Genomic DNA, 111,802 nt, shown 5'->3' with positions numbered 1-111,802 from the left:
TCAGCATTACTGGAAGTATACCCAGTAGTTTGCCGATACGTCAGGCGCCAGTTGCTTAACCCTTTATATAGCCAGGGCAAGGCATCGTCATGGATGTCGCGCAGCCAGGATCATTCGCTGGATAAAGTCCAACCCAGGCATACAGCCCGGCATGCCTGAAAGATATTGATTGGCTGGATTGGGGGTCAGAGCGACTTGAGCAGGGCCTTGGCTTCTTGCGAACCATGCGCAGCAGCCTGTTCCAGCCACTGGTGCGCCTGATGCGGTTCGTTGACGCGTGGCTTGAGATAATGGCGGCCCAGCTCCAGCTGCGCGCAACTGTCGCCTGCGCGGGCAGCCAGGCGCAGCATTTCAAGTCCCATGCGACGGTCGCGGGTGTTACCGCAATCACGGCAGAGCATTTGTCCCAAACGGCTTTGTCCAGCCACTACCCCTTCGCGTGCGGGCTGCTTTAGCAGTTGGCCAGCAAAACGCTTGATCGAAGGTGCATGGCCCAAGCGTGGGTTATCGAGCAGCCACAGCGCGACGCGCATGGGTAACTTGGTGCTGATTGGGACGGGAGCAGAATGGGTACGGGGCAATACGCGAGGCATAAATAACGGCGATAGGGTGGAAAGGCGCGCCACTCTACTCTTTTTTTTTCAGAGGTAAACCCCAAAGACCTCGGAAAAACGTAGCGAGCGACGAAAGCACAAGGCGCACAGCCAACGCATAGCAGTCAAAGGCTTGACCAACATGGCGGCACCCGCACTGTCGAACCCAATCATTTTTCTGCAGCTCCCTTAACAGACTAATGTGACAACCGTATGTAGGACCTGGACAGACAATCCACAGAACCTGTGGATAACTCGGTGGACAAGATGGGAGCAAGCGCCGTCAACGCCTGTAGTTTGGGGGCTGAGCTTAAACTGACGATTTTTTCACCAGCAAAAAAAATTGATATTTTTCATTGACTTAAAAAATCCATATGAATAATCAATGATTTACGGCGCTCTTTGAATCAAGCTTGCTAAGGCGCATTGAAATTGTGCACAAGTCAATTTACCGCAGGTCAGAAATGCCCTAATTGGGCGCATATTGGCCACTCCTGAAGATCACCATAACAGCGTCAAAGACTTGACCCACAAGCGCAAGCCCAGCAGCTTGGGGATCTCCACAGGGTGCGAACAGCAAGCGCCAAAAAAAACTGCGGCAAATTCGCGCAGGGTAATTTTATTGGCCTTGATGCGATCATGTCTCAATTAGCCAACCGGTCGATCAACTTTCAGGCCGGTAGCGGCAAGCGCCCTTCGTGCTGAAAATCGGTGAGCTTGAATACCTTTGGCCCATCAATGGAGTGTGTTTTTTTAAAGGCCACGTACTGCTCGGTAGTCTCGCAAAACCAGGGCATCAGATTTCGGGGCCGTTTCTCCACCAACGCTCGCGGGGTAAATAGCGCCACATTGATTCCACCTTGGGTACAACGCGCCGAGCGGTATTCGAACGCCTCGACCTGCGCACCACGCATGGCCGCCCCCAAAGCCTGGGTTTGCGAGCATTGGCTGGGATGCATCAGTTGCGTGCGGTACTCATCAAAGGGCGCTTTTTGCAGGGCAATGCCCCGTTCCACCTTATAACCCGCCTCGAACGAGCAATGTTCCGACAGAATCCGCCCGCTGGGCGGCGCTACGTCCATGCCATCCCACAATACAAAGCGGTAATAAGCAGCCTCGGCCATTGCCGTTTCGATGCGCTGGGCGGCATAGAACAAGCTGGGTTCAAAGCGCGAACCAAAACGCGAGCCCCAGCGCAGTGGCGGATAGCGAAACGGCGTTTTCAATAGATAGTGCAAGTCGCGCGTTGCATCCGGCAGCACTGGTTTGCTGGTTTCCAGTAACTCCTCCAGCAGCGCTTGCTCCGCCAGGGTATCGACCAGTTGCAAGGTAGCGACCTGTTCCTGGCTCTCGACCAGGCGTACGAGTCGACCGCGCAGTGGCGCTATCTGTTCAGGGCCGTGACAGGCCTGCCAGATGCTCATCAAACCTTGCCGCGAATCGCATCAAGGTATTCCACTACCCGCACCAGGCCCTGCACCTGCCCCATCATCTCCAGCGGCACACCCGCCAAGTGGTTGTTTTCAGTGCGCAAAAAATGGCGCATATCGGCGAGATCATCCCCAAAGAGTGCGAACAATGCACGATAGCCACGGATAAAGAGCAACGCCAACTCACCGGTTTTGCTCTGCGGGCTCAAGCCTGTATCCACCCAACGACTGATCGCACTGCGGTGCACACCGACAATACCGGCCAGCTCCTGCTGGGTCAGCCCAAGTTGTTCGCGACTGTTGAGCAACGCTTTGGCCAATACACTGTCAACATCGCTGACAGGCTGTATCTTTGCACTCATACGCGTCCCTCCAAATGTCTATTTACATCAATAATAGACCTTGATGTTGCAAATGCACACCAAGAAAGACATCTGCATTGGCAGCACATCCGGCATGGGGTAACGTCTGCCCATCGCCCAAGCCTGCCAATGCTTGGCCCCACAGCACTGATAAGGTCCCGAGGTTTCACAGCAATTGATTGCGCCAACCTGCACACAGGAAGCTAAGCGATGAAACGACTCTGGCTACGATTGGCCGGATTGCTGGTGCTTCTGTGTGTGCTGGCAGGCATCGCAATGGTGAGTTGGCAGCAATTTCTACAGCGCCAGCACATCAGCCGTTTCGACTGGTAAGGGTTGTCTGTTTCCCTTGATGGCATTCACCTGCGCCAACTCCAGGTCGAACAACAAAGTGATGCCGCAACGCTAAGCGTTCAAAGCCAGGGCTTGACCCTTGGATGGCGCGACTTCAGTACGCTTACGCCATTCTGGCAGCACATCGAATTAGAGCGGCTTAATCTCGACTGGCAGGAACACAATAGCCGCACCACACCCACCGACTCCGCCGCCATCGACCTGCTGGAGATGCTTGGCCCGCTGGCGCTGATGCCGCAGTCGCTGAGCATTGGCCAGCTCAGCGCAACACTGCCCTGCGCCCAGGGACGCTGCACCTTGCAGGGCGACCTGCAGCTGGACAAGACTTCGCAACAGCCACTGGCCATGACCCTGCAGAGCAACCTGCGCAGCCAAGGCCAGTTGCTGACCATTGATGGCCAGTTGCAGCGCACAGAGGATGACCTGGACCTGCAACTTGCACTGCAGGTCGATGGACAGCCGCAACTGGGAGCAAACCTGAGCCTGCGCAAACAGACCAACGCTTCAGGGCAACCAAGCAGCCTGTTGAGCGGTGCAATCGCGGCGCCAAACCTGAACCAAGCCAGTGCCTTGCAACACTGGCTCAGCCAGTGGGCATTACCGGCCAGGGTCAAGCTGCCCGAAGCGCCGGGCGTTGCCGACTTATCCGCAAACTGGGAACTGGACCTGCCCGCCGGACCGATCAGTATTGAACATCTGCAACAGGCCAGCGGAACGCTGACCGCAAGCGCCAACCTGCCTGAGCCTTGGCCAGTTCCGGGTATCGGCCAGGTCCAGGGAGAGCTTAGCCTGGCACTTAATGCCCAGTCCGGCCAATGGCTCGTTAAGCAGATCAAGGCCGACCTGAAGCTGCAGCAACTGGCTGAAGCACTGCGCAACCACTTGCCTGCCTCGCTGCAAAACGATCAATTCAGTCTCAGCATACAACCCGCCGAACCAGCCAGAGGAACAGAAGACGCGCTCGAGACTCAGCTGCGCGGGCGTAACCTGCCGCTGGCGCTCAACCTCAACAGCAGCGGTGCCAGCTCAGTGCAGTTGCAAGCCAACCTGGCGCTGGCCAATACCTTGCCTTGGGCTGTTCAAGTCTACGACGCAAGCCTCGACGCCAGCAGCAAGAACCTGCAACTCGATGACTGGAAAGCCCAAGGCCTCAATGCAATGCTGGCCTTCAAGGGCTATGCAGACGCACAGCAACTCAGGCTCAACCTGGATAAAGGTTCGCGACTGCAACTCGCGCAGCTCACTCACCCTGAGTTCGGCGCCACTGGCCTTGATGCCACGCTTGCCGGAATAAACCTGAGCGCGGCAACCAGCTTCGATAGCTGGCAAGCCAGCGGACCGCTCGTGCTCAGTGCTAAAACCTTGCAACAGCCCGCATTGAAAGCGCAAAGCTGGAGCTTCAAGGGCAAGCTGCAAGCCGACTCACAGACCCAGGCGCTTGATGGCACGCTAACCACTGGCAGCGGCTTGCAAGCGCAACTGGCGGGGCAAAACACTGCAAGCAAGGGCTTGCAGCTAGAGGCCAAATTCAACGAGATATTCTTCCGCGCGGGCAACCCACTGAAAAGCACCCTGAGCGACTGGCCTGCCCTGCTCGACCTCAACAATGGCCGCCTCAATGCCAATGCCAAGCTGCACCTGGCACCCGGCAGCAACCCAGACCTGAGCCTCGACCTTGCCAGCCAGGGGCTCTCAGGCATTTACGACCGCACCCTGTTCAACGGCTTGACTGCCAAGGTGCAGGTGCGCCTGGCGAACCAAGGTCTCGAGGCCGAGGTCAAAGACTTGAGCCTGGCCGAGGCCAATCCAGGCATCGCCCTTGGCCCCATAGAACTGCGTGGCCGCTACAGCGCCCCACTCGGCGCACTGGATAAGGGCCAGCTAAGACTGCAGCAGGCCAAGGCCCAGGTTCTCGGCGGGCAAGTTACCTTGCCAGCCAACCAATGGGACCTGAAGCAGCCTGCTTTGCTCTTTGCCCTGAACTTGAAAGGCCTGAAACTTGAAGACCTGTTTGCCGCCTACCCTGCAGAAGGCTTGTCCGGTAACGGCTTTATCGATGGTTCGATTCCCTTGCGCCTCAACCCCGCAGGCTTGAGCGTTGAACAAGGCCAAATCAGCGCACGCCAACCCGGCGGCCGCCTGCAGTTCGACAACGACAAGATCAAAGCGCTGGGCGCCAGTAATCCAGCCATGCAACTGGTAGCCCAGTCACTGGAGGACTTTCACTACACCACCCTCTCCAGCGGCGTGAGTTATGACCCTCAAGGCCAACTCTTGCTAGCCCTGCGCCTTGAAGGCAGAAACCCGGCAATCGAGAAAGGACGCCCCATCAACTTCAACATCAACCTGGAGGAAAACATTCCGACCTTGCTGGCCAGTATCCAGTTGAGCGATAAAGTCAGTGATATTGTCCAGCAAAGGGTTCAACAATTTATCCTCAAGCGAAATAAAAGTGTCGCGCCAAAGGACAATCAATAAGGGAGCACGCAACATGCGTTTACGCAACGGTTTAGCCGCTCTGGCATTGGGTTTGATAAGCGTTGCCTGTACCCCAACGGTGCAGCTGGCAGTGCCTAACGAGCCGATCAACATCAACCTCAACGTCAAGATCGAGCATGAAATCTACATCAAGGTCGACAAAGAGCTCGACAGCATGTTCAACGAATCAAGCGGTCTATTTTAAGGAGCGATGCAATGACCCTATCTAAACGAATTGCCAGCCTGGTATTGCTATTGAGCCTGAGCATCCCGGCCTTTGCCATGAACCTCAACGATGCAATGTCCGCACTCGGCGGCGCTAAGGCCTCCGGCCAGCTGGGCGAGATGCAAACCGGCTACCTGGGCGTGGTCAAGCCCGGCGGCAACGCCGATGAAATCGCCAGGCTGATCAACGACGCGCGGCGTAACGAGTACAAGAAACTGGCTGAAAAAAATGGTATCGAGGTCAGCGCCGTAGAGGCGATTGCGGGCAAGAAGGCAATTGAAAAGACCCCGCCTGGCCAGTACATCCAGCAAGGCGGCAACTGGGTCAAGAAATAGACGACCACAACAAAGGCGCCCTGTTTAGGCGCCTTTGTTGTATGCGGGGGGATTAAACCAGGGTCAGCGTGACATCAATGTTGCCGCGCGTTGCGTTCGAGTACGGGCAAACGATGTGCGCGCGATCAACCAGGGTTTGCGCCGCCGCCTTATCAAGACCCGGCAGGCTGATGCGCAACTCGACCTCGATGCCGAAACCATTGGGGATTGCACCAATGCCGACAACACCTTCAATCGACGCATCCGCCGGAATCTGCAACTTGTCGCGTGCGGCCACAAATTTCATTGCACCGATAAAACAAGCCGAGTAGCCCGCAGCGAACAATTGCTCAGGGTTGGTCCCCTCGCCGCCTGCGCCACCCAATTCCTTTGGTGTGGTCAGCGCCACATCCAGAACACCGTCAGAAGAGATAGCCCGGCCATCACGGCCGCCAGTGGCTTCTGCATATGCACGGTAAGCAATAGTTTCGATCGACATGATGATTTCCTCTTGGTAGTCAAATAAAGGGGTAACAGATGCAACGAGGATCAAGTGGTGTTCTCGTTGGCCTTGAAACAATATTAGTGCGCAATTATTTAGCGCACAAGATAATTATTCACAGATTTCTCTATCAGCACGATCAAGTTCTTCAATGACCAGCTTTCACGGCCCACAACCAACCATCGCAGTCTGCCTGGTTGTTGGCGCACAGGCTATTAGTGCGTTAACTTGACAGCCATCTTCCGCGTAGAGCTCATCCCATGGATTCCTCACTCGAACCTTGCAAGGCCCTGCTGCTGGACAATCAGCTGTGCTTTGCCTTGCATTCCACTTCGCTGCTCATGACCAAGACGTACAAGCCCCTGCTACAGGAAATGGGGCTCACCTATCCACAGTATCTGGCCATGTTGGTGCTGTGGGAAACCGACGGCCTGACCGTGGGTGATATCAGTGCGCGACTGCTGACCGACCCTGGCTCGCTGACACCGCTGCTCAAGCGCCTTGAAGCCCAGGGCTTGCTCCAACGCAACAGGAGCAAGGCCGATGAGCGTGTTGTCGAGCTGCGCCTGACCGCCAAGGGGCGTGCCTTGCATGAGCAGGCCAAGGCGATTCCGGGCTGTATCCTGAAATCGGCGGGCATGCCCATGGAGCAGCTTGATGAACTCAAGCAAGCGCTATTCACGCTGCGCAAACACTTGCACCAATCACTTGATGGCGATTAAGAATTAGCGCCACATTGCTAGAGAACGATCATGAACAACGCATTAATCATCGAAGATATCGTCCTGGGCGATGGCAAGGCTGCCGTCAAGGGCGCACTGATCACCACCCAATACCGCGGCACCCTTGAGGACGGCACCACCTTTGACTCATCCTATGATCGCGGCAAGCCCTTTCAGTGCGTGATAGGTACAGGTCGCGTCATCAAAGGCTGGGACCAGGGCCTGATGGGCATGAAAGTCGGCGGCAAGCGCAAACTCTTCGTACCGGCCGAACTGGCTTATGGCGAGCGCCAGATGGGCCAGCATATCAAGCCGCACTCGAACCTGATTTTCGAAATAGAGTTGCTTGAAGTGCTGACCCGCGACGACTAAAGCACCGAAAGCCGCTGGCGAATTGCAAAGCAAGACTCGGAGTTTTGATAACCGCCTGACCGCTTAAGCTTGAATCACTTTCACTGCTTGTGGGCACCGCGATGAAACCGACCAAATCCTTAGCAACCAAAGTGACTGTCGATGACCCGCGCTGGCAGCGTGTGCTCGATCGCGACCCTTCACTGGATCAGCCCTTCGTCTACGCAGTCAAGACCACGGGCATCTATTGCCGCCCCAATTGTCCGTCACGGCGTCCGAAACCCGACAACGTTGAGTTTTTCGACACGCCACAGCAAGCAGCCGCTGCCGGTTATCGCCCCTGCAAGCGCGCCACTTGCGGCGGCACCCCGCTCAGTCAGCAACACGCCGCGATAGTCAGCAAGGCCTGCCAGATTATCGAACATGCCGAGCAACTGCCCAGCCTCGACCAGCTCGCCCGGCAAGTCGGCGTCAGCGCCTATCACTTCCACCGCTTATTCAAGGCGGCGACCGGCCTGACGCCCAAGGCCTACGCCAGTGCAAACCGCGCACGCAAGCTACGCGCACAGCTGCAAAAAGGCAGCCTGGTCACAGACGCGTTCTACCACGCCGGCTTCAACGCCAGCAGCCGCTTTTATGAAAAAAGCGCCGAAGTACTCGGCATGAAACCCAGTGATTACCGCGCGGGTGGCGCTAATACGGATATTCGCTTTGCAGTGGCACAGTGTTCGCTCGGGGCCATTCTGGTCGCACAAAGCAACCGTGGCATCTGCGCAATCCTGCTTGGTGATGAACCCGAAACCCTGGTTCGCGAGTTGCAAGACACCTTTGCCCAGGCCAACCTGATTGGCGCTGACGCAAAGTTCGAGCAACTGGTCGCCAAGGTCATTGGTTTTATCGAAGCACCGGCAATCGGCCTCGACTTACCCCTGGATCTGCGCGGCACCGCATTTCAGGAGCGGGTCTGGCAGGCATTGCGCAACATCCCGGCTGGCAGCACGGCCAGCTATGCCGAGATCGCAAAACTGATTGGCGCACCAACATCATTCCGCGCCGTCGCCCAGGCCTGTGCGGCCAACAAGCTTGCAGTGGCCATCCCTTGCCATCGTGTGGTCAGAAGTGATGGCAACCTGTCCGGCTATCGCTGGGGCATCGAACGCAAGCAACAATTACTGGAGCTGGAGCGTGAAACGACTTGAGCATCAGGTGCCATCCTGTTGCGCGGCGCATTGGCGATGCAAAAACTTCAGCAACTCGCCAATAATCGCTTCAGGTGCATCCTCCTGGACCAGATGCCCGGCGCCGGGTACGCGCACCATTTGGCAGTTGGCAATCTGCCGTGCCAGCGCCTCCCCCCGCTCAATGGGTATCCATTGATCCTGCTCACCCCAGAGCAGTAGCACCGGGCAATCAAGCGAGGCATAGGCGCCTTGCACTTCATCGGTATAACGTTGGTCCATCTGCGCAATCTGCCGGTAGAACGCACCTTGCCGCCCCTCGCCCAGCCAGGGTTTGGTGTAGTGCTGCAAATCATGCTCCGCCATGGGGTGGCAGACCGAACCCTGTATATAGGCGGCCAATATCGCTTCGTGTATATAACCGGGCAATCCGTTGAATGCCTGCTGATGCTGGCGTACGTGCTGGACGAAGGGCGAACCCCAGGGCGCAATGGCCACCGGGTCGATCAAGGTCAGCGTTGTGTAGGCCAATTGATTGAGAATCCGGCAGCGCAAGGCCGTAGCGCCACCAAAATCATGGGCAACGACATGAGGCTTATCCAGGCCCCAATGCTCGATCAACGCCGCAAGCAGATGATTCTGCACGCCAAGCGAAACATCCTCGCCCTCAACCATTTCAGATTGCCCATAGCCGAGCAAATCAAAGTAATAGACGCAGTAATGGCTGGCCAACAGCGGAGCGATACGCCGCCAAACCTGGGATGAAAATGGCGTGCCATGCACCAGGACCATTGCCGGACCTTCGCCCATGACGCCGTAGCGAACCGGTCGCCCTGCAAAATCAAAGGTGTGCGGTAAAGGAAGTGATTGATCGACAGCATTCATATTTAACCCCTTTAATAGCTTATAAAGGTTAGAATAGAAGTCACCATACCTAACCTTTATCAATCAATAAAGGGGTTATATGAATACTGCCGACAACAGGCACTGGACCACCAGTGACTTTATCGCCGACGACCCTGTGCTCGACTTTCTCAACACCACAGGCGCCAAAGGCAAACAACGCATCAACGAAAGACTGCACTCATGCCGCGCACTCATCGACTGGGCCCTGGCCGCGCAGCTGGTCACTGAAGACGAACACCAACGCCTGCTACAGCTGAGCCAGGCGGAGACTGCAACAGCTGGGCGCGAACTGGACCAGATCATCCTGTGGCGCGAAGCCCTGTACGCGCTGATGCATGCCGCAAGCCATGAGCAAAAGCCCGAGGGCGCAGCGTTGCACTGCGTGGAAAACGTGATCAAGCAGGCACTTGCCAGCGCCCAACTGCATTACACCGTGGGTGAACCCGGCTTTTGGGGTGTGGATTCAGAGAAAGCTGGCATTGCGACCATCCGGCATCGATTGGCCCTGCAACTGAACAAGGGCATTACTGGCGGCAAATACCAACAAACCAAGGAATGCGAGGCCTGCACCTGGATGTTTATCGATACATCGCGCAGCCGCAGGCGCCGCTGGTGTTCAATGAGCACCTGCGGCAACCGGGCCAAGGCTCGGCGCTTTTACCAGGGTGAAAACAAGGCCTGACACCAACCGGCTGATGAACAACCCGGCTGGCCGGCTATTTTACCCCGTGGGGCAACTGATGCCGCATAGCGCAACCGCCGGGGCATCAAGCCTTGAGACGAGTGACCAGGCGCGCTTGCAAGGCTTCCAGTTCAGCAGCATCGGCCTTGGCGCTGGCATGTATACCCAAGTCTTCACCGGCGAAGCGCGGGATCACATGCATATGGATATGGAACACCGTCTGCCCGGCAGGCGCACCATTGAACTGCGCAACCTGGACGCCAGCAGGCTGTAACTCATCGACCAATGCACGGGTGATTTTCTGCACCACCTGCATGACCTTGCACAGGCTTTCGCTGTCGATGTCGAGCATATTGCGCGCAGCAGCACGCTTGGGAATCACCAGGCTGTGGCCATAGGACTGGGGAAATACGTCGAGGAAAGCCAGTACATCATCGTCTTCATACAGCTTGTAGCACGGCGCATCGCCACGAATGATCTGGGCAAAAATATTCTGGGAGTCGTAATCGCCATGCAAGCTCATGAGTCTGTCCAATATCCGTGGATGAAGGTGTAACCATACCGGTTTTACCGAGTCAGATAAAACTCGGTAGGCTTAGCTCAATCCTACCCGCCAGACCTTTTGATGTGGAGTCCCTATGCCTGATCTATCTGCTTTCAAGATTACCCAGAAATGGCCTGCCAGCCACCCCGAGCGTCTGCAACTGTATTCCCTGCCCACGCCAAACGGGGTCAAGGTATCGATCATGCTTGAGGAAATCGGCTTGCCGTATGAGCCGCACCTGGTCAGCTTCGAAACCCGCGACCAGTTTTCGCCGGAATACCTATCGCTCAACCCGAACAACAAGATCCCCGCGATGATCGACCCCAATGGGCCAGACGGCCAGCCACTGGCTCTGGTTGAGTCAGGCGCCATGCTTGTCTATCTCGCCGAGAAAACCGGCCAGCTACTCGCCAGCGACCCCGCGCAACGCTATGAAACCCTGCAATGGCTGATGTTCCAGATGGGCGGAATCGGGCCAATGATCGGTCAACTGGGCTTCTTCCATAAGTTCGCGGGCAAGGATATCGAAGACAAGCGCCCACGCGACCGCTATGTGGATGAAGTCAAACGCCTGCTCAATGTGCTGGAACAACGCCTGCAAGGCCGCCAATGGATCATGGGCGACGACTACAGCATCGCCGATATCGCCATCTTCCCGTGGATGCGCAACCTGGTTGGCTTTTACGAAGCTGGCGACTTGGTCGAATTCAACAAGTGCCCGAACATCAAGCGCGTGCTGGACAAGTTCCTGGCCCGCCCTGCTGTCCAGCGCGGCCTGAACATCCCCAGCCGCGGCTAAACCACCAAAGGCAAGGCCCAAACCCATCGCAAGCGCATGAAAAGATGCGAAAAATTGCACTTTGGGCTTCGCCAAACGCAAATCAGCTGATATCATGCGCGCCGCTGTGGGAAGATGCCGGAGTGGCCGAACGGGACGGATTCGAAATCCGTTGAACTGGCAACAGTTCCTAGGGTTCAAATCCCTATCTTCCCGCCATTATTCAAGACCTAAGCCCCTGAAATTCCTAGAGTTTCGGGGGCTTTTGTTTTTCCGGACATGCAATGTGTCGAAAAACGTCGAAAAAAATGCAATGCTGGCAATTCAACATGATGCAGGTGCAAGCACATGGAAATGCTGGCAACGCTACAGAGTAAGCGACTTCTTTATCCTACAACATTGGTTAGCTTGCGCGCCCTGCCGATAGCCTGCATTAATTAGAGGCGCAGGCTAGGGTTTGACGTCGTTTAGATTTAAACTTGGTCTGTCCCCTATTAATAAAATTTCTCGACTTCTCAAGCTCATCCATTCGCTGCTTAAGCCAATGTTGCGACGGAATGATGGACTCAAAATGCTCCCACTTGTTTAGAATTATTTGTACAAGATGACCAAAATTTAAAAACCCGAGCAATCAGTTTTCTCGCCTTCTAACCAACGTAAATAGGGGGCAGACCACGTTTTCTAACTGGGATTTTGAATTAAACGTGGTCTGTCTCCTATTGTTCCTCCTTAAACCAAAAGACAATTTATTGAAAGCAAATAAACAACAATATAAAAATTAAGCAAAGTGAGCCTATTCAGATAGAACACGCATAATTCGACGCGCACTATGATATGGCCAGTTAAGACACGAAAAAAACAATGCTATTACAAGCAATAGTAAAGCCCCAATAGACAACGCTATAAAATCCACAAATCTACCAGAACTCATATTAACAACTGCATAAAGAATCACAAATAGAGCATACGCACTAACCATATAACAAAGCACTGTGACAGCCCAGCGTAATATGTGATCAACTAATCTCAACCTTACAGAAATAGCTGACCCTGCTAAAGTTATATTTGGGTATGCACGCCGCAGATCATGCCACCCAATTTTTCTCTGGTTTTTTTTATGGAACTTCATCAGAGCATGACGCATTTCAGCATCAGCATTAATTTCATAATACTTTCTAAAAGCATGCCTCTCCAAATGTTCTCTTAAAAACTCATTTGCTTCTTTCCCAAGCTTCTGCGAATCCAATAAAATCCGGGCGAGATCATGTTCCTTCTCCTTCTTCTCAGAAAAATATGAAAATATTTTAAATGGCTCCTTCCTTAAGATGTAATATACAGCCAGCGATAAAAAAGCAATCCATACTTTCCCACCGGTAACATCAGTTGTGAAATACTTTACAAACTCTTCCATATCCTAAAAACCCAACCTTTAATCAAACACAAGATTTATTAAAAATATTTGATTATAATATCATCCCCCAGCACACCTCAAGCGAAACAAGGAAAAGACGTATTTTTTGATTACACGCAACCAGTCCTGTTACTGGCATATCAACATGCTTGGCATGCCTAACTAAAGAAACCAATCACATCGAGCTCATGCATTCAAAAATAATCCACGAATTCGCCACACTGATCACCAAAGACAATTAACTCATAACCATTAACATCTTTCCCAAGCTTCACCAATGTCAACTTTTCAATATTTTCAAATAATGAATATTTTTCAGCTAGCATAAACAGGGGACAGACCGAAATGGGGCAGATATATTAATAAGGCAGGCATTCCGCTTTTGGCCGTTCTCTGCTGTATGAAGGGCAGCATTGCTGCTGCCCTAGCACTGTGATTAAAAATCAAAAGTTAGCTGTGAGGGCCGACTACGATAGTGATCGATAACATCCTCCCATTGCCCGAGGCGAAAGCGACGGTAGCGATGGACGTACACAGTGCGGTGTTGCTGTGGTGACCGGCGACGCCGGGTAAAGCTAGAACGTTGGGGCATGCGGAAAAATCTCCAGCAGATTTGCAATTGTGCAATCCTCCGAAGCTGACCAGTGGCACTATGACGGCTGTTGACTGGATCCCCGTCAATTGGCTTAATGGCCTCCTGCTTCAAATTCATGCATTCTAGAAATGCGTGCTTTGGGTAGTGCGGGTAGTCACGCCAGTTTGGCGACAGGTACGTGACTACTCGTAGAACTTTCCTCCGCAAGCCCCATATCTTGGGGCTTCTGCATCTCTGGCTACAAGATATTGCGGTGTGGAAGGGATGGCAAGTCAACATGTTGTGCCAGCCTGTGGATAACGCTGTGGGTTAACGCGGGGTAGTTTTCGCAAAGCCCCGTTATTACTGGGATTTGTCTCCCTGCACCGCTCGTCGCTATAACGAAGTTTTTTTCAATTTTTTCTCAAAAATCTTAATTAACAGTTGAAATTCTTTAAAACCACCTCTGCCCTCCTATAGGCTCACCTATAAGTTTTTAAGTAAACTCAATGGAATAGGAAGGGGTTTACCCCTATCGATTACCTGATGTGCTTCAGGAGCTCTTAAGTAGAAAGGCTTGAATCCACTCAATCGAAGTCGTACTTGGTACTGTAAACAGGGCTCAGACCACGGTTTCGCAAGATGTCTCTTTTGCCCAACCCCGCCGCCCCGCCCTTGCCTACTTCGAATAGCTCGGCAACGTAGATCGGATTTATCCCGTCACAATGGCATAGCCTTCCGCCTTTACCTGCCCCCGAAGGGAAATACCGGTCGTCTGGAATTAAAGGCAGATTAAAGGCAATATGCCCGTGCCTGCTATAGCCTAGGCGATTGATCCACGGATGATGTTTTGACTTTACAAGGAATGTACCCAATGAAAGCTGCTTCTATAGTTGCGACCTGTGTGCTCGCTCTTTCGCCCGCAATCGTGTTCGGCTCCGGTTGCCCCAAAGGCAAGGAAGGGCCAACTCCGTTCAAGCCAATCACTGAAAACAGCGGTTCGCTCGATGTACAAATCTATAGCCAAACCGATCTTGGTAGCGAAGCGATCAAGGCAGAGGGCTGGCGTTTCCGAGCGCGGACAATCGTTTTCGGTAAGGATGCCGTGGCTCCACTTCATTCCCACGACAAGCGCCCCGAGACAGCGGTGATGAAGCACGGCTCGGTGACGGTCTATGAACAGAACTGCACCGTCAGCTATGAGATGAAAGAGGGCGATGTCTATCAGTCTGGCCATGGTGACGCCCATTGGGTGGTAAATACAAGTGGCGCACCTGCCGTCATGTTTGTGGTCGACCTTGTGAATGAAGATTCCTTCCCGGGGTCCCACGACAAGATGTAAGACGGCCTACTGTTTGAGGCAGGCGCAAACAACGTGGTTAGCCCTATAACGTATTGGCACGCTTCTCCTAGCCCGGTTATTGCTGGGCTGAGCGCCAAAACCAGTCCTGACTCTGGTCGAGCTATCAACATAGTAGCCAGCAAAAAAATGGCCCTTCAAGTGAAGGGCCATTTTTTGTAGCAATGTTGGTTGAGACGATTAGTTGCCCGTTGGCATTGGGATGCTGAAACCTTCTTTGCCGAGGGCTTCACGCACGTATTGGAAGCGTTGGTATTGAGTGAGCGTGATTGGACCTGAGTACCCCTCGCCTTGCATTTTGCGCGGTGGGTATTTGATGTAGGTCTTCATTTTCTCTTTGATCGCTTCGTTGATTGTCACCAGCGTCCAGGTGCGCTCTGTGTAGTTGTTCATGAAAATATCGTAGCGTTCTTGAGGGTCCTGCCACAGGTCGAATACCTGGGGCACGGTAGCAACGTATTTTTCAGGCCCCTTCCAGCCCAGGTTGGTATCGACCGCCAAGCCACCAGTGGCTTGACCGTTGTCACCACGCAGGTTGAAGACCGCCTTGTAGTTACCTACGCGAACCGCACCCGGAGTCAGCTCGTTTTCAGTGAAGTAGAACCAGCTCTTACGATCTGACTTACCCGTGCCGAATAGCACAGGCGACATATCGTAGCTGTCGAAAATGATTGGCTTGCCTTCACGGTCATCCTTGGGCAGTTCAACCCCTGCGACCTTGGCGAAGGTTGCCATCAGGTCGAGGCCGCCCAGAATGTCGTGGTTCTTGGAGTTCGCTTTGATTTTGCCCGGCATCCAGGCAATGGCCGGCACACGGTTGCCGCCCTCACGCACTGTCCCTTTCGTGCCCCTGAATGGCGTGTAGCCTGCATCTGGGTATACATCCTGCCAGGCACCATTGTCAGTGGTGTAGAAGACCAGGGTGTTTTTCTCGAGCCCAAGCTCACGGACCTTGTCCATGATGCGGCCAATATGGGTATCAAGCTCAACTATAGAGTCGGCAAATTTGGATTTTGACAGTGATTTGCCCTTGAACTCGGGAGCCGGCATGCTCGGCTGGTGAACTTTCATGAAGTTGACGTTGACGAAGAACGGCTCACCTGACTTGGCGCCTTTCTCGATAAAGTCTATCGAGGCTTTTTCAACATAGTTGTCGTAGAACGGAATGCCTACGACACCGTTGGGGTATTCATCGGTTTTTTCGTCTGGTTTATCGACGTATTGACCGTTGACGGCAAAATCTTCAGTTGGCTTCTCTCCAGCCTTGCCTGAAAGCGCACCCTTGGTGACTTTTTTGAACATGGCCCGCAGATCATCGCTCATGTCCGGAAACCATGTCGGATCGGCATAGGTGTAGGCATTGAGGTGGTAAAGGCCGACGTATTTCATCTCGTCGTAGCCTTGGGCATTTGGCAATGCGGAGTCATCTTCACCCAAGTGCCATTTGCCGGTGAAGTAGGTTGAATAGCCTGCTTTCTTGAGTACTGAACCCAGCGTCCATTCTGCGGCAGGAAGACCGCCACCCTGGCCCTGGAACGCGACAGTGGTCATGCCGCTACGGTTGGGAATCCTGCCGGTCTGCATTGCAGCACGACCGGGAGTACAGCTTGGCTGGGCATAGAATGAAAACATTGTCATGCCTTCATCAGCGAGCCTGTCCAGATTTGGAGTGGGCATCCCACGGCCCTCTCCCCCGCCATAGGCACCCAAGTCACCATAGCCAGTGTCATCCGAGACAATCAAAATGATATTGGGTTTGGACTCTTCCGCATAGACAGGTAACCCTGTCAGCAGCATCGCTGCTGTGAATCCAGAAAGCATTAACTTCATCATTCATCTCCATTGAAATAATTGTCAATTCCCGGGCTGGGGCATTCAAACATCATTGATTAAAACGATTTTTTATCCTTTGCCCACTTGGCAATGTTACGCAATCACTCTTTCGAGTGTAAGCAAAAACAATATGATTTAAACGATAGTAGAATTTTCCGGGCAGTCTAGAATCAGCCTTTGCTGGCCGACAGAACGTACTGCCAGCTATGGGACCAAAAAAAAAGCAGAACGCCCGGCGCCCTGCTTTTTTGCTGTAGCCATGCATGGCTTAACCCGAAGAATCTGCTCCGCCCAGCTGGAGAAATTGCAGTTTGTGCACTTTGCCCTGGCTGTCTTGATAGACCATGATGACCGGGACCACACCGCGTAGCTCGCTGACATCGGTCAAGGATATGACTTTGGCCACATCCAGTTCGTTGCCGTATTCATACTGAACAGGCATGAGGTCATCAATGCTGCTGGCGTTGGCAAAGGCTACTGGGGCCAAGCTCAATAGTATTGCTGCAAGGGCGGTAGTCGCTTTCATCTGGTTTACTCCTGAGTCCGTTCATTGGATGCTGCCAAGCCGGTTCTGGTTGGGTTACCTGGGCATCGGCTTGGTTTAATCACTCGTTACGGGTTTATAGAGTTGAGTGGCTAGTTGAAATTACAGATGAAGCGTCCAAGGGCGATGACCGGTAGCGCAATAATCCAGCCGCCTGCTTTTGCAGTCAGAACTCAGGCTGGCGCCGAAGTCGACCCCACCACGATCAAGGCGCAGCCGATGGACAATGCATCAAGACTCCAGGCCATACTTGCAACCGATGCCTTGCGCTGGCGCCTGCTGGAAATGGTGCACTCCCTGGCGTTGCCCGATTGCTGGATAGCGGCGGGCTTTGTTCGAAACGCTGTTTGGGATCACTTGCACGGCCTTGCGCCTGGTGCAGTCGCAACCGATATCGATGTCATTTGGTTTGATCCACAGCGCTGCACGCCCGAGGAGGACCAGGCCCTTGAGGCCAGGTTGCGCAAGCTTGATGCATCGGTTAGCTGGTCGGTGAAAAACCAAGCACGAATGCATATTCGCAACGGCGATGAACCTTACCTTTGTGCCACCCACGCCATGCGTTTCTGGCCTGAAACAGCAACGGCAGTAGCGGTAAGACTGGGCAAGGACAGATCCTGCGAGATTGCAGCGCCCTTTGGGCTCGATGATCTATTTGGCTTGGTGCTCAGGCACACATGGCGCTTTGCTGGAGAAAAAAATGCCATCTATCAAGAGCGCCTGAAAACCAAGAACTGGCTCGCAACATGGCCTTTGCTTGAGCTCGCATCAGAGCCGTCCACCGCCGGTTAAGCACAGGCGAAAGCCCGGCTTAAACAACGGGCATAAAAAAACCGGAAGCAAACGTACTGAGGTTCGGCTTCCGGTTGTGGTTACGCATGGCTTAACCCGATGAGTTCGCGCCGCCAAGCTGGAGGAACTGCAGTTTGTGCACATTGCCTTCGCTGTCCTTGTACACCATGGTCACAGGGACTACGCCGCGTTGTTGGCTGACGTCGGTCAACGAGATCACTTTGGCCACGTCCAGTTCGGTACCGTACTGATATTGGACGGGATCAACCTTTGCGGCATTGCTGGTGCTGGCAAATGCTGCCGGGGCCAGGCTGAGTAAGGCTGCTGCGAGGGCAATGGAAGCTTTCATCTGGGTCACTCCTGAGTAAATTAAATGGGTCATGTTCAAGCTTCTACCGGGCCGGTCCAGGCATTCTGGCCTGTAGGTTGTGGCTGGTAGTTGCTGGGTACGGGGCTAGTTAAACACCCGCTGGTTCGCCAGAGAAATCGACTTGAGTGGTACTAAATATTAGCGCGATAAATAGTTTCAGGTAATCGTTCCAAAACCATCTATAGAGACTGAATATAAATATTCCTGCGAGTCATAAGCCGTGCAAACGCTGGCAATGCAGCTGCACCGAGTTTCTCTGTACTGATAAATAGAGTCGCGGCGGCTTCAGATATTACAAATCGCCCGAACCCACGAGAGGCATCTGCCTGGACTGCAGGCCCATCAGCGCAGGGCGATGGCTCTAGAGCGAATGGTTCTGGGCAATCAGGCTGCGTTGCATTACGCCAAATCGCGCCCACAAAAAAGGGCGCCGCAGCGCCCTCTTGACCGATTAACCCATCAAGCCGTTAGCTTGGTCAGCGCTTCACGGTACTTGTCGGCGGTTTTCTGCGCGACATCCGCTGGAACCGCTGGGGCTGGCGCTTGTTTATTCCAGCCGGTGGACTCCAGCCAATCGCGCACGAACTGCTTGTCGAAGCTGGGTGGATTGCTGCCTTCGACATAGCTCTCTGCTGGCCAGAAGCGACTGGAGTCAGGCGTCAGCACCTCGTCCATCAGGGTCAGGGTGCCGTCTTCATCCAGGCCAAATTCAAACTTGGTATCGGCGATGATGATGCCCCGTGTGGCTGCATATTCGACAGCAGCGCTATACAGGGCAATTGCGGTATCACGAACCTTGAGCGCCAGCTCGTCACCGATAATCGCCTGACACTGCTCAAACGAGATGTTTTCGTCGTGGTCACCCACTGCAGCCTTGGTCGAAGGGGTGAAAATGGGAGCAGGTAATTTAGAAGCCTCTTTCAGGCCAGCCGGCAATTGAATACCGCAGACGGTGCCGCTTTTCTGGTATTCCTTCCACCCGGAACCCACGATGTAGCCACGTACAATTGCTTCAACCGCTACAGGCTTGAGACGCTTGGCAACCACCGCACGCCCTTCAACCAGAGGCAATTCAGCCGCACTGACCACATCTTCAACCTTGTCGCCGGTGAAGTGGTTGGGCACCACGGCCGCGAGCTTGTCGAACCAGAAATTTGAAATCGAGGTAAGGATCTTGCCTTTCTCCGGGATCGGCTCATCGAGAATGACATCGAACGCAGAGAGACGGTCGGTTGCGACCATCAACATGCGCTTGTCATCAATTTCATAGAGGTCGCGGACTTTGCCTGAGTAGATTTTTTTCAGGCTGAGGGTCGCAGGCGTGGTCATGTCGGAGTTTCCGTCTTGAACAAACGAAACAGGCGAAACATGGGTTTCGCCTATCGGTTTCATGCGGGCTGCGGCTGCAGCCCTGTTTCAGTGTCTAAATCATGCTGCCGACAAGGCCGCATGATGCTCGGTTTAACCCAGGTTATCCTGGATCAACCCAAGGATTTTGCGCGAAACGTCTTCAGGTGCAACTGTGTTCGCGTCTTTCTCGACCGACACTTGAACGCTGTCGCCTACTGTTGTCAGCCGTACCTGATAACGCTCTGCCCGTGCGTCGATTTCTTCCTGGTCAGGTTCGCTGCCAAACAAGCTGCTGAAGAAGCCTGGCTTCTCTTCCTTGGACTTGGCGCCTTCGGCGAGGTTGATGTAGTAGACGCCCAGGCTGCGGTTGAGGTCGTCGATCCGAACGTCAGCCGAATCCAGCGAGCGGCCCACGCCTGACCATGCACGGTCGAAGTCCGAGCTGAGGTTGAGGATCGGATTGCCATTACCGTCTTGCGACATGCTCACGCGGCTAGGTGCGTCGTAATCACGCGCAGCCAGCAACGAAACCGAACCACCCTGCTCCGTGCTGCGAGCCATGCTTACGAGCATTTCATCGAGCAGCGCAGCATCCAGGCTTTCATTGATGCTTTTCTCGGTGAAGGCCACATCCGCAGTGCTACCGGCAGGACGCTCGGCACTGACGACGAAGATTTCACTGGTGTTGCGCTGCACACCGGGCTCGATGCGCACGCGGACACGGGTTTCGGCATCAGGCGTGGAACCGGAAACGCGGGTGCTCAGGCGACGCGCCATGGCTGGCGACAGGTCTTCAAAACGCTGCCAGTCAGTGGTGAACTCGCCGGTTTGCGGACGCTCACTGGCAATACGGAAACCATTGGATTCATAGAACTGGCGCGCCACTGGCCAGACTTCAGCTGGCACGCGCTGCGCGACAATCCAGCGCGAAGCACCGCTCTTCTGCAAGCTGTACTCACTGGCGTCTGCCTGAACCTGCAGCGCTTGAGGACGCGGCACGTCATACTCACCTTCGACGTTCTCCGTAGCCACTTGCTGTGGAATAGGCAGCAACGGGTCAAGCGGCTTGCTGTGCACGTCGGCCGGAAGCTGCATTGGGGCAGTCTGGCGGGCAGTAAGGTAATCGCTGCCGCGATCACGGAAATAGCCATCTTCGCCCCAGAGCCAGCCGCAACCGCTGGTACTGGAGATAATCAAGGCAAGTGTTGTAAGTCCGGCCAGTCGCTTCATGCGTAGTAATTCCTCAATTAAACCAATACGCCGCACTGGCGCAGAGCCTGACGCAGCGGTTCATGACAGCGCGGGCTGAGCCAGGTCAGAGGCAGACGGATACCGTCTGGCATCATGCCCATCTCGTGCAGTGCCCATTTGACTGGAATCGGGTTGGATTCAATGAACAGATTCTTGTGCAGCGGCATCAAACGATCGTTGATGGCACGCGCGATAGCCGCTTCGCCACGCATGGCTGCGGCACACAGGTCGCTCATGGCACGCGGAGCGACGTTGGCGGTGACCGAGATATTACCCTTGCCGCCCAGCAGCATCAGCTCAACCGCAGTGGCATCGTCGCCGGAGTAGACCAGGAAGTCCTTGCTGACGCGATCAATCACTTCTTTGGCGCGTTGCAGGTCGCCCGTGGCTTCCTTGATGCCAATGATGTTGTCGATCTTCGACAAGCGCTCAACGGTCTCGGGCAGCATGTCGCAAACGGTGCGCCCCGGCACGTTGTAAAGGATCTGCGGGATCGCAACGGCTTCGGCAATGTGGCGGAAATGCAGGTACAAGCCTTCCTGGGTTGGCTTGTTGTAATAAGGCGTTACCAGCAGGCAAGCGTCTGCGCCGACATCCTTGGCTGCGCGTGTCAGCTCTACCGACTCACGCGTGGAGTTGCCGCCGGTACCTGCGATCACCGGGATGCGCCCTGCTACCTGATCAACAACGCGACGGATCGCCTCAATGTGCTCAGACACTTCCAGGGTCGCCGACTCACCAGTGGTGCCGACCGCGACGATGGCATTGGTGCCTTCTTGCAGATGGAAATCCACCAGTTTGCTCAGGCTATCCCAGTCGAGACCACCTTGTGCATCCATAGGAGTGACCAGTGCCACCATACTGCCCGCAATCATGCAACCGCTCCTGCCAAAAAAAGAGAGCCGTAATGGTACTGGCGCTATGAGCCTTGCACAAGCGAAGTACTTGGGTTACCGGCTAGTAGATGCCACTCGGCACAACCTTACTCAACCACCGGCCCAGGCGGTGCGGGCTTGAAACGGCGGAAATCCGGCGAAATCAGGCTTGATCATCAAGACTTTTACAACCTGAGACTCTCAACAAAAGACCGGCATACTTGGCAAAAAGCTTAAAAAAACCCGCATGGCGACTGCAAAAAAGTCGCTTGCGCGGTCTGATTGATTATCAGGTCCTGTCTGGTGCTGCATTTTTCTGGGCTTTACCAGGCAAGTGGAACAGCGGCCATAGACGCTTTTAACAATATGACCGGCTGGATATGGATTCGCTCAGGGCGCCAGGTTGGGAAGCGGTTATTGGAGGAGTGATTCCCCTCAGCAGCGCTTTTCGCTACCCTTCCGTCTTTGAGCAACGCTGTGTAAGAAAAATTGCTCACTCATTGTTTAGGAAGGCTGCATGTCCCCCCCCTCAGTACGCGAACAATTCCTCGTTATTAGCGCGCTCGGCCCTAACGCCATGGAGCTGACCAACGTCCTGTGCCGCACCAGCCACGAGAACCGCTGTGCCGTGATCAGCACACGCTTGAGCCGACATGGCGAGTTCAGCGCGCTGGTATTGCAAATCACCGGGAGCTGGGATGCCCTCGCCCGCCTTGAGGCAAGTTTGCCGGCGCTGTCCAAAAAGCACAGCTTTACCGCCAATGTGATTCGCAGTGCGGCCACCGAGAACCGGCCCCAGGCCTTGCCTTACGTGGCCTATGTCAGCTCGGTGTACCGTCCGGACATTCTCAACGAGCTGTGCCAGTTCTTTATCGACCACAATGTCGAGCTGGAGAACCTGACCTGTGACACCTACCAGGCACCGCAGACAGGCGGCACCATGCTCAATGCCACATTAACGGTCACCTTGCCCGCCGGCACGCAAATCAGTTGGCTGCGCGACCAGTTCCTCGACTTTGCCGATGCCCTCAACCTAGATGCGTTGATTGAGCCCTGGCGCCCACAAAACCCTTGAAACCTGCTGTCGCAGCCCTTTGCAGAGTTTTTCCCAGGAGATTTGTATGACAGTGAAGATTGATGCCCCGGTAACCGACTTCCAGGCCCAGGCCACCAGCGAACAACAGGTTCAGCTGTCCGCGCTCAAGGGCAAGCAAGTGGTGATCTACTTTTATCCAAAGGACAGCACGCCCGGCTGCACCACCGAAGGCCAGGGTTTTCGGGATCAGTTTTCCGAGTTCCAGGCCGCCAACACGGTGATCTTTGGGGTTTCCCGCGATGGCGTGAAATCGCATGAAAACTTCAAGGCCAAGCAAGGCTTCCCCTTTGAGCTGATTTCAGACAAGGATGAAAGCCTGTGCAAGCTGTTCGATGTGATCAAGCTGAAGAAACTCTACGGCAAGGAATACATGGGCGTAGACCGCAGCACCTTCCTGATCGACAAGGATGGCGTACTGCGCCAGGAATGGCGCGGGGTTAAAGTCCCGGGCCACGTCGATGCGGTGCTGGCGGCGGCACAAGCGTTGAATAAAGCCTGACCTGCCAGCCAATAGCTGGCGTTCGAAACTAAAAAGGCCACTGATGTAGTGGCCTTTTTTCTGCGCGGCGCTTGGCCGATCAAACCAACGCTATTAAGCGCAAGGCTGTGGTGGTGGCTCGTTGCTCTCTACTCGCGGCCAGGCATCCAGCAGTGCCTTGAACAAGGTTGCCAAGGGGATCGCGAAGAACACACCCCAGAAGCCCCACAAACCGCCGAACAGCAAGACTGCACAGATAATCGCCACCGGGTGAAGCTTGACCGCCTCGGAGAACAGCAGAGGCACCAGCACATTGCCATCGAGTGCCTGAATGATCGAGTAGACCAGCATCAGATACAAAAACTGATCACCAAAGCCCCACTGGAACAAGGCGATCAGCGCCACTGGCACCGTCACGACGACCGCGCCTATGTATGGCACCACGACCGACAGGCCCACGGCCAAGGCCAGCAGTGCCGGATAGTTGAGGCCCAGTGCGGCGAAGGCAATATAAGTGACAACCCCGCAAATGATGATCTCAATCACCTTACCACGGATGTAATTGGCAATCTGCTTGTTCATTTCGGTCGCGACCTGGCTGATAAGCGTACGCTCCTGTGGCAGATAGCCACTGAACCACTTGCCGATCACTTCACGGTCCTTGAGAAAGAAAAACACCAGAATCGGCACCAACACCAGGTAGATCATCACGCCAACCAATACAGGCAGGCTCGACAGCGAGAACGACAAGGCCCACTGGCCGAACTTGCCCGCGCCACCGCGCAATGACTCTATCGACTGCACGATCTGCTGCTCGGTGACCAGCCCGGGATAGCGCTCGGGCAGCATCATGAACAAGGTTTGCCACTCGCCCAGCATGCGCGGTAATTCGTTGAACAAGGTGCTGAGCTGATGCCAGAGCAGCGGCATCAGCACCAGGATAATCAAGCCCAAACTGCTGACAAACAATGCAAAGACCAGCCATACCGCGATGATATGTGGCACACGCAGGCGTTCGAGCGCACCGACCATGCCCTGCATAAGAAAAGCCAGGACCAGCCCCGTCAGTACAGGCGCGAGCATGCCGCCCAATGTCAGGATCAAGGCAAAGCCGACAACCAGCAAAACAGCCAGCACCACCGCCTGCTCATCGGAGAAATAGCGGTGCAGCCAATCACGTAAAACCTTAAGCATTAATAATCCTTGATCAACCGATAATCAGCAGCATCTTCAACCACCGCAATACCATCTCAGGCTTTGCGTAGCCAATAGCAGTACACACCGTCCGCCACGGTTTCATGCAACAAACTGTGCCCGGCCAGCGTAGCGAATGCGCGAAAGTCGCGCTGTGAGCCAGCATCCGTTGCTATCACTTTAAGCACATTGCCACTTAGCAGCTTGTTCAGCTCAAGCTTGGCCTTGAGCAGCGGCATCGGGCAATTCAAGCCGCTGGCATCCACCTGCGCATCGTAGGCTGGCGGCGAATTTTGTACATCACTCATCAAACTATCTCCAAAATCCTGCCGAAAACATGCTCCATATCTTTACCGCTTGTTTCATGGTCAACAACCGAGCGGTTGACCTTGAGATGCGGGCACAGCGGCAGGAGACGCAACATACGCGATGTGACCCACGCTTGCCATGCTCAAGGCGGTGCTACAGGCTCATGACGTTGCGCCAGCAGCGATATCGACACAGTGACCTGCGCAGGTTTCCCTCGCCACTGGTCATAGCAACCTGATCACAGCTACAGTATGGGCACCAGAAAACCAAGAGCACCCTGAATGAATTTCCTGCGCCCTGCCCTTTTGACGCTCGCCTGCCTGTCTGCCTCCGCCCAGGCTGCCAACGACTTGCCGTCACTGGGAGACGCCAGCTCGGCCATTGTCTCACCCCAGCAGGAGCATCAGCTAGGTCGGGCGTGGCTGAGCCTGCTACGGGGTCAGGTAAGCCAATTATCCGACCCCCAGCTCAAGGACTTCGTCGAGACCAGCGTCTACCGGCTCAGCGAAAGCAGCCAATTGAATGATCGACGCCTTGAGTTCGTGTTGCTCAACAGCCCGCAGATCAACGCATTCGCCGCCCCCGGCGGGATTATCGGGGTCAACGGCGGCTTGTTCCTGTATGCCGAGACTGAAGCAGAATATGCCTCGGTACTGGCTCACGAACTGGCTCACTTGTCGCAACGTCACTTTGCCCGCGGCCTGGAAGCCCAGCAACGCATGCAACTGCCGGTAATGGCGGCGATGCTGGCAGGAATTGTCGCTGCAGCAGCAGGTGCAGGTGACGCTGGTATTGCGGCGATCGCCTCGACCCAGGCAGCAGCCATCCAGGAACAACGGCGCTTTTCCCGGCAGAACGAAGCAGAGGCCGACCGTATCGGTATTATCAACCTCGAGAAGGCCGGTTACGACCCAAAGGCCATGCCGACCATGTTTGAGCACTTGATGCGTCAGTATCGCTATGACCGCATGCCGCCGGAATTTTTGCTCACCCACCCGGTGTCCGAATCGCGTATCGCCGACACCCGCAACCGCGCAGAGCAGTTACCAAGCGGCGGCAAGAAAGACAGCCTGGAATACCAGCTGATGCGCGCTCGGGTGCAACTGTTTTATGAAGGCACGCCCGGCCTGGCGGCAAAACGCTTTCGCGCCGAGTTGAACGAAAACCCGAAAAACGACGCTGCACGCTACGGCCTGGCCATCGCGCTGATCAAGGGCGGAAGACAGAAAGAGGCCGGCGAGATTCTGGCCCAGCTGCTGAGCAAGTCGCCCAAGTCGATTCCCTACAACCTCGCCCAGGTTGACCTGGATACCGCAGCCAGCCGCTTGAGTGAGGCCCAGAGCCGCCTGGAGCGCATGCTCAGGGATTATCCAGACAATTACCCACTGAACCAGGCACGGGTCGATCTGATGATCCGCCAAGGCCGCACCCAAGACGCCGAGAGCAAGCTAGACGCCCTGCTCAAGTCGCGACCCAAGGATCCTGACGTCTGGTATCAAGTTGCAGAAGTACGCGGCCTCAGCGGCAACAGAATCGGCCTGCACCAGGCGCGCGCCGAATACTTCGCCCTGGTTGGCGACTACAAGCAGGCAATCGAGCAGCTCGACTACGCCAAACGCCGCGCAGCCAACAACTTCCAGCTGGCCTCACGGATCGACGCCCGCCAACGTGAGCTGGCCGAAGAGAAGCGCATGATCGACGAAATGCTCAATTAACCGGCCCCAAGGGCCACGCACTCAACAGCCAGTGCAGCTCGTTGACAGTAGGTAGGCGGACAACGCCAGGCGTGTCCGCCGCCCCATAGGCAAGACACTCAAGGATAAGCGCGGCTTGTTAACCCCAAGCTGTGCATGAAGCCCCACACGCCTTTAGGCGTTACCGGACAACCTCATGCGCGCTGCCTTGGTGAAATCAAGCATGCGTGTCAGCGGTTTGATGGCCTTGGGAATCAGCGCTGAATCGACGAAGATTTCATTGCTGCCTTCACGCAGGCAATTGAGCGTACGCTCGAGGGTGTTCATTGCCATCCACGGGCAATGCGCGCAGCTCCTGCATGCCGCGCCGTTACCGGCGGTTGGCGCCTCGACGAATTCTTTATCGGGACACAGCTGCTGCATCTTGTAGAAGATACCGCGGTCGGTTGCGACGATGAACCTCTTGTTCGGCAGGCTTTGCGCTGCCGCAATCAACTGGCTGGTCGAGCCCACGGCATCCGCCAGCTCAATCACCGCAGTCGGTGATTCCGGGTGAACCAAAACGGCAGCGTCCGGGTACAGCGCCTTCATGTCCTCGAGCTGCTTGGCCTTGAACTCTTCGTGGACGATACAGGCGCCGTCCCACAACAGCATGTCCGCGCCGGTCTTGTTCTGGATGTAACGCCCCAGGTGCTGGTCCGGAGCCCAGATGATCTTTTCACCGTTGTCCATCAGGTGCTCGACAATCTCGACCGCGCAGCTGGATGTCACGACCCAGTCGGCACGGGCTTTGACCGCTGCAGAGGTATTGGCGTAAACCACAACGGTACGCTCGGGGTGCTGATCGCAAAAAGCGGCGAACTCATTGATCGGACAACCCAAATCAAGGGAGCAAGTGGCTTCCAGCGTTGGCATCAGCACACGCTTTTCAGGGTTGAGAATCTTCGCAGTCTCGCCCATGAACTTAACGCCCGCCACCAACACGGTCTGGGCAGGATGCTGGTTGCCAAAGCGCGCCATTTCAAGCGAATCTGAAACACAGCCGCCCGTTTCTTCAGCTAGCGCTTGCAGCACCGGGTCACAGTAATAATGCGCGACCAGCACGGCATTCTGCTTTTTTAGCTCCGCGGCAATTTCAGCGCGATAAAACGCCTCTTGCTCGGCGGTCAGCGGCGCCGGTTGCTTGGCGTCTAAGTGCGCCTGAACCAGAAGGCGTTCGGAAATCTGCGTCATGTCATCAGGCCCTGTAGCGGTCTATCAGCACGGGATTCAAGTATACCCCTGCTGTTGGCTATACAAGGGCCTGGCAGACGGGGTGTACAACACGGTTTGGCTGGCATGGATACGACACGGGCCTGTTATCTTCAGGCCTCGGCGCATTAAAGCGGCGGGCATAATATCGCGTTCGGGCAACTTTGCTCAAACGCCTTGATCAGCATGGCCGGCGCACAAACAAAAGACATAAAAAAACCCGAGGTTCTGCCAGAGAACACTCGGGTTTTCGGCCTGCACAGCCAATCGACATGACTGTGAAGGCAATATGGTGGGTCGTGTAGGATTCGAACCTACGACCAATTGGTTAAAAGCCAACTGCTCTACCAACTGAGCTAACGACCCGTTGCGGGGGCGCATAATACTGATTTGATTCAGTAATTCAACCCTTTAACGCATTTTTTAGGCATACGGGGTCGGATCGGCAATGCCAGCAGCGGCAAATCCCTCGCTGCGCAGGCGACAACTGTCGCACTTGCCGCAGGCTCTACCCTGGTCGTCTGCCTGGTAGCAGGACACGGTCAAAGCGTAGTCAACACCCTGGGCAACCCCGGCCTGAACGATTTGCGCCTTGCTCATGTTCTGCAGCGGTGCCTGTATGCGAAAGCCATTGCCCTCCACGCCAGCCTTGGTCGCCAGGTTGGCCATGCGCTCGAATGCTTCGACAAATTCGGGGCGGCAATCCGGGTAGCCCGAATAATCCACTGCATTGACGCCAATGAAAATATCGCGCGCCCCCAGCACCTCGGCCCAGCCCAGCGCCAAGGACAGGAATACAGTGTTGCGTGCAGGCACGTAGGTGACCGGAATGCCTTCGGACGGTGCCTCAGGCACGTCGATGCTGCTGTCAGTCAACGCCGAGCCCCCCATGCCATTGAGGTTCAAGCCAATCACCTTGTGCTCGACAACGCCCAGTTGCTGCGCCACACGCTCCGCAGCCTGCAACTCCGATCGATGGCGCTGGCCGTAATCAAAACTCATGGTGTAGCAGGCATAACCCTCGGCCTTGGCCAGGGCAACCACAGTAGCCGAGTCGAGGCCGCCGGAAAGCAGGATGACTGCGCGTTTGATGCTCATATAACTTCCTCGCGTCATTATCAGCGACGCCATGCTCAAATTAAGATTTGCAGCTGCCGATTAAAACCTGGGTCAGCGGCCTTGCTCGTCATTCCAGAGAATCTTGTGCAGCTGTAACTGCAGACGAACCGGCAAATTGTCGGCAACTATCCAGTCAGCCAGGTCACGGGCAGAGACTTGATGATGGCTGGGCGAGTACAGCACCTCACCAGCACGCTCATTGAGCCGATACTGGATCAGTTTAGTGGTCGCCCAGTCGTAGTCCTCGCGGGAGCATATGACGAACTTGACCTGGTCATTCGGGGTAAGCAGGTCGATGTTTTCGTAGCGGTTACGCGCCACCTCTGCCGAACCCGGGGTTTTAAGGTCCAGTACCTTGCTGACGCGCCCGTCAACCGCCGAAACGTCGAGAGCGCCGCTGGTTTCCAACGACACCTCGAAACCGGCGTCACACAGGCGCTCAAGCAGGGCTATGCAGTTGGGCTGAGCCAAGGGTTCGCCGCCGGTGACACAGACGTATCGCGGTGAATAGCTGGCGACTTTTTCGATAATGGCGTCAAGCGACATCAACTCGCCGCCATTGAAGGCATAGGCAGTGTCGCAGTACTGACAACGCAGGGGGCAGCCGGTCAGGCGCACGAATACTGTGGGTAAACCAGCAGTACGCGTCTCCCCCTGCAGCGAGAAAAATATCTCGGTGATGCGCAGGGTCTTTTGCATATAAGCCACGGGCGTAACAGCTAAACAGGCTGTCCGCCTCCGTTGCGGGAAAGAAAGCAGCTATCGATTATCAATAGCTGCAAGGACAAGCACAGTTAGCCTGTCCACCAATAAAAACGCCGTGCTCGATCTGGGCACGGCGCTCTTTTTACAATTTTAGCAAATTAAAGGCTACATCCGCTGCAGGTTGCGTTGAGCAAGTTGCGCTGCGGACGAGTTGGGAAATTGCGCGATCACTTGCTGGAAGGTGCGCTTTGCCTTGTCCTGATCGCCAAGACGCTGTTCAACATCGCCCAGCTTGAACATCGAGTCAGGCACCTTGCTGTGCTGCGGGTATTTCTGCCCCACATCGGCAAACGCCTGGGCGGCGCCTTGCAGATTGCCTTGAGCCAGGTTGACTTCGCCCAGCCAGTACTGCGCATTACCGGCGTACTGGCTTTTCGGATATTTGCGCAAGAAGGCACTGAACGCCTGATTGGCTTTATCAAAGTCCTTGGTCTTGATCAGGTCGAAGGCAGCGTCATAAAACAGCTTTTCCTTCTCGGGATCAGGCTCACTGGCGCCCGCTGAAGCTGGAGCAGGTGCAGCGCCAGCACTGCTGTCGCCACCTGCGGAGGAATTCTGTGTGGCTGCAGCACCTGCTGCCCCACTGCTCAGCCGTTGATCAAGATCCTTGTAACGTTCAAGGTTTTCTTGCTTCATGCGCTGAATATCGTTTTGCTGCTCTTCAAGCATGCCGCGCAGCCGACCGATTTCGTCCTGCATTTGCTGCAACTGGTTGAATAGCATGCCCTGCGCAGAGGTCGGAGCTTGCGCTCCGCCTCCTGCATAGGCGCCGGACGTCTCATAACTCGGTGCGGGATAGCTGCCCGAGTTATTGTCCACAACTGGAACCTCAGCCCAGGCCACAAGTGGCAGGCTGAGTGCGAGTAGGCTTACGAGACGTCGGCACTTTTGCATATCGAATTACTTACGCAGTTCGACGCGACGGTTCTGAGCCCACGACTGCTCGTCGTTGCCAGTTGCAACTGGACGCTCTTCGCCGTAGGAAACCAGTTCCAGCTGAGCAGGAGAAACGCCCTGCAGAACCAGGTAGCGCTGAACGGCTTTCGCACGACGCTCGCCCAGAGCCATGTTGTATTCACGCGTACCGCGCTCGTCGGTGTTGCCTTCCAGAACGACGCGAGCGCCGTTGGCTTTCAGGTCTTTGGCGTGAACGTCCAGAGCGCGCATGGCTTCTGGCTTCAGGTCTGAACTGTCGTATTCGAAGTAGAAAGTGGTGATGGCGCGCAGAGCAGCTTCTTCGCTCATGTTGCCGTCAACCGAACCTGCGTCTGCACCGTAACCAGCGTTAGGATCGATTGCGCCTTCACCAGCGGTGTCGCCGCCTTTCGAAGAACAACCAACAGCAACAGCCAGAGCCAAGCTCAGTGCAGCAAACTTACCAAATTTCAGCATTTCCATCATATAGCTCCTAATGAACCCCAGTGTGTTAAGCAAAATTGCAAAGTAACAAATGTACAACGCCGCATCAGTTCAGGTAGGGGGACCAGGAAGGCTCTCGAACTTCGCCTTGAGCGGTAGGAAGAGGGAGCCTGACGCGACCATTTACGGACGCTAACATCAAGACTCCCCGACCCTGCTGGCGGGTTGCGAAGATTATCATGGTGCCATTAGGCGCAACAGTGGGTGATTCATCCAAATTTGTGGATGAAAGTATCCGCACGTTTCCGCGCTGCAGGTCTTGAGCCGCTACTTTGAAGTTGGTGAAGCCTTCTTGGCGATGAATCATGACCAAGGTTTTCTCATCAGCAGACAGTTTTGGATTGGCGTTGTAGTTACCTACAAACGTTACACGTTCAACTGAACCACTATTGATATTGGTTTTATAGATCTGTGGCTTTCCACCACGATCCGATGTGAAGTAGATGGTTTGACCATCTTTACCCCAGAAGGGTTCGGTATCAATACCAAACTGGTTGGTCACCCGGCGCAGGGACTTGGACGCCAGGTCCATCACGTAGATTTCCGGATTGCCGTCCTTGGACAGGACAAATGCCAGGCGCTTGCCATCCGGAGACCAGGCTGGAGCGCCGTTCAGGCCTTCAAAATTGGTGATCTGCTCACGACGTCCGGTATCAATATACTGGACAAAGATCCGTGGGCGACGCTGCTCGAACGAGACATAGGCAATGCGCTTGCCATCCGGCGCAAACGAGGGCGACAGGATTGGCTCACGCGATTGCAGCAAGGTCACGGCGCGCGCACCGTCATAGTCGGAGCGTTGCAAGGTATAGCGCGTGTTGTCCACCGAGAAACGTTCAGCGGTGACATAAAGCAAACGGGTAGAGAACGCACCCTTGACACCGGTGAGCTTCTCAAACGCCTGATCGGATATGTAATGCGCCATGTCGCGCAACTGGTCGGTGGTGCCGCCAACCGTACCGGTCATCACCTGCTGCTCGGTGGCCACGTTAAACAGGGCGTACTGCACCTGGATACGACCACCGGCCGGCACCATGCTGCCGACCAGGACATACTGCGCGTTGACTGCTTTCCAGTCGCGGTAGATCACTTCACTGGCCTGGGTCGGCTGGCTGATCATGTTTTGCCGGGGAATGGGTTCGAATACACCCGAGTTGCGCAGGTCATTGCCAACGATCTCGGCAATGTCGTCAGGCAGCACACTGCCGCCCTGCCATCCAAAAGGCACCACCGCAATTGGCGTAGCGCGGTCAGTACCGGTACTAATGACCAGTGGATCAGCCGCCTGTACTGCGCCGACCATCATGGTCAAACTCAGTAGAACGATACGCATCAGGGTATTCACAGATCTAAATCCTCCGGTTTGAAGATAGCGCGACGCTTGCGGTACTGGCTGTCAAACGTTGCACGATCAAGTTGTTGCATCTCAGAGATACGGCCGACGTTACGCACGGCTTGTACGGCTGAATTATCAAAAGGTGCATCGCCACTTGAGCGCGACACACTGGCATTGGTGATGGTGCCATCAGGCAGCATCTCTATCAGCACTTCAACACTCATTCCATTACGTGCCGAAGGCGGACGACGCCATTGCTCACTGACCAGCTTGACGATCAAGTCATCAAGGTTGCCAGCAACTTTATCACCGACTTCATCTGCCAATGCCTGCTGGTGGCCCACATCATCGGAGAGCAACTCAGCCAGGGCAGCAGCTTTTTTATCCTCTACAGCTTTGCGGCGAGCCTCTTCGGCGGCCTTTTTCTTCTTGGCATCATCCGCGGCCTTTTTCTTGGCCTCCTCTGCTGCCTTCTTTTTCTTCGCATCTTCGGCCGCTTTCTTTTTAGCGTCCTCAGCTGCTTTTTTCTTGGCCTCTTCTTCCGCCTGTTTCTTCTTGGCGTCCTCGGCCGCTTTTTTCTTGGCGGCCTCATCGGCTTTCTTGGCTATTTCAGCTTTTTTCGCTGCCTCGGCCTTTTTAGCCTCGTCGGCCTTCTTCGCAGCTTCGGCTTTTTGAGCCTCGTCCGCTTTCTTTTGTTCCGCGGCCTTGGCCGCCGCTACTTTCTGCTCTTCAGCTTTTTTCTGTTCCAGCTGCTCGGTCTCGTACTGCGGAGCTGCTGTCTTCTTCTTTTCGCCGGCAATTTTCTGATTTGTCTGAGTCGTTGCCTGGCTCTGCGACTTCAACTGATACAGGGTTGCCTGAACAATCGGCTTGGCCGGTGGCAGATCCGGGGCAAAAGCAAAGCTGACAAACAACATGCCGAACATCAGCGTGTGCAGGGTCACCGCCCAGACAATTGGCCAGAAATAGCTTTCCGAGGTGGAACGCTCACGTTGCTCGCGCATCACGGGGCCTCGGTAATCAGCCCGACGTTACCCACGTCAGCCTGCTGCAAACCACCCATGGCAGCCATCACCGTGCCGTAGTCGACCGACTTGTCGCCGCGCACAAAGACCTGGACCTGCTTACCCTGGCGTCGGCTTTCATTGATGATCGCCGTTACCGCCTTGGTCATGCCGTCAAGCGATACTGCCTGATCCTGCACGGTGTCGGTGTCGACTTCCGCGCCCATGTTCCAGTAATACGACTTGTCGGCCTTGATCGAGATCGTCAGGACCCTGGCGTCGTTGTCTTGCGGCAAGATCTGGCTGCTGACCTGCGGCAGATCGACCTTGACCCCTTGGTTGAGCATCGGCGCAGTCACCATGAAGATAACCAGCAGCACCAACATCACGTCGATGTAGGGCACCACGTTCATCTCGGCGACCGGCTTGCGTCTGTTACGAATTCTGGCCATCGCTTAAAAACCTATCGAGTGAGCCAACAGCTAAACCAGCCCTTGGCAGAATACCGCGTCAGCGTTGAGTGGTTGGCGGGCGGCTATTGCCCGCCCAACCCTCGCAAAACAGCTGACGCCCGCTATCAAATCAACTGGCGGTCAGTCTTCTGTTGTATGTACCTTGCGGTGCAAGATCGCGTGGAACTCGTCGGCAAATGTGTAATAGCGAGCAATGAACATCTCACCACGCGAAGAGAAACGGTTGTAGGCAATGACCGCTGGAATCGCTGCAAACAGGCCGATTGCAGTGGCAATCAATGCCTCGGCGATACCTGGCGCCACAGTGGCCAGCGTGGCTTGCTGCACCTGAGCCAGGCCGCGAAAGGAGTTCATGATGCCCCACACGGTACCAAACAGGCCGATATACGGGCTGGTGGAGCCAACTGTGGCGAGGAACGGCAAGCTGGTTTCAAGCTTCTCCTCTTCACGCGAGATAGCCACACGCATCGCACGGGCCACGCCGTCCATGACTGCATCGGGGTCAACATTCGGCTGTTGACGCATGCGCGAGAACTCTTTGAAACCGGCACGGAAGATCTGCTCCAGGCCGGAATCCGGATCAGGATTGCTGCCGGCTTGACGATACAGCTTGGACAGATCAATGCCCGACCAAAAACGCTCCTCGAACGAATCGAGCGAACGCTTGGCAGCACGAAGCATGGTGGTACGCTGGAAAATCATGATCCAGGAGGTGACCGATGCGGCCACCAGGGTCAACATGACCAACTGAACAACCAGGCTGGCATTGCTGATCAAACTCCACATCGACATGTGGTCAACGGCGTTGGCTTCCACGCTTACTCTCCTGCTGTAGATGTACCCGCGCCGCCCTGCTCAGCAAAGGCTGTACGCAGAGCTTCGGGAATGGCCCGGGGTTTCAAATTGTCGGCGCGCACACAGGCCACCAAAAACTGCCCTTCACAGAGCAGCACATCATCCGCAACCCGCCTGACTTGTTGACGAAACTTCAGGCTGGCACGGTTTAATTCAATCACTTGCGCAGTTACTGATAGTTCATCGTCGAGCTTCGCCGGTGCGTGATAGCGCACTTCAGTCGAATGCACGACGAATAACAGGCCCTCACTTGCCAGCGTAGATTGGGAAAAACCCAGATCTCTCAGCCGTTCGGTGCGAGCCCGTTCCATAAACTTGAGGTAATTGACGTAGTAGACGATACCGCCGGCATCAGTGTCTTCGTAGTAAACCCGACAATGATGAGCGAACGGCTGAACTCCGTTTTGCGCGCGCATACTGTAGTGCTAGCTCCTGCTCTTGCCAATTGGGTAAAGCAAATATATTTTCCGATCACCCAGTCCCTTCATCGACCCATCAGCCGACCCAGGCCCAGCTATAGAATCGAATCCTCGTCAACACTGAACAGATCCGCGACCGGAAGTTCCCCCATGCGCTTGGGCACATTGAGTCCAAAGTGCAAATAAGCATGTCGCGTGACCACGCGCCCCCGCGGGGTGCGCATGATGTAGCCCTGCTGGATCAAATAGGGCTCCAGCACATCCTCGATGGTGTGACGCTCCTCGCTGATCGCCGCCGCCAGGCTATCAACCCCGACCGGGCCACCGTCGAACTTCTCGATCATGGTCAGTAGCAGCCGACGATCCTGATGATCAAAGCCGCGCTCATCCACATCCAGCAGGTTGAGCGCCAGATCGGCAACCTGGCGACTGATATCGCCATTGCTGCGTACCTCGGCGAAGTCACGTACGCGGCGCAGCAAGCGATTGGCGATACGTGGCGTGCCCCGGGCGCGACGTGCGATCTCGAAAGCCCCCTGGGTTTCTATGGGCAAATTCAAAATCCCCGCAGAACGGCTGACAATAGTCGCCAGATCATCGGTGCCGTAAAACTCCAGACGCTGGACGATGCCGAAGCGGTCACGCAGCGGATTGGTCAACATACCAGCGCGGGTTGTGGCACCAACCAGGGTAAAAGGCGGCAAGTCGAGCTTGATCGAGCGCGCAGCAGGCCCTTCGCCAATCATGATATCGAGCTGGAAATCCTCCATCGCCGGATACAGGACTTCCTCGACAATGGGCGAAAGCCGGTGAATCTCATCGATAAACAGTACATCGCCCGGCTCCAGGTTGGTCAGCAGCGCCGCCAGGTCACCCGGCCTTTCAAGCACAGGGCCAGAGGTGCTTTTGATCGACACCCCCATTTCCTGGGCAATGATATTGGCCAGGGTGGTCTTGCCCAGGCCTGGCGGGCCAAATATCAGGGTATGGTCCAGCGACTCCTTGCGCGCCCTCGCCGCCTGGATAAACAACTCCATCTGCTCACGCACGCTCGGCTGGCCAATGTATTCGGCGAGCGTGAGCGGGCGAATCGCGCGATCGACCTGTTCATCGCGATCACGCGTACTGGCGGTAATCAGGCGGTCAGCCTCTATCATTTAAACCATTCCTTTCAGGGCACGCCGGATCAAATCTTCGCTGCTCAAACCATCTATAAAATCTTCGCTGCTCAAACCATCTTCCTTGCCAGCCGAAACCGCACGACTGGCTTCTTGCGGCTTGTAGCCCAGCGAGATCAAGGCACTTACCGCATCATTCTCGGCGCTTGGCGCAAGCGCTCCAGCTGCGGGCGCCACCACCAGAGAAGTCATGCCTGGCAAGGTTTCCCAAGCCTTGAATCGATCCTTGAGCTCGACCAGCAAGCGTTCTGCAGTCTTTTTACCGACGCCGGGGATTTTCACCAGCGCCGAGGTATCTTGCGCCTGGACGCAGCGCACCAACTCGTCGACCTCAAGCCCGGACATCAACGCCAGCGCCAACTTGGGCCCCACACCGTTGAGCCGGATCAGCTCGCGAAACAGCTCACGCTCACGCTTTTCAAAAAAGCCATACAGCAACTGCGCATCTTCACGCACGACCAAATGGGTGTGCAGCGTCAGCGGCTCGCCTACCGAAGGTAAACGGTACAACGTTGTCATGGGTACTTCCAACTCATAACCCAGGCCATTCACATCCAGAATCAAATGCGGCGGCTGTTTCTCCGCCAAGGTGCCGCGTAAACGTCCGATCACCGTTAAATCCTTAAAAATTCAAACTACAAAAGAAGGCGCCCGCCACGTCGCTTGGCACCGACCAGACCATGGGGAATAAGACTTTGACGATGATGGGCATGACACAAGGCGATGGCCAATGCGTCTGAAGCGTCAATCTGTGGCTTTTTTACCAGCTTGAGCAAATGCATGCCCATCATTTGCACCTGCTCCTTCTCCGCGCCACCCGTGCCGGCAATAGCCTGCTTGACCTGGGTTGCAGTGTATTCGCTTATATCCAGCCCCGCCTCGACGCCCGCGACAATCGCAGCGCCACGGGCCTGACCCAGCTTGAGCGCAGAGTCGGCATTGCGCGCCATAAACACCTGCTCGATGCCCATGGTCACCGGGCCATAGGTTTCGATCACCTCGCGCACACCGCGAAAGACAACCTGCAGGCGCTCGGGTAACGGGCCATTGCCTGTGCGAATGCAGCCCGAGGCGACATACTCGCAAGTGCGACCAGTGTCGCGCACCACGCCGTAGCCGGTGATCCGTGAACCTGGGTCTATCCCTAGAATCAGTGTCATAACAACAGGCTCTCACGCCGGTGAATTAAAAATCGCCGCCCGGGCCGCAGGGCGCGACAAGGCAACACTTGCCCCACCCGACAACCGAAGACAGGATACCGCCGATGGCGGATGCATAAAGCGTTATCCACCCTAGCTCTACAAAACCCCGGCCAATTAAAAAAGCCGGAACTTACTCCGGCTTTTTCATTATCCCAACTGGGCCATGACGTCGTCAGGAATCTCGGCATTGGAGTGGACATTCTGCACATCGTCCAGGTCTTCAAGCATATCGATCAACTTAAGCACTTTCTGCGCCGTATCGACATCCTCAAGCGTCGAATAGGTCGATGGCAACATCACCACCTCCGACTCCTCAGCCTTATAACCCGCTGCCGTCAGGGCTTCGCTTACCGCGATAAAGTCGACAAAGGCAGTGAATACGTCGATCGAACCATCATCGTTGGTCACAATATCATCAGCACCCGCCTCAAGAGCCGCCTCCATCAGCGCCTCCTCGTCCAGGCCCGGGGCAAAACTGATTTGCCCCTTGCGCTCGAACATATAGGCGACCGAACCGTCGGTGCCGAGATTACCGCCGCACTTGGTAAAGGCATGACGCACCTCGGCTGCCGTGCGGTTGCGGTTGTCGGTCATGGCCTCAACGATGATGGCCACGCCACTTGGGGCGTAACCTTCGTAGCTGAGCTCCTCGACTTTCTCGCCGTCCGTCGACCCCACGCCGCGCGCAATGGCGCGATCAATGGTGTCACGCGTCATGTTTGCCGTCGGGGCTTTGTCGACCGCCAGGCGCAGGCGCGGGTTGTCTGCCGGAACCCCACCGCCCTGACTTGCTGCAACTGTCAGTTCACGAATAAGTTTGGTAAAGATCTTGCCGCGCTTGGCGTCTTGACGCCCTTTGCGATGCTTGATGTTTGCCCACTTGGAATGACCCGCCATAACAACTCCGCTTTCAATTACTTATGGGCACCCGCTTAACGAGAGTGCCCAATGTTTATTACTCAGCCTTTGGCTGCTCACGCAGGCGAATGTGCAACTCGCGCAGCGCTTTGTTATCCACCAGCCCCGGCGCCTGGGTCATTACGCAGGCAGCACTTTGGGTTTTCGGGAAGGCGATTACTTCACGAATCGACTGTGCGCCGGTCATCAGCATGACCAGGCGGTCCAGGCCGAATGCCAAGCCACCGTGCGGCGGTGCGCCATACTTGAGCGCATCGAGCAGGAAGCCGAACTTCTCTTCCTGTTCAGCTGCCTCGATACCCAGCAGGCGGAATACGGCTTGCTGCATTTCCTTGCGGTGGATACGAATCGAACCACCGCCCAGCTCTGTACCGTTAAGCACCATGTCGTAAGCACGCGACAACGCGGTGGCCGGGTTGGCCTCCAACTCTTGCGGGGTGCACTTAGGTGCAGTGAACGGGTGATGCAGAGCGCTGAAGCTGCCGTCGTCGTTCTCTTCGAACATCGGGAAGTCAACCACCCACATTGGGGCCCACTCGCAAGTCAGCAGATCCAGGTCGGTGCCCAGTTTCAGACGTAGCGCGCCGAGGGCTTCGCTGACGATCTTGGCTTTGTCGGCACCGAAGAAGACGATGTCGCCATCAACCGCTCCCACGCGATCAAGGATCACATTGAGGTTTTCCAGCGGGATGTTTTTCACGATTGGCGATTGCAGGCCTTCAACACCGCTGGCGCGGTCATTGACCTTGATGTACGCCAGGCCACGAGCGCCGTAGATACCTACAAACTTGGTGTAGTCGTCGATCTGCTTGCGTGGCATGCTCGCACCGCCCGGAACGCGCAGTGCAGCAACGCGGCATTTTGGATCATTGGCCGGACCACTGAACACCTTGAATTCAACCTCTTTGAGTTGGTCTTCAACATCGACCAGCTCCATTGGGTTGCGCAGATCCGGCTTGTCCGAACCATAACGACGCATCGCTTCTGCAAACGTCATGTGCGGGAACTCGCCAAACTCAACGTCGAGCACTTCTTTAAACAGCTGGCGCACCATCTTCTCGGTGATGCCCATGATGTCCTTTTCATCGAGGAAGCTGGTCTCGATGTCGATCTGGGTGAATTCCGGCTGACGATCGGCACGCAAGTCTTCGTCGCGGAAGCACTTGGCAATCTGGTAGTAGCGATCAAAACCGGCAACCATCAGCAACTGCTTGAACAACTGCGGCGACTGCGGCAAGGCGAAGAAGCTGCCAGGATGGGTACGGCTAGGCACCAGGTAGTCCCGTGCGCCTTCTGGAGTCGCGCGGGTCAGGATCGGCGTTTCTACGTCAAGAAAGCCATTTTCGTCGAGATAGCGACGGATGCTGGTGGTGATGCTCGAACGCAGCTCCAGCTTGGCTGCCATTTCTGGGCGACGCAGGTCGATAAAGCGATAACGCAGGCGCGTTTCTTCGCCCACATCGGAGTATTCGTTGAGCGGGAACGGCGGGGTTTCAGCTTCGTTCAGCACTTCCAGCTCATAGCCGAGCACTTCAATCGCGCCAGAGGCCATGTTCGAGTTGCCCGCACCAGCCGGACGCAGACGCACCTTACCGGTGATCTTGACCACAAACTCACTGCGCACTTTATCGGCGACAGCAAAGGTTTCAGCACGATCAGGGTCAAACACCACCTGAGCCAGGCCTTCACGATCACGAATATCGAGGAAGATAACCCCGCCGTGGTCACGGCGACGGTGAACCCAGCCGCAAAGGGTAATTTCCTGACCGTCCAGGCTCTCGTTCAACTGGCCGCAATAGTGGCTGCGCATCATGATGTTAGTCGCTTCTCTTGAGTCTTGAATTCGTAGGCTGCACGCCTGAACGCCTGGCGTCCAATGTGCAGCATTTAGCTTCAGGCAAATCTGGCCGTATAGATGTATGCACTAATTTGTGTTGGTCACACACAATATGACAGGCAATCGCCCCGCACCGGGCTTGGGCAGCACAAAACACCGGCATAAATCTCGGCAAAGCGCGAGATTATATATGGTTAAGCCGCCACATGCAGCCGCCCCGCTGTGGCTATTCGATCACAGACCACATCTCTCGCCCTGATCGTCAGCCAAATCCCCTGCCAAACAGAGCTGATAATCGATGCCATTGTCAGTCAACAAGCGACAATTATTGAACCAAAAGCCCCTGAATAGACTCAAGCAATGACACCCATTGAGACAAGCATGGGCGCAGTGCCATACTGCCAATGCTAGAATTCACCCATATTTAGGGCACCCAATTCACGCCCAACCTGAGAGGATAAAAGGTATGGAAATCAACATCGGAATCGCCGAACAGGATCGCGCAGCAATCGCCGAAGGCCTTTCTCGCCTGCTGGCAGACACCTACACCCTGTATTTGAAAACCCACAATTTTCACTGGAATGTCACCGGCCCGATGTTCAACACCCTGCACCTGATGTTCGAAGGCCAGTACACCGAACTGGCAGTTGCGGTTGACGATATTGCCGAGCGCATCCGTGCCATTGGCTTCCCGGCACCAGGCACCTACGCCGCCTACGCGCGCCTGTCCTCGATCAAGGAAGAGGAAGGCATCCCAACGGCCGAGGAAATGATCAAGCTGCTGGTTCAAGGCCAGGAAGCCGTGACCCGGACCGCTCGTGGCATCTTCCCGCTGCTGGAAAAGGTCAACGACGAACCTACCGCCGACTTGCTGACCCAGCGCATGCAGGTCCACGAAAAAACTGCATGGATGCTGCGCAGCCTGCTCGCTGCCTGATAAAGCTTCACCGCGCAAGACCACAAGGCCCGACATGCTCGGGCCTTGTCACCCGAGACTTGCTGACCAGCAAAGCCGGGCATAGCTGCGTCAGCAGCATTGAGTCGCCCCGCCCTTTACTGTTAAATACGCCTCCGTGCTAGCGACTCCGCTTTTGGCATTTATTAGCACGCCTGCCTGCTTAAGCTATCCACGCCTTCCACATCTACGGCAACGCATATGCAGTCAGTTTTCCTAGCGATTGGTTAAATTAAGTGAGCTCATTGAACATGTTGAAAATCGTCCACCTGCTGACGGGTCTAGCGGCCCTGCTTCTATCCTTTGTGCCCAGCCTTACAAATCACGCCCCGGCATTCCTGCAACACGCCGATGCGCTATGCCTTGCCTTGTTTGGCCTGCTCAACCTCACCCTAGCACCTCAACTCCCTATCTGGCACGCCGGACCACGCAGTGCTCTGCAGAATCTGGTATCCGTGCTTTTACTGACAGCCACCGTACTGCAGGCACTGATTCTAGTTGCACCGCTGCCGGTGATCGCCCACCTCCCAGCCACATTGTTCAGCCTGCTGGTATTGGCTGCTGGCGTATTGCTGCACCTGTGCATCAACCTGCGGTTCGCCTCGTCACGCCAGTCACTATCGTCACCCACAGACGCCAACCGTGAAAACGGCACGGTCAAGTGGTTCAATACGTCCAAGGGCTTTGGCTTCATTTCCCGCGACTCAGGCGACGATATATTTGTGCATTTTCGTGCAATCCGCGGTGAAGGCCATCGCGTCCTGGTCGAAGGCCAGCGCGTTGAATTTTCGGTCATGCAACGCGACAAGGGCCTGCAAGCCGAAGATGTAATCGCCGCACCGCCTGCAAGGCGCTAACTGGCAAACACAAAAAAACCCGCATTTAGCGGGTTTTTTTAGCTCTTTATTAACACTCAATAGTGAGGCGGCGGCGCTTCATCCTCTGAAATTTCAAGCTGCCCGGTCAGCTCTTCCTGACGCTTGGCCAACCCAGCCACCTGCAATTGCAAATGATCAATACGCCTTTGCTGCTCCACCAGTACATCGTTGAGTGACTGGATGGTGTCATCCTGGAACGCCAAGCGGGTTTCAAGCTCGACTACACGACTTTCAATATCCATGCTCATTCCCCGGCACTAAAGCCTGCAAAATTTGCCGCGCCCAGGCGCCGGCGAAGGTCGGAGATCTCTGCCTCAGTATAGGCTTGCGCAGGTGCTTTGCCCCAGACAGGTGCTGGCCATGCAGCATCAGTGGCACGCCGTGCCACTACATGCATATGCAGTTGGGCAACCATATTGCCCAAGGTCGCGATATTCATTTTATCCGCAGCGAACTCCTGCTTTAAGAACGCCGCAAGCTGCGAGGTTTCCTGCCAGAGCAAAAGCTGATCCGCTGCATCCAGGTCAAACACCTCGGTCACCGCTTCACGCCGTGGCACCAGAATAAACCATGGATAGTTGGCATCATTCATTAACAGCAAGCGACACAGGGGGAAATCGCCGACAACCCTGGTATCGCTCTGCAGGCGTGAATCCAACGCGAACATAAATAACCTCGTAACAGTGGTAGTAACAAAATTGTAATCAGGCAGCCTGTACCCTATAGCTGAAGCGTAAGGATACGCGCTGAGGCAAGCTTCGAGCGCAAATGCTGCTAAATCGCTCAAAAAACAACCACCAGATAGACGCACCAAGAGGTGGCACGAAAAATTTCAAGCCGGTATTCGCATGCACCATTTTGTTCCCTTCGGTAATAGATAGCATCTTAAAACCAGGCGGGGACAATCCCCAGGCAAACACTGGGGCAAATTGCTGATACAAAATTGAAACCGCGTCTCAAGCATTGAAATTCCAAGAAAAAATGCTTGTGAGGCCCGCAAAGACTAGCTATAACATGGCCCAAGATCACCCAGCCGCCATCAAGAGCGGACGCAAAGATCAAGGAAATTAAGAAAGATAGCGTTTTGAGCACGACTTTTGCTTTCTGCTACGGCAATGCTCGGAATGCGGCGTAGCAAGCCCGCAATCAGGGCTTTATAAGTGAACAATTACAAGATCCGTTGGCGTAACTCATGCACCAGTAAAATCTATGAAATTGCGACATGTTCAATCAGTATTTGCGACATCACTGAAAAGAACCAGCAACGAGCAGACGGCAACTATCGCCAATATTGGCTGCGTGTTATAAGTTACCGCCGACACAAAAAGAAAGAGCCGTCCATACAATAATTAATTGGGCAGCACAACTCTTCTAAAAAACCAAAGGAGCAGTCACGATGCAAGTGATGAAGTGGAGCGTAATGGCCCTGGCAGTAGCCGCGGGTAGCACTCAAATGGCTTTCGCCTCTAGCCAATCCGAATCTAACGGCTTTCTTGAAGATAGCAGCTTCGACATCTTCAACCGTGTTCTGTACATGAACCGTGATTTCCGTAATGGCCCTAACCCATCAGCTCCTAAAGGTGACAGCGGTTACCGCGAGGAAACTGGCTGGGGTCTGCGCACCCTGTTTGAATCGGGCTTCACCCAAGGCACCATCGGTGTTGGTTTTGACGCTTTCACCCTGAGCAGCCTGAAGCTGGACGGCGGTAGCGGTCACGGTGGTAGCGGTCTGTTTTCACGAGACAGCGACAGCAACTATGAGAAAACCCAATCTCAAGCTGGCGGCGCTATCAAATTCCGCGTATCCAACACTGGCCTGAAATACGGTGACATGTTTGTTGCCAGCCCAGTATTCAGCACTGACGACAGCCGTATCCTGCCTGAATCTGCAACCGGTACCTACCTGGTCAGCAACGAAATCGAAGGCCTGGAACTGAGCGCTGGTCGCTTCACCGCAATGAGCAGCCAGGTTGCAACCGGTCGCGACACCATTGACGGTACTGGCTTGAAGTCAGCCAACATCTACGGTGCAAACTACAGCTTCACTGATAACCTCAGCGCTGGCCTGCACTACTCCGACGTTGAAGACTACTTCAAAAAGACCTACCTGAACGTCAACTGGAATCTGCCGATCGCTGAAGATCAAAGCTTGAACTTTGACCTCAACGGTTACCACACCAAAGGTGATGGCGACGAAATCTACGGCGAAGTTGACAACGATATCTGGAGCTTGGCGGGCGCTTACAACATCGGCGCGCACACCTTCACCCTGGCCTATCAAAGCTCTAGCGGTGATGCTGGCTACGTCTACGGTGTAGACGGCGGCGGCACCATCTATCTGGCGAACTCGGTTCAATACTCCGACTTCAACGGCAAAGACGAAGATTCTTGGCAGGCACGTTACGACATCAACATGGCTAGCTACGGCGTACCAGGTCTGAGCTTTATGACCCGCTACATCGCTGGCGACAACATTGATGTTGGCACTGGCACCGACGCTCAAGAGCGTGAAATCGACATCGAAGCCAAGTATGTAATTCAAGATGGCGCTGCGAAAGACCTGTCTTTCCGTGTACGTAACGCCTTCTACCGTTCCAGCAATGCATACGGCGGCGATATCAACGATTTCCGTCTGATCATGGACTACCCGCTGGACGTGCTGTAATCCTCGGTTAGTTTGCAAGCGTTATAAAAAACCCGGCTTCGGCCGGGTTTTTTATTATGTAATGCTGCATCGCCTGGCGATATATAAACAGCACCATGGTCTTAAATAGGCAGCGCATAAGTTCCCGTCACATGGGCGACCAGCTCATCTTCATTGCCCGCCGAATACAATGCGACTTCACACACCGCCTGGCGCCGACTTAAACGCAATATTTTTGCCTGCGCCAATAAGTCGACCGCTTTTGGTTTGACCAGAAAGTTGATATTCAAGTTGGAGGTCACTGCCATCTCCACTCGACCCAGCCGACCCAACACCACCGCATACATCGCCGCATCCGCCAACGCCATGATAGTCGGCCCCGAAATAGTGCCGCCGGGGCGCACCAATCTTGCGCAGAAAGGTATACGCGCCAAGGCGCCTTCAGAATCAAGCCGATCGATGGTCAGTTGCATCTCTTGCGCTTGCGGTAATCCAGACCAGATAAGCGCTTGTACTTGCTCCGCTGTTAGTTCCGACATCCTAATCCCCCTTATTGTGCATATCTGCATCCTATACGTCTCAGTGCAGGCACCGTACAATGCCGGTCAATTAATTGCCCTTGCAACAGACAGAACGGTCAACCATGCGTACTAGTCAGTTCCTGCTCGCCACACAAAAAGAAACCCCATCCGATGCCGTTGTCGTCAGCCATCAGCTGATGCTGCGCGCCGGGATGATCCGCAAACTTGCTTCCGGCCTCTACACCTGGCTGCCTATGGGCCTGCGCACCCTGCGCAAGGTAGAGCGTGTCGTGCGCGAGGAAATGGACGCTGCTGGCGCACTCGAAGTGCTGATGCCGGGCATCCAGCCGGCCGAGCTGTGGCAGGAATCAGGCCGCTGGGAACAGTACGGCCCGGAGCTGCTGCGCATGAAAGACCGCCATGGTCGTGACTTTTGCGCAGGTCCGACTCACGAAGAAGTCATCACCGATATGGCGCGCAATGAGCTCAACAGCTACAAGCAGCTGCCAATCAACATGTACCAGATCCAGACCAAGTTCCGTGACGAAATCCGTCCACGTTTTGGCTTGATGCGCGGCCGTGAGTTCATCATGAAAGACGCCTACTCCTTCCATGCGAACCCAGAGTCCCTGCAGGAAACCTACGACCGCATGCATCAGGCGTACTGCAATGTATTCAGCCGCCTGGGTCTTGATTTCCGCCCAGTGCAGGCCGACACCGGCTCGATTGGGGGCACCGGCTCCCATGAGTTCCATGTTCTGGCGGAGTCTGGCGAAGATGATATCGCGTTCAGCGATGCATCCGATTACGCCGCCAATATCGAAAAAGCCGAAGCGGTGCCACGTGAGTCCGAGCGCGGCGCGGCCAGTGAAGAACTGCGCCTGGTCGATACGCCAAACACCAAGACCATCAACGATTTGATCACTGGCTTTAACCTGCCAATCGAAAAAACCATCAAAACGCTGATTGCCCGCGGCACTGAAGAAGGCACCCTGGTTGCCCTGGTTATCCGTGGCGACCATGAACTCAACGAAATCAAGGCGGCCAATCTTGAACAGGTTGCCAACCCACTGGTTTTCGCCACAGAAGACGAAATTCGCAGCGCTGTTGGCGCAGGCCCAGGCTCACTTGGCCCTGTTAATATGCCAATCACCTGCATCATCGACCGCTCCGTGGCGATGATGAGCGACTTTGCAGCTGGCGCCAATATCGAAGAGAAGCACTACTTCGGGGTCAACTGGGAACGCGACTTGCCGTTGCCAGAGGTTGCGGACCTGCGCAATGTCGTCGAAGGCGATCCAAGCCCAGACGGCAAAGGCACATTGGTGATCAAGCGTGGCATTGAAGTGGGCCATATCTTCCAGCTCGGCACCAAGTACAGTGAAGCCATGAACTGCCAGGTGCTGGGTGAAAATGGCAAGCCAGTTACCCTGAGCATGGGTTGCTACGGCATCGGTGTGTCGCGCGTTGTCGCCGCTGCAATCGAGCAGAACTCAGACGAGCGCGGGATTATCTGGAATGACGCCCTGGCCCCCTTCCATATCGCCCTGGTGCCATTGCGTTACGAAACCGAGGTTGTGCGCGAAGCAACCGACAAGCTCTACGCCGAACTGACTGCTGCCGGTTACGAAGTATTGCTTGATGACCGTGACAAAAAGACCAGTCCGGGCATCAAATTCGCAGACATGGAACTGATAGGCATCCCGCACCGCATCGTGGTCAGTGACCGCGGCCTTGCTGAAGGCAACCTGGAATACAAGAGCCGGCTCGACACTGAAGCTCAAGCCGTTCCAGCCGCTGACATCCTGTCGTTTATCAAAGCACGTATCAGCCGCTGATTTCAGCCTATAGCAAGAGCCATCATGTTCAATAGAAACACCCTACGCCTTGGCGGCGCCGCACTTTGCGGCGCCGTTTTTCTGAGCGGCTGCGCCAACCAACTTCCTCAACGCAGCGAACATGAGGAACGCATCGAGCGCAAACTACTCGATCACAGCCTGCTGATAGACGCCGGTCAACCCGGCGTGCTTGAACTGCCGCAGCGCCGTGTGCGGATAAATGAGCAAAAGACCTTTGAGGTCACCGTCTTTGAAGTCACACGTAAATACGACCGCTACACGCCCTATCAACCTTGGCGCGAGTTGTACGAGATTCCGCTCGGTGCTGTAGCCGTAGTGGCTGGCGTGGGTGCCAATATATTGAATGTGGTCTTGCTGGGCAGCCTGCCTGACACCGCAACCAAAGACTGGATCAGCTACGGCTTTGCCGGCCTGAACCCATTTATGAATGTGCAGTCAAACGGCCGCTCGCAGCAAAACCTGGCCAGTATCGACGAACAGCGCCAGGATGCCCGGCTCGAATATTCGAGCCTGCCCTGGTCTGAACGTCCGGTGCTGGTCAAGGCTGGCAATGAACAGCATGAGCTTTCAACTGATCGCAGCGGCGTGCTGCGCATCAACCTGCTCGACAGCCCATTTGCCGAACAGGACATAAGTCGCGTCAGCTCTTTGCTTATCAGTGTCGAGGATCCGGACAGTGAAGTCCGGGCCGATGCCAGCTTGATGGTCAGCCGAACACTGCGTGGCAAGCTCAACGAGGCGCACAGGCTTATTTATGATGATCTGGAAGGCGACGACACTCGCCAGTGGGTGCATCGCGTCAAACGGCTTTCCGAACTGGGCCTCGAAGAGGAAGCCAGCGAACTGGAACAAAGCCTGATCGAGCTGACCCGCAACGACCCCGAGCTGCAAGAGGCATTCTTGCGCTCACTGACCAAGGATGCCGGGCGCCTGGTCGCCGACCCCGGCAGCAACTAGACACAAGGCTGCTCGCTTGTGCGGGCAGCCGCTAGGCAAGTGAAACAGGGGTTGCTCCATCAGCGAATGATAAAACCTGCGATCCCCTGAACACCTTGCTCGGTCAGGGCAACAGCCTCGACCCTGGCCTTTTTCGGACCCTGCTCAAGCCATTTACGCATCGCCTCGACGGCTTGCCCTTCACCCTCGCACATCACCTCTACCCGGCCGTCCGGCAAGTTCCTCACCCAACCATCAATACCCAGTTGCTCGGCTTGCGCGGCCGTGGCCAGGCGAAAACCCACGCCTTGCACCCGTCCACTGATGTATCCATGCAAGCTGGCTCTGGCTTCCAGTTCATTGCTCATCTCGTTCTAGCCCTCGGCCTTTAGCTGCGCGAGCTTGGTCTTGATGCCTTCTGCGGTTTGCTCGCCCAGCAAGCGCTCACGCGTACGCCCGCTATCATCAATGATATAAGTTACCGGCAAGGCTTCACTGCGCGGCAATTTGTAACGCTCGGCGGGATCGCTGGCCAATACCGTAAAGGTGATGCCCAACGCCTCACTGACCTTTTCAAGTTCTGCGCCCTGCAAGTTATCGAAGTTCACTCCAAGGACACTGACGCCTTTGCCGGCCAACTCTTTATCCAAGGCATTGAGCTGAGGAATTTCAGTTCGACAAGGTGCGCACCACTCGGCCCAATAATTGATAACTAACCACTGGCCTTCGATCCGCTCAACAGGTACCTTGCGTCCATACTGGTCAACACCAGTCGCGTCTGAGCATGCTGTCAGGACGACCACTGCAAATACGCCTAGAACTATACGAATGACCCATTGGAGTTGTGCAGCCATGTATTCGATCCTCGTGCTGGCAGGGTTGATATGACGCTCGATGCCTTGCGCCTGGAGGTGCCGGACATCATTGATGAACAGTGTGTGCCACAGTCCGAGCTCGCGGAATGTTTCAGCAACGCTCGCATGGCCTCCCTTGAAGCTGCCCTGGAACAAGTCGTCAGCCTTTTGTTTCGGCTCAATCGCAGCACGATGACCTTACTCGAAAGACAGCGCGCGCTGCAAAACTTCAGCGATGAATATCGCCACTACTCGCTTTCCCAGCAAAGCCATACCCCGCCTCCGGTGATGTACATACACCTGTGCAGCGAACTGGCAATTGGCTTTAAGCGTTTGTTGCTGCAAATTCTCCAAGGCCGCAACCCGTCGCGCCCGCACCTGGCGTGGTGCCTGTATATGGCGCAGCATTTCCTGGCACAAACCCAATTGCGCCATTACCAGGTCTACCAAGAGCCACCGCCCAGCCTATGGCGTGACAGCCACCTGCTGTATTGGATCGGCGAACATCAGGCCTGCCTGGATGAACCTGTGGCCGCCGCCTTCAAGCCTGCGCCTTCTCCAACGCTGCGTGGCGTTTACCAGCAAATGCTGTTAATGGCGCTGAGCAACCCGTTTCACCTGCATGAAGGCGAGTGCCTGCTGCTATTTAGCGCCCTGGCTCCGATTACAGGATTAGCGCGGCTTTTACCCTGGGACGCAGAGGACGATGTCGAGGGGCCGATCGTTGACCTCAGCGAATCACGACCCTGCTTGAGTCTTGACCAGTCAGTGACGGGCGATCCCCAGTATTTGCGCCGCTTTGAACTCGGCGCTCTATTGGTTGCATTGCATGAACCCGCTCCACTGCGAACGGCTGCCGAGAGCAAAGTCCTCAACCATGTCCAGCAACACTGGATGGGACGCCAGCAACGACGCCATGAGCGTGCCGAAGCGCCATCGAACTGTGACTTACTGGTTGGGCTCAATACTATCCATGCACAATTGCTGGGGCAGCGTCCGCCCCGCATCGAAGTCCAGGTAATCGATACCAGCCCGGGCGGCGCCCGCATACTCTGCCACTCGGATCGAGCCAAAGCGCTGCAAGTCGGTCAGCTCGTACTGATTGTCAACAGCAGCGAGACACCCACTCTTGCATTGGTACGCTGGCGCCACCTGAATCCCGCAGGCTTGCATATTGGCCTGCGCTACCTAAAGGGGCTGCCTCGCCCGGTCTGGCTACGCAGGGCACCTGTTGCACAAACCCATCCGGGCTTGCTGCAAAGTACACCAGCCATCGGCAGCGGCTGGCATCACGGTTTATGGCTACCACTTGGTCAGTTTGTCGAGGGTGAAAGTATTTGGCTGCAACTCGCCAATTCCAACAGCCAGAAGATCCTGCCGCTGCCGGCCTCAAACCTCAGCACGCCATTGGTAAGTCGTCATCCGATGGGACTGGGCTAAGCCCCCTGAGCGTCCTGGCGAATCCTTAAATCTGCGAGACTGATCACGCCGGTTATCGCTTGAGCGCACAGTTTGCAGCGCACACCGAGGTTTATAATTTGCCCCAATGGTGATGTCGAAATCAGTTCTCAGCCCGGATGCCAAAATGCCCCAGCCACACGACACATTGATCGGCAACGTCCCCTCTCAAATAGTTAAAAGCGCTCGTCAGCAAGTGAGTGCTTTCGAAGGGCGCATCGCTGAGTACAACGTGGCGGTCTGGCTGCATGTTCCGGGGCTAGCCAACTTGCCTGCATCGCTGTTTGTGACCTATATGGACGCGGGCAAACGGCGTGAAATTGCGATTGATCATGGCCAGGTCAATACTCACCACAAGATCATGCTGTCCGGCATTGCACGACTGCCCTTCAAGCAACAAATCGAAGACATGCAGTTGCAGCTGCGCAGCGCGGTGAGCTTTCAAACCCTGGCAGTTGAAGAGCTCTTTGTACAAGCTGCCGAACTCGAAGCCAGCGCAGGTCATCAGGCGCTGGCTTGATGCTCTGACACCGAAATGCTCTCGGCCGCCACAGGCTCTGCGCTGCACGGTTCAACCGCCTCGGCATGCGTGTGAGCATGGGCGACAAGTGATTCAGGCCAATGGCTAAAACGCAGTCCTGTCAGCCGGTTCAACCGCTCAAGCGCTGCATCCGAGTCATAGGCACACAGCGGTACAACCTTGCCCTTTCTTGTACTCATATCCAGCTTTAAGCTCCCAGATTGTCTGCTTTATCACAGCTCGAATACTTGCCTGTTCTTCCCCGGCCTAACCGCCAGCCCTGCAACCCAAGGCGCAGTGCTCTTGATGCCTTGAACAAACCCTTTGCCAGAACCATGCCAGCCCCTGGCCGACCCGCCACATGCAACATACCGACAATAGCCGCAACCCGGCTGGGCGGCAGTTCGCCGGAAACTGACACTATTTGTCAGTCGTTGCAGGCTGTAGCCACTGTGCAAGGCTGCCCTCGAACAAATGTGCCTGCTGCTCATGGAAGCGCTCAAGCACATCACGCAGTGCCGGGTACCATGGCTCATCCAATGCCTGCGGCAGTTGCTCTATTTGTGGCATCGGCCACGGGCTTTGACTGACCAGCCGCTGCAAAGAGAAACTGTTGAGGTCTCGAATCAGCACCCAGGCACCGGCTCCGCTGGTCGTGACCAGGCGCTGATTCTCAAGAAATCCCAGTACCTCTTCCCATTCATGCTCGGGCAGCCGCCAGCCTTTACGGCGAACGTCACGATAGCGAACCTTCAAACCCGACTGTTGCCGTTCATAGAACACACGCAAAACCGCCATTACCAGCAAAATCTTTGGAATGTCCATACGGCGCCATTGGTAGGACGAAGACAGATTGCACACCAGCTCAGCGCCAAACAGCACAATCAACCAGGACAAATATATCCAAAGCAAAAACAGCGGCACGGTGGCGAACGCGCCATAAATGAGCTGATAGCCCGGGAAGAAACGTACATACAAGCCAAATATCATCTTGGCCACCTCAAACAATACCGCCGTAAACAGGCCGCCAAGCAACGCATGCTTAAGCGGCACCTGTGCATTGGGAACAGTGGCATATAACAAGGTGAAAGCTGCCACGCTGAAGATCAGAGGCATAAAGCGCAGCAGGGTCTTGGCTCCTATCAATGCATCCGGGCCAGACATCAGCGACAAGGATGCAACATAGGTGCTGATGGCAAACCCGGCGCCGAGCAAGATCGGCCCCAGGCTGAGGATCGCCCAATACAGCAAGAAGCTGGAGACGCCACGCCTTGCCTGGCGCACGCGCCAAATAGTGTTGAAGGTTTTCTCGATGGTCACCAGCATTAAAAATGCAGTAACCGCCAGGATAATCACCCCAATCCAGGTCAGTTGACGCGCCTGGACGGTGAAGTTTCGCAAATACTCCTGGACAGTCTCGCCCGCCGAAGGCACGAAATTGCGAAACACGAAATTCTGGATTTGCTCATCCGTGCCCTGAAAAGCAGGAATCGCCGAGAGCATGGTAAAGGTGACAGTCATCATCGGCACAACGGCAAACAGCGTGGTGTAGGTCAGCGCAGCCGCATTGCTTGTGCCCTGATCGGCAAAAAACCGCTGGAACAGAAACCGCCAGAACTCGAACCATTCTCTTAACTGTTGGCGCATGCCTTCTCCTTAGCTGACCGCAGTATAGCCACGCTATTGTCCTTAATATGAGTCAGTTGTGCCCTTAATCGACAACTCAATGCAAGGCTTTACTGCACACAGGGCTACGCACATCAACGCTCGACACGGTTAGAATAGTCGCCACCTGACGCAAGATGCGAACCCGCACATGACCGATTTAACGCTATACCACAACCCGCGCTGTTCAAAATCACGCGCTGCATTGCAGCTTTTGCAGGAGCGCGGCCTTGCGCCCGAGATCGTCCTGTATCTCGACACGCCGCCAACTGCCGAGCAGCTCAATGACATACTGGACAAACTCGCAATCAGCGCACGCGCTTTGCTGCGTACCGGCGAAGAAGCGTACAAAACGCTGAACCTGGCCGCACAGGATCTCAGCGAAACTGAGCTGATCGCAGCCATGGTTGCCCAGCCCAAACTGATCGAACGACCGATTCTTATCGCAGGCAACCGAGCCGTGATTGGTCGCCCACCTGAGCGCGTCCTGGAGATTCTGCCGTGAGCGCAGCCTATATTCTGGTCCTGTATTACAGCCGCCACGGCGCCACCAGCGAAATGGCCAAGCAAATCGCCCGGGGCATCGAAAGCGCGGGGCTGGAGGCACGCCTACGCACTGTGCCGAACGTTTCCGCAGACTGCGAAGCCACTGCCCCCCAGATCCCGGAACAAGGCGCACTGTACGCAACCCTGGATGACCTGAAGAACTGCAGCGGCCTGGCCCTTGGCAGCCCAACGCGATTTGGCAATATGTCAGCCTCGCTCAAATACTTTCTTGATGGCACCAGCAATCTCTGGCTGACGGGGGCACTAACCGGCAAACCGGCAGGCGTATTCACTTCGACCGCCAGCTTGCACGGCGGCCAGGAAACCACATTGCTGTCGATGATGATGCCGCTGCTGCACCACGGCATGCTGATCACCGGGTTGCCTTACAGCGAATCAGCCCTGCTTGAAACCCGTGGTGGCGGCACGCCTTATGGCCCGAGCCACCACGCAGGCGCAGATGGCAAACGCGCATTGGACGAACACGAAAAGAGCCTGTGCAGAGCCCTCGGCCAACGCCTGGCCAAAACCGCACAGCAACTGGAGATGCCCCGTGGCTAAACAGAAAAAGCCACTGCCAGAATTGTCGTGGCTAGAACCTCGCGTGAAACTCAGTCGCGCACTGAGCCTGTTTAACTATGTCGCGCTATTGATCTTGATTACCCTGTGGAATGTGGCGTTCGCCGACCTGCATGGCGCACGCAGCTGGGTAGTGCTAAGCGTTCAGTTGGTGCCGCTGCTGCTGCTCGCACCGGGCATTGTTCTCGGCAATGCCCGCGCACATGCCTGGCTGTGCTTTGTGATCAACCTGTATTTTATCCAGGGAATCCTGGCCGCCATCGACCCGGCACGAGCACTATACGGCGCGCTGGAGACAATCATCAGCTTTGCCCTGTTCTGCAGCGCCCTGCTCTACACCCGCTGGCGCTTCCAGTACGACCGCAAACTGGCAGGCGAGCAATAATCAGGCGAATGGCTGCCTGAAACGCGGAGCTTACTCCTGTAAGTGAGCATTTTCGGGTAGCCATTCAACGCAGTATCAGCAAGCGCAGTCGCTTCAAACCAGAATGCAACCCAGCCAGCAAAGAACCTATGCGCTTTTATATCCAAGCTTAAAATCTGGCTTTCAAGCGTAACGAGCGCAGCTCAGACAAGGCGAATGGCTGCCTGAAACGCGGAGCTTACTCCTGTAAGTGAGCATTTTCGGGTAGCCATTCAACGCAGTATCAGCAAGCGCAGTCGCTTCAAAGCAGATTTTTACCAGCCGAGAGTTTCTTTGAGAAAGGGAATGGTCAATTTACGCTGGGCTTGCAGCGACGCTTGATCCAACTCCTCAAGCAGGTCAAATAGCGCATTCATGCTGCGCTCGCCACGCGTGAGGATAAACCGCCCGACTTCTTCACTCATATGCAAGCCACGGCGTGAGGCACGCAGTTGCAGGGCGCGCAGTTTATCTTCATCAGATAGTCCCTGCAGTTGGAATACCAGCGCCAGGGTCAGGCGCGACTTCAAATCAGGCAGCTTGATCTTCAATTCGCGGGGCGAGGTATTGGCAGACAGCAACAACTTGCGGCCACTGTCGCGCAATCGATTGAACAAGTGAAAGAGCGCCTCTTCCCAGATGGGCTGGCCGGCAACGGCTTCAAGGTCATCCAGACAAACCAGCTCGCAACGCTCGAGATTATCGAGCAAGGCAATGCCGTGCACGGCAACATCAGCCAGGGGCAAGTACACCGCCAATTCGTCACGCTGCTCAAACTTCAGGCAGGCAGCCTGCATCAGGTGGCTGCGACCGACGCCGTGCGCGCCCCACAGATAGATAAGACTCTCCGTCCAGCCCGCATCAACGTCACATAGGCGCTCAACATAGCCCAGCGCCGCAGCATTGGCTCCAGGGTAGAAGTTGGCAAACGTGGCGTCATCGCGTAGACGCACACCTAATGGCAGCTGAATCGGTTTCATACTGGGTTTTGCGGCTCATCTAAGCGCTAGCTGGAGACTCTCCATAAAGAGCGGGAAGTTTATAGTCTTCGGCCCCGGATGTCATTGATGCATTTTGCAGCTCAATTCAAGGGCTTAGGCCTGATAAAGCAACATGAAACAGGCCACGTTTTAGTTAAACGCCTGAACAAAACGTTCGCCCTTACTCTTTATACTTAAACCCGCTGCATGCTTCGATACACAAAACGATTGATTAAAATCAATCAATTACCTCGCCATTATTATAAGCGCCAGACTGCTTATAAAAATCATGGGCATGGCGTAGCAAAACCATGATTACTGCGGCAACGGGGAGCGCCAGAAGAATCCCGGAAAAACCGAATAGTTGGCCGCCAGCCATGATCGCGAAAATAACGGCAACAGGGTGCAAGCCAATGCGGTCACCTACCAACCATGGTGTTAACAGCATGCCTTCGAGCATTTGCCCCACGACAAAGACTGCCGCAATGGCCAGCAATGGATAGGGATCGAGGCCAAACTGGAAGAGCCCGGCAATCAGTGCAGATGAAATACCAACAAATACACCCAGATACGGAACGATACTGGCCAGCCCTGCAAATACCCCGATCAAAAAGCCAAGCTCAAGGCCGATCACCATCAAGCCTGTGGCGTACATCACGCCCAACGCCAGCATTACCAATAGTTGCCCGCGCATAAAGGCGCCAATTACTTCATGGCACTCGCCCATCAGTTTGACAACGGTTTCTTCCTGATGGCGCGGCAGCATCAAACGGAGTTTTGCCACCATCAGGTCCCAGTCGCGCATCAGATAAAAGCTGACCACCGGGATCAGCAGCAGGTTGGCCACCCAGCCGACCAGGGCCATACCCGAGGCTGTAACTTTTTTAACCACCATGCTGACTATATCTGTGGTTTTCCCCAGATTGTCCGAGAGCGCGCCCTTGAGCTGGTCGAGACGCCAGAAATTGTCATTGAGACCAAACTTCGCCTGCACCCAAGGCAGTGCGATGTGCTGCGTCCAGTCAATCATCTGCGGCACCAGCTCGTACAGGCGTACCAGCTGCTTGCCCAGCAGTGGGACCAGCACCACCAGCAAGATGGTCAATACCAGGCTGAAAATGGCGAAGACAATGATCACGCCCCAAGTGCGTGAAATCTTCATTCGCTCCAACCGGTCAACCAGTGGGTCACCCATATACGCCAGCACAATGGCGATAATAAAGGGAGACAGCATCGGCCCCAGCAGATAGAGCAACCACACCAACAGCACAAACCCAACGATCAAATACCAGCGTGGCAGAGCCTTCATCCTAAATCCCCAGGTCGTCTTGTCGGTGCAGCTAAAAAAGCAACCCTTGGTTGTCAGCGGTTGCTTTGATAAATCGATGTAGCTCGGTAATTACCAGCGAAAACGCAATACGTTTGCCTTTGGCACATTACTTTGAGGTGTTGGAGGTTGTGGCGTAGCACTGCCTGGCGCACCCTCCTCGGTCCCGGTTTCGGTCGGGGCCTGGGTATTGCCCTGGGCAGGTTCAGGGTCGGCCGTGGCGGGGATTTCCTGCAATTGTGCCAGCGCCAACTGGGAACGTAGTTGTTCGGCATTGGCCTTGACCTTGAATACCAGGCGACCGTTATCAACCTTGATAAAACTCGACTCGAATGGCTCCAGGATCCGTTGAACCTCAGCATAACGAGCCAGGCTCGCGCCCTCGATCTCCAAGGTCAAATCTGTTGAAGAACCAGCAGCCGCGACGAAACGTTTTGCCAGCAACTCGCTCACGGCCATCATCACCGAATCTGCGACTGCAGCTTGATCCGCACCTTGCGCGCTGCCATTGAAGCTATCGCTGCCGACCCAGAGCCGCCAGTCGGCGCTCCACTGACCATCGGCTTCACGTGCCTGCACCGCCAACAGTGCATCGGCCGAGTAACGTTCAGACGCGCTGCGCAGTTCGTCAGGCGACTTGGCACTCAGGTTTTCTGCAGTAGCCACCAGTTGCTCGCTGAGATCAGCCAAGGGCAGGCGCAAGGGCAGGCCGCGATGCTGCGCTGCCCGACTCAAGGGCTCGGCGCTGGCCAGGCCATCACCGACCAGGCTAGTACCGTTAAGGTCTTCGTTCAGCCACCAGGTCATCACCGCCGGGCGATTGGCGCTCCAGATCGGCATGCCCGCCTGGCGCAATGCGCGATCAACGCTTGCGGGATCGAAACTGACAACAATGCTGTCGCCCTCGAAACCATACTGAGTAACAATTTGTTGCGGATCTTTATAAACCTCGGCCAAATCGGGATTTTTCGAGCCATCGGGCTTGCCGGTCAGGCGCAGGACCAGGGTGTCCAAAGCACGGCCTAATTCAGCATCGCGCTTATCAGGCTGCTGGCTAGCGCCTGCTTCCCGTACTTCATAAAGGTCGGTAACCGTTGCTGCCAGGCTGGGCAAGCTATACAGCAGGGGTAATGACAGGGCGAGCATACGAGCGATCAGGCGCATTAATTGGGTTCTCGAAAGACAGGGAGCGGTTAAAACAGCGCATTAAACAGGCTATACCTTAAACAGCCGCTCGTCCCCCGGCAACCATAGCGCTTCGTGGGTGGTCGCTGCCTATCAAGCCTGATAAAATCGCGCGCCTCGCAGCCCGGTCCATATAACGCCGGTACTCATCCGAATTTTCCTTAAAGGCCTGTACCCATGAGCAAGCAACCCTCCATCAGCTACAAGGACGCAGGTGTAGATATCGACGCAGGCGAAGCCCTGGTTGAACGCATCAAGGGTGTCGCCAAACGCACCGCTCGTCCGGAAGTCATGGGTGGCTTGGGCGGCTTTGGCGCTCTTTGCGAAATACCTGCCGGCTACAAGCAGCCTGTCCTGGTTTCTGGCACCGATGGCGTCGGCACCAAACTGCGTTTGGCGCTGAACCTCAACAAGCATGACAGCATTGGCCAGGACCTGGTTGCCATGTGCGTCAACGACTTGATTGTCTGCGGTGCCGAACCTCTGTTCTTCCTCGATTACTATGCCACCGGCAAACTCAACGTCGATGTCGCCGCCCAAGTGGTTACCGGCATTGGTGCGGGCTGCGAACTGGCGGGTTGCTCGCTGGTTGGCGGGGAAACCGCCGAAATGCCAGGTATGTATGAAGGCGAAGACTATGACCTGGCAGGTTTCTGTGTCGGCGTGGTCGAGAAAGCTGAAATCATCGACGGCAGCAAAGTCTGCGCTGGCGATGCATTGATCGCCCTGCCATCTTCGGGCCCGCATTCGAACGGCTACTCACTGATCCGCAAGATTATCGAAGTCTCGGGCGCAGACATCGAAAACACTCAACTTGACGGCAAGCCACTGACCGACCTGCTGATGGCCCCGACGCGTATCTATGTCAAGCCGCTGCTCAAGCTGATCAAGGAGACCGGCGCAGTCAAAGCCATGGCGCACATCACCGGCGGTGGCCTGCTCGACAACATTCCACGGGTACTGCCAAAAGGTGCCCAGGCCATTGTCGATGTGGCCAGCTGGAAACGCCCTGCCGTATTCGACTGGCTGCAAGAAAAAGGCAACGTCGAAGAAAATGAAATGCACCGGGTACTCAACTGCGGCGTGGGCATGGTTATCTGCGTCGCTCAGGATCAGGTTGAAGCGACTCTCAATAACCTGAAGGCCTCAGGCGAGCAACCTTGGGTCATCGGCCAGATTGCAGATGCAGCACAAAACGCCGAGCCCGTTGTTCTCAACAACTTGAAAAACCATTAATGCCGACGCCTTGCAATGTAGTGGTGTTGCTCTCAGGTTCTGGGAGCAACTTGCAAGCCCTTATCGATAAACTGGACCCAGACTCCGCTCGTATCAGCGCAGTGATTTCAAATCGTGCGGATGCATACGGGCTTGAGCGCGCCAAGGCCGCCGGTATCGCGACCAACCTGTTGGATCACCGCCAATACGACAGTCGCGAGTCGTTCGATGCGGCTTTGATCGAAGCAATTGACGCCCACAAGCCACAGTTGGTGGTTCTTGCTGGCTTCATGCGCATACTCAGTGCCGACTTTGTTCGCCACTATGCCGGACGCCTGCTTAACATCCACCCTTCCCTGCTGCCAAAGTACAAAGGCTTGCATACGCATCAACGCGCATTGGACGCCAAGGATGCCGAGCACGGCTGTAGCGTGCACTTTGTGACAGAGGAACTCGATGGCGGACCATTGGTCGTACAAGCAGTAGTTCCAGTTAATGCAGACGACTCAGCCGCAAGCCTGGCTGAGCGAGTTCACCGCCTGGAACACCAGATCTATCCACTGGCGGTGAGCTGGTTTGCCGATCAACGCTTGCACCTTGGCCCACAAGGCGCAATGCTTGACGGCAAGCCACTTGCAACTACTGGCTATATTTTCCGAACTTAGGAGAGAACATGCGTCGCGCCTTACTGTTCGCACTCGCGCTGATCAGCGCCCCGGTCTTTGCAGACGAGATCAAACCCTTCACCGCCAGCTACACCGCAGACTGGAAACAACTCCCGGTTAGCGGTTCGGCAGAGCGCAACCTGACGGATCTGGGCGACGGTCGCTGGGAATTGAACTTCGAAGCCTCCATGCTAGTCGCCAGCCTTACCGAAACCAGCACCTTCCGTATTGAAGACAATGCGTTCACTCCCCTCAACTATAAATACGAGCGCGGAGGCCTGGGCAAAGGCAAATCAGTCGAGCAAGACTTTGACTGGTCAGCCAAGCAAGTGATCGGCAACGACCGCGGAACCCCGGTTCGCATTCCACTGAACCGTGGCCTGCTGGACAAATCCACCTATCAAATGGTTTTGCAACATGACGTAGCTGCCGGCAAGAAAAGCATGAGCTACCAAGTGGTCGATGGTGATGACATTGAAACCTACGACTTTCGTGTACTCGGCGAAGAAGCCGTCACCACCAAGGTCGGCCTGATAGACGCCATCAAGGTAGAGCGGGTACGTGATCCAACACAAAGCAAGCGCAAAACAACCTTGTGGTTTGCCAAAAACTGGGATTACTTGCTGGTTGCCCTGAACCAGATTGAGAAAGACGGCAAGGAATACCAAATCATGCTTGAGGAAGGCACCGTAAACGGCAAGACCGTTAAAGGTCGCTAATAATGCCACACAAAAAAACCGGCCTAGAGCCGGTTTTTTTGTGGTGTGAAGTTCACTGCTGGACTAATTGATGCCCTGCATGCTCGACTGGCAACGGATTCAACATCGCTAAAGGCAGCGGCTTCAGCCCGCTCATCACCGAACGCAGCAAAGCCAGCATCACGCCAAGCATCAGTCCCAATACCAAGCCCAATACAACGATCAACAGCTTCTTCGGCTTTATCGGCGAAAGCGGGCTCACCGCTGGCTGGTCCACATCAACCAGGTCTTGCAACAACAGTTCGGGCTTCAATGCCTGCAAATAGGATGACTCCTCTTCCCACTTGGCCAGCTTAACCAGGAACAGATCATCGTTATCGCGCTTGCGTAATGCTTCGACTTCGCGATTGTGGCGCAACATCCGCAGTTGCTTTTCGATCTCGCCAACATGCGGATCGGTAAAATCATCGGAGCTGCGTGCCCGCAATGCCTTTCGCTCGGCACCCAAGGCTTCGGTGCCCATGAAGTAAAGTGGAATCTGCTGATTATTCACTTCGGTGCGTATCAGGTTATTGGATGATTGCTGGCCAATCTCGCGCATGGAGGAAGGTGTCGCTGGCTTGTGGATCCCCAACTGCTCGGCGATCATCATCGCTTCGGTCAGTTGTGCAATGCGGTTCTGGCGGCGTAACTTGAGCTGCTGTCGCAGGCCTGACAACTCGTCGATAAGGTTGGCACGCTTTACAGAATCGGCCTCCAACAACTTGGCGATTTTCGATTGCTTGTCTGCCTCATAACCAATACGGGCAGCCGCAATCTGGCTTTGCAGTTTGCTCAGGCGGTTCGCCACCAATGTGTTGATTTCGGCTGCAATACGCGTTCGCTCCTGCTCTATGGAATAAGCAATCAAGCCATTCACCACGGCAGGCCCGTCGACGCCCTCGGGGTAGACAAAACTCAGGCCAACATAGTTAGACAGAGAATTGGCTTTCTTGGCGTCGGGCTTCAAAATGGTGAATGCGGATTCGTTGAGTCGTTCAAACGCTTGCTCGAGCGTCATTCCAGGCTGCTCAAGAGCCTGGAAAAGTGCCTGGTGCTCCTGGAAAAACGCATAGCGGGTTGAATAGGACTCAAGCGAAATACCAATGCGCTTAAGCACCTGATCCCTGTCAACCTTATACACGCCAGTGAGGTTGAGCTGGTCGAAGCTTTTCAGCGACGTGGGCTTAAGAATGCTTTGCGCTTGGTAATAGGGTGTTGCGAGCATTGCATAGGCAACTGCTGCGACGCCAACCAGCGCCATGACTGACGCAATCAGCCAACGCTGTCGCCACAAGCCACTGACCAAGGCAATTAAATCAATCTCATCGTTTCTGAATTCTGGATCATGACTTACGCGAGCATTCATTACAGCATCCATTAAATTGCTTGGAAATTCCTCTTCAGCGCATATCTATCATGTCTAGAATAGGCCTAGAACCTGACAAAAGGCTGGTCGCTCTGAAGGGCGCGCGACGATATCAGACTGACATCATTATGCCAAGCAATTGATAGTACTGACTTAACTGCAATCCTATTACTCAGCGAGAAGCCAGCATGCAGCAGATGCCCTACCAACCATTGGCTTGTGCCCTGTATGACGAAATAGAAATCGCCTGCTTGCATCGTTACGACCTGGCAATTGAATTGATTTCCGGCGCAACACTTGAAGGCCAGGCACTAACCACCGAAACCAGTGCCGATAAGCAAGAATTTCTAATCATCAGGACCGCTGACGACAAAGTGCGCGTGCGCCTTGACCAGCTACAGGCAATTACTGCCCTGACGCCGGGCGCGAGCTTCAAGCGCATTGAGATGAACAAGCCAGACAGTTCGTCCTGAGCGTTACAACAAACCACAGGTATTAAAAAGCCGGGCATAAGCCCGGCTTGAATAACCCGTAGTAATCAATCACCACATCAGGTCATCAGGCACCTGGTAGGCCGCATACGGATCATCGGCATCTGGCGCCTCGGTTGGCGTATTGAGCAGTACCACACGACGCGGATCGCGTTCCTGGATCTTAAGCGCCGCCTCACGCGGGATCACTTCATAACCACCGCCATGACGCACAATGGCCAGCGAGCCGCTGCTTAACTTGTTGCGCACCAGATCATTGACCGGCAAGCGCTTAACTTTCTTGTCATCGGCAAAGTTGTAGTAGTCCTCGGTCGTAAGCTTAGGCAGGCGCGATGCTTCAATCAGTTGCTTGACCTGGGCTGCCTTGGCCTTTTGCTCGGCCTTTTCTTGCTGTTGACGGTTCAGCTCTTGGTCGCGAGCAAGCTTCTCTGCCCTTGCCTGCTCTGCGGCCAGCTGTTGCGAGTTGTCCTTCTCGACCTGGCCCTTGTGCTCCATGCGCTGCTGTTTTTGCTTTTGCTTAGTAGCCTGCTTGGCCTGCTTCTCGTTAACCAACCCCGCCTTTAGCAGTTGGTCGCGTAGTGATAAAGCCATGACTTACCTCGGTATTCAACGACAGCAACCTCGATCCACACAGGTCTTGTTGCCATTTATTTTGATCCAATTTACAACCAGCGCCTCACCCAGGTAACCAGCAGAGTCGCCTGGGCCAACCGCGCTTAGATTTATCGACGCAATTGCCGCCTGCCGCGCATATTGATTGCTTATTGGCAATCAGCCAAGTGTTTGCTGTTTTTCCAGCTTCTTGGCCTCGCCCCACAAGGCATCGAGTGACTCCAGGTCGCACTTGGCAATGTCGCGTCCCGACGCGCGCAGCGCTTGCTCGATAAACCTGAAGCGCCGCTCGAACTTGGCGTTCGCCATACGCAACGCCGCCTCCGGGTCCACCTTCAAGTGGCGTGCAAGATTGGTCACCACGAACAGCAAGTCACCAAGTTCCTCGGCAACCGCGCAGTCGTCATTTTCACTCATGGCTTCAAGCACTTCGTCCAGCTCTTCGCGGATTTTATCCACGACCCCGAGTGCCTCTGGCCAGTCAAACCCTACCTGCGCCGCGCGTTTTTGCAGCTTTACAGCACGGGACATCGACGGCAACGTGCTAGGTACATCGTCCAGCAGCGACAGCTGCTCGGGTGCTCGCGCGTTGGCGGCACGCTCCTCGGCCTTGATCTGGTCCCAACGCTGCTTGACTGCCTCTGGATCGAGCCTGGGCAGTTCGACCGCACCGTACAAGTCACCGTCGGGAAACACATGGGGATGGCGACGCACCAGCTTGCGGGTAATGGTGTCGATGACCTCAGCAAAACCAAAGCGCCCTTCTTCTGCCGCCAACTGGCTGTAATAAACCACCTGGAACAGCAAATCACCCAGTTCACCTGGCAATTGATCGAAATCGCCACGCTCGATCACATCAGCAACCTCGTAAGCCTCTTCAAGCGTATAGGGCACTATGGTCGCGTAGCTTTGCTCAAGGTCCCAGGGGCAGCCATGCTGCGGATCACGCAGGCGCTCCATAAGGTGTAGCAAGTCGTTTAGCTGGTACATAAATCCTCAGGAAGAACTGCGCAAACGCCGGGCTTCGATAATGTTGGGCAACTGTGAAATCCGACCCAGCAAGCGACCCAGCGCTTCAAGACCGGGGATTTCAATGGTGATCGACATAGTCGCGGTGTTGTCTTCCTTGTTCGACTGGGTATTGACCGCCAGCACATTGAGCTTCTCGTTGAGCAGTATCTGGGTAACATCGCGCAGCAGCCCGGAACGGTCATATGCGCGAATAACCACGTCAACCGGGTAGGTCTGCACCGGTACCGGCCCCCAACTGACCTGGATCATCCGCTCAGGCTCGCGCCCTGCCAACTGCAATACCGCCGCACAATCCTGACGGTGAATACTCACGCCCCGCCCCAAGGTGATGTAGCCAACGATGGGGTCGCCCGGCAATGGCTGGCAACAGCCGGCCATCTGCGTCAGCAAGTTGCCGACGCCCTGAATTTGAATATCGCCGCGCTTGCCTGGCTTGAAACCCAGCGCTTTACGCGGAATAAGCTCAAGCTGCTCGGTGTTGCGCTCCGGCTCCACCAACTGCTGGGCGAGGTTTACCACATGGGCCAGGCGAACATCTGCCGCACCCAGGGCCGCAAACAGATCCTCGGATGACTTCAGGTTGGCCTTTTCAGCCAGCTTATCGAAATCCACATGCGACAGTGCCAAGCGGCCTAGTTCACGCTCAAGCAAACCTTTACCGGCCAGTACGTTCTGGTCCCGGTCCTGCATCTTGAACCAGTGGACAATTTTTGCCCGCGCCCGCGAAGTGGTGATGTAGCCCAGGTTGGAGTTCAGCCAGTCGCGGCTCGGCGTGCCTTGCTTGCTGGTGATGATTTCGACCTGCTCACCGGTTTGCAGGCTGTAGCTCAGCGGCACGATGCGCCCGTTTACCTTGGCGCCACGACAGTTGTGGCCGATCTCGGTATGTACGCGGTAGGCGAAGTCCAGGGGCGTCGAGTCCTTGGGCAAATCAACTGCATGCCCATCGGGCGTGAACACATAGACCCGATCCGGCTCGATATCGACTCGCAGCTGTTCGGCCAAGCCGCCAATGTCGCCCAGCTCTTCATGCCATTCGAGGACCTGGCGCAGCCACGAGATTTTCTCTTCGTAGTGATTCGACCCCGACTTGACGTCGGTGCCTTTATAACGCCAGTGCGCACAAACACCGAGCTCAGCTTCTTCGTGCATCGCAGCAGTACGAATCTGCACCTCGAGCACTTTGCCTTCTGGACCTAGAACTGCGGTGTGCAACGAGCGATAGCCGTTTTCCTTGGGATTGGCGATGTAGTCGTCAAACTCCTTGGGAATGTGTCGCCACAGCGTATGGACAATACCCAGCGCCGTGTAACAGTCGCGCATCTGCGGCACCAGAACCCGTACGGCGCGCACGTCATAGATCTGACTGAACTGCAGGCCCTTGCGCTGCATTTTCCGCCAGATGGAGTAAATATGCTTGGCCCGCCCACTGATATCCGCCTCAATGCCCGTGGCCTCAAGCTCTGATCGCAGCTGATCCATCACTTCGTTGATGTAGTGCTCGCGATCCAGCCGCCGCTCATGCAGCAAGGTGGCGATCTGCTTGTACTGCTCGGGCTCAAGGTAGCGAAAGGACAGGTCCTCAAGCTCCCATTTGATGTGGCCGATGCCCAGCCGGTGGGCCAATGGTGCGTAGATATCAAAGACTTCGCGAGCAACGCGCTGGCGCTTCTCATCGTCAGCCAGCTTGACTGCACGAATAGCGCAGGTGCGCTCGGCCAGCTTGATCAGCGCAACGCGCACGTCATCGACCATGGCCACGAGCATTTTGCGCAGGTTATCGACCTGGGCCTGTGACCCCAGCACCATGGAGTCGCGCGGGTTCATGCTCGCACTGATGGCTGCCATGCGCAGCACGCCCTCGATCAGCTTGGCGACCACAGGTCCAAAGCGTTGATGCACGGCCGCAAGCTCAACGGTGCCTTCACGAACACCGCGATAGAGCACCGCCGCGACCAAGGAGTCCTGGTCAAGTTTGAGATCAGCGAGAATCTCGGCGATTTCCAGGCCGACACGAAAACTGGAGGCACCCTCGCTCCACAGGTTTTGCGCTGCGTTGGCTTGCTGTTCTGCCTCACGGGCGAACTCACATGCGCTGCGCAGCGCATCACGATCCAATGCGGGATCAACGCCAAGCACGTGATCCAGCCATGCCTCAAGGTTGATGCTGCCGTCATCGTTGATCGGCTGATGCGCTCTAACCTGAACCATTTTGCTTACCTTCCCTACGAAGCGCACATTGCGCTACGAATCGACGCCGACCGCCTAGTCAAGAGGGCCGGTCAAACTGCTGTAAGGCGCAAATCCTTCACACCCCTGCATGCGCAACCGGGGCGCTGCATTGAACAACAATGCAAGCGGCCCGAACTGCGACCTTCGAACTGCATGAGGCATTTACATGCCTCGCGACCCGCAAGAGTCAAGCCCTGGCTACTAACTGCTCGCCAGCTCAAATAAAACCATGGCCTCAACATGCGCCGTCTGCGGAAACATGTCGAGAATGCCAGCTTTTTTCAAACGATAACCCTGTGCAATAAGCTGCTCGGCGTCCCGTGCAAGTGTCGCCGGATTACAGGAAACATACACCACCCGGCCTGCGCCCAGTGCAGCAAGTTGCTTCACCACTTGATAGGCACCATCACGCGGCGGGTCAAGTAAAACGGCGGAAAACCCACCTTTGCTCCACTTTTTATCAGTCAGCGACTCGGACAAGTCCGCATGGTAAAAGTGCGCATTGCTCAGTGAATTTTCAAGGGCATTTGCGCTGGCCCGTTCAACCATCGCCTGCACGCCCTCAACTGCAATAACTTCCCGGGCTAGACGAGCCAATGGCAACGCAAAATTACCCAGGCCACAAAATAGATCAAGAACCCGCTCATTGTCTTGCGGAGCCAGCCACTCCAACGCCTGTGCAATCATCGATTGGTTGACCGAGGCATTGACCTGCACAAAATCACCAGGCCGATACGCCAACTCCAGATCCCACTCAGGCAAGGCATAAGCCAGGCCTTGACCAACAACAAAGGGCGCAGGGTCGGACGTGCCTTGCAGCCACAGTTGCGCCTCGTGCTCAGCGCAAAAGTGCTGCAAGCGATTGAGATCTGCCTCTGGCAATGCTTCGGTGTGACGCACCAATACCGCACTGGCAGTGCCATTAAATAGCTCAACGTGACCGATCGCCTGTGGCTTTTCGAGCTGGCCAAGGGCCTCTGGCAAACCGCGTAAGATTGGCTGCAAGGGCTGTACCAGAACCGGGCAGTTATCTATCGCAATAATTTCCTGGCTTGCCTCTGCGCGAAAACCTACCGCCAGTTGCTTGCGCTTTGGGTCCCAACGCACAGCCACGCGGGCCCGACGCCGATAACCGAACTCGGGGCCTGTCAAAGGCGCAGCCCATTGCTCGGGCTGAACCTGGGCCAGACGGCTTAACTGCTCCGCAAGCATTGCCTGCTTGAGTGCAAGCTGATCCGCATGCGCCATGTGCTGCACACTGCATCCCCCGCAGGTGCGGGCATGCGCGCAGGGCTCTGGGCGACGCTCGGAGCTGGCAAGCATAATGCGTTCACTGCGCGCTTCGACCACTTGGCTGCGGGCTGACTGCACGCGTGCCTCAACATGCTCGCCCGGCAGCGCTCCGGATACAAACCAGGTGCGCCCCTCACTGAAGGCAATACCGCGGCCATCGTTGGCCAAACGTTCAATGACCAGCCTTTGCTTTTTGCCCACGGGCACTTGTGGCGCCCGTGTCCCACCACTGGGTTGAAAACGTAAACCGCCGTTTTTCCTGGCCATTAATGCTGTGGCGCGTCGTAGATGCCAGTCGACAGATAGCGATCGCCACGATCACAGATGATCGCCACCATTACTGCGTTTTCAACCTGTTGAGACAGACGCAGCATAGCGGCGACAGCACCACCTGAAGAAACCCCGCAAAAGATCCCTTCCTCACGCGCCAGACGACGCATAACCTGCTCGGCCTCGTCCTGACCCATGTCGACCACTTGGTCAACCCGCTCGGCATCAAAGATTTTCGGCAGGTACTCATGGGGCCAGCGGCGAATACCGGGGATCGAGGCACCTTCTTGCGGCTGCAAGCCGACAATCTGCACCTGGGCGTTTTGCTCCTTGAGGTAGCGCGAAACCCCCATGATGGTGCCCGTAGTGCCCATGGAACTTACGAAATGGGTAATAGTGCCCTGGGTCTGTTGCCAGATTTCAGGGCCGGTGGCGTCGTAGTGGGCCTGGGGATTATCACCATTGCCAAATTGATCAAGCACCTTGCCGCGACCCTCACGCTGCATGCGCTCGGCAAGGTCACGTGCCCCTTCCATCCCCTCTTCACGCGTTACCAGGACCAGCTCGGCACCATAGGCGGTCATGGCCGCCTTGCGCTCAGCCGTTGAGTTGTCCGGCATGATCAGGACCATCTTGTAGCCCTTGATCGCCGCGGCCATCGCCAATGCAATCCCGGTATTGCCCGAGGTCGCCTCAATCAGGGTATCGCCTGGCTGGATATCGCCACGGCGCTCCGCGCGGGTGATCATCGACAATGCAGGACGATCCTTGACTGAACCTGCCGGGTTATTGCCTTCCAACTTGACCAACAGCGTATTGGAGGTGTTGCCGGGCAGGCGCTGTAGACGCACCAGGGGGGTGTTGCCGATGCACTCGGCGATGGTCGGAAATTGCACGGTCATGACGTCAATCAGGTCCAAACTACTTGGTGGGTGCCTATGATAACGGTAAACCACTATGCGCCCACAACAAAGCCCCATACGCCGGTCTGCTTTATTCGAGACAAGCTCGATTCCAATTGACGGAAGACAACCCCAGCGCGTTCTGGGCCAGACGTTCTAGAGCGCAAGATCATCTGGGGCGGCCAGCGACGCCGCGTTGAGTAACCTCTTGTTGGATGGTACGCAAACGGTACACTGCACAATAACAATCAGAGAGGGATGTGCGTGTTCAAGGACCTAGGCATTAAAGGCCGCGTTTTAATATTGACGCTATTGCCAACCAGTCTGCTGGCGTTCCTGCTTGGCGGGTACTTTATCTGGGCACAACTCTCGAACCTCCAGGGCCAGCTACTGCAACGTGGCGAGATGATTGCAGAACAGCTGGCACCGCTTACGGCTCCCGCCTTTCTACGCGGCGATATCGAGGTACTCCAGCGCATCGCCACCCAGTCCCTGGAGCAGCCCGACGTTCGTTCAGTGAGCCTGCTCGACAAGGATAAAGTGCTGCTCGCCCATGCGGGCCCAAGCATGCTCAATCCAATGCCCACAGTCGGCAGCGGCACCGAAAAGCTCACGGCCAAGCACAGCAACGACGATGCCACGCGCTTCCTGCTTCCAGTATTTGAGCACCACCTGGGCCTGACCGGCGAGCCGCCGCACCTGGGCAGCGACAAGCTGGTCGGCTGGGTCGAGCTTGAGCTATCCCATCACGCCACCCTGCTCAGTGGCTACCACAGCCTACTCACCAGTTTATTGCTGGTAGCTGCCGGTTTGGTGCTCACGGCCTTGCTCGCATTGCGTATGAGTCATTCGATCAACGACCCATTGCGCCGGGTCAAGGAAGGCGTTGCCCAACTGAAGGAAGGCAAACTCGAAACCCGTCTTCCACTGCTCGGCAGCCAGGAACTGGACGAGCTGGCATCGGGCATCAATCGCATGGCCGAAGCCCTGCAAAATGCGCAGGAAGAACTGCAGCACAGCATTGACCAGGCAACCGAGGACGTTCGCCAGAACCTCGAGACCATTGAAATCCAGAACATCGAACTGGATTTCGCCCGTAAAGAAGCACTTGAGGCCAGTCGTATCAAATCCGAGTTCCTGGCCAATATGAGCCATGAAATTCGCACACCCCTTAATGGCATCCTTGGTTTCACCAACCTGCTACAAAAGAGCGAGTTGACTCCTCGCCAGCAGGATTACCTGAGCACCATCGAAAAATCGGCGGATAACCTGCTCGGGATCATCAATGAAATCCTTGATTTCTCTAAGATCGAAGCCGGCAAACTGGTGCTAGAGAGCATCCCCTTCAACCTGCGCGAACTGATTCAAGACACCCTGACGATTCTGGCGCCAACAGCCCACGAAAAGCACCTTGAGCTGTTAAGCCTGGTCTACCGCGACACGCCACGCGCCCTGCTTGGAGACCCATTGCGTCTCAGGCAGATCCTGACCAACCTGGTCAATAACGCAATCAAGTTCACCCGTGAAGGCAGCATTGCAGTGCGCGTGATGCTTGAAGATGAAAACGAGAGCCACGCCCAGATACGCATTAGCGTGCAAGACAGTGGGATTGGCCTGTCCGATGACGACCTGCGCCTGCTTTTCCAGGCCTTCAGCCAGGCCGACAACTCGCTGTCACGGCAAGCGGGCGGCACCGGCTTGGGCCTGGCCATTTCAAAGCGTCTTATTGAACAGATGGGCGGCGAAATTGGCGTCGACAGCTCACCTGGCCAAGGCTCCGAATTCTGGATAAGCCTGAGCTTGCCCAAGGCGCGCGCAGACATTGAAGACCTGCCACGCCCGCCACTGCTTGGCCGCAGCATTGCCATCCTGGAAACCCATGAACTGGCACGCCAGGCGCTACAGCATCAGCTCGAAGATTGCGGACTCAATGTCAACGCATTCAGCCAGCCAGACTCACTGATCGAGGCGATTGACGCCTCACGGCAAGGCCCGAGCCCAATTGGCATTGCGGTCATGGGCGTGACTTCCCAGGAGCTGCCTCCGGAAAGACTGAAGCACTACATCCGCCAACTTGAGCAAATGTCCTGCAAATGCATCGTGCTCTGCCCGACCACCGAGCAAGTGCTCTATCACAGCAGCCTGCCAGATGCCTATACCCAACTCCATGCCAAGCCTGCATGCACGCGCAAGCTGCAACGCGCCTTGAGCGAAATGATCAGCCCGCGTCACCAGCGCTTGACCGCCGAAACACCAGAGCCTACCCGAACACCCAATATTCTTTGCGTTGACGACAACCCGGCCAACTTGCTCCTGGTACAAACCCTGCTCGAGGACATGGGAGCCGATGTCAGCGTTGCCAAGGACGGTCACGAAGCCTTGGATAAAGCCAGGAAAGTTCGTTTCGACCTGATCCTCATGGACGTGCAGATGCCCGGCATGGACGGGCGGGAAACCACCGAAGCGATTCGCCTCTGGGAAACAGAGCAGAACAACAGCGCAGTGCCCATCGTAGCCCTCACCGCACATGCCCTGTCCAATGAAAAACGTACCCTGCTGCAAAGTGGCATGGACGACTACCTGACCAAGCCTATCAGTGAGCGGCAACTGGCCCAGGTGGTACTGAAATGGACCGGCTTATCGCTGCGCGCTCTTCTGCCCGAGCGTACGGATGACAACTCGCGCCAAGACATAGACCTCAACCAGATCAGCACCCTGGATAACGAGGAAGGCTTGCGCCTGGCTGCCGGAAAGGCCGATTTGGCCGCCGACATGCTCAATATGCTGCTGGCGGGTTTACCGACAGACTTGCAAGCCATACGTCAGGCCCGCCAATCCGACAACAGCCAGCTTCTGATTGAACGAGTGCATCGCCTGCATGGCGCCACCCGATACTGCGGAGTACCACAGTTGCGAGCCACCTGCCTGCGCAGTGAAACCCTGCTCAAACAGGATGATCCCGGGGCAAAACATGCACTCGACCAACTTGAAGCGGCCATAGAACGCCTGATGATCGAGACCCAGGCCGAGGCCTAGCAACCCAGCCCCACGCCAATGCATCCAGCGGGCGCGGGCTGGACCGGCTGCATATGCTATAAACAATGAGTTTCAGGCATACAGGGCAATCAGGTTTAGGCCGCTGCGTGATAGCATTCGCGCCAATCTGGAGGAACCATGGCCGAACACGATTTTCGCTACAGCTTACTCAACCCCGAACACACCTTGATTGAATGCCGAGCAATGGCGCCTGGACGCTATCAGGTCACCGGCAACGGCGGCTCGATAAAAAGCGGCGACAGCCTGATCGTCACACTCAAAGGCAGCCGCGACCTGAGCATGCGCCTGCAAGTCGAAAAGGTTCGCCACCTGATCAACCCGCCAGGCCAGTGGGTTGCAGTGGCCATGGGTCCGGTCTTCAAAGAACTGGCGATTCATAATTGGCAAGTCACTTGTGACAGCTGCGCCAAGCAAATCGACGTTGAATTTGCCGTCGATAGCGCCCTGGGTAAAAAAGCTCAGGCACTTGCGGCTCAGCAGCGGGTCAATGAATTAGGTTGGTCGACTGAGAACGACCGCCACATGTGCCCGCAATGTCAGAAGGAATGACGATGAAAGCATTAATAGGCATCAGCCTAATCAGTGCCAGCCTCCTGGGCTGTGCGAGCGACGCGATGAAAGTTGAAACGGATCAAACCTACGAGGTCGAGTGGATTGGCGAACGCCCGCTCATTGACTATAGCCACTTGACCATCACTCTCGGCAGTGACGGCCGCGCTTATGGCAGCGCGGGCTGCAACCACTGGTTTGCCGCCTATAAGCTCGATGGCGACAAGATCAGCTTCGAACAGGCCGGTAGCACCCGCAAAATGTGCGCCCCTGCCCTTATGGAGCAAGAAACTCGCTTCCTGCAGAGCCTGCCAAGCATCACTCGTTGGGACTTCTCGCCCACCGACCAGCTACGCCTGTGGCCCAAAGAGGGCAAACCCCTGAGGTTGTGGCCGGTTACAGACTGACCGCTGCCAAGTGGCTTGGGCGATGCGAGCGCTAGCGTTCAAATAGCTCAAGCTGCTCATGCCGCCCACGCAGATCATGCAAGCGCACCCCTACCCCTAGCAACCGCACTGCCTTGTTCCCGCGAGCAAATGCCGCACTCATCAGCAACTTGTAGCTGTCCAGGTCACGACGCGCGCCGGCTTGCTCAAGGGTGGTTTGGGTAAAGTCATGAAACTTGATCTTCACAAACGGCTTTTCCGGCCTGTAGCTGTTATCGAGCCGCGCCATGCGCCGGTCAAGCTCTTGCAACAAGTCCGGCAGTTGCTCCAGGCAAGCGGCCAGATCCGGCAAGTCCTGGTTGTAGGTATTCTCGACACTGACCGACTGGCGACGGCTGTCAGTTTGTACCGCGCGCTCATCGATCCCGCGCGCCAGGCTCCACAACCGCTCACCAAAGCTGCCGAACTCACGTATCAGCCTGAGCTTGTCCCACTCACGCAACTCACTGCAGGTTTGAATGCCCAGGCGTGCCAGTTTCGCAGCAGTCACCTTGCCGACCCCATGCAACTTGGCTACAGCCAGGTCAGCCACGAAATCATCGACTTGATCCGGGGTAATCACGAATAAGCCATTGGGTTTCTTCCAGTCGCTGGCGATCTTGGCCAAAAACTTGTTTGGCGCCACACCGGCGGAAACGGTGATGTGCAGCTCCGAAGAGACTCGCCTGCGAATATCCTGGGCAATACGGGTGGCACTACCAGCAAAGTGCTGACTGTCGGTTACATCAAGAAAAGCCTCATCCAGCGATAAAGGCTCAATCTGGTCGGTGTAATCGCGGAAAATGCCGTGTATTTCACGGGAAACAGCTTTGTAGACATCCATGCGCGGCCTGACGATCAGCAAGTCCGGGCATAGCTTCTGCGCATGCCCGGAAGCCATTGCCGAACGCACGCCATAGGCCCGCGCCTCATAATTACAGGTCGCGATGACACCGCGCCGGTCAGCCGTGCCGCCAACCGCCAGCGGCCTGCCCGCCAGGCTGGGATCATCACGCATCTCAATGGCTGCATAAAAGCAGTCACAGTCAACATGGATGATTTTGCGATTCGTGGCCAATGCAGTCGTGCACCCGCGGAGCACAGCTAGGAAGCTGCTATTAAGTCATGCATCAAGCACGGCGTTCAAGTTGCTTGATCCACTCAGGATCGAACCTTGTTTGCTCAAGCGGAATATTCAGCGCCTGCATCTTCTCTTGGTGCTGATTAATTTCTGCGAGCATTTGCACATGCTCGCTGGAGTTGCCATCCAACTGGTGCATCTGGCTGACACCGAGGTGATAGAAACGCAGTATCTTCATGCTCAGAGGATCTTCGACCTTAACCCCGGCAGTCACCTGGTGCATGACATTGGTGACACGCATCAGGCTACGCTTGAGCTGCCAGCCATAGACTGCAGCAGCCATCCACGGCTGCGACCAGAATATCCCCCGCACCAGCGCAATAGTCAGCGCCAGTGCGACGATCACCCCCGCCAGGTTCAAGCGAAAGTTATCACCACCGGGCTGCCCGAACAGTTGCACCGCAAGTGTCGAGCAAACGAGCGTCAGCAGCACGAAACTCCCCGCGACCAGCAGCGTGCTGCGACGGGTTTGCTGCCGATATTGCTCCGGATCAAGCGGTTTGATGACGAACGCCACGCGCGGGCTCCTTACTGAGATTCGATTGACCGTCATTATCACCCGGGACGCCGGTATCGGCACCCCTGGATTAGTTATCAGCCAATCGAATAAGTAACAAAGCCCTGCGGCAGCCTAGTAAACCAGCGTCAGGACAATATTGAAGATCAACGCAACGGCAAACCCCAGGGGCGCAGCACGTAACAACAGCTTGGGGAAAAACTCGGAACGGCTCTGCTCGGTCGGGCACGAGCCCAGCAACAGGCTACCGCCAGAGGAAAACGGCGAGATTGAAGTCGCTTGCGCACCCACCACGATGCACACGAATATCACCAGCGGATCAATGCCCAACGCAGCGGCAATTGGCGGCACAATCGGGAACAAGGCTGGAGTTACAACGCCCAGGGTGCTGGCGAACAACGACATCAACGCCGCGACTACGCCAAATGCCACCGGCACCATGACAGGTGGAATCGAAGTACCAATCCATGACGCCAGCAGGTCAATGGTGCCGACCTTGATAGCAATCGCGATCAGCATGCCAACGCCACAGATCATCACCAGCGTTGCCCAAGGCACGGTCGCCATTGCCTTGCGCTCATCGCCCAGCTTGAGCAGCAGCGCGATAACCGCGAACACACTGGCAATCAGGCCTATGTCCATTTTCGAGTTGATGAATGCGACAGTTGGATGATCCGGTAGTACGATCTGTGCAATAGGTGCAACCAACACCAGCGCCATCATCACGATCGTCAGCAACAGGGTGGTTTTCTGTTGCTTGTTCAGCGCACTGGGTTGGCTGATGGTGTAGGTAGAGCTTTGCATCAACTTCTTGTGCCCGGTAAAGAGTACAAAGCCGCTGATCACAAGCAGTGGAATGACAAAAGTGCTGAGGAAAATAGCAGAACTATTAATAAATGCCGTGTTCTCGGCAATACCGGAGTTGGTCATCAGGCTGCGGAAAATAATACCGCTTTGGCTCGAGACAAAGTTTGCACCGCCCAAAGCCCCATAATTCACCGCCATAGCGCCAAGAATCAGGCTCATGCGCGTGCGCTCACACAGCATCAGGGTCAGTGGCGCCATGAACGCCAGCACCGTGTAATAACCCGCGCCAAGACCGGCAATCAGCGCCGAGGTCAGGAAAACCGCATAGGGCAGCAAGTGCGGGAATTTGCGACAGCTGTAAAGCAGGTGCTCAGCCAGCTTTTCCAAGGTGCCGTTAACAATCGCAAAGCTGTAGAACAGGCATACCGAGAAGATGATAAAGAACATCTTCAGCGGCCACATCTTGATCACATCCGAGGGGCTCAGGCCCATCACAAAGCAACCAATCAGATAGGAAAAGGAAATGGCAAAAAAGCCAATGTTGATCTTTGTTTTATAACCCAAGGCTATGGAGATCACGATTGCCGCGATCACGATCAAACTCATCATTTTCAGACCCGCCAATTATTCTTGTAATGCGTTAGATAGTGTTCGCGAACTTAAAGAGCTGCGAAGGGTTTGCGCACATGACTTTTTGCCACTCAAGCGGATCGCCCAGCAGCGCTTGGATACCCTGGAACTGCTCGTGGTAGCTGGTCGAGTTCTCGAACTGGGTATGGGGCCAGTCGCTGCCCCAAAGCATGCGCTCAACCCCGCCACTGGCAGCGCGCAACAACTCGAACACACCCGCACCCTGCTCCGCGGTTAAATCACTGCGATAAGGCGCCGAAAGCTTGAGCCACACCTGTTGATTGGCAAGTAATTCGAGAAAGGCCTTGTGGCCTGCCAGCTGTGGATCGATGCCACCACGGGGCAATCCAAAGTGATCAATCACCACATTGACACCGCTTTGCAGTATTGCTGGGAGTATCTGCGCCAAGTCCTCAATGCGGCGCTGTATTTCAACCGACCAGCCCAACGCGGCGACTCGCTGGAAAAAAGCCTGCCAGCAATCAGTTGAGTAGTCTTCCAACTGCTGGCCGACCAGATTCAAACGAACGCCAACCACGCCAGATGCAGCCAGGCGACCCAGTTCATCGGCACTGATGCTCGGCATAACCACGGCAATACCGCGCAGGCGCTCAGGATACTTATCCAGCGCGGCGAGCATAAAACTGTTGTCCGTACCGAGAAAACTGGGTTGCACCAGCACGCCATGGGCCAAGCCGCAACTGTCGAGCAATGCCAAGTATTGCTCGACCAGCGCGTCGTAGTCGGGGTTATAGCGCCGGCCGGAAGCCAGCGGCAGATCGCGGCTAAAGATGTGCGCGTGCGTGTCGATGCCAGACAGTTGTGAAGAGGTCATAGGTCGTTACCTTGGCCGATTGTTCTTGGTGAATCCCTGAAAAACCACTGCGATTTTTCCAGAAGACTCATGGCGCGCCATTCAGGCATTTTTACTTATTCATACATTCATATATATGAATGGACGACCATATATTTAGCAAAGACAACTGTCAACAAGGCTCAGATGTCACTGGTCAGTGCTAAAGTAGGCAGGAAAAATCGTCTGGATCTATGTATGAATGGGTTAAAACTTGGCTCAGATCAGCGCTTACCGCTCTACCAAAGGCTGCGCGACGAAATTCTTGCGAAGATAGCCTCTGGCGAATGGCGTCCGGGAGAGCCAATCCCGACAGAGGCAGAGCTCACCAAAACCTACAACGTAGCGATCGGTACGGTCAGAAAGGCCGTCGACACGCTGGTTGTTGATGGTTTGCTGCAACGCAGCCAAGGCCGCGGCACCTATGTCCGCAGGCCAGATTTCAACTCTTCGCTCTTTCGTTTCTTCCGGCAAACCAACAGTTCGGGCGAACATCAGGTTCCACAAAGCCGGATTGTCACCCTCGGCCTCGAACCCGCCCCGCAAACAGTGGTTAATGCACTCAAACTCAGCGCGTCGGATACAGTCATCCGCATGCAACGTGTCAGGACGAGCGGCGAGCGGGCGATTTTTACCGAGGTGATCTGGCTAACCGCCTCACGCTTCGCCAAGTTGCTTGAGGTAGACCCGCAGGATTTCGGCAACCTGCTCTACCCATTCTATGAGCAACAGTGTGGGCAGTTGGTGGCATCGGCCAAGGAAACCCTGACCGTGGAGTTGGCGGACACACAAACCAGCGCCGCACTCGGGATCGACAGCGGCAAACCGGTTGTGGTCATTGAGCGAACAGCCCTGAGCTACGACAACACCCCGCTTGAATACCGCATATCCAGGGGCGCGGCTGATACCTTTCGTTACCAGATCGAGATTTCATAAGCCAGATGCAGCGGTTATTGGCTCGCTGCCTTGGCCGGTTCGGTTGCTGCAGGCTCCTTGTTCTCTGGCTTATCCATATAGGCCTGGATCACCAAAATCACAATCAGCATAAAAGCGGCGATGGGCAATAACTTGGGTTTAGCCGCCAGCTCTGCACCACAGGCAGGGCATTTTTTATCTGTTGCCGCAACGGCTGTACCCCAGTCTTTTCATGTATGGGCCATGACCACCTCGCGAAAAATATGACGGACTCTAGCGCAACACCCAGTGGCAGAGCTAGGTCATTGCGATAAGTCGATAACGCTCTATTTTCATGACAGTCCGATGAACTGCCATAAAAGCGCGCAAAGCTGCAGCACACAAGGGCTGTAGCTCTAACGCGCTTAGCGACAATCGCTAAGCAATTGAACAAAAAGCAGTTTTTTCTGAGTTTGGTGGTTGACCGCAGCGTTTCAGGCGATAGAATGGCGGCCGCGGGGTGGGGCAGTTTGGTAGCTCGTCGGGCTCATAACCCGAGGTTCGTCGGTTCAAATCCGGCTCCCGCAACCAAACATCCAAAGGCCACTCAATTGAGTGGCCTTTTTTGTATCTGCATTATTTACGATTTAACTAATTGATTAAAAAGCAGAAATAGATTGACAGAATCTTTCATCTCTATAGAATGGCCGGCGCGGGATGGAGCAGTCTGGTAGCTCGTCGGGCTCATAACCCGAAGGTCGTCGGTTCAAATCCGGCTCCCGCAACCAGATTCATGCATAAGGCCTCGACAGTGAAAACTGCCGGGGCCTTTTGCTGTGTGCCTTGTTTGTAGCCAAGCGCTGTCGCGCCCTCCTCTGCCTCTTCCTGTATTTGCCAACCCAGCCGCTGATCTAGCCTAAGCAACTGAACAGAAAACAGTTTTATTTCAGATTAGGTTTGACACTGAGCCTCAGATAGATAGAATGGCGGCCGCGGGATGGGGCAGGCTGGGAGCTCGGCGGGCTCATAACCCGAAGGTCGTCGGTTCAAATCCGGCTCCCGCAACCAAACATATAAAGGCCACTCAATCGAGTGGCCTTTTTTGTGCCTGTCTGTTTGCCAATCCCTTTAAACGCCAGAGCTTCTATAGATTGCTGAGCGTCGTTGCTGGGCCTGCAAAAACCACAAAGGCCGCATTTGCGGCCTTGGTGCTAAGCGAATCGGGCTTTAGCCTCCCGTGGCATTCATAAAGCGCACCACTTGAATCTGGTCATCGTGGCTGAACTCATGCCGCTCGGGCTTGCGCTGCATGCCTGCGGCAACAGCGTCCAACAAAGGCTTGTCGGTTTCAGGGTAACGACGTAACAGCGCGCGCAGATCCACTGAGTTTTCATGCCCCAGGCAGAGCAGCAAACGCCCTTCCACGGTCAGGCGCACGCGATTACAAGTGGCACAGAAGTTATGCGAATGCGGCGAGATAAAACCAACGCGGCTTTTGTCATGCCCCTCCAGCCGAATATATCGGGCCGGACCACCGCTTTGCTCGGCACTGTCGATAATTGAATAGTGCTGGGCAATGAGCGCACGCACCTGGTCACTGGAGAAAAAACTCTCGCCACGGGAACGGCCCACGTCCCCCAATGGCATTTCCTCGATAAAGGTAATATCCAGGTCGCGCGCCATGGCGTATTCGACCAGGTCCAATACCTCGTCGGCATTGCGCCCGGCCATTGCCACCGTGTTGAGCTTGATGCTCTCAAAGCCGGCATCACGCGCCGCCTCGATGCCATCAAGCACCTGCTTGAGTTCACCGGTGCGGGTAATGGCACGGAATTTATCAGCCTGCAGGCTATCCAGGCTGATGTTCAAGCGCTTGACCCCCGCCTCGGCAAGCGGCTTGGCCAGCTTGACCAATTGCGAGCCGTTGGTGGTCATTACCAGTTCACGCAGACCTGGCAGCGCGGCAATTTGCTCGCACAGGCCGACAATGCCCTTGCGCACCAATGGCTCGCCGCCAGTGAGACGGATCTTCTTGACGCCCTGGCCGACAAACAACGCCGCCAGCCGGTAAAGCTCTTCGAGCGAGAGAATTTGCTGGCGCGGCAGAAAGGTCATTTCTTCGGCCATGCAGTACACACACCGAAAGTCGCAGCGATCGGTCACTGACATACGCAGGTAATCGATACGACGACCGAATCCGTCCTGCAAGTTACTGTGCATGCCTGACTCCTTTACTCAGCAAATACCTTGATTCATCCACAGGATACACAAACGGCTTTTGCCAGCCACCCGGCGCAGCGAATTATCCCAGATTACCTGATAACTATAGTGTCTATCGATCAGTCATACCGACTAACTCGAAAGCAGTCAGCGCCCCTGCTAAAAACCTGCATCCCGACCCGAGACAGCACCCAAGCTATACTAGCCCTCAGCAAGGCCTATTCTAGAGAGGCCGTGCATGGTCTATTGGACAGCCCTGCCTAGTCGTTAAATGACCTAAGTCAAGCTTTGGGCTGAAATACCTGCGCATCGCCAGCGGTTATATCTTTGTTCAGTAATGCTTAAGTTTAAACCCTTACTATTCGTACCCCGAATAACCTGATGAGCCCAGACTATGACTTGGAAAAACACCGAACTCCGCTACGGACGCCTGTCCATTGGCCTGCACTGGCTAATGGTCCTTCTGCTCATCGGGGTTTACAGCTGCATCGAGCTGAAAGGCAATTTCCCTAAAGGCAGCGACACCCGGGAACTGCTTAAGCAATGGCACTTTATGCTGGGTTTGTCGGTGTTTGCCCTGGTCTGGCTGCGACTGTTGGCACGCCTGATCGCGCCAACGCCGAAAATCGTCCCGGCGATTCCGCAATGGCAGGCGATTCCCGCCCACCTTATGCATTTAGCACTCTACGCCCTGATGATAGGCGCGCCCTTAGCTGGCTGGCTGCTTCTCAGTGCCGCGGGTAAACCAATCCCCTTCTTCGGCATGGAGCTGCCTGCCTTGCTGGCTAAAAACCCGGACCTGGCCAAGCAGATCAAATACTGGCATGAACTGGCAGGCACCACCGGCTACTGGCTGATCGGCCTGCATGCCCTGGCCGGTCTCGCCCACCACTACATTCTGCGCGACAACACCCTGGTCCGCATGCTGCCACAGCGCAACTCGAACTGACTCCAGCTCAATAGCGCCCGGCTTGATTTACTCAGGGCCGGGCTGACTTGTGGGGCTAATCGCCTGCCAGAGGTCCTCTAAAAAGGTCGCGGGCTAAGACAGGACAAGCAACGAGTCAAAAGCGGCGCAGCTGTTAAACGCCGTAATATCGAGCGCAGTAGGTTTTCAAAGCTTTGCTAACGCAGCTTCGATCTTGGCGATGTCTATCTTGGTCATCTGCATCATGGCTGCGAATGCGCGCTTGGCCGCAGCCGGATCCGGATGGGCTATCGCGGCGGACAATGCGCGCGGGGTGATTTGCCATGAAAGCCCCCACTTGTCCTGGCACCAGCCACAAACGTTTTCCTGGCCGCCATTCTCAACAATTGCATGCCAGAGGCGGTCCGTTTCCTCTTGATCATCGGTGGCAACCTGAAACGAAAATGCCTCGCTATGCTTCACCCCTCCGCCACCATTAAGCCCGAGACAGGCAACGCCCATCACCGTGAACTCCACGGTCAAGACATCACCTTCTTTACCAGCCGGGTAATCCATGGGGGCACGATAAACGGTGCCGACTGCACTATCCGGAAACGTCTCAGCGTAGAAGTTCGCGGCATCCAAAGCGTCGCCGTTATACCAAATGCAAACGGTATTCTTGCTAGTCATTCTGGTTCTCCAGCAGATCCCTGAGACAGATATTCTAGCCAACGCCTACAAGCCATTTGCTCTAATTGCTGGCAATGCGATAACCGGCCTGGCCAGCTTCAGCCGCCAGTTTTGCCCACACCTGGCAACAGCTACCGCCCGTCACTGGCTCAGCACTGACAATTGCCAGCGAATACACTGGAAAACTGCACAAAGCGCCGCTAGAATTGCGCACTTTTTGATCAACGGACATGCTTCGTGTCCGCCGCTCGTAGCCAGAGGTTTGCCCCATGTCCACCACCGCCCCGAAAGTCGGATTCGTTTCACTGGGTTGCCCCAAGGCCCTGGTGGACTCCGAGCGTATCCTGACCCAGTTGCGTATGGAAGGTTATGAGGTCGTGCCGACCTACGAAGACGCCGACGTGGTGGTGGTCAACACCTGTGGTTTTATCGACAGTGCCAAGGCTGAGTCGCTGGAGGTGATTGGCGAAGCCATTTCGGAAAACGGCAAGGTCATTGTCACTGGCTGCATGGGCGTTGAAGAAGGTTCGATCCGCGAGGTTCATCCAAGTGTGCTTTCGGTCACAGGTCCGCAGCAGTACGAGCAAGTGGTCAATGCCGTGCATGAAGTGGTACCGCCACGCCAGGATCACAACCCGCTGATCGACCTGGTGCCGCCACAAGGCGTCAAGCTGACGCCGCGCCACTATGCCTACCTGAAAATATCCGAGGGCTGTAACCATAGCTGCAGCTTCTGCATTATTCCGTCGATGCGAGGCAAGCTGGTCAGCCGCCCGGTTGGCGAAGTGTTGAGCGAAGCTGAACGTTTGGTTAAAGCCGGTGTAAAAGAGCTGCTGGTTATCTCCCAGGACACCAGCGCCTATGGCGTTGATGTGAAGTACAAGACCGATTTCTGGAACGGCCGGCCGGTCAAGACCCGCATGACAGAGATGTGCGAGGCGCTTTCGAGCCTGGGCGTTTGGGTACGCTTGCATTATGTGTATCCATACCCGCACGTCGACGAACTCATCCCCTTGATGGCCGCCGGCAAGATCCTGCCTTACCTGGATATTCCGTTCCAGCACGCCAGCCCGAAAGTGCTCAAAGCGATGAAACGCCCGGCCTTTGAAGACAAAACCCTGGCGCGAATCAAGAGCTGGCGGGAAATCTGCCCGGAACTGACCATCCGCTCGACCTTTATTGTTGGCTTCCCCGGCGAAACCGAGGAAGACTTCCAATACCTGCTCGACTGGCTGACTGAGGCTCAACTCGACCGCGTGGGCTGCTTCCAGTACTCCCCGGTTGAAGGCGCACCTGCCAACCTGCTCGACGACTTGGTGCCGGACGATGTCAAGCAGGATCGCTGGGATCGCTTCATGGCGCATCAACAAGCTATCAGCACCGCCCGCCTGCAACTGAAAGTCGGCAAAGAGATGGATGTGTTGATCGATGAAGTCGACGATCAAGGCGCCGTGGCTCGCTGCTACGCCGATGCCCCGGAAATCGACGGCAGCGTATTTATTGCCAGCACCGACGTAAAACCGGGCGATAAGGTCCGGGTAGTGATTGTCGATGCAGACGAATACGACATGTGGGCCGAACTGGTCTAAACCCACGAACGGTTAAGCCAGACGCCATGAAAAAGCCGCGATAATCGCGGCTTTTTCATGGCTGATATTTGCCAACAATGGCTATTTTTTGCAATTGGGTTCGCTGGTGAATGTCTTGGAGACATCGACCAAGCCCAAGTGCTCGATGGTGCTACGGCCAATCAGCACGGGATAGTTCATCTTGCCACGGTTTTTCAGTGAGAACTGTTCCTTGTAGACCTGGTCGCCAATGCACATGCTCATCATCACCACCGGACGACGCTCTGAGCCGCCGGCACCCCGCACTTTAATATTGCGCACGACTTTGCGCTCAACCTCCATGGTTTTCAGCTTGCCGGTATCAGTGTCTTTGAGCTCAATATTAAAACGTACCCATTCATCGCCATCTTTGCTAAACCGGTCCAGGTCCTTGGCATCCATTGATGAAGTCTTGGCGCCAGTGTCGAGCTTGATCTTGACGGCGATGCCTTCCGGCTCGATCTCACCCTCTTCAACCCAACCAAAAACCTTGGCCGACTGAGCTGCAACGACCGGCCCGGCAAGGCCCAAAGCGAAAACAGATATGGCTAGTGCTTTTATATACGACAATTTCAAAGTGATGCCCTCGTTGAGTGAACAGCCTGCATGCAATGCACTCTCGCATGTGGAAACACTGTGAAGTACAGGCCGTATTGCCAAGGCTGCTGTTGATGGGCATGCCCCAGGCGCAGCGCTTATTGCACGCTGCACCAGGGGGTAGACAAGTCAAACGCGCAATAGCTCCCTTGCGCGAGCCTGAACATTAGCCTTGTGGCTGCTCCTTGACCCTGAACCAGGCTGCATAGAGCGCGGGCAGAAATAGCAACGTCAAGGCCGTCGCGACAATCAGGCCGCCCATGATCGCCACCGCCATCGGCCCGAAGAAGATGCTGCGGGACAACGGGATCATTGCAAGCACCGCAGCCAACGCAGTCAGGGCGATGGGACGGAACCGCCGTACAGTGGCATCGATAATTGCGTTCCAGCGGTCTTGCCCGGCACTGATATCCTGCTCGATCTGGTCAACCAGAATCACCGAGTTGCGCATGATCATGCCCGACAGCGCGATGGTGCCGAGCATGGCGACGAAACCAAAGGGCTGGTTGAACAGCAACAGGAACAAGGTCACGCCAATCAGCCCCAGTGGCGCAGTGATAAACACCATCGCCGTGCGCGAGAAGCTTCTCAGCTGCAGCATTAGAAAGGTCAAGACCACCACGATAAACAGCGGCATGCCAGCATTGACCGATTTCTGACCTTTGGCCGAGTCTTCGACCGTACCGCCGACGTTCAACAAATAACCCGCTGGCAGCTGCTCGCGCACTTGCTCAAGCGTCGGCAATATTTGCTGGATAATGCTTGATGGCTGCTCCTTACCGTAGACATCGGCGCGCACCGTGACCGTTGGCAAGCGCTCACGGTGCCAGATGATGCCTTCTTCAAAGCCATACTCCAGCGTTGCCACTTGTGACAGCGCAACGCTCTTGCCGCTGCTGGTCTGGATCGCCAGGCTCGGCAGCATGTCCAGGCTACGGCGCTCCTGATCGGTGCCGCGCAGGAGTATCTCGATCAATTCGTCATCATCGCGGAACTGACTCACGCTATTGCCCACCAGGGTAGAGCGCAAAAAGTTGGCCACATCCTCAGACGTAATGCCAAGGGCCCGAGCACGAGACTGGTCGATATTGACCCGCACGACTTTGCTTGGCTCTTCCCAGTCAAGGTGAACATTGGTTACGAAGGGGTTTTCACGCACCTTGACCGCAACCTGTCGCGCCAACGCCCGCACCTTGTCTATATGTTCCCCCGAAACCCGCAGTTGAATCGGATAACCCACCGGCGGCCCGTTTTCCAGGCGCGAAATGCGTGTGCGCAAGGTCGGGAATTGCTCATTCATGGTTTTAATCAGCCAGCTGCGGATTTCCTCACGCTGCTCGATATTCTTGGTCAGCACCACAAACTGGGCAAAACTCGCAGCCGGTAGCTGCTGGTCAAGCGGCAAGTAAAAACGCGGAGAACCCGTGCCCACATAAGCCACGTAGTTATCGATGCCATCATGCTCTTTAAGCATGTCTTCCAGGCGACTGACTTGCGCTTCGGTGGCACGCAGGGAGGCGCCTTCGGCCAGCTTCAAATCGACCATCAATTCAAGACGATTGGACGCAGGGAAAAACTGCTGCGGAATCAGTTTGAACATCGCCAACGAGGTCAAAAACATCGCCACGGTAATCACGATGACGGTTTTTCGGTGACGCACGCACCAGGCGATGATGCGCCGTACACGTCGATAGAATGGCGTTGCATAGGGATCGTGCCCGGTTTCGCTGCCGCCGTGTTTGAGTGCGTGCAGCTTGGCCAGGTCTGGCAGGAACTTGGCCCCCAGATAAGGTACGAAGACCACCGCCGCAATCCACGAAACCAGCAGTGCAATGGACACCACCTGGAAGATCGAACGGGTGTATTCGCCGGTTCCGGACTGCGCGGTAGCAATTGGCAAGAAGCCAGCAGCGGTAATGAGCGTGCCGGTCAGCATTGGAAAGGCCGTGCTGGTCCAGGCGAAACTTGCGGCCTTGAGGCGATCGTAGCCCTGCTCCATTTTGATCGCCATCATCTCAACCGCAATGATGGCGTCATCCACCAGCAAGCCCAGCGCCAGCACCAGCGCGCCCAAAGAGATTTTATGCAGGCCGATACCAAGGAAGTACATGGTGGCAAAGTTCATGGCCAATACCAGCGGTATTGAAAGCGCCACCACCAGACCGGTGCGAAGGCCCAGGGAGAAAAAGCTCACCAGCAATACGATGACCAGCGCCTCGGCCAGCACCCGGACAAACTCACCGACTCCCGTCTTAACCGCCGCGGGCTGGTCAGATACCTTGTGCAGTTGCATGCCTGCGGGCAGGGTTTGTTGAATCCGCGCGAATTCATTTTGCAGCGCAGCCCCCAGTTGCAGGATGTCGCCACCGTCCTTCATCGCCACGGCAATACCGAGCGCATCCTCCCCCATAAACCGCATGCGCGGTGCAGCAGGATCATTGAAACCGCGCTTGACCTCGGCCACATCACCCAGGCGAAAGGTGCGGCCAGCGACGCGAATCGGGAAGTTACGAATTTCCTCGGGGGTTTTGAATCGCCCGTCTACACGAACCTGGACACGGTCAGTTGGTGTTTCAAAGAAGCCAGCGGTGGTCACCGCGTTCTGCTGGTTAAGCGCTTGTTGCACTGCAGCCAAGGACAAGCCCAGGGTCGCGGCTTTGGTATTTGACAGTTCGATCCAGATCTTTTCATCCTGCAGGCCGAGCAAGTCTATCTTGCCGACATCCTTGACCCGCTGCAGCTGCAGTTGAATCCGGTCGGCATAGTCCTTCAGGATGGGATAATCAAAGCCCTTGCCGGTCAGCGCATAGATATTGCCGAAGGTGTCACCGAACTCATCATTGAAGAAAGGCCCCTGGATACCCTGTGGCAAGGTATGTCGGATATCACCGACCTTCTTGCGGACCTGGTAATAAAGCTCTTTGACTTCATCGGCCTTGAGATAATCACTGGCCAGAAAGGTCACTTGTGATTCGCCGGGACGCGAGTAGGAGATCAACTTCTCGTACTCACCGGTTTCCATGAGTTTCTTTTCGATGCGGTCGGTAACCTGCCGCGAAACTTCCTCAGCAGAAGCGCCTGGCCAATTGGTGCGAATAACCATGGCCTTGAAGGTAAACGGCGGGTCCTCGCTCTGGCCTAATTTGGTGTAGGACAGCGCTCCGATAACACTCAATAGAATCATGATGTAGAGCACAAGCTGCCGGTTTTGCAAGGCCCAGCGCGAAAGGTTGAAATCCATGGGATTACTCCTTCGCCGTCAGCTTGATCGCGCGATTCTCACGGTCCAGGGGCTTGACCTGCTGCCCCTCCTGCAAGACTTGCGTGCCGGCCGCAACAACCCAGTCATCGGCCTTGAGTCCAGCCAGAACCGGCACCGAATTGTCACTGTAGGGGCCAACGCGAACGGCTGTTCGCTTCAAGGTCGAGCTTTGCGGATCAACCACCCAGACATATGGCTTGCCCGCATCCGCGGTTAAAGCCGAGAGCGGAATGGCCAGGGCAACTTCCCCTTCACGGGCAATAAACACCCGGGCGCTCTGCCCCAGTTCTGCAGGAATATCCCCTGCGTCAAATGCAACCCGGGTCGCAAAGGTGCGCGATTGCGCATCAGCGGCTGGCGACATCTCGCGGATATGCCCATTAAAGCGCTTGCCGGGTTGTGACCAGAGCTCTATCTCGACCGGCTGGCCAACAGGATAACGGCCGTACGCCTGCTCGGGCAGATCGATACGGACTTCACGTTCACCGTCTGCAGCCAATGAAAATACGGTCTGGCCGCCGGCAACAACCTGTCCAACCTCGACGAAACGCTGGGCAATGACACCATCTTGCGAGGCCGCCAGCACGGCGTAGCCACTCTGGTTATTGGCGACATTGAAATCAGCCTGGGCCTGCTTGAGACGGGCCACACCCGCGCGATACAGATTTTCCGCATTGTCATACTGCGAACGGCTGACCAGTTGACGCCCCTGCAGGGTTTTGTAGCGGTCGCGCTCGGCCTTGACCAGTTGCAGGTTCGCCTGGGCCGAAGCCACCTGTGCACGGGCTGACTCAAGCTGCAAACGCACATCTTGTGGGTCAAGCTCAGCCAACGCCTGGCCTTTCTTGACGCGATCGCCCACATCAACCTGACGCTTGATCACCTTGCCGCCGATGCGGAATGCCAGGTCGGGTTCATAGCGTGCGCGTACTTCGCCCGGATAGGTATCCATTAGCGCAGTGGAAGGCACGGGCTGGACCACCATTGCCGGGCGTATCACCGGTTCGGTTTTCTCACCATTACCACAGGCCGCAAGGACAGCGATGAGACTCAGGGGAAGCGCAGTTCGAAAGACATGTTGGAACATGACCGTTGGCCTTTCAGGAAAGTTTTAGAATATTTATACTGAGCGGTATAGTATAAATACCAAACTCACCAGTCCAGTATTAAAAATCGCCAATGCCAAACAAGTTGTTACAGTCAAACGGCCCAGGTCGCCCAAAGGATCTCGCAAAACGCAGCGCTATTCTGGAAGCGGCAAAATCGCTGTTTCTGCGCAACGGCTATGACGGCAGCAGCATGGATGCGATCGCCGCAGAGGCAGGCGTATCCAAACTCACGGTGTACAACCACTTTACAGACAAAGAGACGCTGTTCTCGGCGGCTGTCCAGGCCAAATGCGAAGCGCAGATACCTGAACTGCTGTTCGAGCTGCCCGATGAAACCCCAATAGAATCAATCCTGCTTAAGGTCGCACTCGCCTTTCATACGCTGATCAACAGCCGTGAGTCGATCGAGTTGCACCGGGTCATGGTCAGCCTAAGCGGCCAGGACACCAAGCTCTCGAAACTGTTTTTCGAGGCCGGCCCCCAGCGCCTGCTCGACGCCATGCAGCGTTTGCTTGAGCGGGCCAATGCCAGCGGCAAATTAAAAATCGACGATACACATATCGCAGCCGACCAGTTTTTTTGCCTGATCAAGGGCGGGGCCAACTTTTGTGTGTTGATCGGTCTTGAGGAAGCGCTAGAAGGCGACGCGGCACTGGAACATATTGAGCAGCACGTCGCCATGTTCATGCGGGCCTACCGCCCAGACTAGCCGCTCGCAGATCACGGGGTCTTACTTGCCGGCGGGAACCAGCTTCTTCAGCGGATAGATATCGTAGCGACTGGATTTGCCTTCAAGCGCATAACCAGGCTTTGCTCCTTCCACGACCGGCGCTTTACGCGGACGCTTGACCACCACTCGATGGGTCGCCAACTGCAGTGCCGCCGCCAGCAAGGCCGGGGCATCCATGTCATCCCCGACGAGTGGACGAAATACGCGCATTTCTTTTTTGACCAGGGCACTTTTGTCGCGATGGGGAAACATCGGGTCCAGGTAAATCACCTGTGGTCGCTCGCCCTGCCAATCATTGATCAGGTTAATCGCATTGCCAAGATGCAAGCGCATACGTGCGGTAATCGGCGCGACATCGGGGTCATGCCCGGCACGGACCAAGCCATCCTCAAGCAGCGCAGCGATCAATGGCTGGCGTTCGATCATGTTCACCATGCACCCCAGGCTGGCCAGCACGAATGCATCGCGGCCAAGCCCGGCAGTGGCATCCAATATCGACGGGCGCACACCAGCCTGGATGCCCACCGCCTTGGCGATCATTTGGCCGCTACCGCCGCCAAAGAGACGCCGGTGGGCTACAGCGCCCTCGACAAAATCCACCCGCACCGGTCCAGGCGCTTGCGGGCCGAGTTCGACCAACTGCAAGCCGCTATCGGCCAGTTGCAGAGCAAAGGCCGCATCTCCCGTCTGCGGCAGGCCCAGCCGCGCCGCCCATTGCGCGGCGTCCCCGGCTAAATGAGGCGCCAACGCATCCATGCGGACTGCGGCGTCATGTTTGTCTTCGCTCATCAACATCTGTTCGTCTGCATCTGGATTGGGCTTGGCTGCGCAAAAAAGACCCGCGCCTATTGGAACGCTATTTTGCCAGAGCCGAACGGCTATAGGTGAGTCATGTGCTCAACCCGCTCGCTTCAACAACCTCAGGTTTGGGGTTCTTGGATTTTTTTCAGCCCGCTCTGTAATAAATCCGCCCATCTCTTCTCTGTATCAGCAGACGCGCAAGTTGAGCAAAAGGTTATCTATCCCCTTTTGACCGAGTTGCTGCGTTCAAGGCGATAGCCGCATCCATCGTCATCCCTGAGTTTGACTCTAAGCATCCAACGAACGGAGATTCACCTTTATGAATGCTAAAACCCGTACAGTTTCTGCTGCTAGCCTCGCACTCGCATTGGGCGCTGCCGTGGCACTGTCTTCTGCCGCTGTCACCACTGCTCACGCCGCCGACAACGAAAAATGCTTCGGTATTTCCCTCAAGGGTAAAAACGATTGCGCCGCAGGCGCTGGCACCACTTGCGCGGGCACTTCAACAACCGATTACCAAGCCAACGCCTGGAAATATGTCCCAGCAGGCACCTGCGAAAAGACTGAATCCGCGACTTCGCCAACAGGCTTTGGCCAACTGACCGAGTACAAGCCAAAGGCTTAAACACAGCCGATTCGGAGCGCCGCACATGACATCAAGCATATTACCCCATGCCACAGGCGTTCCTGATCATGGACCAACCTTGCCTAAACAGGTGGGGTTGGGCCTAAAAACGCAACACATCCAACAGATTCTCAATGAAAAAACCGACATCGGCTTTTTCGAGGTACACGGTGAAAACTATATGGTTGCTGGCGGGCCTTTTCATCATTACCTAACCCAGATTCGCCAGCGCTATGCCTTGTCGATTCATGGTGTTGGCCTGTCGATCGGCTCTGAACAGGCCATAGACGAAAATCACCTGGACCGTTTGGCCGAATTACTTGACCGCTACCAGCCGCAGGCTTTTTCAGAACACCTGGCCTGGTCGAGCCACGGCGAGAATTTTTACAACGACCTGCTACCCATTCCCTACGACCAGGCCACCCTGGCGCGAGTCTGTGAGCACATTGATCGCATTCAGGAACGCTTGCAACGGCGCATGCTGCTGGAAAACCCCTCGACCTATGTTGAATTTTGCCAATCGAGCATGAGCGAGACCGATTTCATCAGCACGGTCATCAAGCGCACTGGCTGTGGCCTGCTGCTCGACGTCAACAATGTGTATGTGTCCTGCGTCAATCACCACTGGGATGCGCAGCAATACATAGACGAACTGCCGCTTGGGGCGGTGGGCGAAATCCACCTGGCAGGTTTTGCCGAGGATCATGACAGCCTGGGCGAACGCTTGCTGATAGATGCCCATGGCACGCCTATAGACAATGCCGTCTGGACGCTCTACGGCGATGTTCTTGCCCGCACCGGTGCACTGCCGACATTGATCGAGCGGGACAACGACATCCCATCCCTTGCGGTCCTGCTGGCAGAAGCGCAACAGGCTCAAGGGCTGTTGGCGCAGCATTCACTTGTGCCGGAGCATGCATGACCATGGGCTACCAGCACGAGTTCTCCAACGCACTGCTCAAGGTGCAGCATCCCTGCCCTGGGCAATTTAAAACCTGGAATGGTTCAGCCAGCGACAGCCGCTTTGCTGTGTACCGCAATAATGTGATCAGTTCATTGATCAATGCGCTGGCCGACAACTTTCCTGTGACCCTGCAGCTGGTGGGTGATGAGTTTTTCCGCGCGATGGCCAGTGTCTTTGTCCGCGAATTCCCTCCGCAGTCGCCTGTTCTGGCTTGTTACGGCGCAAGCTTTGCCCGGTTTATGGAGGTATTTCCCCCAGCCCAAGGCCTGCCCTACCTGGCGGATGTGGCACGCCTCGAGTTTGCCCGCATCCAGGCCTATCACAGTGCCGATGCAGCCACATTGGGCCCGGAACACCTGGCGCAAGCCCTGGCTGATCCAGCGGCACTCGAGCAGATGAGGCTCACCCTGCATCCATCGCTTGCGGTACTTAATTCGCCCCATGCGATTGTCTCGCTATGGGCCGCGCACCAAGGCCATGTCGATATCGCCAGGGTCAATCCGAATACCCCCGAGCATGCACTGATACTGCGAAACCGAATGGAAGTTGAAGTGCTGCAGATATCAACCGCCGCTGCACTTTTTCTTGGCGCACTGACGGACAGCCATCCCCTTGCGGAGGCGGCCGAGTACGCCATTGCCTGCGAGCCCGAGTTTGACCTGACCCCATTGCTGGCCCACCTGATTCAAACAGGTGCAATCACCCGCTATAGCCTTTCCAACTCTGCTGCCTAACAAGGATGCATCATGACTGAATCAACCCACCCACAGGCTCCAGCACCGGTACGCATGGTCGGCAACGCGATCGAGCTGTTCAAGCAGATCCCGTACAGCCTGATTGCCTTTATCGGTCGCTTTGCCATTGCAGCCGTGTTTTGGAAATCCGGGCAAACCAAGGTGTCTGGCCTTGAAATCGATATAGTCTCCGGCACCTTCACACTGGGCATCCCTACACTCTCCCCCTCGGCAATTCCATTATTCACGGAAGAATATAAATTGCCCTTTTTATCCCCTGAACTTGCAGCCACCCTGGCTGCAGTTGGCGAGCATGTGCTGCCGGTTTTGATTCTGTTTGGCTTTGCCACACGCTTCTCCGCGCTCGGCTTGCTGGTGATGACCCTGGTTATCCAGCTGCTGGTCTATCCAAGTGCCTATCCGACTCATGGGGTATGGGCTGCGGTGCTGTTGATCCTGATGAGCAAAGGGCCTGGCATATTTTCTATAGACCACCTGATTGCACGGCGCTATGGTTACAACTCCTGAATCCGGCTACGGCTATTAGATGAACCTGCTTATTCGGCATGCCCTGCGCATCATGATTTGCCTGACACTCGCCTTTAATGGCGTGGTGCAGGCACAGATGCGTGTGCCATGCCCAATGGGTAACACCAACTCAGCGCAACACCAGGCCATGGAGTGCTGCGCCGAGCAGATGAGCATTGCTGAAAAGTTCTGCAAAAGTGGCCTTGAATGCCAGGCCAATAGCATCATGGTTCAGGTTCTAAGCATTAAACCCCCGGTAAATTTTGCTCATCAGCCGCCTATCCTGGCGCAAAACAACTTCATTGCATCCACTTCCCCCGACAGTGTTTGGCGCCCTCCCCGCGCCTGATTCCTCTTCTATGTATTGAGTTCCAGCCGGGTTGGTCCCGGCTGGGCGCTGCGTGTCTGGCTTTCCGCTTTTTGGGGCCGCACTGGGCGCGACTTCAACATGATCGGAATCACCGCAATGAAACTTCGATATCCATGCCTGCGCACACTGGCGTCGGCATTCGTGGTTGTGCTTGCCACGCAACTCAGCGATGGTGCCTACGCCTTGAGCCTCGCAGAGGCAATGCGAGAGGCAGAACGTGATGCTCCCTCACTAGCCGCTCAAGCAGCTCAGCTTGAGGCCGCACGCAACAATGCAATTCCCGCAGGCGAATTGCCTGACCCAAAGCTACTGCTTGGCTTGCAAAACTTCCCCATCAATGGCCCGGATCGCGGCGAACTCAATGCTGTACCCATGACATCGACCAAGATTGGCGTGATGCAGCAAATGCTCAACAGCGACAAACGTGTAGCACGGATCGACACGGCCAAAGCCAGCGTCGAGCGCGCCAGCATTGAAGCGCAAATTGAGCGCCTGAATGTACGCCGTGAAACCGCAATGGCCTGGATTTCGACCTTGGCGCTTGAACGCAAGATAGCCCTGTTCAAGACGCTGTACGCAGAAAACCAACTGCTTGGCAAAGCTGTTCAGGCGCGTCTTGCCAGCGGCAATGGACAGACTGCCGACGCAGTCGCCCCGAAAATCCAGGCGGCAATGCTTGAAGAGCAAGAGGACCAGCTACACCAGGAACTCGCTCAACAACGCGCCGCGTTAAGGCGCTGGGTCGGACTGCGAGCGAATGAGAAGCTGACAGGATCAATGCCCAACTGGCCTGTGGATGCGCAGCACTACACACATAACCTCGCGCGCCATCCCGAGCTTGCGGCATACGAGCCAATGGCCCGCGAGAAAGAAGCTCAGCTTCGCCAAGCCAAGGCCGAGAAAAAGTCCGACTGGAGCTGGGAAGTCGCCTACCAGAACCGAGACCAGGATTTCGGAGACATGGTCAGCTTGCAACTGAGCATTGATCTCCCGGTCTTCAGTGGCTCACGCCAGGACCCAAAGATTGCCGCACGCCACTCCGAGCTGGACAAGATCGAAGCTGAGTATCAGGCCCAGCTGCGCATGCACACCCAGCAGTTAGAGGACGACCTTGCGACCTACCAACGCCTGAACCGTGCCTTCAAGCGCAACCAGGCAACCTTGATTCCACTGGCCAGAGACAGGGTCAAGCTGGCGATGGCCGACTACCGCGCCGCTCGAAACCAATTGTCAGCCGTAATCAGCGCGCGCCAAGGGCTTATAGAGGCGCAACTGAAACAGATTGATATCGAACAACAGCGGGCACTTACCAGCGCGCGCCTGTATTTCACTGACATAGAGGCTGGCCTGTGAATACCAAACCCCTGATTTTCAGCAGTCTGTTACTTGCTCTCGGCGCAACCGGCGGTTACTGGCTCGCCAGCAAAGACCGCTCGCCCCAGATGCCGGGCCCGGCCGCCACTGCGGAGAAAAAAGCACTGTATTGGTACGACCCTATGTTCCCGCAACAAAGGTTCGACCAACCCGGCAAGTCGCCCTTCATGGACATGCAACTGGTGCCCCGTTACGAAGAGGACGGTGGCGATATCGCCGGTATCAGCATTGATTCAAGCGTCACGCAAAACCTTGGCATGCGCCTGGCAACAGTGACATTGGGCTCGCTTGATCGCGAGATACAAGCTGCAGGCATCCTGACCCTGAACAATCGTGATGTTGCGGTGGTGCAGGCACGTAACACAGGCTTCGTCGAGCGTGTGTATGCACGCGCAAACCAAGATGTAATTGCCGCAGGCGCCCCACTGGCGGACATACTGGTTCCGGATTGGATCAGCGCCCAGGAAGACTACCTGGCACTGCGCAACAGTGGCGAGCCCAACCTGGTGGCCGCTGCCAAGCAACGCATGCGACTGGTCGGCATGCCCGCCAGCCTTGTGGATAAGGTCGAACGCAGCGCGAAACTACAGCCGCTGTGGACAGTGACCAGCCCGATTGCCGGCATGATAGAACAACTCGATGTTCGCCAAGGCATGACGGTTTCCAGCGGGATGAGCCTCGCCCGCATCAACGGCCTGGACAGTATCTGGCTCGATGTCGCGATTCCAGAAGCGCAGGCTGCGCATTTGGCGACTGGGCAAGCTGTTGATGCATATTTGCCTGGGCTTGCTGGGGAGGCAATCAACGGCCGCATCAGCGCAATCTTGCCACAAGCTGATTTACAGTCTCGCACCCTGCGCGTACGCGTTGAGCTGGACAATCCGCAAGGCAAGCTGCGCCCAGGGCAAAGTGCCAGCGTACGACTTGCGCAAATCGCCACTGAACCCAGGTTAGTGGTGCCGAGTGAGGCCGTTATCCGCAGCGGACGTCGCGCCCTGGTGATGCTGGCGACGGGAAATGGTCGCTACCAGCCCACACAAGTCATGCTCGGCCAGGAGAATGGCCAGCAAGTCGAAATCACCCAGGGCCTGGAGGTCGGCCAACAGGTTGTCGTCTCCGGTCAGTTCCTGCTGGATTCGGAAGCCAGCCTGCGTGGCATCGAGATCACGTCGCTCGACGACCCGCAAACACAGGCCCCGAAGCGCGCATTGCACCAGGCCGAAGGCGAAATCATCAGCCTGGACACAGACAGCATCACCCTTGCCCACGGCCCTTTCAAGACATTGTCCATGCCAGGAATGACCATGCAATTCCCGGTTGCAAATGCTCGCTTACTCGCAGGCTTGAAGGCTGGAGATCGCGTGCGCATAGCCGTGAGTGAAAGCGATAACGGCCTGCTGATCGAACAAGTACACCCCACGGAAAAGGCGGTGCAACCATGATCGCCGCTCTGATTCGCTGGTCGATCGGCAACCGTCTGCTGGTGCTGCTGGCCACTGCTTTTGCAACTGTCTGGGGCGTTTGGTCAGTGCAAAATACGCCAATCGATGCCCTGCCCGACCTGTCCGATGTCCAGGTCATCATTCGCACGCCATACCTCGGCCAGGCGCCACAGATTGTCGAGAATCAGGTGACCTACCCACTGACAACCACCATGCTGTCGGTGCCGGGAGCCAGGACAGTGCGTGGCTACTCTTTCTTCGGCGACAGCTATGTCTATGTCTTGTTCGAGGACGGGACAGACCTGTATTGGGCGCGCTCGCGGGTGCTTGAATACCTCAGCCAGATCCAGGACAAGCTGCCTGATGGAGCCAAGCCATCGCTTGGGCCGGACGCAACCGGGGTCGGCTGGATTTATCAGTATGCGTTGGTCGATCGCAGCGGCAGGCATGACCTCGCGCAGTTGCGCTCGCTGCAGGACTGGTTTCTCAAGTTCGAATTGAAGACCCTGCCCAATGTGGCCGAGGTCGCCAGTATTGGCGGCATGGTCAAGCAATATCAGGTGCAGCTCGATCCGCTGAAGATGGTCCACCTTGGAATCACCCAGCGCGAGGTGACCGATGCAATCGGCCAGGCCAATCAGGAAACTGGCGGCTCGGTCATGAGCCTCGCCGAAACCGAGTTTATGGTCAGGGCCTCGGGTTATTTGAATACGCTCAACGATTTCCGCGCCATCCCACTGCGCCTGGATGCAAACGCAGTGCCCATTACCCTGGGAGATGTAGCCAGCATCCAGATCGGTCCGGAGATGCGCCGGGGTATCGCAGAGCTTGACGGTGAAGGTGAAGTGGCAGGCGGCGTGGTGATCCTGCGCAGCGGCAAGAATGCGCGCGAGACCCTGACTGCGGTCAAGGACAAGCTGGAATCACTCAAGGCCAGCCTGCCGCCCGGGGTCGAAATAGTCACCACCTACGACCGCAGCGAGCTGATCGACCGGGCCATTGATAACCTTGGCTTCAAGCTGCTCGAGGAGTTTATCGTGGTGGCACTGGTCTGCCTGGTATTTCTCTTGCACCTGCGCTCCTCATTGGTGGCGATTGTTTCGCTGCCAATCGGCATCCTGGTCGCATTTATCATCATGGGCCAGCAAGGTATCAACGCCAACATCATGTCCCTGGGCGGCCTGGCCATCGCCATTGGAGCGATGGTCGATGCAGCCGTGGTGATGATCGAGAACGCCCACAAAAAGATTGAGGCATGGCATGCCAGACATCCCAATCAGACTCTAGGCGGCAAGCAGCATTGGCAAGTGATCAGCGATGCCGCCATCGAGGTTGGACCTGCGTTGTTCTTCAGCCTGCTGATAATCACCTTGTCGTTTATTCCGGTCTTTACCCTGCAGGCCCAGGAAGGTCGGCTCTTTGCCCCCCTGGCTTACACCAAGACCTATTCGATGGCAGCCGCCGCCGGCTTGTCCATTACCCTGATCCCGGTGCTGATGGGCTACTGGATTCGCGGAAAAATCCCAAGCGAGCAACACAATCCGATCAACCGAGGCTTAATCAAAATCTACCAGCCAGCGCTTGACGCGGTACTGCGCAACCCCAAAACAACCCTGGTGATTGCCACGCTGATCTTTCTCAGCGCCGCGTGGCCAGCGTCGCGCCTGGGTGGGGAGTTTTTACCGCCCTTGGATGAAGGTGACCTGCTCTATATGCCATCGGCGCTACCGGGGTTGTCCGTCCAGAAAGCCGCAGAGCTGCTGCAACAGACCGACCGCCTGATCAAGACGGTACCGGAAGTCGCTCGCGTTTTTGGCAAAGCTGGACGGGCTGAAAGTGCCACCGACCCGGCGCCACTGGAAATGTTTGAGACAACCATTCAATTCAAGCCGCGCGATCAGTGGCGCGAATCCATGACGCCGGAGAAGTTGATCGAAGAGCTTGATCGCGTCGTAAAAGTGCCAGGGCTGAGCAACATCTGGATTGCGCCCATTCGCAACCGTATCGACATGCTCGCAACGGGTATCAAGAGTCCGATCGGGGTCAAGGTGGCGGGCACCAACCTGCTGCAAATCGACCAGGTCACCCAGGCCGTCGAGCACGTTGCCAAGCAGGTCGATGGCGTCAGCTCCGCACTGGCCGAACGGCTCACCGGCGGACGCTATATCGATGTCGATATCAATCGCCAGGCGGCTGCACGCCATGGCTTGAATATCGCGGATGTCCAGGCAATAGTCGCCAGCGCCATTGGCGGGGCCAATGTCGGTGAAACCATTGAAGGGCTCGCCCGCTACCCGATCAATGTGCGCTATCCGCGTGAATGGCGCGACTCGTTGAGCCGTCTGAAAAGCCTGCCGATCTACACCGCCCAAGGCAGCCAGATCACCCTGGGCAGCGTTGCCGAGCTGAAGATGAGCGATGGTCCGCCCATGCTGAAAAGCGAGAATGCGCGTCCTTCCGGCTGGGTTTACGTGGATGTGCGCGGGCGGGATTTGTCGTCGGTGGTGGCCGACTTGCGCACCGCGATCAACCAGCAGGTAACCCTGCAACCCGGCATGAGCCTGAGCTATGCCGGGCAATTCGAGTTCCTGCAACGTGCCAATGCACGCCTGAAGCTGGTGGTACCGGCCACACTGATGATTATCTTCGTGCTGCTGTACCTGACCTTCACGCGCTTGAAAGAGGCGTTACTGATCATGGCCACACTGCCCTTCGCCCTCACGGGTGGTATCTGGTTTCTGTACCTGCTCGATTACAACCTCTCGGTCGCAACCGGCGTCGGCTTTATCGCCCTGGCCGGAGTGGCCGCCGAGTTTGGCGTAATCATGCTGCTGTACCTGAAAAACGCCTGGCTTGAGCGCTTGCAACAAGGACGAGAGGACCAAGGCGCTCTGCTGGAGGCGATTCGCGAAGGGGCTGTGCAGCGCGTACGTCCCAAGGCGATGACAGTGGCGGTGATCATTGCCGGCTTGCTGCCGATCATGTGGGGCAGCGGCACCGGCAGCGAGGTGATGAGTCGTATCGCCGCGCCAATGGTTGGCGGCATGATCACCGCACCACTGCTGTCGCTACTGGTACTGCCAGCGGCCTATCTATTGATGAGTAAAAAGCGCGGAGGTTGAAGGAGCACCCCGTCTATAGAAGCCCCAGTTGCTCTGCCGGGGCTTCTATCTCAAGTACAGGCAAGTCGGGCAACCCGGGTAAGCGCGTCATCAGTTGCTGATGAAAGCGTCGAGCCAACTGTGGCGCCAGGCGGTTATCCGAGGTGTGCAAAAACACATAAGGGCTCAAGCCCTGTTCGATCCAACTGGCGACCTTATCCAGCCAAGGCGCCATAAATGGATCATTCTCAAGCACCTCGGGATGGCCAATAAAGCGCAGTTGTGGCGCCTGGCTGAACGCCGTGGGTCGTGTGGGCAAACGCGGCTTCTTGTCTTGCGCATGGATAACGTGCGGCTCGCCGGAGTTGCAGCTGAACAGCGCTCGCGAATCCAGGCAAATGCGCTCCACGCCCTGATCAAGCAATAGGCGATTAAGCGCACGCTCCGCTTCACCCTTGGCAAAAAACTCAGGGTGACGCACTTCAATGGCCAGGGCCCGACCGCCAAAATGGCCTGAACCTGTGCCCCAGTGCTCGATCAACAGCGCCAGTTCAGCCAAACGTTGTGGGCCAAAGCTTGCAGGCAATTGCAACCAGTACGGCGCCACCCGTGCGCCCAGGGGGGCCAGCAGTGCGCGAAAATCATCCAGCGCCTGCAACTGCTCGCGCAGGTCATCGCAATGGCTGATATCCCGTGGCAATTTCGCGCAAAAGCGGAAGTGCTCAGGCATTGCCTCGGACCATTTGCTGATGGTTTCAACCGCTGGGCGCGCGTAAAAGGTGGTGTTGCCTTCGACTGCATTGAACAGCTGGCAGTAGTGCTTGAGGAAATCAGTCGGACGCGTGCCTTGGGCATAGATCGAGCCGCGCCAGGCGGCCTCGCTCCATGATGGGCAGCCAAGAAAATACGGTAACACTAGGCGTAGAGATCGAGACCCAGCACCTGCTGCGCATCGGATTCGGTAATGAATTGTGCGGTGGTGCTGTAACTGGCAATCGCTTGCGAGGCGCGACTGCTGATCGCCGGCTGTTGGTAGACCAGGTCCTGCGCCTGACTGGTACGACTCGGCGCGCTCTCGCTGGAAGCTTGCACCCGACGAATCTGCGGTGCAGTTTCAAAACCTTGGCTCGCACCCACTGCCGTCGGTTGTTCACGACGCGTCTCAGCCTCGCGCTGGGCTTCGCGATACGGGGTGACCGCAGTCCCCGAGCGAGGGCCACGATCTGGCGAGTATGGGACTATGGAGCCGTCTATACGCATTAACTATGAAACCTCTGAGAAGCCACTGCGCCGGGTATTGCTGGGGTGGCCCAGAAGGCTCCTCAACAACCTGATCATCAGTAACTACGGTGCTTGCAGCTGCAATCTAAACCTGTGTAAAGCACTTGGCAATCCACAAGTGACCAGCCGCGAGCTTTTCTGCTCAAACGGCCATATCCAAGCGACAGGCCAGTGTACGAACATAAAAGCCGGCCGACTCATTAGCTCGATGCTTTTGGCGTTGCCACCTGGTCACGCAGGTACACCGGTTGCGCGTCATCTGCAACCAGCGACTCGCCCCGCGCCCAGGCGAACTGGGCCAGCGCCAGCAAGTCTTGGGCATGGGGTAACATCGATGGAGCCTGGGCACTTGGCTTGATTGCAATGCGCTCGGCAAACGTGCCCCAGCCTGTCCCTGCAGCAAACCAGTCACCCGTGGCGCCGTCCGGCAGGCTGGCAAGCCCCGGAGCCATCACGGCTTCGCCCCCGACCACGCGCATTTCACCCTGCTGCGCCTGGTAACAGCCCCAATAGATCTCATCCATGCGCGCATCAATCGCTGCGGCAACTTGAACAGCGCCCTCCTCGCGCATGGCACGTTGCGCCAACACCGCCAGATTGGAGACAGGAATAACCGGTCGATCCAAGGCGAAGGCAAGGCCCTGCACCACACCGATAGCAATACGAATACCCGTGAACGCCCCGGGCCCGCGGCCAAACGCAATGGCATCGAGCGCCGACATGGGCAGGCTGGCCTCAGCCATCAAAGCCTTGATCATCGGCAACAGGCGCTGCGCATGCTGGCGCGGTATCACTTCGTAATGGCTGAGCACTTTGCCGTCGTGCAGCAAAGCAACCGAGCAAGCTTCGGTGGCGGTATCGAGGGCCAACAGGGTGGTCATGGCGGCGTCCGGCAAACAGATGGCCGCGCAGTATAAACGCTGGAGACAAGAAGCTGTAGGCGTGCAACCCTGAGAAACAACAACGGCCCGCCTAAGCGAGCCGTTGTTGGAATACAGGCCGGGTCGAGTTTAGACGGTCGTTTAAGACAGTGCAGCCAAGACCTTGGTGGTGATCTCATCGACTGAACCAACACCTGCGATGGCGCTGTACTTAGGCGTGCCTTCGGCAGCAGCCATCTTCTGGTAGAAGTCTACCAGCGGCTTGGTTTGCGAGTGATAGACCGACAGGCGATGACGTACTGTCTCTTCCTTGTCGTCTTCGCGCTGGATCAGCTCTTCGCCTGTTTCGTCATCCTTGCCGGCAACTTTCGGCGGATTGTATTCGGTGTGATACACACGGCCAGAGGCTGGGTGAACGCGACGACCAGCAATACGCTTGACGATTTCTTCGTCTTCAACGGCGATCTCGACCACGTAATCGATATTCACCCCTGCCTGCTTGAGCGCTTCTGCCTGGGGAATGGTGCGCGGGAAACCGTCGAACAGGAAACCATTGGCACAATCTTGCTGGGTAATGCGTTCTTTGATCAGGTCAATAATGATCTCATCGGAAACCAGGCCACCGCTGTCCATCACGCCCTTGACCTTGAGGCCAAGCGGGCTGCCGGCTTTTACCGCGGCACGCAGCATGTCGCCAGTCGAAATCTGTGGAATCGCGAACTTCTTGGTAATGAAGCCCGCTTGGGTACCTTTTCCGGCACCGGGCGCCCCTAGCAAAATCACGCGCATCGATGTGCTCCTCAAATTGTAAGTAATAAATCAGTGGACTCGCCTCTTGGGGCCAATCTCAGAATATTCAGGGCAGCCGCACACTTGCGCAACAAACTGCCAAAGGCCGATCAAGATACACAGCAGTCCCCCCCTGCACAAGCCACCGAAAGTCGGATACACCTCCAGCGGCTGCCAACCGGCATTCGGCTGCTTGGCGCTGCATCCCCCTTAAAACGGGGATGCAGCCTGCCCAGGGGGGCCATAGACCTGAATAAAACAGTTGCCGACTTAACCGGTATTGCGTAAACCGGCGGCAATACCGGCGACACTCACCAAAAGAGCCTGTTCCAGAGGGGTGTCTGCCTGATTTTCACGCATCCTCGAACGCGCCAATAACTCAGCCTGCAGCAGGTGCAGCGGGTCGAGATAGGTGTTGCGCACGGTGATCGACTCCAGCGTCTCCGGACTGTGACCGAGCAGTTGCGACTGCTGGGTCAGCCCGAGCACGCACGCGCAGGCCTGCGACAATAGGTCGCGTAAATGCGCACCCAAGGGCTGAAGTGCAGGATCAACCAACCGCTCATCGTAAAGGCCGGCGATGGCTTCATCAGCCTTGCTCAGCACCATTTCAAGCATGTCGATACGGGTGCGGAAGAACGGCCATTGCTCGCGCATTTGCGCCAGCAAGTCGGCTTCATTGCGTTGCAATGCGTTATTGAGCGCGCGGTCCCAACCCAGCCATGCCGGGAGCATAAGCCGGGTTTGAGTCCAGGCGAAAATCCATGGAATGGCCCGCAGGCTCTCGACACCACCGGCCCTGCGCTTCGCCGGACGGCTGCCCAAGGGTAGACGGCCCAGCTCCTGTTCAGGGGTTGCCTGGCGAAAATACTCAACGAACTCCGGCGTCTCCCGTACCACGGCGCGATAGCCTGCAACGCCATCGGCAGCGAGTTTATCCATCATTTCGCGCCAGGCCGGCTGCGGGGCTGGCGGTGGTAGAAGCGTAGCCTCGAGTACGGCAGCCAGGTACAGATTCAGGTTCTGCTCGGCAATATCCGGCAGTCCAAACTTGAAACGAATCATCTCGCCCTGCTCGGTGGTGCGAAAACGCCCTGCAACCGAGCCCGGCGGCTGCGACAGGATCGCCGCATGGGCAGGACCACCGCCACGACCCACCGTGCCGCCGCGGCCGTGAAATAACAGCAGTTCCACATCATGTGCCTTGCAAATATCAACTAGGGCTTCCTGCGCCCGGTACTGCGCCCAGGCGGCAGCGGTGGTGCCAGCATCCTTGGATGAGTCGGAATAGCCGATCATTACTTCTTGCGGGCCATGCAACCTGGCGCGATAGCCTTTTATGCCCAGCAGACGCTCGATCACCGGCCCTGCGTTGTCCAGGTCCGCCAGGGTTTCAAATAGCGGAACCACGCGCATGGGGCGCTGCAGCCCGGATTCCTTGAGCAATAGCTGCACCGCCAGCACATCTGAACATGCGCCCGCCATGGAAATCACGTATGAGCCCAGGGAGGCTGCTGGCGCCTGGGCAACTTCTCGGCAGGTTGCCAATACTTCAGCGGTATCCGCACTGGGCTTGAAGTGCTCCGGCAACAATGGACGGCGATTTTCCAGTTCGGTCAGCAAAAACTGCAAACGCCGGTCTTCATCCCACTCGGCATAGCTGCCCAGCCCGAGGTAGTCGGTGATTTCATTCAACGCCGCAGCATGTCGAGATGCATCCTGGCGCACGTCCAGCCGGACTAGAAACAGGCCAAATGTCGCCGCGCGGCGCAGACAATCCAGCAAAGGCCCATCGGCGATCACACCCATGCCGCATTCGTGCAGGGAGCGATAACACAGCTGCAGCGGCTCCAGCAGGTCGCGATTGTCGTGCAGAACCGCCTCGCTGGCCTGGGTTTGACTGTGCAATGCCTCTTGCGCCCAGCGACGTGTCGCCCGCAGACGCTCGCGCAACTGTTTAAGCAGCGCCCGATAAGGCTCTGCGGTTTTACCCACCGCAGCACAGAGTTCCGGGCTGGCCTCTTGCATCGACAGCCCAGCCGCCAACTGGTCGATGTCGCGCAGATACAGATCCGCTGCCATCCAGCGTGACAACAGGAGCACTTCGCGCGTGACCGCGGCGGTGACATTCGGATTACCATCGCGGTCACCCCCCATCCAGGAGGCAAAGCGTACCGGCGCGGCTTCAAGCGGCAAGCGGAAACCTGTGGCGCCCTGCAAGGCGATATCAGCCTGGCGCATAAAGTTGGGAACCGCCTGCCACAGCGAGTGCTCGATAACCGCGAAGCCCCATTTGGCTTCATCCACCGGCGTTGGCCGGGTACGACGGATTTCTTCGGTATGCCAGGCCTCGGCGACCAGCCGGCGCAAGCGCTCGCTGATCTGCTGACGCTCATTGTTGGTCAAGTCACTGTGATCTTGCTGCGCCAACTCAGCGGCGATGGCATCGTATTTTTGAATAAGGGTGCGCCGTGCAACCTCGGTCGGATGCGCGGTGAGCACCAGCTCGATATCCAAACGGCCCAACTGCCTGGCCAACTCGTCCTTGCCGTGGCCACCGCTGAGTAAACGCTGCAGCAACTCACCCAGGACACGCGACTCAAAGGGCTCTGGCTCGGCGCTGGTACGCCGGCGAATGCGGTGATATTGCTCAGCAATATTGGCCAGGTTCAGAAACTGGTTGAAGGCACGTGCCACCGGCAACAGTTCATCATCCTCAAGGTTATTGAGGGTCTCGCTTAGCTGCTGCGCGCCTTCTTTGGAGCCGCGTCGCGCCGCTTTTGCGCCCTTGCGGATACGCTCAATCTTGTCGAGAAACTCATCGCCGTACTGCGTGCAGATAGTCTGCCCAAGCAACTCGCCGAGTTGGTGGACGTTTTCGCGCAGGCGCGCGTCTATTTCAGCCATGCCAGTGCTCCCCGCTACGTCAAAAAGAGTGGTGCGTAAGCCAAGAGTGCCCCATTGCGGCAATCTCTTACAAGCGCACGACATCGAACTCAGCCGGACTATTTGCGGTCTAGTCTTGTGTAGTAGGCGTGCTTCAGAAAATCACGCCGAACCAAGATCGCACTGAAGCCTGCCACGAGCGGGCAAAGGATGAGTTAGTCATGAGAATTCGCGAACTGGTAGGCCATTGGGAACAGAACGCCAAGGGTCGCCTGACCCGCAGCCCTTATCAAATCCGCCTGGATGTCGAAGCTGCCGCGCGGGTGGCTGCGCTGGCGGAAATGTATCCCAAGCGTAGCCCGGAAGAACTGCTCGGTGAGCTGATTGGCGCCGCACTTGAGGAGCTGGAGGCCAGCCTGCCTTATGTAAAAGGCAGCCATGTGGTGGCGACCGACGAGCTAGGTGATCCATTGTTCGAGGACATTGGCCCTACACCGCGCTTTCTGGCCTTGTCTCGCAAATACCTGCATGACCTGAACGAGCAACTGAAAAGCGCGGATCACTAGCCGCTTGCAACCGAGACGTCAATGAATACGCCTGAGGTGCAAGCGGCCAGGGCAGATCAGCACAGCTGGCCGCGAAGGATTCAGTGATGGTCAGGGCATGACCTGCTGTGGTGTTTTTTCACCGATGCAGTGCACCGCCTGCTTGCGATTATTGACCAAGACCCCGGTCAGCCCTTTTTGCTCGGTATCGAACATCACCACAATACCGTCGACGCACTTGGCGACCTGTGAAGCAGGCTGCAGGGATACTTTGTAGTCCTCGCCCGGCACCGTCTTGAGCATGGTGAATTCAGACAAGAGCAAGGCATCCTGCGGCTTGGAAAATTGCACGTAACCGTAGTAGGTCAATACCGCGACAGTGGCGCAAACAGTGGCAACAGCGGTCAGAATCATTGGAATTGCAGGATCACGTTCAGTCATTGCGGACTCTCAGAGTTAGGAACTTCGGCTAAGCGGCGCAGGCCCTTGAAGCCTTGCGGGTCACTCATAAACAGCAGCAGCACTTCACGCCAGGTAGGGTAATTGAAGGTTTGCACATGACCACCACGGGTCAGCTGCAAGACCCTCGGCGCGGGCGCTGCCTGATACAGGCTTATTGCGTTGGATACCGGCACCACGGGATCATCGATACTGTGGTAAATCAGCAATGGTAAGCCTTTGAGCCTGGGAATTGCAGTAATTGCGCTTTCGTCATCGGGGACGAACTCGCTTAATGGCACTTGCAACAACCAAGTGAGCCAGGAGGTGCTCAGCACGTATTGGGCAACCTCACGGTAGCTGGCGGGGGTGCCGTCGATGATCAAGGCATCAAGCCTCTTGGCTTGTTGCGGGTGCTCGGCAAGATAATGCACGGCCAATGCACCGCCCAGGCTTTGGGCAAGCACGAACAAGGGTTTGCCGTGCACCTCGGCAGTATCGTCAAGCTGTGCAAATGCCGCATCAATGTCCTGATAAATCTCAGGCAGGCTCGGCTCACCCTCAGACAGGCCGTAACCGCGATAATCGAGCATCAATACCTGATAGCCCTGCTCAGGCAACCACCAGGGCGCACCCAGGTGCATGGCCATGTTGCCGCCGTTGCCATGCAGATAGAGAATAGTGCCCTTGACCTCCACTCCAGCCTTTGCCGGCAGCCACCATGCATTCAGGCGCGTGCCATCGGCGGCGACCAGGTATTCGTCGTGAAACGCCAGCCCGGCGCGCTCAGGAGTGAAGGGCAACCCCTTGGTGGGATAGAACAACAGCGAACTGCAACCTTGCAGCAGGACAATCACCAACAATACAAGCGCGCGCATCATTGGCCGCCTGCACGGACTTCTTCACGAGCCTTGTAGGTTGCCTCATAGATGCGCTCTGCCAGGCGTGAAAAAGGCAAGCTTTGAATCCATACGGTGCCGGTGCCCTTGAGCGTTGCAAGAAAGATCCCTTCTCCGCCAAACAGCATGCTCTTGAGCCCGCCAGCCAACTTGATATCGTAGTCGATGCCTGAGCTGAAGCCGACCAGGCAACCGGTGTCGAGGCGCAAGGTTTCATTATTCAACTCTTTGCGAATAACGGTGCCGCCCGCATGCAGGAACACCGGGCCATCGCCTTCAAGCTTTTGCAGGATGAAACCCTCGCCGCCAAAAAAACCGGCGCCCAGGCGCTTGTTAAAGCTGATGCCGATGGATGTACCACGCGCTGCGCACAGGAACGAATCTCGCTGGCAGACCAGCGAACCACCCACCTGGGCCAGTGAGACCGGCACCACGCTGCCCGGATACGGTGCGGCAAAGGCCACCCGTGCCTGCTTGTCACCCGTATTGGAGAAGTGCGTCATAAACATCGACTCACCGGTGACCATGCGCTTGCCCGCGCTCCACAACTTGCCCAGCAAGCCAGAGGATGAGCCATCGCCCATGCGGGTTTCAAAACGCACATCCTCGGTCATGTAGTTCAGCACCCCGGCCTCGGCAATCACCGTCTCCCCCGGGTCCAGAATCACCTCGACGCTTTGCGCCGAGTTACCAAGAATTTCGTACTCAAGTTCGTGGCTGTTCATTAAAAATCCTTAATACTGAACATATATTTTCAGATGTTCCTTAGACCGAAGATCTTAAACAGCCCTTTAATTATCCCCGCTACCAATACAAATCGTGGGCGTGGCGAGCGCAGGCCAGGCAAGACGCAGCCCTTCTGAAAAAGCGGAGTTTACTCCGGTAAATGAGCATTTTCGGGGGCAACTCAAACGCAGCATCAGCAAAGTACAGGACGCTACAGGATGTTGGCGTAGTCGGCCTCAATACGATCCAGGCTCAGGTTATTGAGGAAGTTGGAGAAACACATCCACGCCGACAAGGAGTTCAAGTCACTGAATTGTGGTGGCAGGTACTTGGGTGGCACCACCAGGCCTTCATCAACCAACTGGCGCAGGGTACGCATGTCTTCCAGCGTGGTCTTGCCGCAGAACAGCAGCGGGATCTGCTCCAGTTTGCCTTTGCGTACCGCAAGCTGGATGTAGTTGTAGATCATGATAAAGCCTTTCAGGTAGGAGAGATCCTTGGTGAAAGGCAAGCCCGTTGGCGTCGACCCACGAAAGGCCCGATTGGCATTGCTGTAGCTTTCTTCGAGGCTAAAGCCCTGCTCGCGATAAAACTCGAATACCTGCAGGAAATCAGCCCCCTCTTCGGCCATGTGGATGGCGCGGGTACGGTTGGTCAACTTGCGCAGGCGGGTTGGATACGAAGCGAAGCTGATCACCTCCATCAGGATTGCCAGCCCCTCCTGAGTCACGGTCGAGGACGGCGGGCCCTTGGCAAGGAAGGTGCAAATCGGCTGGTTCTGGCCGTTGAGGGTGGTTGCGACATGAACCAGTCCCTCATGGACCTCAAGCGCCTTGACGTCGCGCTCGTTGAACATCGCATCGGTACGAATCTTGATGTAATCCGCGCCGGCCGCTGCGTCCGCCAGGATACCGTCGGACTCGAATACGCGAATGGTATCCTCGTGCTCGCCGAACACCTTGTTCAGGCGATGCTGCAACAGATCGACCGCAGCCTTGGCGTTGAGATTCTTGGCCTCATCCTTCAAGTCGCCCCGGCTGTCGATGTTATTGAGAAACCCCGAGAACATGACGCCCAGGTCAGCCAGGGTGGGATCACCGGCATGGAATGCATCCGAGGCGGCGCCATAGAGGTCTTGCGAAATAAGGCCGAAGTCCTCGGTTCCGCGCGCTTCCAGCATGCGAATAACCATGCGGTACTCGCGGCACATGCGACGCATAATCTGGCCAACCGGGTTGAATTGCCCCAGCTGGCGGGTGATATCGCGTTCGATATTCTGAAATTCGAGCTTTTTTGCCGTCGCATCAAAGGCCAGCGGACGACTGTCATAGTAGGCCCGGTCGACCTTGGGCAGCATTTTTCCCTTGTGCTTGAGAAACTCGCTGCGGACGCTTTCGTCCCACTTCACCGCATCCAGTACCCGAATGGGCGTTTGCGCCTCGACGATCCTGTCTGACAACGCACGGACGATTAATTGATAATCATCCAAACCTACATGACTGTTCATCACTCCCTCGCGGCCTCAAGACCAGAATTACTCGGCTTCACGCTGAAAGCGCGCAACCTCGATAAACACGTCCGAATTGGCAGGATCATTCAGGTATGCAAAAACCTGCTCCATCGGCGAGGTGATCAGCACACCCTCGCCCACCGGCATTTCCACCATTTTGCCCTGCCACAGACCTTCTTCAAGCTCTTGCAGCATGCGTTCAACATCGAGACTGTACAACACCAGCTCATTGTTGCGCGTCAACTCAAAGCCGAGGATTACAAAATTGGCGCCCAAACGCTTGGGCAAGCCGGTCGACATATACCAGCGGCTACCATGATGAGCGACGGTGAAACCGTACTCCTCGACATCATCAAGATTATCCAGGCTGCCTTCGAAGCTTCTCGCCTTGTAGGTATTGGAGCCCGAGCGGCTGATTTCGAGGTACTGCAACTCTCCCCATTCGTTTTTGCGCGACCACTCGCCCAGCAACGGAATAGGCGCCGCTTCATTGGCCGGAATCGGATCTTTGAAGGTAACCAGGCAGCCACTCAACAACAGGAAGGACAAGGCGACCAACGCACGCCAGGCTTTCATTCAGCTCTCCTTGGGAAATCGGGTTGTGTACTGCTCCGATCGCTGCCACTCGATGCCCGGGCCCTTCGATGATCGCAGCCTGCTGGCTGCGATTGCTTAAACGCCCAGGACCAAATACAGATACCGTTTAAGAATGGCTAACATTGCTTCAATGTCCAGCGCATCAACGCCCTCGATAAGCCCTCGATATTCCATGCGCTCGACTGCAGTCGTCAAGAGTATTGCATCCTCGGCCGGATGCTTTGAGCCGATCATAGCGAAGAAACGTGTCGCTCCGTGCAAAACGATTTGCGCCTGGGCCCGCACCAGATCGTGCAAGCGGGGATTGAGCAACGCTTCGTGGCGAAATGCCTGCTCAGCCAGCAAGTGATCGCGACGGTCAATCAGTTGGCTGCGTACGAAGGCAACCGCCATCTGCGCCACTTCATCGGCAAAGGCCCGCAGCCTGGCTGGTGAACCATCAAAATGGCTCACGCGCTCTTGCAACAATGCGTCGTTGCTGCTCCACAGCTCGGTCTGGTTAGCCGCGCAACGCTCCACGAACAGAGTGAAGGTGTCGCTTATCAGGTCGTTGATATCTTTGAAGTAATAGGTGGTCGCTGACAACGGCACCTGCGCCTCGGCAGCCACAGCCCGGTGACGAACAGCGCGCACGCCATCGCGCACGATAATACGCAACGCTGCTTCAAGAATGGCTTGGCGGCGTTTCTCACTACCAGCCCTGCTGGCTTTACGTCCCTGGTATTGGATATTGTCGGTTACAGCAGTTGCTGCAAAGCTATCATCGTCTTGAGTCATTACGCGTTTCACAGGCAGACAGTCCTCTAACACATACGTATAAAAGAGTTTCGCGACCTTCCCTAGACTTATTGACTTCACCGGCAAGCCGTCGGTGTCCAGCTCTATGTATTGACCTTTGCGGGGGCTGGAAAGTTACACGGGGCTACGCAGCCTCATACTGCCCAACAATGCAGTTCATGCAGGTTCACTCAATAGACGAAGTGATATCACCTTGCGACACCTTGGCCCCAGAAGCAGAAAACCGCCCGAAGGCGGCTTTTGCTCAGCGTCTCACGCTTGCGGTCGCATGTGCGGGAATAGGATCACATCCCTAATTGAGGGCGCATCGGTCAGCAGCATCACCAGGCGGTCGATACCAATACCTTCGCCCGCAGTCGGCGGCATGCCATATTCCAGCGCGCGAACAAAGTCAGCATCATAGTGCATGGCCTCGTCGTCGCCGGCATCCTTATCCGCAACCTGCGCCATAAAGCGCTCGGCTTGATCCTCGGCATCGTTAAGCTCGGAATAGGCGTTGGCGATCTCACGTCCACCAATGAACAGTTCAAAGCGATCGGTGACGCTTGGGTCCTGATCATTACGCCGTGCCAAAGGCGAGACTTCGAATGGGTACTGGGTGATGAAGTGTGGCTGCTCCAGCTTTGGCTCAACCATCTCTTCGAAAATCATCACCTGCAACTTGCCCAAGCCTTCAAAGCCCAGCACCTTGGCGCCAGCCTTCTTGGCGATCTCACGGGCACTGTCAATGTCACGCAGCTGCTCGGCCGTCACATCGGTGTACTTGAGGATCGAATCGAATACCGACAGGCGCACGAAGGGTTCGCCAAAATGGAAGACCTTGCCCTGGTACGGCACATCTGTACTACCCAAGACCAGCTGGGCCAACTCACGGAACAGCTCTTCGGTGAGGTCCATATTGTCTTCGTAGTCGGCATAAGCCTGGTAGAACTCAAGCATGGTGAATTCTGGGTTGTGGCGGGTCGAGACACCTTCGTTACGGAAGTTGCGATTGATCTCGAATACCCGCTCAAAGCCACCGACTACCAGACGCTTGAGGTACAGCTCAGGCGCGATACGCAGGAACATCGGCATGTCCAGCGCATTGTGATGGGTTTCAAACGGCTTGGCTGCTGCACCACCCGGAATGGTCTGCAACATTGGCGTTTCGACTTCCAGGAAGTCGCGCTCAGCGAGGAATTTACGAATATGACTGATCACCTGCGAACGCACGCGGAAGTCCTGGCGGACCTCTTCATTGACGATCAGGTCAACGTAACGCTGGCGGTAACGCTGCTCGGTATCGGTCAGGCCATGGTGCTTGTCCGGCAGCGGACGCAGGGACTTGGTCAGCAGCCGCACGCTGGTCATTTCAACGTACAAGTCGCCCTTGCCCGAGCGCGCCAGGGTACCTTCGGCGGCAATGATGTCGCCCAGGTCCCAGGTTTTGACCGCCGCCAGGGTTTCCTCAGGCAGGGTTTTACGGTTGACATAGACCTGAATGCGCCCGGTCATGTCTTGCAGCACCATGAAGGAGCCACGGTTGAGCATGATACGACCGGCAACCTTGACTGGAATCGCGGCTTCAGCCAGCTCTTCTTTGGTCTTATCGACATACCGTTTCTGCAAGTCCGCGCAGTAGCTGTCGCGGCGGAAGTCGTTGGGGAAGGCAATGCCCTGCTCACGCACGGCGGCAAGCTTTTCTTTGCGCTGGGCAATCAGCTTGTTTTCTTCCTGTTGCAGATCGTGCTGGTCGATTTGTTCGTCGCTCATGGTCCTCCGTCTGTTCCTGTATTCGTAGGTGTTGCTGAGCGCAGCGATGCCCAACATCCGGCCTGCTTGACCGGTATCCTACGCAAATGCAGCGCCGCTCGTTGCCCCAGCTTAGCTGGATTCAACCTACATTGCGTTGTGTTGCACAGCCGCGCGAGCGAGGCTGTTTTTACAGTCCTTGCTTGAGACTGGCCTCGATAAAACCGTCGAGGTCGCCATCGAGTACCGCGTCGCAGTTGCTGTTCTCGATATTGGTGCGCAAATCCTTGATTCGCGACTGATCGAGCACATAAGAGCGAATCTGATGACCC

At 56.0% G+C, this 111,802-nt stretch carries 113 protein-coding genes, 5 tRNA genes and 1 pseudogene (1 of these 119 only partly in view); 49 read left to right on the top strand and 70 right to left on the bottom strand.

From position 1 onward, the window contains the following. Window positions 1-185 precede the first annotated feature (185 nt). The 3 genes from PSES9_RS0105720 to PSES9_RS0105700 all read right to left on the bottom strand — a co-directional run bounded on the left by PSES9_RS0105720 (window position 186) and on the right by PSES9_RS0105700 (window position 2,385). Entirely contained in the window at window positions 186-533 is a 348-nt protein-coding gene (locus tag PSES9_RS0105720; protein ID WP_010484963.1) for a sel1 repeat family protein, read from the bottom strand. Between the two features lie 731 nt (window positions 534-1,264). Next, on the bottom strand, window positions 1,265-2,017 hold the full coding sequence (locus PSES9_RS0105705) for an RES domain-containing protein (RefSeq protein ID WP_010484962.1): 753 nt from the start codon (window positions 2,015-2,017) through the stop codon (window positions 1,265-1,267). Beyond that, window positions 2,017-2,385 (bottom strand): XRE family transcriptional regulator, encoded by a 369-nt coding sequence (locus PSES9_RS0105700; RefSeq protein ID WP_010484961.1) that lies wholly within the window; start codon window positions 2,383-2,385, stop codon window positions 2,017-2,019. Before PSES9_RS0105700 ends, PSES9_RS0105705 begins: the two co-directional genes overlap by 1 nt. Window positions 2,386-2,595: 210 nt before the next feature. Between PSES9_RS0105700 and PSES9_RS25485 the strand changes: the two genes are divergently transcribed. Genes PSES9_RS25485 through PSES9_RS0105680 form a run of 4 tightly spaced genes read left to right on the top strand, consistent with a single transcriptional unit; the run spans window position 2,596 to window position 5,778 of the window. Next, window positions 2,596-2,718 carry a hypothetical protein gene (locus PSES9_RS25485; RefSeq protein WP_274377979.1) on the top strand — a complete coding sequence of 41 codons (123 nt, stop codon included), beginning with the start codon at window positions 2,596-2,598 and terminating at the stop codon, window positions 2,716-2,718. A 3-nt stretch (window positions 2,719-2,721) separates the two neighbouring features. Beyond that, a complete protein-coding gene (locus tag PSES9_RS0105690; RefSeq protein ID WP_010484959.1) occupies window positions 2,722-5,217 on the top strand; it encodes an intermembrane phospholipid transport protein YdbH family protein in 2,496 nt (831 codons plus the stop codon). Between the two features lie 13 nt (window positions 5,218-5,230). After that, window positions 5,231-5,422, top strand: coding sequence for a YnbE family lipoprotein (locus PSES9_RS0105685; RefSeq protein ID WP_010484957.1), 192 nt, complete (start codon window positions 5,231-5,233; stop codon window positions 5,420-5,422). A gap of 11 nt (window positions 5,423-5,433) precedes the next feature. Beyond that, complete coding sequence (locus PSES9_RS0105680) at window positions 5,434-5,778, top strand: YdbL family protein (RefSeq protein ID WP_010484955.1); 345 nt, start codon at window positions 5,434-5,436, stop codon at window positions 5,776-5,778. A 52-nt stretch (window positions 5,779-5,830) separates the two neighbouring features. Here PSES9_RS0105680 and PSES9_RS0105675 read toward each other — a convergent pair whose 3' ends face one another. Further along, the gene (locus PSES9_RS0105675; protein WP_010484953.1) at window positions 5,831-6,256 is read right to left on the bottom strand and encodes an organic hydroperoxide resistance protein; all 426 of its coding nucleotides are present in this window, start codon (window positions 6,254-6,256) and stop codon (window positions 5,831-5,833) included. A 263-nt stretch (window positions 6,257-6,519) separates the two neighbouring features. On the opposite strand from PSES9_RS0105675, the gene PSES9_RS0105670 reads away from it, so the two are divergent. From PSES9_RS0105670 to ada, 3 genes are all read left to right on the top strand, one after another. After that, window positions 6,520-6,981 carry a MarR family winged helix-turn-helix transcriptional regulator gene (locus PSES9_RS0105670; protein ID WP_010484952.1) on the top strand — a complete coding sequence of 154 codons (462 nt, stop codon included), beginning with the start codon at window positions 6,520-6,522 and terminating at the stop codon, window positions 6,979-6,981. 30 nt (window positions 6,982-7,011) lie between these two features. Beyond that, window positions 7,012-7,353, top strand: a complete 342-nt coding sequence (locus tag PSES9_RS0105665) for an FKBP-type peptidyl-prolyl cis-trans isomerase (protein ID WP_010484950.1) — start codon at window positions 7,012-7,014, stop codon at window positions 7,351-7,353. Window positions 7,354-7,454: 101 nt separating this feature from the next. Continuing rightward, entirely contained in the window at window positions 7,455-8,531 is a 1,077-nt protein-coding gene (gene ada / locus PSES9_RS0105660) for a bifunctional DNA-binding transcriptional regulator/O6-methylguanine-DNA methyltransferase Ada (protein ID WP_010484948.1), read from the top strand. Window positions 8,532-8,534: 3 nt separating this feature from the next. Here ada and PSES9_RS0105655 read toward each other — a convergent pair whose 3' ends face one another. Continuing rightward, window positions 8,535-9,395 carry an alpha/beta fold hydrolase gene (locus tag PSES9_RS0105655; protein ID WP_010484947.1) on the bottom strand — a complete coding sequence of 287 codons (861 nt, stop codon included), beginning with the start codon at window positions 9,393-9,395 and terminating at the stop codon, window positions 8,535-8,537. 79 nt (window positions 9,396-9,474) lie between these two features. Between PSES9_RS0105655 and PSES9_RS0105650 the strand changes: the two genes are divergently transcribed. Then, window positions 9,475-10,098, top strand: coding sequence for a CGNR zinc finger domain-containing protein (locus tag PSES9_RS0105650; RefSeq protein WP_010484945.1), 624 nt, complete (start codon window positions 9,475-9,477; stop codon window positions 10,096-10,098). An 85-nt stretch (window positions 10,099-10,183) separates the two neighbouring features. On the opposite strand, the gene PSES9_RS0105645 is transcribed toward PSES9_RS0105650, so the two are convergent. Next, window positions 10,184-10,621, bottom strand: coding sequence for an HIT family protein (locus tag PSES9_RS0105645; protein ID WP_010484943.1), 438 nt, complete (start codon window positions 10,619-10,621; stop codon window positions 10,184-10,186). Window positions 10,622-10,736: 115 nt separating this feature from the next. On the opposite strand from PSES9_RS0105645, the gene PSES9_RS0105640 reads away from it, so the two are divergent. Both PSES9_RS0105640 and PSES9_RS0105635 read left to right on the top strand, forming a co-directional pair. Continuing rightward, window positions 10,737-11,441 carry a glutathione binding-like protein gene (locus PSES9_RS0105640; RefSeq protein ID WP_010484942.1) on the top strand — a complete coding sequence of 235 codons (705 nt, stop codon included), beginning with the start codon at window positions 10,737-10,739 and terminating at the stop codon, window positions 11,439-11,441. 108 nt (window positions 11,442-11,549) lie between these two features. After that, window positions 11,550-11,639, top strand: a tRNA-Ser gene (locus PSES9_RS0105635). 574 nt (window positions 11,640-12,213) lie between these two features. Here PSES9_RS0105635 and PSES9_RS0105630 read toward each other — a convergent pair. Next, window positions 12,214-12,831: a hypothetical protein gene (locus tag PSES9_RS0105630; RefSeq protein ID WP_010484940.1), complete on the bottom strand. Its 618-nt coding sequence runs from the start codon at window positions 12,829-12,831 to the stop codon at window positions 12,214-12,216. A gap of 1,448 nt (window positions 12,832-14,279) precedes the next feature. Between PSES9_RS0105630 and PSES9_RS0105625 the strand changes: the two genes are divergently transcribed. Continuing rightward, a complete protein-coding gene (locus PSES9_RS0105625; RefSeq protein ID WP_010484938.1) occupies window positions 14,280-14,747 on the top strand; it encodes a cupin domain-containing protein in 468 nt (155 codons plus the stop codon). A 198-nt stretch (window positions 14,748-14,945) separates the two neighbouring features. On the opposite strand, the gene PSES9_RS0105620 is transcribed toward PSES9_RS0105625, so the two are convergent. After that, window positions 14,946-16,595 carry an arylsulfatase gene (locus PSES9_RS0105620; protein ID WP_010484936.1) on the bottom strand — a complete coding sequence of 550 codons (1,650 nt, stop codon included), beginning with the start codon at window positions 16,593-16,595 and terminating at the stop codon, window positions 14,946-14,948. Between the two features lie 271 nt (window positions 16,596-16,866). Then, on the bottom strand, window positions 16,867-17,124 hold the full coding sequence (locus PSES9_RS0105615; RefSeq protein WP_010484934.1) for a DUF2790 domain-containing protein: 258 nt from the start codon (window positions 17,122-17,124) through the stop codon (window positions 16,867-16,869). Between the two features lie 237 nt (window positions 17,125-17,361). Here PSES9_RS0105615 and PSES9_RS0105610 point away from each other — a divergent pair, with 237 nt between their 5' ends. Beyond that, the gene (locus PSES9_RS0105610) at window positions 17,362-17,934 is read left to right on the top strand and encodes a nucleotidyltransferase family protein (RefSeq protein ID WP_029529391.1); all 573 of its coding nucleotides are present in this window, start codon (window positions 17,362-17,364) and stop codon (window positions 17,932-17,934) included. Between the two features lie 91 nt (window positions 17,935-18,025). Here the strand turns inward: PSES9_RS0105610 and PSES9_RS0105605 are convergent, their stop codons facing one another. From PSES9_RS0105605 to dapA, 4 genes are all read right to left on the bottom strand, one after another. After that, on the bottom strand, window positions 18,026-18,283 hold the full coding sequence (locus PSES9_RS0105605) for a DUF2790 domain-containing protein (RefSeq protein ID WP_010484932.1): 258 nt from the start codon (window positions 18,281-18,283) through the stop codon (window positions 18,026-18,028). Between the two features lie 480 nt (window positions 18,284-18,763). Continuing rightward, window positions 18,764-19,633, bottom strand: a complete 870-nt coding sequence (locus PSES9_RS0105600; protein WP_010484930.1) for a phosphoribosylaminoimidazolesuccinocarboxamide synthase — start codon at window positions 19,631-19,633, stop codon at window positions 18,764-18,766. Window positions 19,634-19,765: 132 nt separating this feature from the next. Then, window positions 19,766-20,884 carry an outer membrane protein assembly factor BamC gene (gene bamC, locus PSES9_RS0105595; protein WP_010484927.1) on the bottom strand — a complete coding sequence of 373 codons (1,119 nt, stop codon included), beginning with the start codon at window positions 20,882-20,884 and terminating at the stop codon, window positions 19,766-19,768. Window positions 20,885-20,901: 17 nt separating this feature from the next. Next, window positions 20,902-21,780, bottom strand: a complete 879-nt coding sequence (dapA, locus tag PSES9_RS0105590; RefSeq protein ID WP_010484925.1) for a 4-hydroxy-tetrahydrodipicolinate synthase — start codon at window positions 21,778-21,780, stop codon at window positions 20,902-20,904. Window positions 21,781-22,297: 517 nt separating this feature from the next. Here dapA and PSES9_RS0105585 point away from each other — a divergent pair. Both PSES9_RS0105585 and PSES9_RS0105580 read left to right on the top strand, forming a co-directional pair. Further along, a complete protein-coding gene (locus PSES9_RS0105585; RefSeq protein WP_010484923.1) occupies window positions 22,298-22,855 on the top strand; it encodes a glycine cleavage system protein R in 558 nt (185 codons plus the stop codon). Window positions 22,856-22,901: 46 nt separating this feature from the next. Further along, the gene (locus tag PSES9_RS0105580; RefSeq protein ID WP_010484921.1) at window positions 22,902-23,375 is read left to right on the top strand and encodes a peroxiredoxin; all 474 of its coding nucleotides are present in this window, start codon (window positions 22,902-22,904) and stop codon (window positions 23,373-23,375) included. Between the two features lie 93 nt (window positions 23,376-23,468). Here the strand turns inward: PSES9_RS0105580 and PSES9_RS0105575 are convergent, their stop codons facing one another. Continuing rightward, a complete protein-coding gene (locus tag PSES9_RS0105575; RefSeq protein ID WP_010484919.1) occupies window positions 23,469-24,548 on the bottom strand; it encodes an AI-2E family transporter in 1,080 nt (359 codons plus the stop codon). A 56-nt stretch (window positions 24,549-24,604) separates the two neighbouring features. After that, on the bottom strand, window positions 24,605-24,856 hold the full coding sequence (locus tag PSES9_RS0105570) for a sulfurtransferase TusA family protein (RefSeq protein WP_010484917.1): 252 nt from the start codon (window positions 24,854-24,856) through the stop codon (window positions 24,605-24,607). A gap of 282 nt (window positions 24,857-25,138) precedes the next feature. Here PSES9_RS0105570 and PSES9_RS0105560 point away from each other — a divergent pair, with 282 nt between their 5' ends. Beyond that, window positions 25,139-26,572, top strand: coding sequence for a M48 family metalloprotease (locus PSES9_RS0105560; RefSeq protein ID WP_010484915.1), 1,434 nt, complete (start codon window positions 25,139-25,141; stop codon window positions 26,570-26,572). 153 nt (window positions 26,573-26,725) lie between these two features. On the opposite strand, the gene nadA is transcribed toward PSES9_RS0105560, so the two are convergent. From nadA to aspS, 16 genes are all read right to left on the bottom strand, one after another. Further along, complete coding sequence (gene nadA / locus PSES9_RS0105555) at window positions 26,726-27,784, bottom strand: quinolinate synthase NadA (protein WP_010484914.1); 1,059 nt, start codon at window positions 27,782-27,784, stop codon at window positions 26,726-26,728. A 308-nt stretch (window positions 27,785-28,092) separates the two neighbouring features. After that, window positions 28,093-28,168, bottom strand: a tRNA-Lys gene (locus tag PSES9_RS0105550). A gap of 57 nt (window positions 28,169-28,225) precedes the next feature. Then, a complete protein-coding gene (gene queC, locus PSES9_RS0105545; protein ID WP_010484912.1) occupies window positions 28,226-28,900 on the bottom strand; it encodes a 7-cyano-7-deazaguanine synthase QueC in 675 nt (224 codons plus the stop codon). 72 nt (window positions 28,901-28,972) lie between these two features. Continuing rightward, entirely contained in the window at window positions 28,973-29,620 is a 648-nt protein-coding gene (gene queE, locus PSES9_RS0105540; RefSeq protein ID WP_010484910.1) for a 7-carboxy-7-deazaguanine synthase QueE, read from the bottom strand. A gap of 171 nt (window positions 29,621-29,791) precedes the next feature. Continuing rightward, entirely contained in the window at window positions 29,792-30,580 is a 789-nt protein-coding gene (gene ybgF / locus PSES9_RS0105535; protein WP_010484908.1) for a tol-pal system protein YbgF, read from the bottom strand. Window positions 30,581-30,586: 6 nt separating this feature from the next. Then, window positions 30,587-31,084, bottom strand: a complete 498-nt coding sequence (pal, locus tag PSES9_RS0105530) for a peptidoglycan-associated lipoprotein Pal (protein WP_010484906.1) — start codon at window positions 31,082-31,084, stop codon at window positions 30,587-30,589. Window positions 31,085-31,151: 67 nt separating this feature from the next. Further along, entirely contained in the window at window positions 31,152-32,450 is a 1,299-nt protein-coding gene (gene tolB, locus PSES9_RS0105525; protein WP_010484904.1) for a Tol-Pal system beta propeller repeat protein TolB, read from the bottom strand. Beyond that, window positions 32,447-33,445, bottom strand: a complete 999-nt coding sequence (tolA, locus tag PSES9_RS0105520; protein ID WP_010484902.1) for a cell envelope integrity protein TolA — start codon at window positions 33,443-33,445, stop codon at window positions 32,447-32,449. The genes tolB and tolA overlap by 4 nt, the downstream gene beginning before the upstream one ends. Then, window positions 33,445-33,897: a protein TolR gene (gene tolR, locus PSES9_RS0105515; RefSeq protein ID WP_010484900.1), complete on the bottom strand. Its 453-nt coding sequence runs from the start codon at window positions 33,895-33,897 to the stop codon at window positions 33,445-33,447. The genes tolA and tolR overlap by 1 nt, the downstream gene beginning before the upstream one ends. Before the next feature lie 141 nt (window positions 33,898-34,038). Next, entirely contained in the window at window positions 34,039-34,734 is a 696-nt protein-coding gene (tolQ, locus tag PSES9_RS0105510; RefSeq protein WP_010484898.1) for a protein TolQ, read from the bottom strand. 2 nt (window positions 34,735-34,736) lie between these two features. Then, window positions 34,737-35,189 (bottom strand): tol-pal system-associated acyl-CoA thioesterase, encoded by a 453-nt coding sequence (ybgC, locus tag PSES9_RS0105505; protein ID WP_010484896.1) that lies wholly within the window; start codon window positions 35,187-35,189, stop codon window positions 34,737-34,739. A 98-nt stretch (window positions 35,190-35,287) separates the two neighbouring features. Continuing rightward, window positions 35,288-36,349 (bottom strand): Holliday junction branch migration DNA helicase RuvB, encoded by a 1,062-nt coding sequence (ruvB, locus tag PSES9_RS0105500; protein ID WP_010484894.1) that lies wholly within the window; start codon window positions 36,347-36,349, stop codon window positions 35,288-35,290. Next, entirely contained in the window at window positions 36,350-36,982 is a 633-nt protein-coding gene (gene ruvA / locus PSES9_RS0105495; RefSeq protein ID WP_010484892.1) for a Holliday junction branch migration protein RuvA, read from the bottom strand. Window positions 36,983-37,005: 23 nt separating this feature from the next. Beyond that, window positions 37,006-37,530, bottom strand: coding sequence for a crossover junction endodeoxyribonuclease RuvC (gene ruvC / locus PSES9_RS0105490; protein WP_010484890.1), 525 nt, complete (start codon window positions 37,528-37,530; stop codon window positions 37,006-37,008). A gap of 189 nt (window positions 37,531-37,719) precedes the next feature. Next, window positions 37,720-38,469 (bottom strand): YebC/PmpR family DNA-binding transcriptional regulator, encoded by a 750-nt coding sequence (locus PSES9_RS0105485; RefSeq protein WP_010484889.1) that lies wholly within the window; start codon window positions 38,467-38,469, stop codon window positions 37,720-37,722. Between the two features lie 58 nt (window positions 38,470-38,527). Continuing rightward, entirely contained in the window at window positions 38,528-40,303 is a 1,776-nt protein-coding gene (gene aspS, locus PSES9_RS0105480) for an aspartate--tRNA ligase (protein ID WP_029529390.1), read from the bottom strand. A 490-nt stretch (window positions 40,304-40,793) separates the two neighbouring features. Here aspS and PSES9_RS0105475 point away from each other — a divergent pair, with 490 nt between their 5' ends. The 3 genes and pseudogenes from PSES9_RS0105475 to PSES9_RS25215 all read left to right on the top strand — a co-directional run bounded on the left by PSES9_RS0105475 (window position 40,794) and on the right by PSES9_RS25215 (window position 42,139). Next, window positions 40,794-41,264 carry a Dps family protein gene (locus PSES9_RS0105475; RefSeq protein ID WP_010484884.1) on the top strand — a complete coding sequence of 157 codons (471 nt, stop codon included), beginning with the start codon at window positions 40,794-40,796 and terminating at the stop codon, window positions 41,262-41,264. 269 nt (window positions 41,265-41,533) lie between these two features. After that, window positions 41,534-41,854, top strand: a pseudogene (locus tag PSES9_RS25565) (cold shock domain-containing protein membrane protein); the annotation flags it as partial. 18 nt (window positions 41,855-41,872) lie between these two features. Then, a complete protein-coding gene (locus PSES9_RS25215; protein WP_238530370.1) occupies window positions 41,873-42,139 on the top strand; it encodes a cold-shock protein in 267 nt (88 codons plus the stop codon). Between the two features lie 56 nt (window positions 42,140-42,195). On the opposite strand, the gene PSES9_RS0105465 is transcribed toward PSES9_RS25215, so the two are convergent. Both PSES9_RS0105465 and PSES9_RS0105460 read right to left on the bottom strand, forming a co-directional pair. Further along, window positions 42,196-42,402, bottom strand: coding sequence for a SlyX family protein (locus tag PSES9_RS0105465; protein WP_010484879.1), 207 nt, complete (start codon window positions 42,400-42,402; stop codon window positions 42,196-42,198). Window positions 42,403-42,404: 2 nt separating this feature from the next. After that, window positions 42,405-42,827, bottom strand: coding sequence for an HIT family protein (locus tag PSES9_RS0105460; RefSeq protein ID WP_010484877.1), 423 nt, complete (start codon window positions 42,825-42,827; stop codon window positions 42,405-42,407). Between the two features lie 729 nt (window positions 42,828-43,556). Here PSES9_RS0105460 and PSES9_RS0105455 point away from each other — a divergent pair. Continuing rightward, window positions 43,557-44,825, top strand: coding sequence for an OprD family porin (locus PSES9_RS0105455; protein WP_010484875.1), 1,269 nt, complete (start codon window positions 43,557-43,559; stop codon window positions 44,823-44,825). A gap of 101 nt (window positions 44,826-44,926) precedes the next feature. Here PSES9_RS0105455 and PSES9_RS0105450 read toward each other — a convergent pair whose 3' ends face one another. Continuing rightward, window positions 44,927-45,343 carry a PaaI family thioesterase gene (locus tag PSES9_RS0105450; RefSeq protein ID WP_010484873.1) on the bottom strand — a complete coding sequence of 139 codons (417 nt, stop codon included), beginning with the start codon at window positions 45,341-45,343 and terminating at the stop codon, window positions 44,927-44,929. A gap of 104 nt (window positions 45,344-45,447) precedes the next feature. Here PSES9_RS0105450 and PSES9_RS0105445 point away from each other — a divergent pair, with 104 nt between their 5' ends. Both PSES9_RS0105445 and PSES9_RS0105440 read left to right on the top strand, forming a co-directional pair. Next, complete coding sequence (locus PSES9_RS0105445) at window positions 45,448-47,163, top strand: proline--tRNA ligase (protein WP_010484871.1); 1,716 nt, start codon at window positions 45,448-45,450, stop codon at window positions 47,161-47,163. A 24-nt stretch (window positions 47,164-47,187) separates the two neighbouring features. Next, entirely contained in the window at window positions 47,188-48,141 is a 954-nt protein-coding gene (locus PSES9_RS0105440; protein WP_010484869.1) for a hypothetical protein, read from the top strand. Between the two features lie 59 nt (window positions 48,142-48,200). Here the strand turns inward: PSES9_RS0105440 and PSES9_RS0105435 are convergent, their stop codons facing one another. Together PSES9_RS0105435 and PSES9_RS0105430 are read right to left on the bottom strand one after the other, a co-directional pair. Beyond that, complete coding sequence (locus PSES9_RS0105435) at window positions 48,201-48,488, bottom strand: acylphosphatase (RefSeq protein WP_010484867.1); 288 nt, start codon at window positions 48,486-48,488, stop codon at window positions 48,201-48,203. A 6-nt stretch (window positions 48,489-48,494) separates the two neighbouring features. Then, window positions 48,495-48,974 (bottom strand): TlpA disulfide reductase family protein, encoded by a 480-nt coding sequence (locus PSES9_RS0105430; protein WP_010484865.1) that lies wholly within the window; start codon window positions 48,972-48,974, stop codon window positions 48,495-48,497. Between the two features lie 30 nt (window positions 48,975-49,004). On the opposite strand from PSES9_RS0105430, the gene PSES9_RS0105425 reads away from it, so the two are divergent. After that, entirely contained in the window at window positions 49,005-50,414 is a 1,410-nt protein-coding gene (locus PSES9_RS0105425) for a PilZ domain-containing protein (RefSeq protein ID WP_010484864.1), read from the top strand. 145 nt (window positions 50,415-50,559) lie between these two features. Beyond that, complete coding sequence (locus PSES9_RS0105420; RefSeq protein ID WP_029529388.1) at window positions 50,560-50,952, top strand: hypothetical protein; 393 nt, start codon at window positions 50,560-50,562, stop codon at window positions 50,950-50,952. A gap of 420 nt (window positions 50,953-51,372) precedes the next feature. On the opposite strand, the gene PSES9_RS0105410 is transcribed toward PSES9_RS0105420, so the two are convergent. Then, complete coding sequence (locus tag PSES9_RS0105410) at window positions 51,373-52,599, bottom strand: virulence factor BrkB family protein (RefSeq protein ID WP_010484862.1); 1,227 nt, start codon at window positions 52,597-52,599, stop codon at window positions 51,373-51,375. Between the two features lie 169 nt (window positions 52,600-52,768). On the opposite strand from PSES9_RS0105410, the gene arsC reads away from it, so the two are divergent. The 3 genes from arsC to PSES9_RS0105395 are packed head-to-tail and all read left to right on the top strand — an operon-like array spanning window position 52,769 to window position 54,127. Then, a complete protein-coding gene (gene arsC / locus PSES9_RS0105405) occupies window positions 52,769-53,122 on the top strand; it encodes an arsenate reductase (glutaredoxin) (RefSeq protein WP_010484860.1) in 354 nt (117 codons plus the stop codon). Then, window positions 53,119-53,724 (top strand): NAD(P)H:quinone oxidoreductase, encoded by a 606-nt coding sequence (gene wrbA / locus PSES9_RS0105400; protein ID WP_010484858.1) that lies wholly within the window; start codon window positions 53,119-53,121, stop codon window positions 53,722-53,724. The genes arsC and wrbA overlap by 4 nt, the downstream gene beginning before the upstream one ends. Beyond that, a complete protein-coding gene (locus PSES9_RS0105395; protein WP_010484856.1) occupies window positions 53,717-54,127 on the top strand; it encodes a DUF2069 domain-containing protein in 411 nt (136 codons plus the stop codon). The genes wrbA and PSES9_RS0105395 overlap by 8 nt, the downstream gene beginning before the upstream one ends. A 293-nt stretch (window positions 54,128-54,420) precedes the next feature. Here the strand turns inward: PSES9_RS0105395 and hda are convergent, their stop codons facing one another. The 3 genes from hda to PSES9_RS0105380 form a co-directional block, all read right to left on the bottom strand. Next, complete coding sequence (gene hda, locus PSES9_RS0105390; protein WP_010484854.1) at window positions 54,421-55,125, bottom strand: DnaA regulatory inactivator Hda; 705 nt, start codon at window positions 55,123-55,125, stop codon at window positions 54,421-54,423. A gap of 238 nt (window positions 55,126-55,363) precedes the next feature. Next, the gene (locus PSES9_RS0105385) at window positions 55,364-56,434 is read right to left on the bottom strand and encodes an AI-2E family transporter (RefSeq protein ID WP_010484852.1); all 1,071 of its coding nucleotides are present in this window, start codon (window positions 56,432-56,434) and stop codon (window positions 55,364-55,366) included. 90 nt (window positions 56,435-56,524) lie between these two features. Beyond that, window positions 56,525-57,616, bottom strand: a complete 1,092-nt coding sequence (locus PSES9_RS0105380) for a DUF2066 domain-containing protein (RefSeq protein ID WP_010484850.1) — start codon at window positions 57,614-57,616, stop codon at window positions 56,525-56,527. A 198-nt stretch (window positions 57,617-57,814) separates the two neighbouring features. On the opposite strand from PSES9_RS0105380, the gene purM reads away from it, so the two are divergent. The 3 genes from purM to PSES9_RS0105365 are packed head-to-tail and all read left to right on the top strand — an operon-like array spanning window position 57,815 to window position 60,236. Then, window positions 57,815-58,873, top strand: coding sequence for a phosphoribosylformylglycinamidine cyclo-ligase (purM, locus tag PSES9_RS0105375; protein WP_010484848.1), 1,059 nt, complete (start codon window positions 57,815-57,817; stop codon window positions 58,871-58,873). Further along, window positions 58,873-59,517: a phosphoribosylglycinamide formyltransferase gene (purN, locus tag PSES9_RS0105370; protein WP_010484846.1), complete on the top strand. Its 645-nt coding sequence runs from the start codon at window positions 58,873-58,875 to the stop codon at window positions 59,515-59,517. The genes purM and purN overlap by 1 nt, the downstream gene beginning before the upstream one ends. 8 nt (window positions 59,518-59,525) lie before the next feature. Continuing rightward, window positions 59,526-60,236, top strand: a complete 711-nt coding sequence (locus PSES9_RS0105365; RefSeq protein ID WP_010484844.1) for a DUF3108 domain-containing protein — start codon at window positions 59,526-59,528, stop codon at window positions 60,234-60,236. A gap of 52 nt (window positions 60,237-60,288) precedes the next feature. On the opposite strand, the gene PSES9_RS0105360 is transcribed toward PSES9_RS0105365, so the two are convergent. Then, the gene (locus PSES9_RS0105360; protein WP_238530364.1) at window positions 60,289-61,623 is read right to left on the bottom strand and encodes a Wzz/FepE/Etk N-terminal domain-containing protein; all 1,335 of its coding nucleotides are present in this window, start codon (window positions 61,621-61,623) and stop codon (window positions 60,289-60,291) included. A 188-nt stretch (window positions 61,624-61,811) separates the two neighbouring features. On the opposite strand from PSES9_RS0105360, the gene PSES9_RS0105355 reads away from it, so the two are divergent. Continuing rightward, on the top strand, window positions 61,812-62,096 hold the full coding sequence (locus PSES9_RS0105355) for a Rho-binding antiterminator (RefSeq protein ID WP_010484841.1): 285 nt from the start codon (window positions 61,812-61,814) through the stop codon (window positions 62,094-62,096). Between the two features lie 69 nt (window positions 62,097-62,165). Here the strand turns inward: PSES9_RS0105355 and PSES9_RS0105350 are convergent, their stop codons facing one another. The 5 genes from PSES9_RS0105350 to cysM form a co-directional block, all read right to left on the bottom strand. Beyond that, window positions 62,166-62,705 (bottom strand): DUF2058 domain-containing protein, encoded by a 540-nt coding sequence (locus PSES9_RS0105350; protein WP_010484839.1) that lies wholly within the window; start codon window positions 62,703-62,705, stop codon window positions 62,166-62,168. A gap of 180 nt (window positions 62,706-62,885) precedes the next feature. After that, window positions 62,886-63,716, bottom strand: a complete 831-nt coding sequence (mazG, locus tag PSES9_RS0105345; RefSeq protein ID WP_010484837.1) for a nucleoside triphosphate pyrophosphohydrolase — start codon at window positions 63,714-63,716, stop codon at window positions 62,886-62,888. A gap of 6 nt (window positions 63,717-63,722) precedes the next feature. Next, window positions 63,723-65,969, bottom strand: a complete 2,247-nt coding sequence (gene relA / locus PSES9_RS0105340) for a GTP diphosphokinase (protein WP_010484835.1) — start codon at window positions 65,967-65,969, stop codon at window positions 63,723-63,725. 222 nt (window positions 65,970-66,191) lie between these two features. Beyond that, on the bottom strand, window positions 66,192-67,550 hold the full coding sequence (rlmD, locus tag PSES9_RS0105335; RefSeq protein WP_010484833.1) for a 23S rRNA (uracil(1939)-C(5))-methyltransferase RlmD: 1,359 nt from the start codon (window positions 67,548-67,550) through the stop codon (window positions 66,192-66,194). Then, the gene (gene cysM, locus PSES9_RS0105330; RefSeq protein WP_010484831.1) at window positions 67,550-68,455 is read right to left on the bottom strand and encodes a cysteine synthase CysM; all 906 of its coding nucleotides are present in this window, start codon (window positions 68,453-68,455) and stop codon (window positions 67,550-67,552) included. Before cysM ends, rlmD begins: the two co-directional genes overlap by 1 nt. Window positions 68,456-68,719: 264 nt before the next feature. Between cysM and PSES9_RS0105325 the strand changes: the two genes are divergently transcribed. The 3 genes from PSES9_RS0105325 (at window position 68,720) to PSES9_RS0105315 (ending at window position 72,468) form a co-directional block, all read left to right on the top strand. Then, window positions 68,720-71,491, top strand: coding sequence for a response regulator (locus tag PSES9_RS0105325; RefSeq protein WP_010484829.1), 2,772 nt, complete (start codon window positions 68,720-68,722; stop codon window positions 71,489-71,491). Window positions 71,492-71,629: 138 nt separating this feature from the next. Continuing rightward, the gene (locus PSES9_RS0105320; RefSeq protein ID WP_010484827.1) at window positions 71,630-72,061 is read left to right on the top strand and encodes a hypothetical protein; all 432 of its coding nucleotides are present in this window, start codon (window positions 71,630-71,632) and stop codon (window positions 72,059-72,061) included. A gap of 2 nt (window positions 72,062-72,063) precedes the next feature. Continuing rightward, window positions 72,064-72,468, top strand: a complete 405-nt coding sequence (locus PSES9_RS0105315; RefSeq protein ID WP_010484826.1) for an META domain-containing protein — start codon at window positions 72,064-72,066, stop codon at window positions 72,466-72,468. Window positions 72,469-72,499: 31 nt separating this feature from the next. Here PSES9_RS0105315 and dinB read toward each other — a convergent pair whose 3' ends face one another. The 4 genes from dinB to PSES9_RS0105295 all read right to left on the bottom strand — a co-directional run bounded on the left by dinB (window position 72,500) and on the right by PSES9_RS0105295 (window position 76,416). Next, window positions 72,500-73,564, bottom strand: coding sequence for a DNA polymerase IV (dinB, locus tag PSES9_RS0105310; RefSeq protein ID WP_029529387.1), 1,065 nt, complete (start codon window positions 73,562-73,564; stop codon window positions 72,500-72,502). Between the two features lie 52 nt (window positions 73,565-73,616). Then, the gene (locus PSES9_RS0105305; protein WP_051120930.1) at window positions 73,617-74,180 is read right to left on the bottom strand and encodes a DUF3087 domain-containing protein; all 564 of its coding nucleotides are present in this window, start codon (window positions 74,178-74,180) and stop codon (window positions 73,617-73,619) included. A 78-nt stretch (window positions 74,181-74,258) separates the two neighbouring features. Next, the gene (locus PSES9_RS0105300) at window positions 74,259-75,560 is read right to left on the bottom strand and encodes an SLC13 family permease (RefSeq protein WP_010484821.1); all 1,302 of its coding nucleotides are present in this window, start codon (window positions 75,558-75,560) and stop codon (window positions 74,259-74,261) included. A gap of 31 nt (window positions 75,561-75,591) precedes the next feature. Next, the gene (locus tag PSES9_RS0105295; RefSeq protein WP_010484819.1) at window positions 75,592-76,416 is read right to left on the bottom strand and encodes an amidohydrolase family protein; all 825 of its coding nucleotides are present in this window, start codon (window positions 76,414-76,416) and stop codon (window positions 75,592-75,594) included. A gap of 216 nt (window positions 76,417-76,632) precedes the next feature. On the opposite strand from PSES9_RS0105295, the gene PSES9_RS0105290 reads away from it, so the two are divergent. From PSES9_RS0105290 to PSES9_RS0105270, 4 genes are all read left to right on the top strand, one after another. Then, entirely contained in the window at window positions 76,633-77,370 is a 738-nt protein-coding gene (locus tag PSES9_RS0105290) for a GntR family transcriptional regulator (protein WP_010484817.1), read from the top strand. A 472-nt stretch (window positions 77,371-77,842) separates the two neighbouring features. Then, window positions 77,843-77,919: transfer RNA gene (locus PSES9_RS0105280), tRNA-Met, on the top strand. 120 nt (window positions 77,920-78,039) lie between these two features. Then, window positions 78,040-78,116: transfer RNA gene (locus PSES9_RS0105275), tRNA-Met, on the top strand. Between the two features lie 203 nt (window positions 78,117-78,319). Beyond that, window positions 78,320-78,396 (top strand) — tRNA-Met (locus tag PSES9_RS0105270). A 159-nt stretch (window positions 78,397-78,555) separates the two neighbouring features. Here PSES9_RS0105270 and moaA read toward each other — a convergent pair. Then, window positions 78,556-79,548: a GTP 3',8-cyclase MoaA gene (moaA, locus tag PSES9_RS0105265; protein ID WP_010484815.1), complete on the bottom strand. Its 993-nt coding sequence runs from the start codon at window positions 79,546-79,548 to the stop codon at window positions 78,556-78,558. 394 nt (window positions 79,549-79,942) lie between these two features. Here moaA and PSES9_RS0105260 point away from each other — a divergent pair, with 394 nt between their 5' ends. Next, window positions 79,943-80,497, top strand: coding sequence for a cytochrome b (locus PSES9_RS0105260; protein WP_010484813.1), 555 nt, complete (start codon window positions 79,943-79,945; stop codon window positions 80,495-80,497). A gap of 165 nt (window positions 80,498-80,662) precedes the next feature. Here PSES9_RS0105260 and PSES9_RS0105255 read toward each other — a convergent pair whose 3' ends face one another. Together PSES9_RS0105255 and PSES9_RS24995 are read right to left on the bottom strand one after the other, a co-directional pair. After that, window positions 80,663-81,145, bottom strand: coding sequence for a VOC family protein (locus PSES9_RS0105255; RefSeq protein ID WP_010484811.1), 483 nt, complete (start codon window positions 81,143-81,145; stop codon window positions 80,663-80,665). 61 nt (window positions 81,146-81,206) lie between these two features. Further along, complete coding sequence (locus tag PSES9_RS24995) at window positions 81,207-81,377, bottom strand: hypothetical protein (protein WP_157998228.1); 171 nt, start codon at window positions 81,375-81,377, stop codon at window positions 81,207-81,209. 37 nt (window positions 81,378-81,414) lie between these two features. Between PSES9_RS24995 and rimO the strand changes: the two genes are divergently transcribed. Then, window positions 81,415-82,734: a 30S ribosomal protein S12 methylthiotransferase RimO gene (gene rimO, locus PSES9_RS0105245; protein WP_010484810.1), complete on the top strand. Its 1,320-nt coding sequence runs from the start codon at window positions 81,415-81,417 to the stop codon at window positions 82,732-82,734. An 81-nt stretch (window positions 82,735-82,815) separates the two neighbouring features. On the opposite strand, the gene rloA3 is transcribed toward rimO, so the two are convergent. The 3 genes from rloA3 to PSES9_RS0105230 all read right to left on the bottom strand — a co-directional run bounded on the left by rloA3 (window position 82,816) and on the right by PSES9_RS0105230 (window position 87,698). Beyond that, window positions 82,816-83,328, bottom strand: a complete 513-nt coding sequence (rloA3, locus tag PSES9_RS0105240; protein WP_029529386.1) for a retropepsin-like aspartic peptidase RloA3 — start codon at window positions 83,326-83,328, stop codon at window positions 82,816-82,818. 187 nt (window positions 83,329-83,515) lie between these two features. Continuing rightward, complete coding sequence (locus PSES9_RS0105235; RefSeq protein ID WP_010484806.1) at window positions 83,516-86,590, bottom strand: efflux RND transporter permease subunit; 3,075 nt, start codon at window positions 86,588-86,590, stop codon at window positions 83,516-83,518. A 4-nt stretch (window positions 86,591-86,594) separates the two neighbouring features. After that, window positions 86,595-87,698 carry an efflux RND transporter periplasmic adaptor subunit gene (locus PSES9_RS0105230; protein ID WP_010484804.1) on the bottom strand — a complete coding sequence of 368 codons (1,104 nt, stop codon included), beginning with the start codon at window positions 87,696-87,698 and terminating at the stop codon, window positions 86,595-86,597. A gap of 92 nt (window positions 87,699-87,790) precedes the next feature. Between PSES9_RS0105230 and PSES9_RS0105225 the strand changes: the two genes are divergently transcribed. After that, window positions 87,791-88,429, top strand: a complete 639-nt coding sequence (locus PSES9_RS0105225) for a TetR/AcrR family transcriptional regulator (RefSeq protein ID WP_010484802.1) — start codon at window positions 87,791-87,793, stop codon at window positions 88,427-88,429. Between the two features lie 21 nt (window positions 88,430-88,450). Here the strand turns inward: PSES9_RS0105225 and PSES9_RS0105220 are convergent, their stop codons facing one another. After that, window positions 88,451-89,206 carry a class I SAM-dependent methyltransferase gene (locus PSES9_RS0105220; RefSeq protein ID WP_443216050.1) on the bottom strand — a complete coding sequence of 252 codons (756 nt, stop codon included), beginning with the start codon at window positions 89,204-89,206 and terminating at the stop codon, window positions 88,451-88,453. A 364-nt stretch (window positions 89,207-89,570) separates the two neighbouring features. On the opposite strand from PSES9_RS0105220, the gene PSES9_RS0105215 reads away from it, so the two are divergent. The 8 genes from PSES9_RS0105215 to PSES9_RS0105180 all read left to right on the top strand — a co-directional run bounded on the left by PSES9_RS0105215 (window position 89,571) and on the right by PSES9_RS0105180 (window position 98,410). Next, a complete protein-coding gene (locus PSES9_RS0105215) occupies window positions 89,571-89,876 on the top strand; it encodes a BufA1 family periplasmic bufferin-type metallophore (protein WP_010484798.1) in 306 nt (101 codons plus the stop codon). A 25-nt stretch (window positions 89,877-89,901) separates the two neighbouring features. Continuing rightward, window positions 89,902-90,798: an MNIO family bufferin maturase gene (bufB, locus tag PSES9_RS0105210; protein ID WP_010484795.1), complete on the top strand. Its 897-nt coding sequence runs from the start codon at window positions 89,902-89,904 to the stop codon at window positions 90,796-90,798. A 2-nt stretch (window positions 90,799-90,800) separates the two neighbouring features. Continuing rightward, complete coding sequence (locus PSES9_RS0105205) at window positions 90,801-91,574, top strand: HvfC/BufC N-terminal domain-containing protein (RefSeq protein ID WP_029529384.1); 774 nt, start codon at window positions 90,801-90,803, stop codon at window positions 91,572-91,574. Between the two features lie 12 nt (window positions 91,575-91,586). Continuing rightward, entirely contained in the window at window positions 91,587-92,102 is a 516-nt protein-coding gene (locus PSES9_RS0105200) for a DoxX family protein (RefSeq protein ID WP_010484792.1), read from the top strand. A 19-nt stretch (window positions 92,103-92,121) separates the two neighbouring features. Further along, window positions 92,122-92,451, top strand: coding sequence for a hypothetical protein (locus PSES9_RS24250; RefSeq protein ID WP_010484790.1), 330 nt, complete (start codon window positions 92,122-92,124; stop codon window positions 92,449-92,451). A gap of 117 nt (window positions 92,452-92,568) precedes the next feature. Further along, the gene (locus tag PSES9_RS0105190; protein WP_010484787.1) at window positions 92,569-93,825 is read left to right on the top strand and encodes a TolC family protein; all 1,257 of its coding nucleotides are present in this window, start codon (window positions 92,569-92,571) and stop codon (window positions 93,823-93,825) included. After that, window positions 93,822-95,288, top strand: a complete 1,467-nt coding sequence (locus PSES9_RS0105185; protein ID WP_010484785.1) for an efflux RND transporter periplasmic adaptor subunit — start codon at window positions 93,822-93,824, stop codon at window positions 95,286-95,288. Before PSES9_RS0105190 ends, PSES9_RS0105185 begins: the two co-directional genes overlap by 4 nt. After that, the gene (locus PSES9_RS0105180) at window positions 95,285-98,410 is read left to right on the top strand and encodes an efflux RND transporter permease subunit (protein ID WP_010484784.1); all 3,126 of its coding nucleotides are present in this window, start codon (window positions 95,285-95,287) and stop codon (window positions 98,408-98,410) included. The genes PSES9_RS0105185 and PSES9_RS0105180 overlap by 4 nt, the downstream gene beginning before the upstream one ends. Before the next feature lie 13 nt (window positions 98,411-98,423). Here the strand turns inward: PSES9_RS0105180 and PSES9_RS0105175 are convergent, their stop codons facing one another. The 5 genes from PSES9_RS0105175 to ppc all read right to left on the bottom strand — a co-directional run bounded on the left by PSES9_RS0105175 (window position 98,424) and on the right by ppc (window position 104,247). Then, window positions 98,424-99,305, bottom strand: a complete 882-nt coding sequence (locus tag PSES9_RS0105175; RefSeq protein WP_010484782.1) for a DUF72 domain-containing protein — start codon at window positions 99,303-99,305, stop codon at window positions 98,424-98,426. Then, window positions 99,305-99,649 (bottom strand): hypothetical protein, encoded by a 345-nt coding sequence (locus PSES9_RS0105170; RefSeq protein WP_010484779.1) that lies wholly within the window; start codon window positions 99,647-99,649, stop codon window positions 99,305-99,307. The genes PSES9_RS0105175 and PSES9_RS0105170 overlap by 1 nt, the downstream gene beginning before the upstream one ends. A gap of 221 nt (window positions 99,650-99,870) precedes the next feature. Further along, window positions 99,871-100,551 (bottom strand): tRNA (adenosine(37)-N6)-threonylcarbamoyltransferase complex dimerization subunit type 1 TsaB, encoded by a 681-nt coding sequence (gene tsaB, locus PSES9_RS0105165; protein ID WP_010484777.1) that lies wholly within the window; start codon window positions 100,549-100,551, stop codon window positions 99,871-99,873. Between the two features lie 141 nt (window positions 100,552-100,692). Beyond that, window positions 100,693-101,340 carry an adenylate kinase gene (gene adk / locus PSES9_RS0105160; RefSeq protein WP_010484776.1) on the bottom strand — a complete coding sequence of 216 codons (648 nt, stop codon included), beginning with the start codon at window positions 101,338-101,340 and terminating at the stop codon, window positions 100,693-100,695. A 270-nt stretch (window positions 101,341-101,610) separates the two neighbouring features. Then, window positions 101,611-104,247 carry a phosphoenolpyruvate carboxylase gene (gene ppc / locus PSES9_RS0105155; RefSeq protein ID WP_010484774.1) on the bottom strand — a complete coding sequence of 879 codons (2,637 nt, stop codon included), beginning with the start codon at window positions 104,245-104,247 and terminating at the stop codon, window positions 101,611-101,613. A gap of 200 nt (window positions 104,248-104,447) precedes the next feature. On the opposite strand from ppc, the gene PSES9_RS0105150 reads away from it, so the two are divergent. Beyond that, a complete protein-coding gene (locus PSES9_RS0105150) occupies window positions 104,448-104,792 on the top strand; it encodes a hypothetical protein (RefSeq protein ID WP_010484772.1) in 345 nt (114 codons plus the stop codon). Between the two features lie 90 nt (window positions 104,793-104,882). Here the strand turns inward: PSES9_RS0105150 and PSES9_RS0105145 are convergent, their stop codons facing one another. The 8 genes from PSES9_RS0105145 to prfB all read right to left on the bottom strand — a co-directional run. After that, window positions 104,883-105,212 carry a hypothetical protein gene (locus tag PSES9_RS0105145; RefSeq protein WP_010484770.1) on the bottom strand — a complete coding sequence of 110 codons (330 nt, stop codon included), beginning with the start codon at window positions 105,210-105,212 and terminating at the stop codon, window positions 104,883-104,885. Then, window positions 105,209-106,087, bottom strand: coding sequence for an alpha/beta hydrolase (locus PSES9_RS0105140; protein ID WP_010484767.1), 879 nt, complete (start codon window positions 106,085-106,087; stop codon window positions 105,209-105,211). The genes PSES9_RS0105145 and PSES9_RS0105140 overlap by 4 nt, the downstream gene beginning before the upstream one ends. Then, on the bottom strand, window positions 106,087-106,833 hold the full coding sequence (locus PSES9_RS0105135; protein WP_010484765.1) for a TIGR00266 family protein: 747 nt from the start codon (window positions 106,831-106,833) through the stop codon (window positions 106,087-106,089). Before PSES9_RS0105135 ends, PSES9_RS0105140 begins: the two co-directional genes overlap by 1 nt. A 212-nt stretch (window positions 106,834-107,045) precedes the next feature. Continuing rightward, window positions 107,046-108,341, bottom strand: coding sequence for a flavohemoglobin expression-modulating QEGLA motif protein (locus PSES9_RS0105130; protein ID WP_029529381.1), 1,296 nt, complete (start codon window positions 108,339-108,341; stop codon window positions 107,046-107,048). Window positions 108,342-108,368: 27 nt separating this feature from the next. Continuing rightward, complete coding sequence (locus tag PSES9_RS0105125) at window positions 108,369-108,920, bottom strand: hypothetical protein (protein ID WP_010484762.1); 552 nt, start codon at window positions 108,918-108,920, stop codon at window positions 108,369-108,371. Window positions 108,921-109,016: 96 nt separating this feature from the next. Next, entirely contained in the window at window positions 109,017-109,730 is a 714-nt protein-coding gene (locus PSES9_RS0105120; protein ID WP_029529380.1) for a TetR/AcrR family transcriptional regulator, read from the bottom strand. Between the two features lie 261 nt (window positions 109,731-109,991). Continuing rightward, window positions 109,992-111,491 carry a lysine--tRNA ligase gene (gene lysS, locus PSES9_RS0105115; RefSeq protein WP_010484758.1) on the bottom strand — a complete coding sequence of 500 codons (1,500 nt, stop codon included), beginning with the start codon at window positions 111,489-111,491 and terminating at the stop codon, window positions 109,992-109,994. A 169-nt stretch (window positions 111,492-111,660) separates the two neighbouring features. Further along, the gene (prfB, locus tag PSES9_RS24800) for a peptide chain release factor 2 (RefSeq protein ID WP_138943017.1) occupies window positions 111,661-111,802 on the bottom strand (it continues 954 nt past the right edge of the window). Within the gene, window positions 111,661-111,802 belong to an annotated coding region that runs on past the window's edge; the region does not span the whole gene.

It is taken from the genome of Pseudomonas sp. S9, assembly GCF_000222125.1.
Lineage (GTDB): Bacteria > Pseudomonadota > Gammaproteobacteria > Pseudomonadales > Pseudomonadaceae > Aquipseudomonas > Aquipseudomonas segetis.
Note: the sequence above shows the minus strand (reverse complement) of the source record. Positions and strands in the feature narration are given on the sequence as shown.

Bases quoted from the DNA above. Each gene is read 5' to 3' on its own strand.
- PSES9_RS0105720 (WP_010484963.1), bottom strand. From the start codon at position 533: ATGCGCGTCGCGCTGTGGCTGCTCGATAACCCACGCTTGGGCCATGCA.
- PSES9_RS0105705 (WP_010484962.1), bottom strand. From the start codon at position 2,017: ATGAGCATCTGGCAGGCCTGTCACGGCCCTGAACAGATAGCGCCACTG.
- PSES9_RS0105700 (WP_010484961.1), bottom strand. From the start codon at position 2,385: ATGAGTGCAAAGATACAGCCTGTCAGCGATGTTGACAGTGTATTGGCC.
- PSES9_RS25485 (WP_274377979.1), top strand. From the start codon at position 2,596: ATGAAACGACTCTGGCTACGATTGGCCGGATTGCTGGTGCTTCTGTGT.
- PSES9_RS0105685 (WP_010484957.1), top strand. From the start codon at position 5,231: ATGCGTTTACGCAACGGTTTAGCCGCTCTGGCATTGGGTTTGATAAGC.
- PSES9_RS0105680 (WP_010484955.1), top strand. From the start codon at position 5,434: ATGACCCTATCTAAACGAATTGCCAGCCTGGTATTGCTATTGAGCCTG.
- PSES9_RS0105675 (WP_010484953.1), bottom strand. From the start codon at position 6,256: ATGTCGATCGAAACTATTGCTTACCGTGCATATGCAGAAGCCACTGGC.
- PSES9_RS0105670 (WP_010484952.1), top strand. From the start codon at position 6,520: ATGGATTCCTCACTCGAACCTTGCAAGGCCCTGCTGCTGGACAATCAG.
- PSES9_RS0105665 (WP_010484950.1), top strand. From the start codon at position 7,012: ATGAACAACGCATTAATCATCGAAGATATCGTCCTGGGCGATGGCAAG.
- ada (WP_010484948.1), top strand. From the start codon at position 7,455: ATGAAACCGACCAAATCCTTAGCAACCAAAGTGACTGTCGATGACCCG.
- PSES9_RS0105655 (WP_010484947.1), bottom strand. From the start codon at position 9,395: ATGAATGCTGTCGATCAATCACTTCCTTTACCGCACACCTTTGATTTT.
- PSES9_RS0105650 (WP_010484945.1), top strand. From the start codon at position 9,475: ATGAATACTGCCGACAACAGGCACTGGACCACCAGTGACTTTATCGCC.
- PSES9_RS0105645 (WP_010484943.1), bottom strand. From the start codon at position 10,621: ATGAGCTTGCATGGCGATTACGACTCCCAGAATATTTTTGCCCAGATC.
- PSES9_RS0105640 (WP_010484942.1), top strand. From the start codon at position 10,737: ATGCCTGATCTATCTGCTTTCAAGATTACCCAGAAATGGCCTGCCAGC.
- PSES9_RS0105630 (WP_010484940.1), bottom strand. From the start codon at position 12,831: ATGGAAGAGTTTGTAAAGTATTTCACAACTGATGTTACCGGTGGGAAA.
- PSES9_RS0105625 (WP_010484938.1), top strand. From the start codon at position 14,280: ATGAAAGCTGCTTCTATAGTTGCGACCTGTGTGCTCGCTCTTTCGCCC.
- PSES9_RS0105620 (WP_010484936.1), bottom strand. From the start codon at position 16,595: ATGAAGTTAATGCTTTCTGGATTCACAGCAGCGATGCTGCTGACAGGG.
- PSES9_RS0105615 (WP_010484934.1), bottom strand. From the start codon at position 17,124: ATGAAAGCGACTACCGCCCTTGCAGCAATACTATTGAGCTTGGCCCCA.
- PSES9_RS0105610 (WP_029529391.1), top strand. From the start codon at position 17,362: ATGGACAATGCATCAAGACTCCAGGCCATACTTGCAACCGATGCCTTG.
- PSES9_RS0105605 (WP_010484932.1), bottom strand. From the start codon at position 18,283: ATGAAAGCTTCCATTGCCCTCGCAGCAGCCTTACTCAGCCTGGCCCCG.
- PSES9_RS0105600 (WP_010484930.1), bottom strand. From the start codon at position 19,633: ATGACCACGCCTGCGACCCTCAGCCTGAAAAAAATCTACTCAGGCAAA.
- bamC (WP_010484927.1), bottom strand. From the start codon at position 20,884: ATGAAGCGACTGGCCGGACTTACAACACTTGCCTTGATTATCTCCAGT.
- dapA (WP_010484925.1), bottom strand. From the start codon at position 21,780: ATGATTGCGGGCAGTATGGTGGCACTGGTCACTCCTATGGATGCACAA.
- PSES9_RS0105585 (WP_010484923.1), top strand. From the start codon at position 22,298: ATGTCCCCCCCCTCAGTACGCGAACAATTCCTCGTTATTAGCGCGCTC.
- PSES9_RS0105580 (WP_010484921.1), top strand. From the start codon at position 22,902: ATGACAGTGAAGATTGATGCCCCGGTAACCGACTTCCAGGCCCAGGCC.
- PSES9_RS0105575 (WP_010484919.1), bottom strand. From the start codon at position 24,548: ATGCTTAAGGTTTTACGTGATTGGCTGCACCGCTATTTCTCCGATGAG.
- PSES9_RS0105570 (WP_010484917.1), bottom strand. From the start codon at position 24,856: ATGAGTGATGTACAAAATTCGCCGCCAGCCTACGATGCGCAGGTGGAT.
- PSES9_RS0105560 (WP_010484915.1), top strand. From the start codon at position 25,139: ATGAATTTCCTGCGCCCTGCCCTTTTGACGCTCGCCTGCCTGTCTGCC.
- nadA (WP_010484914.1), bottom strand. From the start codon at position 27,784: ATGACGCAGATTTCCGAACGCCTTCTGGTTCAGGCGCACTTAGACGCC.
- queC (WP_010484912.1), bottom strand. From the start codon at position 28,900: ATGAGCATCAAACGCGCAGTCATCCTGCTTTCCGGCGGCCTCGACTCG.
- queE (WP_010484910.1), bottom strand. From the start codon at position 29,620: ATGCAAAAGACCCTGCGCATCACCGAGATATTTTTCTCGCTGCAGGGG.
- ybgF (WP_010484908.1), bottom strand. From the start codon at position 30,580: ATGCAAAAGTGCCGACGTCTCGTAAGCCTACTCGCACTCAGCCTGCCA.
- pal (WP_010484906.1), bottom strand. From the start codon at position 31,084: ATGGAAATGCTGAAATTTGGTAAGTTTGCTGCACTGAGCTTGGCTCTG.
- tolA (WP_010484902.1), bottom strand. From the start codon at position 33,445: ATGCGCGAGCAACGTGAGCGTTCCACCTCGGAAAGCTATTTCTGGCCA.
- tolR (WP_010484900.1), bottom strand. From the start codon at position 33,897: ATGGCCAGAATTCGTAACAGACGCAAGCCGGTCGCCGAGATGAACGTG.
- ybgC (WP_010484896.1), bottom strand. From the start codon at position 35,189: ATGCGCGCGCAAAACGGAGTTCAGCCGTTCGCTCATCATTGTCGGGTT.
- ruvB (WP_010484894.1), bottom strand. From the start codon at position 36,349: ATGATAGAGGCTGACCGCCTGATTACCGCCAGTACGCGTGATCGCGAT.
- ruvC (WP_010484890.1), bottom strand. From the start codon at position 37,530: ATGACACTGATTCTAGGGATAGACCCAGGTTCACGGATCACCGGCTAC.
- PSES9_RS0105485 (WP_010484889.1), bottom strand. From the start codon at position 38,469: ATGGCGGGTCATTCCAAGTGGGCAAACATCAAGCATCGCAAAGGGCGT.
- aspS (WP_029529390.1), bottom strand. From the start codon at position 40,303: ATGATGCGCAGCCACTATTGCGGCCAGTTGAACGAGAGCCTGGACGGT.
- PSES9_RS0105475 (WP_010484884.1), top strand. From the start codon at position 40,794: ATGGAAATCAACATCGGAATCGCCGAACAGGATCGCGCAGCAATCGCC.
- PSES9_RS0105465 (WP_010484879.1), bottom strand. From the start codon at position 42,402: ATGGATATTGAAAGTCGTGTAGTCGAGCTTGAAACCCGCTTGGCGTTC.
- PSES9_RS0105460 (WP_010484877.1), bottom strand. From the start codon at position 42,827: ATGTTCGCGTTGGATTCACGCCTGCAGAGCGATACCAGGGTTGTCGGC.
- PSES9_RS0105455 (WP_010484875.1), top strand. From the start codon at position 43,557: ATGCAAGTGATGAAGTGGAGCGTAATGGCCCTGGCAGTAGCCGCGGGT.
- PSES9_RS0105450 (WP_010484873.1), bottom strand. From the start codon at position 45,343: ATGTCGGAACTAACAGCGGAGCAAGTACAAGCGCTTATCTGGTCTGGA.
- PSES9_RS0105445 (WP_010484871.1), top strand. From the start codon at position 45,448: ATGCGTACTAGTCAGTTCCTGCTCGCCACACAAAAAGAAACCCCATCC.
- PSES9_RS0105440 (WP_010484869.1), top strand. From the start codon at position 47,188: ATGTTCAATAGAAACACCCTACGCCTTGGCGGCGCCGCACTTTGCGGC.
- PSES9_RS0105435 (WP_010484867.1), bottom strand. From the start codon at position 48,488: ATGAGCAATGAACTGGAAGCCAGAGCCAGCTTGCATGGATACATCAGT.
- PSES9_RS0105430 (WP_010484865.1), bottom strand. From the start codon at position 48,974: ATGGCTGCACAACTCCAATGGGTCATTCGTATAGTTCTAGGCGTATTT.
- PSES9_RS0105425 (WP_010484864.1), top strand. From the start codon at position 49,005: ATGACGCTCGATGCCTTGCGCCTGGAGGTGCCGGACATCATTGATGAA.
- PSES9_RS0105420 (WP_029529388.1), top strand. From the start codon at position 50,560: ATGCCCCAGCCACACGACACATTGATCGGCAACGTCCCCTCTCAAATA.
- PSES9_RS0105410 (WP_010484862.1), bottom strand. From the start codon at position 52,599: ATGCGCCAACAGTTAAGAGAATGGTTCGAGTTCTGGCGGTTTCTGTTC.
- arsC (WP_010484860.1), top strand. From the start codon at position 52,769: ATGACCGATTTAACGCTATACCACAACCCGCGCTGTTCAAAATCACGC.
- hda (WP_010484854.1), bottom strand. From the start codon at position 55,125: ATGAAACCGATTCAGCTGCCATTAGGTGTGCGTCTACGCGATGACGCC.
- PSES9_RS0105385 (WP_010484852.1), bottom strand. From the start codon at position 56,434: ATGAAGGCTCTGCCACGCTGGTATTTGATCGTTGGGTTTGTGCTGTTG.
- PSES9_RS0105380 (WP_010484850.1), bottom strand. From the start codon at position 57,616: ATGCGCCTGATCGCTCGTATGCTCGCCCTGTCATTACCCCTGCTGTAT.
- purM (WP_010484848.1), top strand. From the start codon at position 57,815: ATGAGCAAGCAACCCTCCATCAGCTACAAGGACGCAGGTGTAGATATC.
- purN (WP_010484846.1), top strand. From the start codon at position 58,873: ATGCCGACGCCTTGCAATGTAGTGGTGTTGCTCTCAGGTTCTGGGAGC.
- PSES9_RS0105365 (WP_010484844.1), top strand. From the start codon at position 59,526: ATGCGTCGCGCCTTACTGTTCGCACTCGCGCTGATCAGCGCCCCGGTC.
- PSES9_RS0105360 (WP_238530364.1), bottom strand. From the start codon at position 61,623: ATGAATGCTCGCGTAAGTCATGATCCAGAATTCAGAAACGATGAGATT.
- PSES9_RS0105355 (WP_010484841.1), top strand. From the start codon at position 61,812: ATGCAGCAGATGCCCTACCAACCATTGGCTTGTGCCCTGTATGACGAA.
- PSES9_RS0105350 (WP_010484839.1), bottom strand. From the start codon at position 62,705: ATGGCTTTATCACTACGCGACCAACTGCTAAAGGCGGGGTTGGTTAAC.
- mazG (WP_010484837.1), bottom strand. From the start codon at position 63,716: ATGTACCAGCTAAACGACTTGCTACACCTTATGGAGCGCCTGCGTGAT.
- relA (WP_010484835.1), bottom strand. From the start codon at position 65,969: ATGGTTCAGGTTAGAGCGCATCAGCCGATCAACGATGACGGCAGCATC.
- rlmD (WP_010484833.1), bottom strand. From the start codon at position 67,550: ATGGCCAGGAAAAACGGCGGTTTACGTTTTCAACCCAGTGGTGGGACA.
- cysM (WP_010484831.1), bottom strand. From the start codon at position 68,455: ATGACCGTGCAATTTCCGACCATCGCCGAGTGCATCGGCAACACCCCC.
- PSES9_RS0105320 (WP_010484827.1), top strand. From the start codon at position 71,630: ATGGCCGAACACGATTTTCGCTACAGCTTACTCAACCCCGAACACACC.
- PSES9_RS0105315 (WP_010484826.1), top strand. From the start codon at position 72,064: ATGAAAGCATTAATAGGCATCAGCCTAATCAGTGCCAGCCTCCTGGGC.
- PSES9_RS0105305 (WP_051120930.1), bottom strand. From the start codon at position 74,180: ATGACGGTCAATCGAATCTCAGTAAGGAGCCCGCGCGTGGCGTTCGTC.
- PSES9_RS0105300 (WP_010484821.1), bottom strand. From the start codon at position 75,560: ATGATGAGTTTGATCGTGATCGCGGCAATCGTGATCTCCATAGCCTTG.
- PSES9_RS0105295 (WP_010484819.1), bottom strand. From the start codon at position 76,416: ATGACCTCTTCACAACTGTCTGGCATCGACACGCACGCGCACATCTTT.
- PSES9_RS0105290 (WP_010484817.1), top strand. From the start codon at position 76,633: ATGAATGGGTTAAAACTTGGCTCAGATCAGCGCTTACCGCTCTACCAA.
- moaA (WP_010484815.1), bottom strand. From the start codon at position 79,548: ATGCACAGTAACTTGCAGGACGGATTCGGTCGTCGTATCGATTACCTG.
- PSES9_RS0105260 (WP_010484813.1), top strand. From the start codon at position 79,943: ATGACTTGGAAAAACACCGAACTCCGCTACGGACGCCTGTCCATTGGC.
- PSES9_RS0105255 (WP_010484811.1), bottom strand. From the start codon at position 81,145: ATGACTAGCAAGAATACCGTTTGCATTTGGTATAACGGCGACGCTTTG.
- PSES9_RS24995 (WP_157998228.1), bottom strand. From the start codon at position 81,377: ATGTCCGTTGATCAAAAAGTGCGCAATTCTAGCGGCGCTTTGTGCAGT.
- rimO (WP_010484810.1), top strand. From the start codon at position 81,415: ATGTCCACCACCGCCCCGAAAGTCGGATTCGTTTCACTGGGTTGCCCC.
- PSES9_RS0105235 (WP_010484806.1), bottom strand. From the start codon at position 86,590: ATGGATTTCAACCTTTCGCGCTGGGCCTTGCAAAACCGGCAGCTTGTG.
- PSES9_RS0105230 (WP_010484804.1), bottom strand. From the start codon at position 87,698: ATGTTCCAACATGTCTTTCGAACTGCGCTTCCCCTGAGTCTCATCGCT.
- PSES9_RS0105225 (WP_010484802.1), top strand. From the start codon at position 87,791: ATGCCAAACAAGTTGTTACAGTCAAACGGCCCAGGTCGCCCAAAGGAT.
- PSES9_RS0105220 (WP_443216050.1), bottom strand. From the start codon at position 89,206: ATGGATGCGTTGGCGCCTCATTTAGCCGGGGACGCCGCGCAATGGGCG.
- PSES9_RS0105215 (WP_010484798.1), top strand. From the start codon at position 89,571: ATGAATGCTAAAACCCGTACAGTTTCTGCTGCTAGCCTCGCACTCGCA.
- bufB (WP_010484795.1), top strand. From the start codon at position 89,902: ATGACATCAAGCATATTACCCCATGCCACAGGCGTTCCTGATCATGGA.
- PSES9_RS0105205 (WP_029529384.1), top strand. From the start codon at position 90,801: ATGGGCTACCAGCACGAGTTCTCCAACGCACTGCTCAAGGTGCAGCAT.
- PSES9_RS0105200 (WP_010484792.1), top strand. From the start codon at position 91,587: ATGACTGAATCAACCCACCCACAGGCTCCAGCACCGGTACGCATGGTC.
- PSES9_RS24250 (WP_010484790.1), top strand. From the start codon at position 92,122: ATGAACCTGCTTATTCGGCATGCCCTGCGCATCATGATTTGCCTGACA.
- PSES9_RS0105190 (WP_010484787.1), top strand. From the start codon at position 92,569: ATGAAACTTCGATATCCATGCCTGCGCACACTGGCGTCGGCATTCGTG.
- PSES9_RS0105180 (WP_010484784.1), top strand. From the start codon at position 95,285: ATGATCGCCGCTCTGATTCGCTGGTCGATCGGCAACCGTCTGCTGGTG.
- PSES9_RS0105170 (WP_010484779.1), bottom strand. From the start codon at position 99,649: ATGCGTATAGACGGCTCCATAGTCCCATACTCGCCAGATCGTGGCCCT.
- tsaB (WP_010484777.1), bottom strand. From the start codon at position 100,551: ATGACCACCCTGTTGGCCCTCGATACCGCCACCGAAGCTTGCTCGGTT.
- adk (WP_010484776.1), bottom strand. From the start codon at position 101,340: ATGCGCGTGATTTTGCTAGGGGCGCCCGGTGCCGGAAAAGGTACCCAA.
- ppc (WP_010484774.1), bottom strand. From the start codon at position 104,247: ATGGCTGAAATAGACGCGCGCCTGCGCGAAAACGTCCACCAACTCGGC.
- PSES9_RS0105150 (WP_010484772.1), top strand. From the start codon at position 104,448: ATGAGAATTCGCGAACTGGTAGGCCATTGGGAACAGAACGCCAAGGGT.
- PSES9_RS0105145 (WP_010484770.1), bottom strand. From the start codon at position 105,212: ATGACTGAACGTGATCCTGCAATTCCAATGATTCTGACCGCTGTTGCC.
- PSES9_RS0105140 (WP_010484767.1), bottom strand. From the start codon at position 106,087: ATGCGCGCGCTTGTATTGTTGGTGATTGTCCTGCTGCAAGGTTGCAGT.
- PSES9_RS0105135 (WP_010484765.1), bottom strand. From the start codon at position 106,833: ATGAACAGCCACGAACTTGAGTACGAAATTCTTGGTAACTCGGCGCAA.
- PSES9_RS0105130 (WP_029529381.1), bottom strand. From the start codon at position 108,341: ATGAACAGTCATGTAGGTTTGGATGATTATCAATTAATCGTCCGTGCG.
- PSES9_RS0105125 (WP_010484762.1), bottom strand. From the start codon at position 108,920: ATGAAAGCCTGGCGTGCGTTGGTCGCCTTGTCCTTCCTGTTGTTGAGT.
- lysS (WP_010484758.1), bottom strand. From the start codon at position 111,491: ATGAGCGACGAACAAATCGACCAGCACGATCTGCAACAGGAAGAAAAC.